The sequence below is a fragment of the Bacillus cereus group sp. Bc061 genome, assembly GCF_027715825.1.
GTDB classification, from domain to species: Bacteria; Bacillota; Bacilli; order Bacillales; family Bacillaceae_G; genus Bacillus_A; species Bacillus_A paranthracis.
The window spans coordinates 57,672-163,741 of record NZ_JAQFTZ010000009.1 but is presented as its reverse complement, the minus strand read 5'-3'; the positions used below and the strand labels follow the sequence as shown (position 1 = coordinate 163,741).

The following is a 106,070-nucleotide window of genomic DNA, read 5'->3' as shown; positions in this document are numbered from 1 at the left end:
AAGAAATCCGATGAACAAAGCAAAATTTGGTCCGATGCTTTTAGCATTGGCCCTTTTTGCTGTATTCCTACTTATTCCGACGCGCTTTCTACTCCCGCTTTTAAGTGACGAGAAAGTAGAACAAGCTGCGACTTCTTTAAAAGAAGAAAAGATTCAAAGTATGATTTTACAGCAAAAGATGTTAGCAGACCCGAAATACCTTCCGATGTACGGTTCATCGGAATTCGCACGTATGGATGCTTTCCATCCATCAAATTATTTCAAAGTAAAACCTGAAGGATTCACACCATTCCTACTTGGACGCGGCGGAACACAAGACCTTGTACATGTGTTAAACTTTGCATCTACAATGGATCAATTGAAAGATAAGAAAATGGTATTCGTTCTTTCTCCGCAATGGTTTGTACCACAAGGTATTGATGAAACGCACTTTGCACCTAACTTTTCAAAACAACAAGGTTACCACTTCATTTTTAACGATGATGTAAAACCTGAAATGAAAAAGCAAATTGCAAAACGTTTATTAAACTTTGAAATCGTTAAGAAAGAAACTTTATTAAAAATTTCGCTTGAAGGTATCGCCTACGATGATACGAAGTATAAAGTAAAAGCACTTGCTGCTAAACCTTTCGCTTATATTTATCGTAACATTTTAGATCGTAAAGATTTATTTACAGCTATGTTTAATATTAAACCGCATAAAGAAAAACTTGACCCTTCGTTAAAACAAATGAATTGGGAAGAAGCTCGTAAACATGCGGATCAAACAGGTGCAGCAGAATCAGGATCTAATGAATACGGTATAGAAGATGGTTACTTCAATAGCAAAATTAAGAAGAAATTAAAGCAACGTGAAGGTTACTTAAAAAATGATGCTTATGACCAATCACCAGAATATGAAGATTTACAAATTGTACTTGATTTATTAAAACAATCTGGTGCAAAACCACTCTTCATTTCTGTTCCTGTAAAAGGTCCTTGGTACGATTACGCTGGATTCCCGAAAGAACGACGCGAAGCGTACTATAAGAAAGTTCATGAGCAAATTGAAAAAGCTGGTTATCCAATTGCTGACTTCTCAGATCATGAGTATGATAAATACTTCTTAAAAGACCATATGCACATAGGTTGGAAAGGCTGGGTTTATATCGATGAGGCCATCCAACAATTTTATAAAGTAAAGAAATTAAAAATATTTGAAGGATAGTATCATAAAGAAGGAATATTAAATCAAATGTTATACGTCGCTTAATATGGATCGAAATATAAAGAATGGGGTAAAATTAAAAGAATGAAATCTAATTATCGTAAAAACAAGCAGCTAATATAAACTATCATGAATTATTAATATAAAAAACACCTAATTATTTGAAGGAAACAAGTATTTTACGGCAGATACTATGAAAGCTATTAATTCGTTGGGAGGATTGGCATTAAAACAACTGTATACTAATGCATATAGTAAAGATTTTAATAATGCTTCTAAAGAGTTAGCGTTAGGAATTACAGCGCTTATTCCATATGCAGGAGTAATTATTTCCCCATTACTAGGCTTGCTATGGCCAGAGAACACATCTGATAGTCAAATGAAACAGGTTGAGCAGAAGATAGAAGAGAGAATTAAAGGCTATGATTTATCTGCTATTAAAAGTGATTACAAGACACTATTGGGACTTCAACAAAAATTTGAAAAATCAATGATTGAAAAGAATATTAACAAGGATACTCGTCGAAACGATGCAATCAATGTTGATAATAAATTTGAATCGCTTATAAATGATTGCGCTAAAGAGCCTAAACTTGAAGAAGCAGAACTTCCTTTATATACAATGATTGCAGCCGCACATTTGGTATTTTTACAATCTATGCAACAGGAACAGATTAGATTAGATGCAAACATTGATGGTGGCACCTTCAACTCTCATTTTGATACATTTACAGAAAAAGCTAAGAAATACAGAGATCATATAAAGGAGACATATGATAAAAAATATAAACATGTAATAAAAGAAATAACAAATATAGGAGAAAAGCACAGAATAAAAATTGATGAGAATAATTACACGAACATTTTACAACATAAAATTAAAGATTTGCACGGCTATATCAGAACTTTAGGTGATCGTTCCGGAGCATGGACAAGGGAAGTAGATCAACTTCAAAAAGATTTAGATACCTGTAACGACTTATCAAATGACTTAAGGGATTTTTATAACAAAACATGGGGTAACAAAGCGTTTCAGCTAACCGCAAAACTTGATGTGTGGATAGAAGAGAGCGGAAGATGGTTTCGCTACGATGGGGATGGGAAAATGAAAACCGGATGGTTTAAAAGTGGCGATAATTGGTATTATCTCAGTCCTGAAAAAACTGATAAATTAGAAAAAGGACAAATGGTGACCGGTTGGTTAGAGGATGATGGGAATTGGTATTTTTTAGCAACTAATGATCAGTTTTTCGGACCAAAAGGTTATATGGTCAAAAATATGAAGATATGGGCTATATTAAAAAGGAGTGTAAGAATTAAAGTGCTATCAACTAAGGTTGGAGCAGAGCTTACAAGAATTGGTTGGTTTCAGAATAATGGAGAGTGGTATTATTTTGAAAAGAATGGTACTTTGAAACGAGGTTGGCTCCAAGATGGAGGAAAATGGTATTATTTAAGAGAATCGGACGGATCAATGTTTACAAATAATCTTTTAACCACAAATGACGGGAAAATATATTGTTTTGGTAAAGATGGTATTATGAAAATTGGGTGGACAAATTTTTATGCTCAATGGTTTTATTTTGAAAAAGATGGTTCCGCAAAATTAGGTTGGTTCCAAGATAAGGGGAAATGGTATTATTTTTGTCCAGAATTTCAGGCTGTTCCTGGTTATGGTAAAGGACAAATGCTTTTAGATACCACCCAAAAGATAAAAACCGCTAACGGCCAGTATAAAGAATTTCATTTTAATGCCAGTGGCGTTTGTACGAACCCATGATTTTAATTATTTTATAAATACATGGGGAACGTTGCTTTTATAAGTATCTATTTGTAAAATTACAAAAAACCTCATGGATAGAAATTGTTAGAGTATATTTTATTAATTTTAGAATTCATTAATAAAAATGGATTTGAAAAAGCCAAATATTTTAGATACTGTTATAAAAAAACGAAGTTTGATTGTAAACTTCGTTTTTTTATATCGAATAAATTATCCAATAAACTTCGCGCGAAATTCCGATTTAACGAACTCTTGAATAAATTATCAACATGTGATTATTATATTTCGAGTTAAATACATTGAGAAAATTAGCTACATAAATATTAATTATAAGCTTATATTTTACTTAGAAAAATTGAAACGTTTAGCTGCCAGTAATGTCTATTAATTAATATATCCGGATGGAGATCCTCATGCTTATGAAACTGTCTTTACTAGGTATATAATTATACGGAAATGCAATAGCAGGAGCTAATAGAAATATTTAAACAAGTCTTAGCAACTTTTATAGATACTTTTAGTATAATTGCAGAAACATAATTGTTATGCATAACAATAAATTACTACATAAATAATATACTTTTTGTATTTAAATAGATAATTATAATAATATATTAAAAAAGTATGTTATTATTTACTTCATAGAGGCAAAGTGATTATGTACCTATTCTAATGCAATTTACATATACTTTTTCCCTCATAAAAATTTCATTATTATTTTATGAGTCTACTTTAAAAAACTATTAATAATTAAATCGGAGGAATTTTACCAATGAAAAATTATTTATTATCATTTATTGAGCACTTCTTTGCCTATTTCGGACTTTTTATAGCTCTCTTTGCATTTTCTTACTTTATTAGCCCTAACGTTATTATGGCCCTAACTGTTGGAGGGTTATCTGTATTTCTTTACATGTGTATACAACAATTTGAATCGTTTCGATCTAAGGGAACTTTTCCTCAAGTGATTTTCCAGCTTGCAATTATTTTATTGGCAATTTGCGCTTTTTGTTATGTATTCTATAACTTTGTGTCACCGATTTTAGATAGATTAAACATTTATGACTGGATAATTGTTATTGCATTCTTAATTGCAACAGCCGGTACAATAATTCCAATTGCCAAAAGCAAAAAAAAACCTTTGAGGATCATGTATTGTCTACTATTAATTGGAATTATAATATTAACTTTTATAAAATCACCAGAAAATATTTCTTTTAATAAGAATAAGAGTTTAAATGCTGAAGATATCGTATTGCTTAATAAAGCTTTAGATAACTATAAGTCAAATAATAAAGACTCTTATGATACAATTAAAATGAAATTGAATACAATCAATACTCGTTCCGACTTAGATCAATTTATACTTTTTACTTCTTTAATATTAGCTGGTCTAACATTAGTAGACTGGACCGATGGCATTAAAATACGAAGAAAAAATCGACAGGAGAAAAAATGAGTATGGATATAACATTCACGTTCCCCCCTATTACCTAATAGTATGAGGTTAGGCCCTTATTTACTATAATTAAATTATAGTAAACTGTTCGTTAAAAGTGTATTTAACGTAAACAATAATTTTAAGAATTTAAAACTGTTATTTAATATACCCAGTTTAAACTCTAATTAAAGTAGAATTTAAACTATATATTTTTTATATAATAAATTCCGGAATTAAGTAAATTTATCGTAGATTTTAAATCTTCTCTCTTATCAAGGGAAATAATAAAAGTTCAGCAATGGAAAATTGCTGAACTTTTATTATTTATTCTTTCCTATTCTGCCTAAACTATCTTTAATAGTTGTTTCCCCAAGTTGTGTATATAGCAAAGCTGTATCTTGACTGGTATGCCCAAGTTGCTGCATCACTTGTAATGAATCTTTTTCTTCCATATATAATTTATTTGCCAATGTATGTCTTAATTTATGAGGAGACATTCTTTTTCCATAGGCCTTAGTATACTTTTCTACTATATCTTGGATAGCTCTAACTGAAAGAGGTTGTGCAGTATGTTTATATTTCGATAAAAACACATTTTTCAATTCTTTCCCTGGAGCATATTTGTTATCTCTGATTTCCATATACTTTTCAAGATCATTCAATGCAATTGGGGTAATCCATACAGAATCTTCTTTGTTTCCTTTTCGGATTACATCAATTAGTCTTTCTTTTAAGTTTATATCTTCCATACGAAGATCGGCCAATTCGCTTACTCGAATACCACTACCAAGAAAGAGGGAGAGAATAGCTACATCACGATCTTTATCTCTTAGGAAATAGAACAACTGATGTTTTGTTAAAGATTTTTCATGTTCATATTTAACGTAATTCAAAAATTCTTGATCGTCATCATTATGGAATATTTTAGATCTCATACGTTTTGCACGAGCATTTAATGTTTCTTTATCCTTATGTATTTCTATTTTAGCCATTACATTTCTATAAAAATAACATTCTCCATCTTCATTCTCTGAAAGGGAGGTAAGGTACTTAAATAAAGACTTTAAGGCCGAAATTTTTCTGTTAACAGAGGAATTCTGCATGTTTTGTTGTAATTTTAAGAATCTCATAAAGTTTTCAACATCTTTTTTCTTTAAATTCTCCAGATCAGAGAAGGATATGTCTTTAATAGGTTTTAATTCAATAATTTGTTCGGATAATAACCAATTAAAGAAGACTCTAAAGTCATATACATAATTCAGTAGGGTGGAGGGAGAGGCATCATGCAATTCTTTGTACTCCACAAATTCTTCTATGTAAAAGGGCATTTCATTTAGATTCTCGTATAATTTTTTACGATGTACGGATTTTTGACGTTGCTTGCTGTAATCCATAAAAATCACCTCATATATACTATAACAGAAAATGAATACGAACACAAGTTCGCGTAAAATTCAATTTTTATACATATTCATTTGTATAAATAAATTATGAGATACTAAAATTAAATATAGGCGCATGTAAAATAATGCGATTTTTGTATACAAATTACATCTAAAACAAAAAAATGCATTAATATCATGATAAAATATTATCTAGTTAATTTAATTAAGGTTTATCGGGAATTAAATTAACTAAATCAAGACAAGAAATACTTTTTGAAATTAAAATGTAATTTACTATAAAATCTTTAAATGCTAATTTATCATAAATCAACATACCAAGATGCATATACGTGAGCATGAAACCTCTAAATGCTGTATTAGATTTTATAAACAAACATAATTGTTCGTAAAAACGGTATTTCGTGCGAAATTATTAATCGTTTATTTTCCCTCTTCTTGCATCTGGTTTTCCTCTATTTTTACGAAGCATTCCCAAAGTATAGTCCCGAGTATCCAAAGTATTTAAGACGCAATGATGTTTCATAACAAATCACTTAATCACAATAAAGAAATGTAATTTTTGTCTATCCTGACGACAAAAATTACATTTCTTTATTGTGATTATAATTTTATCATAGAATTATTTTCGAATACTAAGGAGGTTTTTTTATGGAACATTTGGATCTTGAAAATGTAAATAAAGGTTCTTTATCCCAATCAACCATTTTACACCTTGAGGATTTAGTAAATAAGTATGTTAAGCAAACGTATGATGATTCAGTTGAATTGAAAGATTTGAAACTAGATGATCTAAACATTCTATGCTCTCTTGATATTCCCCGTACTTTAAATGGCAGTCATTCTGTATCTAATATCAAAATCGGATCGGACACCTTGGAAAATATCACTGATGAAGAAAAAGTTATAAATATTCCTGTTCGAACTTCAAGAAATAAGAAATTTACAGTCACACCTATTCAAACTTTACATTTAAAGGATGGTGAAACTGTTATAAATCAAAGTCTCACATCTATTCCAAGTATACATGCAACTTTTATGGCTTCAGCAAAACAAAATTTTCAAAACTCTCATTCCTATAGTGTAATTGATAATCAATATTATGAAAATGAAATCCCTGTATGTGTGGCTCCACATTCAAAAGCAGATATATCAACCTTTGTAAAAAGGCTACAATTTGATGCAATTATTCGTACTTCTGTTACGTTAGATGGATTAATCAGCTTTTCTTATATTATCCATAATGACGGTTATGAGGGCGAAGATATAATTTCTATACAGGAATTAATAGAAACACTTCATCCTGCTCACTTTAAAGTGATTAGTACTTCTAGTGAGCATAATAAAGTCATTTATCAAGGGCATTCTCGTTTGCAAGGGACTGTAGATTTAAATATATTTATGGAAAATAAAGGAACTGCGTTAACGAATACTGGTAATAACTATGAATTTACAAAAATTCTTACCGAGGATGTTGAGGAAAGCTTGTCTCCACTTCCTTCGGATGGAGAATATTATGTTGATTTTGACACATCTCCCAAATTAACATCTAAAGAACAGGATATCGTTGCATACACAAGAGATGTTATTTTTTTAAATAATAGAAACAGCATTAGTGTTTTTCCAAAATTTAAATATGGAGTGAAATCTACTGCAATACACTCTATTGAATCTGCTGAAAAAATAGAGAAAATCGTAGCTTCAGGGAAGAATCACTTCGAAAATTTTGGGAATACAGAGATTACTCGAAAATCAATCGCTGAAGAAGTAACTCTGACAGAGACTGTTACTTCGACTAAAACAAATGAAAACTTGGTCGAAGGAACAGTTAGTTTAGAGTTTTCAGGAAAAGCAAAAATCCCACTGATTGCAAAAGCGAGCACAAAACTCGCATTCAGTTTAAAATATAATCACAAATGGATAAATACAGATACAAACACACACACTACAACTGAAAAAGTTACAGTTCCATCTCAGGATGTTAAAATACCTCCACATACATCCTCACATCTTGAGTATGTTTTACACCAGTATAATGCACACGGTTTCTTTAGTCCTATTTGGGAAATTGAAAATAATATAAGAATATCCGTTCCTATGGTGTATTTGGGATATTATCATAAAGATTTATCTAAAGAAATAACTACGGGTTCTATTTTTATGGACGACAAACACCTTTTAGGGGTACCGTTTGAAAGAAAAGGATCTGGTCCAATTGTTTTTCCGATTTCTTATGAAATATTAGAGTCCGAAGAGATATTAAATGCAACTCCTTATCAATTTTTCAAAGAATTAGCCAAACGTATTATTCGTTATCCTTTAACTCAAAACAATCCGCTGTATAGACGTTTAGGAGTTTTTATAGGGTTAAAATCAAAGGATTTTTCCTTATTCGGTCAACCTCAATACCATACTACCCAGAATATTTTATTTGATGCAGCAGAAGTAATAAGGCTTCTAAAGTTTAAGGATGAGGAACAAAAAATATATGTTTCTGATGAAAAAATTCCTTTTTCAGCGACTGTAGGGAAAGAATTTACAGTAAGAGATACCCAAACTCCTCTATAATTGTTGCTTTACTATTTACAGTTAAGGTTAAAACCCCCGTATTCTTATAAATTAGGACACGGGGGTTTTACTAATAATAATAATTCAATCCTATATCAATTTAGAAATTAGGTGTAAAGGGCAAAAAATCATAATCAGTCATTAATAATTTTGAACCTCGGTTTATGCTACTAAATTTTTGATTAAACTCACCTTCCATGCTATTTTTAATATTTGAGAACAAGATTACAAATATACGTTTTCCTCAGCCCTCATAATAATTCTTTACGTTATACGTTCTACAGCAAGTACCAGCTGACTAAATCTAATAGTAAAAGGAAAGCGCGAGATTTCTTATTTAAAGCTATTCAAGAATATCAGTTAACTTCATAATAATCTCAATAAATATGAGGAGAATTCCTATTACCAAAAATAAAGAAATTCATATGAAGAAGTCATAATACATTAAATTGATTCCTAGTATGAGTAATAATATGCCAATATAAAAATTACAAAGTAAGTTAGCGGTCTCTTAATATAGATAGTGATAAAAACTTTAGTTCTTTTTTAGAAATAAGTATATTAAAAATAATAAGTTAGTTAGTGGCGATTTGGGAGATGTGACAAAGATTGAAGTATAGTCTTTGAATAATATTGAGAAATATAGAATTATAAAAGAAAAAGTAAATCTATCCCTTTGATGGTTATTTTATTATTCTTAATCATATGACCTGAGCTTTTATCTAAATAATACCGATGAGTTCTCTTCAATCCTACCCATTGTAACCAACCAGTCCACATTTCCCCTAGTGCAAATTTTGCACCAGCATAGTTTTGCGTATCGACACCATCTTCCCCACGACTGAAGTAATACCACCTCCCGTCAATTTCAAACCAATTTATCACCATTTCTCCTTCTGCAATTGGCATGGAACGATATCCCGTGGTTTGTTTAGGGCTAAGGTAATAGAATGCTTCCTTATCTTGGAGCCATCCGGTTATCATTTGACCTTTTTTAAATATTTCACCTTTAGAGTTTTTCATGTTTTCTGTAGTACTTAGGTAATAATATTTACTTCGCCCGCTTAAAACCCATTCAGTCATCATTTCCCCATTTTGCACCCTCTTGTTTCCATTTACCTAATGCTGCATGGAACGGTTTGTTACCAACTGTACTAGCTTCATAGCTATTCTTTTCATTTAGTAATGTCTTGTAGTTATCATATTTTTTACAGTGGCATTGTAGTCATCCTCTACTTTAGCCAAAGAACGATTGGAAGAGTCACTTTCTATTAATGCCTCGTTGTAAAAGTTTTGGTGTAAATATATATAAATTTGAAATCACAGTGTAGTTGCCTAATGGGGTTCTGTTGCAAAGTTTGAAAAAAGCATAAACAGGTTGGTAAATAAGGACCGATGTTTAGGAAGTAGCTAGTAATTGTTGAAGTTCATTGTACGTTGAAAAGGCGGAGTCTCTTTTAAGACTTCGCCTTTGTTTATATAATAGGGCATGAATGGTCCCGATACCTTTTATTATACGTGAAGCATGACGAAGATTTTGAAATCCTATGGAATTAGCAAAACGTCTCTTTATATGCCTATGATCCTGTTCAATAAGATTGTTTAAATGTTTGATTGAACAATGGATTGTAGTTTGATAAAATCCTTGTTTTCTTAATTTGTTAAATCCGCAAAGTAATGCCGGCGCTTTGTCTGTAGTGAGAACCGTTAGTTCTCCAAAATATTTTACTAATCTTTTTATGAAGGCATATGCCGCTTGATGATCCCGTTTTTTACGAAGTTGAATATCCAATGTGTGCCCATCTTTATCAATTGCACGATAGAGATAACACCATTCTCCTTTAACTTTGGTATAAGTCTCATCTAAATGCCAAGACAAGCGTGCAGATTTATTTTTCACTTTCCAAATTTGATAGATGAGATTGCCATATTCATGAACCCATCGCATGATGGTTGTTGGGTGAACTGAAATACCACGTTCTTTCAGGATTTCAGATACATTACGATAACTTAAAGAAAAACGGCAGTAGTAGCCGACAGCTACTAAAATAATATCTTTCTTGAATTGTTTTCCTTTAAAATATCTCATGTCTAATTCTCCTAGATTCTGTTTTCTAGAGTGTATCTTCATGTAGAAAACTTTGCAACAGAACCAATAATACTAACTTGTCCTTTTAAAATATATTAATGTCGTCTAAAATAAAGGTTTATATCCTTATTGTCAGGGTTTATATTAAAACAAATACCAATAGAAAAGCTAAATAAGTATCGATAAACAAATATATAGGCTAATATACTGCAATAATTATCTGGAGTTTCATAGAGAAAATGAAACTTCGGATAATTATTGCAGTATCGTTAATTTTTAAATAAGGACCATCTTTGAACACAAACAAATTCTCTTCTTTTATCTATATTCGAATGGGGGAATACTTGGTACAGACTTCTGGTTTACGATGTAAAATGGAGAGTGACCATATTTTAAACTGTGTAAAATATATTGATTTTTACACAGAAAATTTCAATTTTAAAATTCTGTAACAGAAGCTGTTTATACACCAATCGATTAGTTATTAAATTTTATTTTATAGCTTCATTACCATGTTACGAAACTTTTGATTAAATGCATCGTCCATACTATTTTTAACATTTGAGAATAAGATTACAAATACACGTTTATCCCAATTGAAATTATTAAAAGTATTCCATCCAGCCAACACACCGTGATTATGATAATAGTCTGGGTGAACATAAAAACTAAAGCCATATTTTTTGGCAGGTGAGACTGTAAACATTTCTGATAAACTCTTTTTAGAAATCAATTTTTCTTTCATAATTGCTTCATCTAATTTTTTCATGTCGTCTACAGTAGTATACATATCTCCACAACCATATAACCATTTCATTTGCAATTTCTGTGCTGGTACAAGCGAATTTTCCTCTCTTCTATACCCATCTGCTAAAAAAATATCCTCAGGGAATTTTTCACCTATTCCCGAATCTTTCATGTCAGCTGGATTAAAAATATGTTCCTTTATATACTCAGATAAAGGGTGTTTTGAAATTTTTTCAACAATATATCCTAAAACCATGTAATTGTAATCTGTATATCTCCAACCTGTTCCAGGTGGAAATTCAAGTTTTTGTGATCCAATCCAATTTATTAATTTTAGGTGTGAAGTTGCATCAACATTTCCTTGGCCTTGCTCAGGTAATCCAGATGTATGTGTTAATAAGTGTCTTAATGTAATTTGTTTCTCAGCTGGAAACGTAGAAACATATTTATTTACATTTTCGTCTATATTTAATTTTCCTTGTTCTTGTAATTGCATAATAGAAACAGCCACAACTGTTTTGGTGATGGAACCAATGCGATATTTTGTTTTTGATGTCGCTAGTACATTATCTTGTTTGTTGGCATAACCGTAAGCTTTTCTTAAAACTACATGGTCTTTAATAGTTACAAGGACAGAACCATTAAACGCGTTATCTTTTAAATATTGATCTAAACTCTGAGCTAATACTTCATATTTACTTGGTTGATTTACTTCTTTATTTATTTGAATAGTCTCTTTAAAATAACGAGATGTTTCTTTAGTGTCTAAAAATAAGTGGAATATATTTGTGAATATATACAAACTTATAAAAAGTTGAAGTAGAATAATGAATCTATGATTAAAATATGTTTTTAACATATAAATCCCCTTCTAATATGTTATTAATAAATAATTTGTTCTATATCATGTACTAAATACGTAAACTATTTTTCAAAATCATATCATTTGAGTCTATAGACACTAGCGCTAATTAACTCTTTATTTATTATTTTTTTATTCTTATTTTCCACTTCGCGATATGTGTTTACCTTTAATAAAGAATTTGTCTGTTCCATTGTTTTTGTATACACGTGTACAATATTATCAGAATTTTTTCCCAATAATTTAACAGTTAATTGATTATCTTTTATAATTGTTTTGATAAATATCGGTGTATCAGTATTGTTTTTGAACTTAAAATCAGGACCGTTATCTGCTACTGTTGCATCTAATCCGGCTGGGACATATCTTACTTGATGACTATGATTTACCCTGTATACAACATCTAAATTTGCTAATAAAACAGCGTTATATAAAGTACTTGAAACTTGGCATACTCCTCCTCCTGCAGCCTGTATTATCTTATCATGTAGAATGACTGGTGCATTTTTGTAGCCATGAGCCTGATCAGTTATTCCCACAATTGCATTAAAGCTAAATTCTTTATTTGAAGGTATTACCACACCATTTAATTTTAAAGCAGCTTTTTCGATATTTTCTCTTACATTTTTATCCCGGCCAAACAAATCTGTTTTGTATTCAGACATAGGGGTTTTCATATTTATTTTTTTTAAATCTTGCATGGAAATATCAGGGTGGATATTTATATACTTTACAGCTATAATATTTGTTTCTTTGTTCACAGCGTCTAGTATATCTTTTTTTAGCATAGTAATGTTCACTTTTTTCCCTGGCTTTTCATCAACATAAGATATTTCAGGATCAGCTCCCCTTAACTTTATAAATGCATTAGTAGGTTCTTCTTGAAACTTAGTAAATTCATTCTCGATAAAGTGTTTTAATTTATTATCATCGAATTTAGGTTCTAATCTATAATTGGTTTTTCGAAAACCTATTTCTGCTGTTAATTGTTTCAACCACCCCGTCCATGTACTTCCTCTTTGTTGGTCGAAAATTTTATCAATGACAAGAGTAGGTTCATACTTAATTCCTATTTCCTGATAAGTATAGGTTCTTTTAGTTTTTCCTAACAAAAATGTTAACTTTTTTTGCATTAAATAATTGATTTGTTCTTGGTGCATACTTTCTAATTGCTTTCTATTTAATCTACCTACATCTATTGATTCAATGTGAGTGTTTGGTAAAACAACTTCTTCTAAACGATGATTTACAGAGGAAATATAATACTTCACTTTAAATCCAATGAGCGTCACTAATATTATTGTGAAAATAAAAATTAAACATTTCGTTCTTTTTATTTTTTTCTTGATAATTAAATTGTAATTCTTTTTCGACATATAAATCACTATCCTTAAAAATGTTTCTTAAATATGAAATTTTGAAATCGATTCCTATGCAATTCTATTTAAATCAAGAGACAATGTAAAATTCAAACAAATGATGAAAACCATCATTTTTTATGATGGTTTTATGACTACAAAATTAATTCGATAAAATATTTTGATTATTACGTTACAAATAATAAAGATCCACATATTTTTTATTATTTATATACTTGAAGTTCTTTTATAAAATTTCTCATAGAAGGTCCTGGATTTATATTTTTATTCCTAATAAATATGGTCGTAATTTGACGGAATTCCTCTGGAATTTCATGACAATAAATGTTAGGAATGCTAGAAAACAAACCTACAGCTGTTACTGGCAAGAGTGTAACACCTAAGCCAAGAGATACGCTATGTAAAATCATTTCTAACATATTAAATTCCATAAATTTATTATTAATAAAACCTTCGTCTTTAAGCCATTTTTCTAACATTGTTCTATAGCCGCAACCTTGTCCAAATACTAAAAAGGTTTCATGATTCAAATCTTGTAAGTTAAATATAGGTTGATTCGTAACTAATGAAAGTGTCTTACTACTAACTTCATATTGGTCAAACGATGGCTCTTTTATAGGGCCTGTAACAAATGCTCCGTCTAATTTGTAATTAAGTACATCTAGCATTAGTTGATTACTTACATCAGTTTTTAGCGAAATATCTACATTGGGATACTTTGCATAATACCCAGCTAATATCATCGGTAATGGATGCACGGTATCTACTGTTCCGATATTTAAAAAACCAACAGAAGATTCATCTTTAAACATATTATTTAATTCCTCAAATTCTTTAAGGATTTTGTCAACTTTTTCAAGAAACTTTTGTCCATCTCCTGTTAATGAAATCCCCCTAGCATGTCTATGAAATAAAACAGTATTCAACTCTTGTTCTAATTGTTTTATATGTGCTGTTACATTGGATTGTACATAATTTAAACTTTTCGCGGCGGCGGTAATATTTTTAATTCTAGCTACTGTTTGAAAAATTTTTAAATCTCTAAATTCCAATTTTCTCTCCACCTTTTATATGTTTTTAGTTTAAGGTTCTTTATTACCTGTTCTCAGTTTCTAAATAAATTGAAAGTATACACTTAGAATATGTTTAATATAAAAATGTAAAACGCTAATAATTTTAGTCTCTAAAATTATTAGCGTTTTATTGTAGACGTTGATGATTATAATACGCCTCACCTATTGTAATGATTGAGTTGCACGCTTGTACAAGATTATTTTGTCTGAATGAAAGACATTTTTGGTACATAATTAGTGCGTAGTTATTAAATAATAATCTTATAAAACCATTTGTTTCGAGGGATAATCTTATGAAAAAGAAAAAAACCGTATTTCCAGAAAAAGGATATAGAACAAATCAGAACAATTTTATAAACGGAGAAATAACCCCTTCTTTGGATAAAAATATAAACTTTATAAAAACATTATTTGGAGATGCCCCAGATCTTGTAATAAGAAGAATTCAGAAAGAAAATAATCATACTTTGGCGTTAATGTATTTATCGGAATTAGTTGATGAAACGGATATAAATGAGAATATCCTTAAACCTTTGTTAAGTGAAAATTATAAATCTGAAATGGAACTAATCATACCAATTGGGAATATTTCTAAGCTTCAATATCTTAATGGTATTCAGGAAAGTCTATTAGAGGGAAATGCTACTCTTCTTTTAGATCACTCTACATTTGCATATAAACTTCAAATCAAAGGTGGGCTCAATAGAGAGCCTTCTGATTCTAAAAATGAAATATCTATAAAAGGCACACATCAAGGGTTTGTAGAAGCTGCTACTAAAAATATTGCTTTAATGCGAAATTATTTACCAACTACTAAGTTAAATGTGAAATTATTGGAAATTGGTGAAGAAGGAAAAACAAAAATTTTTGTACTTTTCTTAACGGAAAAGGCGGATCCTCATATAGCAGCAGAGTTACAGAACAGATTAAATAATATTAAAGTTAATTCCATAGTTAATACTGGGGAATTGATTAAGCACATTGAAGATAATCCGTACTCCCCTTTTCCACAACTTTTACTGACCGAAAGACCAGATACGGCCGTATCTCATCTTTTAGAAGGGAAATTTGTAATAGTTGTCGATCACTCTCCTAATGTATTAATTGGTCCAACAAATTTCCTTAGCTTTTTTAGAAATATAGATGACTGTAGTACAAGGTGGATGATTCATTTTATCCTTCAAATATTACGCATAGGGGCATTCTTCTTAGCACTTGTTTTACCAGCTATATACATTGCACTCATTTCATATAATTTTAGTCTGATACCAGTTCCATTATTTTTATCTGTAGCCGAATCAAGGGAAAATGTTCCTTTTTCAGCTATTGTAGAAGCTATGATTATGGAAATCACTTTAGAAATGATGCGAGAAGCAGCTTTACGCTTACCTGCTCCTATCGGACAAACTATGGGGATTGTTGGAGGTATTATTATAGGACAAGCGGCTGTACAAGCCGGAATCGTGAGTAATATTATGATAATTATCGTTTCCGTGACAGCAATCGCATCGTTTACAGTGCCTAATTATGATATGAGTTTAGCTGTTCGCTACTTACGTTTTCCTATGATGTTATTAGCGACATGGTTTGGAATTGTAGGTATTATTATAGGGCTTATGATATTACTAGCACATATGCTAAGTATTCGTTCTATAGGTATTCCATATGGAGTTTCATTTTTGCCCTTGGAAATTTATAAACTCAAACATTTTATTCTTAAATATAAAAATGGAACCAAAGGTGATATATGATATCTAAAATTGATAATGCCAATACAATTTCTTTAAGTCAATTTATATTTATTATTCATGGTGCTCAGGTTGGAACTGGAATTCTCTTTCTCCCACGTACACTAGCGGAAAAATCAGGTACTGATGGATGGTTAGTACTCCCTCTTTGTTTTTTATTTTCTACAATAGCTAGTATAGCGTGGATACAGATAGCTCGTAGATATTCAGAACATCTGTTGAATAACAAGATAAATGGAATAATAAAGAAAACTATCGTTATAATTTATATTGCCTATTTTTCTTTTTATGCGTGGGTCGTTATACTAAATGGCATGCTTTATATTAAGGGGAATTTGCTCCCAAAAACACCTGATTATTTCATAATAATTTTATTTTTAATTCCTACTTATCTTGTTGTATCCGAAAACATTTACGTCTTAGGTCGATATTCTGAAATTGTATTTTACCTTACGATTTGGATTATACTACTATTTTTAATTCCTCTAAAAGAAGGGAATATATTGAATATGCTTCCGATTCCTAAAAATGGAATCACTGGAATTTTGAACGCTTTTCCTCAAGCTATCTTTCCTTTTACAGGTTTTGAAATAGTATTTTGTATATATCCATATTTAAAAAGAAAACAGAATGCCATAAAGGGGGTTGTAATTGCTAATAGTATTACAATGATTTTTTATATTTTTATGACGATTTCTTGTTTTATTTTCTTCAGTCCAGATGAAATAACGGCTTATAACCAACCTGTACTAAGTATATTAAAAATTATTGAAGTTAGCTTTTTAGAAAGATTTGATTTAATTATTATCTCTTTATATTTATTTGTGGTTTTCACTGCATGGACTCCATATATTTATGTAAGTTTATTATGTATAAGTAATTTAACTAATCGAGAAAAGAATACAATGCATACGTTCATTTTCTTTTTATGTATTATTTTAAGTGTTTATTTAATACATCCCTCTTTAAATCAGGTACAAGGTTGGAAGAATATAATTTCGCATATAGGATTAGGAACAGCTTATATATTTCCGATATTTATGTCAGTAGTAATAAAATTAAGAGGTGAGACATAATGAAACGAAAAATATTATATCTCCTCTCGTGTATAATTATACTCACGGGTTGTTATGATCAAGTATATGTGGAAGATGTCGCAGCAACTTTAGTTGTAGGAATTGATATAGACCAACAAGACAATTTAAAGATATATGTAGTAAACCCTTTAATAAATAAAGATCGGAAACGTACTGAGGAAAAACATTATACTACAGACATTACAGTGAGAAAGGCAAGAGATAAATTTGATACAGTTGATCCAGGTATTATTTCGGGTAGTAAAATTCAAATTATTCTTTTAGGGAAAAAATTACTTCAAAAAAAGAATTGGATAAGATATTTAGAACCTTTTTATCGTGACCCGCAAAATACTATGACTGCTAAAGTTATAGCTGTCGAAGGCAAGGTTTCTGACATTATTTCCTCCCATCCTCAACAGAAAAACTTTCTTGCAGATTATTTAACCAAACTAATTAGAACAGGTAATGCAAGAAATGTTACTGTTAAAACTACATTTAAAGAATTTTATAGACAAATCAAAGATAAAGGGATAACCCCTAGTATTTCCAGTGTTAAAAAGATAGATAATCAAAAAGTGGGGATTACTGGTACAATGCTTTTGGATTTCCAAAATTTATTTCGATTAAGTTTAAGTCCTAATGAAAATAAATTACTAACCATATTACAGAATAAAGTTAAAGGAGATTATCCATTCACAATTAAAAATTCACTTAGGGAAATAAATGAACGGTGGATTAGTATTTCTGCACAGAGAATTGATGTGGATACAAAAGTAACATATACAAACCATTTTACATTTAATATACAAGTTAACCTAGGGGCAGAAATTATCGAGAAGTTCCCTAATTTTCATACACCAATTAATGGTGGAAAGTTAGAAAAAGCTATTTCACGGCAGTTAACAAAAGAAATGAATCAACTTATAAATAAAATTAAACGTGCTAAGATAGACCCTATTGGGCTAGGGCTATATGCTCGTGCTTTCGAATATAAAAATTGGATTTCACATCAACATGATTGGGGGAAAGAATTATCCAAAGCAGAAATAAATATTAAAGTAAATGTAAAAGTGCGAGATAATGGGAGTATTAAATAAAAAAGAGTCAGTTCCAAAGCTTTTATTTTTGCAGAATTTACGATATGCGAAAGTTCAAACAGAGTTTTAGGATGAAAGCATCGTTTTTGCATAGAAAAACACGAAATATTTTATTTATTGTCATGCAAGAGACGTAAATACATTTGAGAACCAATAATTACTTGGAGTATTAGGTGATATGTGGTTGTGAAGGTTTCAAAGATCAGATTTAATAGCATAACAACCGTATACAGTAAAGAAAAGAAATATTTCTGCTAATAAAATAGCGATATTTTTATTGGCAACAGCATATATTGCTTACTATTCTGCATGCGTATGAATAAATCCTGATAGGAGTATTCACTTATACAGTCTCTAAGAAGTGGCTATGTTACATAAATTTATTGTGCCTAAAAGGATAGTTACTACAAACAATAAGTAGAGAACGCTTTAGTTGTTCCTATCAATCATCTTGAGTGTCATATAAACAATTAATAACAAAAAACAAAGTCTAAGAGTCATCATACTCTCTTCGACTTTGTTTTTGTCAGGTATATATAATAAATAGATTTATTAAAAAATTTTGTTCTCCATTATATTAATTTTCAATCAGTTTGTGATTTTTCCAATCTAATACATAGTTGTGGGTTGATTTATCTATATTTACGTTTTTAATATTTCCACCTACCCACCAACCTGAACCACTACCATGAACACCATTGAAGAATGAGTTCCAGTCCATTCGATAGTCATCTGAGGTTCTAGTGTAAGTTACTTTTAAATTAGATGTTTTTTCAGATTTATCTGCAACTACTACTGCAATCATACCAGGAGAAAAACCATATGCTGCTAAAGCAGGCATTTCATCACTTGATATAAAATTATCTTTCGCCCAATATGCCGCATTGCGTGATTTCATAAAAAGTTGATTTCTATAAATAGAGTCATCTGACTCTCTAGTGTAAGGTCCATACCCCTGATTCATTGAAGAAATAAAAGGTACCTTCCATTGAACTTTGTTAGCAGTATCTGTTTCTAGAACAGTCTTATAATCAGGCTGATCATAAGAGGTACTAGTTGACCAATTCATACCTCCAGAACCTCCTCCATCCACCTTATCACTAACTTTAATTTCTCCACCAATATTATAACCTACTGAAGATGTAATGGTCTTTTTATCTACTGTATTTATTGGAGAAACTTTATAGAATTGAGAATTTGCATTTGACAACTCCATTTCAATATTATAAGAGGATGCCCACTTTAAAAGTGCCGACATATACCCAGCATCATGCCCATAATTATCTGTTAATCCCTGTACATATTTATTAGCATTGATATTACTACCATCCGTTTTTATAACTGCGATTTGTTTATTACTGTAGGGGTCATCTATTATGGATACCAATAAAGAGGTTTTCATTTTTTTTTGCTCATCGAATATAGTAGAAAAATTATTATATACTTTTGCTTTTTGTTCATTTTGTCCAATCTCTACAATATCATTTATTTTAGTATCAGCAAACGATATTGGTGAATATAAAGTGAAACAAGTACTCATTACTATAGAAGTTAAGCCAATCTTGTTAAATATTGATTTTTTATTTATCATTACATTCCCTCCCTTAAATTTTTAAATATTTGTTATAAACTGTATAGCTGATAATTAGATACTATAACTAAATACTTAGAGAAATAATAATAAAAGAGATATAGTCAAATGTATTTTTTGAAATTGAGAGTTAGTGGTATAAATGTAATGAAATAAGTATTATATAGTCATTAAAGTTTTCAACAAGTGTTTGCCTATTGGAAAAAATAGAATGGGAACGTAATAAATAATAAAATATAGGTTTTATTAAACTGAAATCCATTATATTTATGTACTCTTATTAAAACAGGATTATGGTTTTAAGATATCTGTCAAGCGTTATATAACTAAAGGTGAATCTTTTAAATTGAGTACGCCTTTGCAACATACAATGAACTTCAACGTTTAGTAGCCATTTCTAAATCGTTTATAATCTTTGATGTCCGTATTTTCTTTATATAATTTGATAATTTATGGATAGATAGTATTTTGAAACAAGATAGGATTATACCTTTTTATTTCCTAATAAACATGTTTATTAGGAAATGTAGCAATTTAAACGCTTCAGTTCCACAGGTAGTTTCTATGAGCAGAAGCTACTAAAATAATTTATGATTAATTCGATGTTTGCAGAAGTTGCTTACTCAAATAAGTCAAAATAACGTTGAGTAGAGGTCGTTTGGAATATTAGAAATACTCAATTAATTACAATGATACAATCCTAAAGAATATAAATATTCTACATATATGACGTAGAATGCAAACAGATTAATAAACTACACATGTCCGTTATAAAAAACTTTGAGCCATTGGTTTTATTTTTTATTACACTATTAAATTTATATGTATGGCAAAAAGCACAGCATCCTGAGCCCATAGGATTAAACTGTGCTTTTTGTAAAGCCTTCAATAAACATACATACATTCATAGGATAACATAAATTACTTTGGTGTTTCCGCACCTTTCAATGTACAGTCATAGTAGGTTTTTACTACCTTATTTAACTGCACACTCAAAGGAAGAGAAAAACTCATCTTTTTAATAAAAAAAATACTAAATTTTTAAAAGCAATTTCTATTATTACAGAAATATTAGCAAAAACATTTTCGGTTTTTGCGTTTGGTAAAATTAAAAAATGAATTCTTATTTTCTTTACATATGGTAAATTTATTTAGAAGGTGTTATTGTTCATAGTATGTAATATGTATTGGGTAAGATCACAAAACTCTTTATCAGTAACAAGAAAAAAGCACTCTTTTGAGTGCTTTTTTTAATGTATGTTATAAAACACCTACTCTCTATACACCAAAGTATTATGAGTTGAACTTCATTCTTTTTAGATAAAGAATAATTCCACTCGCACAAAAATCAATATCTGGTTTTATTTTTTCATAAAATGGATGTTCTAATGGTAGACCTTTCTCAGTAAGGTTATATTTGATTTTTTCAAAAATCAGTTTAGAAACTGCATTTATTGCATTATTAGCATCATTTTCTGTCTTACAAACATTTTTACCTATATCAATAAATATTTTTAACCAATAATCAAGTTGGTTATATATTTCTTCTACTTCCTTCGATACACCATAGTGTCCAAAATAAATTTTACTTGGATTTAATTTTTGTATCTTTTTTTTGGATTCAATCATTTTTTTATAGTCAAATTGAGGTGGAGAAGTTATTGGTAGATATAAGTTATAGTCAATTTCGGGGAAATTAGCTCCAAGTGTATCTCCAGCAAATATGCCGTTTGTTGCAGAATCATATATGCACATATGATGATCAGCATGCCCTGGAGTATAAAAAAATTGCAGCTCGCGATTTGTAGAAATCTTTAATTTTTCACCATCAGCTACAGAATGAATACGTGCTTCAGGAATTGGAATTATAGGATAAAAATTTTTATTAAATATATCATGCCCATATGATTTTTTTATGCTTTTTTCTAACTTAACTGGCTCACACATATGTGTTTTTCCTAAAGGATGTACAAACAGCTTAGCATTCGGACAACATTTCATTAAAAGTCCTGCAGCACCAGCATGATCAACATGTATATGTGTCACTATAATATTTTTAACGTGAGTGAGTTCGATTTTCAATTTATATAGTCCTGCTAAAATATATCGAAGAGAAGGACTAGTACATGTATCAATTAATGTGACATTATCCCCTTCAGATAGAACATATGTTCCTGTTCTTTGTGGATGTCCTAATTCATAATCATCAATAATGTATACCTTAAAACCTTCCGAACTTATTTCCTTAACATAATCAAATTCCATGCTAATCCCCACCCTAATTTTTAATTGATTAATTTTGCCTTACCCAAACTAATACAATTACTTCATTCATTGGCGTAAGATTTAGATGTCCTGCAGTTAAAGTTAATTTGTTTTGGTTAAAATTATAGAATCGTTTAAGCTTGGTGTCTTTCCATTGAGGAAAAAGACATGTTTTCACATGATGAGTAACTATTTGTTCCTCTACTTTAAATAATCCGCAATAAGAAATATGATTGATAGCTAATGCCTGTTCTTCAGCAGAGGTATTTTTTAAATCAAGCTTTACTTTACTGGGTTGATTCTCCCCTGTAATACTAACACTCATATATCCATCATTGTTGTAAATAAGTAATCCATCTAGGTTTCTTCCAAAAGGATAAGATCGTAACCCCTTTACTTTCTCCACATAAAATTCCAATAGTCTCCAGGTTCCTATGAAACTTTTTATATTATCCATTTTAACTCTTCACCTTTCGTTTAAAATTTTTAAAGAATTAAGATGAACTAATTGTTGTATGTTTGGAAAATTTCTAGGTAGATTCCCGGAATATTTTTATAATTAAATTTCATTAAGAAAAAATCTTTTAATTACTAGTTACTGATTATGTTTTAATAAAGACATTAAATAAATTATTGCAATGAGTATCTTCTGTATAAAAATTTTAAGCTCCTAATTAAATAAGCTTCATTCCTCTTAATGGGGTAGCGTCAGGAAAATGCGGATTTACAACGATAAGGAAATTCTAATATAAAAAGCCGAATTTCCCATCACCTAAATTAAGAAATTCGGCTCTTTTTTTTGTTACTCCATAAAAAGCGTTCTATTACTGAATATGTAATTTACTTCGGGATAACAGGGACCCAGAGTTCGTGTCTTGGTTTATGCTTCGGACCGTAATAACATTCTATACAAGGTAAATTTGCAAGCAGGATTCATAATATAACTATCATTAGCTTTATAGTTTTTCTTGTAAGTAATTCCCAAGGTTTCTTCCATTCCATGAAGGGCAATGTTAGCGAGAAGTGGCGAGATAATTCCTCCTTGCGGAGTACCTTCTTGCGTTTCCGCGAAAAAGCTTTGCTCCATGTATCCCATCTTGAGCCATCGCTTCAATAGTTTTCTTCCTGGGAAGTAAGAAGTTTGTTTGAGTATCCACTCATGGTTGAGATGATCAAAACAGCCCTGAAAATCTCCTTCAAATATCCATTTCTTCTTTGTGCCCCCGTTGATTCTATTGAAAATGCTTCGTATGGCATCATGGGTACTTCGCTTAGGACGAAACCCGTAAGAAATAGCTTCAAATCTGGCTTCCCACTGTGGTTCAAGGGCATTTCGCACTATATTTTGATATACCCTATCCTTTATAGTTGGGATGCCCAACGGTCGCAATTTTCCGTTTTTCTTCACAATGTATATACGTTTTGCTGGTTTTGGTCGGTGTTGTAGCGTATTTAACTTTTTGAGTTGCTCATAGAGGGGTAGCGTCAGGAAAATGCGGATTTACAACGTTAAGGAATTCAATATAAAAAAGCCTAATTTCTCGGTGTTGCAAGAGCTTAGGCCTTTTTAAAAAACTATAAATACCGTTTGAATTAATATTAGGATCCATCTTGGTACTTCAACTTTCCGGAGTTAACTAAATTAACTTTAACTTTTAAATTCTTTATACTGTGTTCATTTAAGTAAAACGAGTCTGTTTTTACTTCTTCTTTCCATTTTCTTGGATTCTGACGGTATAATGATTCACCTAATTTGTAGATATCTACATTTATTTCTATTCCTTTTTCAAAGGATTTTAGAATTTCTAATTTGATAATATCTTCAGTTTTTGTAATCAACTCTTTATCACTAATTTCCTTGATCTTCTCATTTATTCCAGCTTGAACTTCAACTCGAATATTAAAAAGTATGGGCTTACTACTCATAATAGGGGAAATTGTAATCTTAGGTTTCTCTATCACTACGGAAACAACAGCGCTATCATTCTCAATAATCCACACAGGAGATCGAACGTTTTTTTCATCCATCCATCTTAGACCGTTTAAATCAGTCTCAGAAAGCCATCCTTCTAGGCGATTATTCCTTACAAAGAACGCTCCATCATTTCTTAATAATGGTGCTTTTTTGGATTCTTCTTTCCAATTTTCTGTTGAAATTTTAAGTGATGGGATATAAGCAGTTTGCCCCATCGGATCACTATCTCTAATAAATTGATAAAATTGTTTAGGTTGTATGTAAGACCGTTGTTTATACCTTTCCTTTGGTTCATGGAGAATGGTAGACAACCCCGATAATGTAAAAAGGGCTTTTGTTTTAAGTATATCATCAATGGGTTCCTTTGTAGCGTATAAGAGAATATTATAGCGTATTTCTCGGTACCGATTAATAAAATCAATAGAGTCTTTAATATCTTGTCTGAGCAGTCTTTCGCTTAATATTATTGTAGATACATGTCCCCAAAAAAGTCTTTGTTGAGCATCCTTATATAATTGATTTAATGCTTCCGTAATGGTAAAACCTTCACCTCTTCCTATCCACACTGGTGGTTGTTTATCAGGTCTAGCCCCCTCTAACTTAGCAACGTTAGAAAAGTCAAGTAACTGAGCATAAGCTATATATTTTCCTTCTTTAAAATCTATACCAAGAGCTGCAACATAATAAATATCTTGAACTTCTTTAATATTCCAACATCCAGATAACATTGCACTAGTGATAAGCATCATAATTATTAGTTTTATTTTGTGCAGCTTCACTGTTTTCCTTCTCCTTCGTCCGTTTTAGAACTATCATTGGTTCGGAGATAATCAACTCTATGTCTATAACTTCTCCACGGTAAACGAAACAATCCCTTGAAAAAATCTGAACTAGATTTTGGGAAAACTAAAGCTAAGTAAGGGATTCCAAAGGAACGTAATCTTGAGATATAAAGAACGATTACGAATCCGGCAAGCATAAATCCATATAACCCCATCAAAATTGAACATAATAGTACAAACCCTCTGAGTATGGATACTGCTCCTGCTAATATTTGGTTTACTAAGGTATATCCCGCAATAGCAGATAAAGCAGTAATAACAATGACAGAAGGGGAGATAAAACCCGAACGGATTGCAGCATCCCCAATGATTAGTCCGCCTACCACTGAAAGGGTTTGACCAAGGGGGGAGGGTAATCTTTGACCGGCTTCACGGAACATCTCAAAAAGGAACAAAACAATTATAAGCTCAAGTGGTGCTGGAAATGGTAGACCTGATCTTGCAACAGTCACAGTCGCAAGAAGAGGGAAAGGAATTTGATCTTGGTGATAAGCAAGTAATGCCATCCAAAATCCGGGTAGGAAGACAGCTAAAAGAAATCCTATCCACCGATAAAAGCGTGCAAATGATACAGTTAGAAAATTAAAGTGGGAATCTTCTGCAGCTTTTATTAAAAAAGTTATAGTAACAGGAGCGATAATAACAATTGGGGAGCCATCAATTATAATCACTACTCTACCTTGCAATAAGCATTCCACTGCAAAATCTGGTCTAGCTGTATCACCACAAAGAGGAAAAATAGATAAAGATTGTTTCGATACCATCTCTTGAATTTGAGTTGAACTAATTACGCCATCGATATCAATTAAAGTTAGACATTCTCGAATGTTATCTAAAATCTCTAAATTAACTACATCTTTTAAATATAATATCCCTATTTGAGTTTGGGTCCGTTTACCTAACGTCAACGTTTGATAAGACAAGGTGGGATGTCTTAATCTTTTACGAATAAGTGCCACGTTTGTTGAAATATCTTCAATAAAATTGTCTCTTGGCCCACGTACGGATATTTCGTAATTAGACTGTTCAGTAGAACGGTTTGGTTTATTTGAAGCATTGACAGAAAAAAAGGTAAGCGACTTAGGAAAATACAGAACTAAATTTCCGTTAAATATTTCCAAAGAGATAGACTCTAACCCTTCTCCCACTTTTAAAGGTGTCCACTCTAGCTCTTGTTGATACTTATGGATTTCTTCCTTTAAGAAAAGATATTGATGTTTTTGAGCTATTTTTTCTAATTGAGGAATAACAATCTGATTTATTTGTTTTTTGTCCACTAAACTTTCGCAATAAATGAAAAAGGTCTCAACAGCTTTTTCTTCACTCCCAATTTTATGGAGAACAACTTTGACATCCTCACTATTTTGATATGTTGAACGTATTTTTTCCTCATTTAATATTGGATTTGGTTTATAGATAGAAAATTTTCCATTACCCTCTTTTTTTGTATTCTGATTCCATCTTCGCAAGGATTATCTCTCCTTTCCTCTTTTTAGAAAAACTAAAAGTCCTAATACTATTGAAAAGGAAAGTAAAAATAAAAAAGTTAAATGAAAATAAACATTTTGTAAAAAACGAACAAATTCGATATCACTTATAGGAAGAAGAACAGCCACAAATGTAATTAGTGAACTGATTCCTATTAATACATTCCTTTTTTTCTCGTTTTTAAATGAAAATAATTGTCCAATAATATATAAACCAAAACTAATCCTAATAAATCCACCTGATAACCATTGGTAAATTGAAAAGAAATCTACATGTTCGATATACTTTCCTATCTTCAATAATCTCCATTCTTCGTAAGCAGGATACCTCTGATTAGAAGCCTCTTCAGGTCCAAAAATAGCAATAGAACCCAATAAAGGTCCAAGCGTTAAGCCTATCAATACTAAGCCGAGCATAATAAAACTCCGTGACTTGATATTCATTTTTAATTTATGTTGAATAAAAAATATTAAAGTCACTTCTAGCAGAGAACCTAAACTATAGACGGTTCCTTTGATAACGGGTGTCAATCCATTCTCAAGGATAGGGAATAATTGAGAATAATCCTTATGAGGAAAATTAAGACTCATAACGAAAAAGCCTAATGCAACAACAAATACTAATAAAAAACCTGAGAGAATAGATAAGGTTGTAAAGGTAGAAGTTGCAGCAAAAAAGCAGATAACTAAAAATAGCATTGCTAATATAGGCGCAGGACTTTGTGGGAAATAGGATGTAACGGTCCATACAATCATATCCTTTAAGGTAACTCCAATAAATAAGAGGATAAATATATATATTAAAAAACATAATCCCCTTGCAATAATTTTGCCAAAATGGTTATTTAACCATGAATACAGATGTGTATGGTCTAATTTTTTCATAATAAATTGAATAAAAAGTAACCAACCGAGAATGAATCCTCCAGATAAGAGGACAGAAATCCACGAATCCCTCTTTGAGATCGCTAATAACATAGGAATTACCATTACGTGATTCATTAAGCCAATACTCATCATAAACAAAACAAATACTTGTGAAAAATTTGCTTTATGTGATTGCATTGTTAAACCTACTATCTGATTAGGATTTAATAATTAATGAGCAAATAAAATAAAATTTATTTCTAGGTTACTCAAAGGTATTCTTTCCATTTATTAATTAATTATCCATAAAACACCTCATATTATACTCATTAGCATCAAACCATCCCCACACGGTTTGGAATATTTTTGCGATAATCTCCTAAAGGAAGCGCTTCAGGTAAATGGTGATTACAACAATAAGGAAATTTCAATATAAAAAGCCTTATTTCTCGCCAACTTAATCGAGAAATAAGGCTTTTTTGTTCACTATAAACAGAGTTCTATTATTGAATATGTAAATTACTTAGGGATGACAGGAACCCAGAGTTCATGTCTTGGTTTATGATTCGGCCCGTAATAACATTCTATACATGGTAAATTTGCAAGTTCGTACTCAGAGGTAGGGACCCACTCGGAATATAATCGTTTCCATGCATCTACTATGTTCGGAAAAACTGCCCATGTACTTGCGGGAAGAATAAGCGTCTCCATATTTGAGGGGGGGTCACCATCGTATCTTACGCCCATGAAATAGGAAAACTTTTCATCTGTGATGGCTGCTTCTTTTCCGCAAACCCCCAGAAGGCTTTCAAGCGTGCATTTTGGGTTTTCCCATGACATATCTACTAGTTCTTGCATAAATCCATCTTTTTTCGCAGTGTTCCAAAGCGTAGGGATTGTTTTAAATGCTCTGCTTGTTTTTACTGGATTGCTTTTTCCGACAATTCTTAATTCAAAATCAAGGTTTTCAATTCTGTAGTCCATCTCGGTATCTCCTTTAATAGAAATTTGAAAGGAAATTTTGGGAAAGGCTTTTAACTGTACCCCTCTATTACGAGCATTGGAAGGGGTTACCCCATGCATTTTTTGAAAAGCACGTGAGAAAGTATCAGAAGAAATATAACCATATTTAATTGCCACATCGATGATCCGAATATCACTTTTTTGAATTTCAAATGCTGCAAGTGTTAACCGTCTTCGTCTAATATATTCTGATAGCGATACACCTGAGATTGAAGAGAACATTCTTGAAAAATGAAACTCAGAACAGTTAGCTGCTTTTGCAATCTCTTTGTAGTCTATTTCTTCATCCAGGCTATTTTCAATGTAGTTTAACGCATTGTTCATTCTTTCTAGCCAATCCATAAGTTTACTCCCTTTCAATATTTACTTTAAAACAAAATAGATAATAATTACCGACATTTCATGCCTAAAAATGTTGGTGAAAAAATACACCTTTTGATAGAATCAGGACAAACTATTTGTTTCTTTCCGATAGATTTCTATATAATGAAGCCCTAGATACATTAGTAATTTCACAAATTTGATTTACAGTCATGCCGCCTTCTTTATATAGTTTTACTGCATAATTCATCCCTGCGTGATTTTTATGATACTTCTTTAAACGCCCCTTAAACTTTCCTTCTTTCTTTGCTAACTCAATCCCTTCACGTTGACGCATACGGATAAGGTCGCGCTCTAATTGGTTCACACCAGCCATTACTGTAATTAAGAATTGGCTGTATGGATTATCCTCTGATAAATTTAGCCATGTATCCTTGAGTGATTTTAAGCTTGCCTTTTTCCTTCGTATTAAATCAATCAATTCAAATAAATCCTGCGTACTCCGAGTAATCCGAGTTAAGTCTGTAACATAAATAATGTCGCCTTCCTGTAAATCCTGCAACATTTTTTGAAGTTGCTCGCGATTCTTTGTTGCACCAGAAACTTTTTCTTCAAAAATAATATCCATCCCGATTTCGTTTAATTGCTGAAATTGCCTTGAAGGATTTTGGTTAGTCGAACTGACACGTATATAACCAATTTTCCGCAAAATATCACCTCATTTTTGAGATAAGTCTTATGAGACACTCTTAACTATGATTTTATCAGTCTACTATAATTGTATCAATAGAGTACACTCTATTGATATATAATTGAACTAATAAATTGAAAATACAGAAATGAGATGATACTGAATGAAAATGGCGAGAGGAAGAGAGTTGCTTACATCGGAACAGAGACAGGCTTTTATGCAAATCCCTGAAGATGAATGGATACTGGGGACCTACTTCACTTTTTCCAAACGGGATTTAGAAATAGTCAATAAGCGAAGGAGGGAAGAAAACCGTTTAGGATTTGCCGTTCAATTAGCTGTCCTTCGGTTTCCTGGTTGGCCATACACTCATATCAAAACCATCCCAGATTCAGTCTTACAATATATATCGAAACAGATCGGTGCCAGTCCATCCTCGCTTAGTCATTATCCTCAAAGGGAAAATACACTTTGGGATCATTTGAAAGAAATTCGAAGTGAATACGACTTTGTAACTTTTACCCTGAGAGAATATCGAATGACATTTAAGCACCTTCATCAATTAGCTTTGGAAAATGGTGATGCCATTCATCTACTGCATGAATGCATAGATTTTCTAAGGAAAAATAAAATCATACTACCTGCTATCACTACACTTGAAAGAATGGTGTGGGAGGCAAGAGCAATGGCTGAAAAGAAGCTATTTAATACGGTTAGTCAGTCTCTAACAATTGAGCAAAAAGAAAAACTTGAAGAAATCATCACTTCGCAGCATCCATCCGAATCCAATAAAACAATATTGGGTTGGTTAAAGGAACCACCGGGTCATCCTTCACCCGAAACATTTCTAAAAATAATAGAACGGCTGGAATACATACGAGAAATAGAATTGGAGACGGTAAAAATTAGTCATTTGCATCGCAATCGCCTGTTACAGCTATCTCGTTTAGGTTCAAGATATGAGCCTTATGCATTCCGTGACTTTCAGGAAAATAAACGCTATTCAATATTAACCGTCTATTTATTAAATCTAACTCAGGAGTTAACGGATAAAGCATTTGAAATTCATGACAGACAAATACTCAGTCTGTTATCAAAAGGCCGTAAAGCTCAAGAGGAAATTCAGAAACAAAATGGTAAAAAGCTGAATGAGAAAGTTATACACTTTACGAACATTGGACAAGCTTTGATCAAAGCAAAACAGGAAAAATTAGACGTTTTTAAGGTTTTAGAATCCGTCATCGAATGGAATTCATTTGTCTCTTCGGTCGAAGAAGCTCAGGAGCTTGCACGTCCTGCCGACTATGATTATTTAGACTTACTGCAAAAACGGTTTTATTCACTAAGAAAATATACGCCAACGCTATTAAGAGTATTGGAATTTCATTCCACAAAGGCAAATGAGCCACTTTTAAAGGCTGTTGAGATTATCCGAGGAATGAACGAATCCGGAAAACGAAAAGTGCCTAATGACTCACCTGTGGATTTTATTTCAAAACGATGGAAAAAGCATTTATACGAGGATGATGGTACAACAATCAATCGTCATTACTATGAAATGGCTGTTTTATCAGAACTTCGGGAGCATGTTCGGGCAGGAGATGTTTCCATTGTTGGCAGCAGACAATATAGAGATTTTGAGGAATATTTGTTTTCAGAAGATACATGGAATCAAACAAAGGAGAATACGAGATTATCAGTTAGTTTATCATTTGAAGATTATATAACGGAGAGAACCAGCAGTCTTAATGAAAGGTTAAAGTGGTTAGCTACCAATTCCAACAAGTTGGATGGAGTTTCTGTTGAAAAAGGAAAGCTGTCACTTGCACGCTTAGAAAAAGATGTTCCAGAAGAAGCAAAAAAGTTTAGTGCAAGCCTTTATCAGATGCTACCAAGAATAAAATTAACCGATTTACTGATGGATGTTGCGCATATAACAGGATTTCATGAGCAATTTACTCATGCTGCTAATAATCGAAAACCGGATAAAGAAGAAACGATTATTATTATGGCTGCCCTTTTAGGAATGGGAATGAATATTGGTTTAAGCAAGATGGCTGAAGCAACTCCCGGACTTACATATAAGCAATTGGCCAATGTTTCTCAATGGCGCATGTATGAAGATGCAATGAATAAAGCCCAAGCCGTATTAGTAAATTTTCATCATAAATTACAATTGTCCTCCTATTGGGGCGACGGTACAACATCCTCGTCAGATGGTATGAGAATGCAACTAGGTGTTTCCTCACTTCATGCAGATGCAAACCCACATTATGGGACTGGAAAAGGGGCCACCATCTACCGATTTACGAGTGACCAATTCTCTTCTTACTACACAAAGATTATTCATACAAATTCAAGGGATGCTATTCATGTTTTAGATGGATTATTGCATCATGAAACGGATCTAAATATAGAAGAGCATTATACAGATACGGCCGGTTACACAGACCAAATATTCGGACTGACCCATTTATTAGGATTTAAATTTGCTCCGAGAATAAGAGATTTATCAGCCTCAAAATTATTTACAATAGATAAAGCAAGTGAATATCCAAAATTAGAAGCCATTTTACGTGGACAAATAAATACAAAGGTCATTAAAGAAAATTATGAAGACGTTTTGCGATTAGCTCATTCTATAAAGGAAGGAACAGTTTCAGCATCTCTTATTATGGGGAAACTAGGCTCTTATTCAAGACAAAACAGCTTAGCCACAGCCTTGCGTGAGATGGGACGAATAGAAAAAACGATCTTTATTTTGAATTACATTTCTGATGAATCATTAAGAAGAAAAATACAGAGAGGATTGAACAAAGGAGAAGCCATGAATGGATTGGCAAGAGCCATTTTCTTTGGAAAACAAGGTGAGCTAAGGGAAAGAACCATACAGCATCAATTGCAAAGGGCCAGTGCTTTAAACATAATCATTAATGCCATCAGTATATGGAATACCTTACATCTAACAAAAGCAGTTGAATATCAAAAACAAGCTATTAGTTTTAATGAAGAATTATTGCACCATATGTCGCCTCTAGGTTGGGAACATATTAATTTGCTAGGAGAATATCATTTTAATTCGGAGAAAGTGATTTCATTAGATTCTTTAAGACCACTAAAACTTTCTTAACGTTGTTAAAAATGGGGGAATCGTCAGGAAACTAGGCTTAACGTTGTAAATCCGCATTTTCCTGACGGGACCCCTTATAGAGCAATTAATCAACGAAAGCTCGAAGAAACACAAAATTAATAACCCTCTACATATTAAAGAGCCGATTTACTCGTAACGAGGTAAAATACGGCTCTTATTTTATATACATTCCCTTAGCGTGGTTTTTTTCCGAAATGCTGGCGGTACCCCTTCTATTACTTTCTTCAAGTTGAATTTGCTGTTGTCTTTTTTCTTTAAATGATAGATTCTTCAATTGAAGATAACGCATATTTCTTCTTAACCATTTTCCTTGGAAGCGAGGAGTTTTATATTGATCCTCCCTCGTTAGGAAATAAAGCATTCTATTTATTTTTTTCAAAAATGGAAAAGATACTTGAAGATCAATTTCGTGTTGTTCAAGCATTTTTTCGACATTTTCTAATTGCCACTGCAAAATAAGAATCCTTAAATTTCTTTCCAGTTCCCTTAATTTCTTTGGATTACCAATTGAAAAAATACGGTCATTATACATACTAATCACTTTTTTATACTTGCCTTGTTCTCTTCAGTTTGATATTTCAGTAACTGTTCAATGACTTCGCGTAATAGATGCACTTCAATTGTATGATCAAGAGACTTTTCTTTCGATTCTTTCTTAGGTGCAAACAGTGGAAGTGTAAAGTTAGCAACTAACAACGTCACTATAATGACTCCGGCTGCAATAAAAATCAATAAATCTCTTTCTGCAAAAGTTTCGCCGTTTCCTAAGATTAAAGGGAGAGATAAACTACTCACCAAGGTTATGGTTCCCCGTACACCCGAAATTGTATAGAGCAATATGTTCTTCATATGTGACTTCCATGTTTCGTATGGCTCTAATTTAAAAGTAGGGAAGCAAAGCACCCATAAGAAACGTAAAAACAGGATTAGTGAAGTAATACTTAAAATGTATAAGAAAAGGGACCCTTTACTAATCTCTTCATTTTCCCAAATTACATGCGTGATTTCAGGTATTTGAGTTCCTAAGAGAATAAATACAAGACCATTTAAAGTGAAAGTAATCATGACCCAAGTATTCTTTGACAATAGGTTTAATTGAGCAACTTCTGGATTCAACCTTTTATAACTTATTGAATGAACAATCCCACCAGTAACCACTGCTAAAATTCCATTCACCCCAACGTGTTCAGCTATCATAAAAATTAAAAACGGAAGTAGTATCTCCATCAACATAAAAGAAGTATTATTTTCAAGACCATGTTGTCTTAACCAACGCATCAAGAAAATCTTTACTAATGTAATAACTGCCCCTAATATTATGCCGCCAATTGAAAGCATAAGAAAGCTTGTAGCGGCATTCGTAATAGAAAAAGCACCCGTCATGATAGCTAAAACAGCAAATTGGAATGAAACAAGCCCTGATGCATCGTTAATTAAGGACTCACCTTCTAAAATATGCATAATTTTATGTGGAACATTTACCTTCTCAGCTAACGCACTAACTGCTACTGCATCAGTAGGAGCTAAGGCTGCCGCTAAGGCGAAAGCTGCCGCCAATGGAATACTTGGTAGTAGCAAATGAATGAAATAACCGACAACAAACACAGTCAGGAATACCAAACCAATCGATAATGAAAAAATGGATTTCTTTTGCTCCCACAATGACTTTTTATCAGTATTCGATCCATCATTAAATAATAAAGGTGCCATAAATAATAATAAAAATAACTCAGGACTTAAAGTAATTGAATGTTCTTCAAGAAGGAGCGTCAACAAAATACCTAAGCCAACTTGAACAAGTGGAATCGCAATATTAGGCAAAAAACGACCTAGTATATTCGAAAGAAAAACCGCACTTAACATCAATAAAATAACTTCAAAAGTCTCCATTTAACTATCCTTTCTTACAAATACGTAAAATGAATTTAAATTGATTACTCATTAATAACCAAATTAATTAATGGAATTTTCAAAAAACAAATTTAAATTATTTCTTCTTTTTAACAATTACCTAACATCGTTAGTTTTAATTTTACGGTGTTAGATGTTATCGTGGATTTACTAATCTGTAAAGCGTAAATTTACAGTATTAGATGAAATGTAGTAACAACGAAAAAAAGAAGCCACTTTAGATTTCGGAGGAATTCCAGAGGTTTTTGTAATGATCTAATCTCTTAAGTGTAAATAGTATTTTGATTACGATACTATAATTCATTCGCGTGTTGGTCACACACAATTAAAGAACGAATTCCACCATCGGAAATTCGTTCTTACACTTTATACTGATTTTTATCACACAACCACTTCACAATATGCAGTTTGGCGAAAAAAGTGCGGCGAGTATATCTATACGGTCCCTAACGAGGAGTCAATTTCTCTTTTCTCTATCCCATCCAACAATAAGGCAATTCCTGACTCGAACATCTCGTCAGATCCAATTAAATTAAATAATTGGGCATCATGCATTCGTTTAATTAAACTTAATTGAGATAGATTGATTTCGGAGTTGCTTTCACCTTCAAGCATCATATTTACCATACGCTGTTCATACTCGTCTATTGCATAATGAATAACAAAATTGAACACGAGCGATACGTACGAAAACTTCTGCTCGTCTGATAGATTCGTCGTATCAATCATTTGCAGTAGACAGTCGACTAACTTCAAATAATCGGACTCTGGACGCGACTTTAAGAGAATCTGGGCTGAGCATGGAAACTTTTTCAACTTTTGGCGAATGACTTGTGTACTTAAAAATAATTGTTCCCTCCATGTGCCAGTTTTGGGGAGATCGTTAATGATCTCTCGTGCGACTTCGTTTGCCAGTGCCTGGAATAAATTTTGCTTGTTATTGAAATACCAATAAATAGTAGGCGCTTGAATATTAAGTTCTATAGCAAGCTTCCTCATCGTAAATTGCTCAATACCTTCGGAATTAAGCAATTTCCATGAAGCTTCTATAATCTTCTCTTCGGAAATATGTGGTCTGCGCTTAGACTTCATCTTGTCACCTCAAATCGTTTTTTATCTCTTATTGTAACTTAATTAACCTTGGATTTGACAAGAAAAAAACTCAACACCAATGTGGTTAAGACAAACAGAAAGGACTGAATAGGGTTATGCGTCACTTCTTATTGATTAGGTATCCTTTGTTTGGTATTTAACACGATGAAACTAGTAATCCAAACAAAGGAAGACATCTAATCATCAACCTTACGGCATTTTTGTTAAGTTCTCTCAAGTATAGCCTGATAAATATAAGCTACTCTTCAATAACCATATCTTCTTTAGGTAACGGATTTTGATTAAACATATGTTCACCAGCTTGCGCAGATAGACGAACACTCTTCATACCGCGTTGAATAGCTGGCAATTCATAATCTCGAAGAGCGTCAAACAATTGTTTATTTCCGTTTTTTACATGAACCAATTCTTTGGATAATTCATTTGCATCAAACAATGCCGAATTCGCCCCACTACCGGCAGGGGTCATTGGATGTAGAGCGTCGCCCAGCAATACGACTTGCGTAGTTTCCTTCCACGGCTTGAAAGGCAATACATTACGAAGATGATAAACAGCTGTTAATTCTGGTTCAGCCAATTCCAGCATACGTTTAACTTGCGGATGCCAATTCCGAGTTCTTTCTTGTGCGAGCTGTAACAATTCCGAACCGCTCAGTTTAAAGAGTTGTTCATCTGGAATGTCGAACCATTCTGGAGATCCTGCAAATACAGCATATAGATAGTCTTGCTGCGGAGTTATTTTTACCTGAAGCGCCAAAGATTCTGGAGCTTTCTCCAGCGGTTGTTTAAAAGCCATATCATCAAGAAGCAGAGAAGCTGGGGCTTCTCCATCTGGACTTCCTATACCTCGCATTTCTCCGCCTGTGAGTAATTTCAATTCCTCTCTTCGATGTTCGTCTAGGAATATCTTCGTATATAACACCCTACCTCCTGTATCGAAGATTTTAACATTTGGCTTATATTGTGTTCGAACTTTTGATGCACCGCCGTCAGCTCCCACGAGTACATCTGCGTCAACATGTTCCCCATTATCAAACCATGCTCTAATTTTTCCGTTGCCTAACGTCTCATAGTGGGTGAATCTGTAGCCCCAATGAACGTTTTCTTCTAGTTCTCCGAGCAGAACTTCTCTAAACGTAAAGCGGTTTACAGCTGCCTGTACCTCTTTAGATACTTCCCTCGTTCCATCGGGTCCACCGGATTCTTTATCCTGTTTTAAGGAATATGCGTCGAGAAATACAGGATGACTCGTGGTGAAAACCGAAGTCGCTAAATGCAGTTCGTACAGATGAGTAGGTAAGCAATTTCGAAGTGCCTTCGTACCGTCGGGATTTAATTTAATACGATATCCTGTTTGACGAAATGAAGAACATTGCTCTCTTTCATAGACACCAAAATCGATATTGTTTTTTTTAAGACTTTGGGCAAGTGCAAGTCCCCCAAGCCCTCCTCCTATAATAGCAACAGTAAGTTTATTCATTTTTTAACAACCTCTCTAACTTTGTTAGATTTATCTTACAGTGTTATATTAATGCGTAATTATGAAATTTGTCAACAATGATGTGTATTAAAATTAATACAGTACATGCGTGTTGATTAACCAATAAAATCCAAAAAAAGCATACAAAAAAGGGCACCTATCTTGTAGAATGTAATTTGTAGAAAACATACTCAAGAAGGTGTCCCTATGAAAAAGAATATCACATTCCCGAATTTGCTTCAAAAAATTGTTTCAGAAGAAGAACTGGCAATTATTCAAACGGCCATTGGTTATAAAGATACAGCTCGTAAACTTGATGTGCTGACCCTGATCAAATACTTAATCTGCGCATCAATGAATGAATTTAAAAGTTACCGACACTGCGCGGATGTAGGCGAGCAATATGGATTGCCGCAAGTGAACCATTCGACTCTCTCAAAAAAGGCGAGCCATCTGGACTACCATGTGATGAAAAAACTCTTTGACTTGGTCGTTTCTAAATGTAATCGGATGACTCGTCGTGCAATGAAACTCCCAAACGGACTTCTCATCGTGGACTCCACAACGATTACGGTTGGGAAAACACGCCTTCCTTGGGCTGTCTATCATGGGGAGCGTTCAGGCATCAAACTATATGTTAGTTATACTCCAAAAACGGACATGCCACTTCAAGTCGTTGAAACGATTGGTCGCTTACATGACGGTCCTGTCGGTGAACAACTTGTTGATTCTCGGTTTGTTCTGGTAGAAGACCGTGCTTATTTTAAAATCACACGAATCGACCAATTTGTTTCTGAACACCAAGAGTTTGTCATCCGAATGAAGGAGAATATTGAGATTGTTCGCCCTCATGCTTTAAAACGATTAGAACAGCTAGAATCGCCTGTGACTCGTGACATCACGTGCCAACTTGGAACATCACAATCTCGTTCTGAGAAGCGTCATCGTGTGGTGTTTTTTAAGGATGATGATGGACATGAGATGCGAGTCGTGACCAATTTAATGAATGTGGCACCCGAAGTCATTGCCGACATGTATAAAGCACGATGGAAGATTGAAACGTTCTTCCGTTGGATCAAACAGAACTTGAATGTCCCTGTCCTGTTTGGCACAACTGAAAATGCCGTATTTAATCAACTTTTCTCCGCTCTTATTACCTATGTTTTACTCAAGTGGCTTTATACTAAAACATCAGAAAGACAAGTATTTAAAACCGTATCGTTTGTCACGTTCCAACGGCAACTCGTCGGAAACAATTTACCCATTGATTGGCAATCTGAAATGAGCACTTTTTTGAAAAACTACGTCACATTCCAAGGGATAAGTCTGTCTAATTTTGGATAATCAACACTCGTGCTGATTTAACTTTAAATAAAGTTTTCATCTTATTTACTACTTCTAATTTAGGAGACACATAACCATTTTCATATTGCCAAACAGCTTGTTCTGTAATACCCAATTCTTCAGCTAACTGCGAACGGCTTAGCTCATTTAAAATTCGGATATTAGTTAAGCTTTTACCAATAAACAAATTAGTAGCTCCTTTCTTAATTCGATATTAACTTTCTCCAGTTGCTTCATCGATATCATCTTCAACAATTTCAATATCATATAAACTTGCATCAGGCATTTCAGTTGAATTTTGTAATATTGCTTTAGTTTGTTCTTCCATTTCAATTATATGAGATGTTTTAGTATTGATATGGTCAGATAAGTCTTCAACCAAATACGCTTTATTATCTAATGGATTAGGCATCCATAAATTAACAGCGTTAATTAAAAATTCGTCATCAATTTCATAAGTAACAATATAAAACCTGTCATACTGTTTAGCTATTTCTGATACTTCTTCATTCGTTAAAGAAGCGAAGGGTAGCTCGTCAAACAATACTAACTGGCCCAGTACCAGCGTTGCTGTAACCAGGGGCAAAGTAATAATTAATGATGGTAAAGTTCTGGATTCCAGAGCTTTTTTTATATGCCAAAATTCTATAAAATTTTCTTGATAAGTACCATAAGGGGAGGTTCAATAATGTGAAGCAAACTTGGGAGTTAGAGGAACTCATTGAACATTTTACAGTTATTCCAGAAGAGATGCGTTTAATTGGAAATAAATATGGAAGTACACGACTTGGATTTGCCGTTTCCCTAAAGTTTTTTCAATACCAGGGTCGTTTTCCAAAAGGAAGGCAGGAAATAAATCAAGAGATTATTGAATACGTTGCAAAGCAAGTAGGAGTATCTGCAGATTCCTTTCAAGAATATGATTGGAATGGCCGCTCTATAAAATATCACCGTGCTCAAATTCGGGAATTTATGGGGTTTCGTGAGAGTACATCTGAAGATATGGAAAAAATAAAGCTATGGCTACAAACGAACATTCTACCACAAGAAATGCAAATGGACCGGGTTCGAGAACATGTCCTTAACCACCTTAGACAACAACAGCTTATTCCTCCGACTCATGACCAATTAGAACGAAATATTAAATCAGCTATCCGTCAATATGAAGAACATATCTCACACACCATTTTCATACAGCTTTCAGAACATTCCAAATCCCAATTAGATGCCTTTATACGCACCTGGTCCCGTACAGAACTATTGGAAGAGAATGAAACCATTCTTAGTTTTCGAGAACTTGTATCTGATCCCGGAAGAATCGGATTAGATAGTTTATTACAAGAAATCACAAAGTTACGAACCGTAAGGAATATACAACTTCCTTATGATTTGTTCAATGGGATACCACCTAAAATGATCCGATCATATAGACAACGTGCCGTCTCTGAAGATATTCGAGAATTACGCAGGCATCCTGATTCTATCCGATACATGCTATTAGCAGCTTTCTTTTGGTGTAGAGGAAGAGAAATAACGGATAATTTAGTGGAACTCATTATTCAGATTGTTCATCGTATTGGAGCACGTGCTGAACGAAAAGTCGAAAAAGAGTTTTTACGCGATTTCCGTAAGGTAGGTGGCAAGACAAACCTACTATTTCGTATGGCTGAAAAGGCAGTGGAACAACCAGATGGTATTGTACGCGATGTTTTGTTTCCTGTTGTCGGGGAAGATACCTTAAAAGATATTATTAAAGAAATGAAGTATACTGGTCCAACCTATAAACAAAAGGTACATACCGTGATGAGATCATCCTATGGTACCCACTATCGAAGGATGGTCCCAGCTTTATTAGATGTCTTAGAGTTTCGCTCCAATAATGATGTACACCGTCCTGTTATAGATGCGATCGAATTACTGAAACAATATAAACTCACCAATCAATATACATACAACGAAACAGATTACATTCCAATTGAAGGGATTGTAAAGCCTGGCTGGATTGATACTGTGATTGATAAAGAAACAAATCGTGTGAACCGAGTGAATTATGAAATTTGTGTACTTCAAGCTTTACGAGATCGATTGCGTTGTAAAGAAGTATGGGTCATAGGGGCCGATCGGTATAGGAATCCGGAGGAAGATTTACCAAAGGACTTTGAACAAAATAGAGAAAAACATTACGAAGCGCTTCGGAAACCCCTTGAGGCACAAACACTTATTCAAGAACTAAAAACGAAAATGAATACGGCTTTAGAGAAGTTAGATAAAAGCGTAAAGAACGATTCTAAAGTACGAATTTTAAATAAGGGAAATGGTTGGATTTCTGTATCACCTTTACAAGCACAAGCTGAACCCGTTAACCTCAATCTTGTAAAAGCAGAGGTCATGAAGCGTTGGCCAATGACGAATCTGTTAGATATTTTAAAAGAAGCTGATTTACGTGTCCATCTGACAGATATGTTTCAAACGTTAGGGAATCGAGAAATTCTTGATAAGGAAACACTTCAACGAAGACTCATCCTCTGTCTATATGGGTTGGGAACAAATACTGGTTTAAAACGGATTGCTGCAGGCGACCATGGAGAAAGTTATAAAGATTTACTGTATGTTCGACGTAAGTTTATCCATAAAGAAAACTTACGGAATGCTATATCAAAGGTAACTGATGCTATTTTGGCTACTCGTGTAACAGAAATATGGGGAGAAGGAACAACCGCATGTGCATCTGATAGCAAAAAGTTTGGAGCTTGGGATCAGAACTTATTGACGGAGTGGCACATTCGATACAGGGGGCGTGGAGTTATGATTTATTGGCATGTAGAAAAGAACTCTACATGTATTTATTCCCAACTCAAATCTTGTTCTTCTTCAGAAGTAGCATCTATGATTGAAGGATTACTTCGTCATTGTACAAATATGGAAGTTGAAAAGAACTATGTGGATACACATGGACAGAGTGAAGTGGCTTTCGCCTTTTGCCATTTACTAGGTTTTCAACTCATGCCCCGATTTAAAGCAATTCATTCACAAAAGCTATACCGTTCAGATGTGGGAATGCAAGAATCATATCCAAATTTACAGCCTGTGTTAACCCGACCAATCAATTGGAGCTTAATTGAACAGCAATATGATCAAATGATTAAGTATGCGACTGCTTTACGGTTAGGTACGGCAGAAACGGAGGCAGTTCTCAAACGGTTTACTCGTAATAGTGGGCACCCAACATATCGAGCACTTGCTGAGCTGGGGAAAGCACTCAAAACCATTTTTCTATGTGAATATTTATCATCAGAAGAAATACGAAGAGAGATTCATGAGGGATTAAATGTAGTTGAAAACTGGAACTCTGCTAATAGCTTCATTTTTTATGGAAAAGGAGGAGAAATCCAAACGAATCGTATGGAGGACCAAGAGATTGCGGTACTAGCTCTTCACCTTCTACAAAACTGTTTGGTATTAATCAATACATTGATGATTCAAGAAGTGCTACTGGAACAAAACAAATCTTTACTACAAAAGCTAGTCCCGGAGGACTTTAGAGCCTTAACACCACTTATCTATGCACATGTGAATCCATACGGGATATTCAAGTTAAATATGCATGAGCGTTTGAAAATCCAGAGAACTTCTTAAAATCTCTAAAAATATAAACCTTCTTAGTGGTATAGGGGGTAGCCAGGATAGTGGTGGTCCACCCTTATTCTATTATAAGTAGCTCAGGAAAATCGGATTTAAAACGTTAAGGAAATTACAATATTAAAAAGTCCAATTTCTCAGTATTAAATTGAAAAATTGGACTTTTTTCGTTACTCCAGAAATGCGCCCTTTTCTGGAAGAACTTAAATATCATTTATCTAAATGAAATCCTAGGTCTTGAAATGAGAGTCCTATTTTAGTGTATTTTTAACCAATTAATACAAACTTTCTACAGGAACATGATCCGGTAGTTTAAATGGATTTTCTTTGTTCATACGATCATAAAACATAACACCGTTTAAATGATCTATTTCATGTTGGATAACTATTGAACCATATCCCTTAAATTTGTATACTACTTCTTTCCCCGTTATGTCATACGCTTTTACCTTAATTCGTTCATATCTCGGTACATATCCCTTAACTTCTCTATCCACTGAAAGGCAACCTTCACCTTCAGGTAGATAAACCATATTAACAGAATGACTAATTATTTTTGGGTTAATCAACATATATTCATGATCTTCATTCTTGTCATCCTTAAAAAGTGCAGCAAACATACATTTATCAAGGCCAATTTGATTAGCAGATAATCCTGAACCAGGACGTAATTTGTATTTCCTTGAGATAGTTGGGTTTTGGCTATTTTTTAAATATTGAAGCATACATAATAATGCTTCTTTATCTTCCTCAGATACAGGAGTATTAACTTCGAGCGTCTTTATTTGTAATACTTCAGCCCCTTCTTTTACTATATCTTTCATCGTAATCATGTAATTTGAATGATATTTACTCATAAATAAACACCTCATCTACTTTCTTATTTAAAACTTTTGCAATTTTAAAAGCTAATTCTAGAGTAGGGTCATACTTATCATTTTCAATACAATTAATCGTTTGTCTTACCACTCCACATTCCTTAGCAAGAGTTTCTTGTGTAATTCCTAATTTTTTTCGTAATACTTTAATTATATTTTTCAAATTATCACCACTTTTGTCTAAAGTATTGGACATATATATTGTATAATAATAATAATAATAATAATAATAATAATAAATGTCCAGTATATTGGACATTTTAATTAACATTCTTATTAAAATTATACAAATTTGACCCTACCCTATCTTCCGTAATATGGCCCGATTATGGAATAAAATGACTGGATTTTTTAACTTTTAATCATATAAAAGTTAAAGTCGAAAGTTTAACGGTAATTTTTATAAAGCAGACTTTTATATATAATTACCGTAACAAAAACGTTCGTTTCTGTTACGGTGGTTCACATCAATTTTCTAAGCTAGCAATCTCGCATAACTGACGTAACAAAAATATGTAACAAAATATTTTGTAACAATATTAATATTTTAGTATTTTTGATACAATTATGTAGGAAGGAGAGGTTGCATGTGAAATTTGGTTATATGCGAGTTTCAACAATTGACCAAAATTTAGATCGCCAAAAGAAACAACTTGAAGATTTCGGATGTGAACAAATCTTTTTTGAAAAACTGACTGGTACTAAACGGGATCGCCCGGAGTTAAACCGTATGTTAGAGTTTCTTCGAAAAGAAGATACGGTAGTCGTAACAGATTTAACTCGCTTATCTCGTTCCACGAAAGATTTAATTGAGATTACAGAGCTCATCTCACAAAAGGGAGCGCATTTAAAAAGTTTAAAGGAGTCCTGGCTTGATACAACAACAGCACATGGAAAAATGCTGTTTACCATTTTTGCTGGAATTGCACAGTTTGAGCGAGATCTTACCTCTGAACGAACAAAGGAAGGAATTTTAGCTGCAAGGAAGCGTGGAAAACTTCCTGGAAGACCAAAAGCTGACGAGGAAAAAATTAAGTATGCTTTATATTTAATGGAACAAGGGATGAGTCGGACTGATGCTGCAGAGAAAGCCGGTATCTCTAGAATGACTCTATATCGTAAGATACAAAACGACAAAGAGATCAACTAATAACCAATGGGGCAAGAGGTGCTTAAGCTATGTCTACTTTGCCCCTGGTTTCAGCAACGCTGGTACTGGGCCTAGTTCTTTTTTCAATCATAAAAGTATGAACATGTTCATTTTTGTATTGTTTTTAATTGAACAAACTCTAACCGTTTTCACTTAAATAAGTACATAATTTTAACGTAAGAACACCTACTATTCAATTTGAATTTCTATTTCTAGCAATTATTATTAATCTTTCTTTTACATGTATTTAAAACAATTCAATTAGAAATTCTATCAGTATTTTGGGGTATATGTACTGGAGTTAATACTAACCTTGAAATAAAAGCCTCCGTATTTTCCTCTTCAAAAGATATTCGTATGATACTTGGCGGCTTCATGCATTAATGACTTGTCAGATTCTAATATTCTTTATATATGTTTGTTCGGAATTTTTTATCATAAATCAATCTCTCATAAATTCATTTGATTATAAAAATAAATCACAAAAATTTAATTCCAATATAGTTCCTTATTTTCTCCTTAGATTTATAAAACACACTTAACTTTAATAAATTTAGGTTAACATCTATAAAAGTTATAATTTGTCCTTCTAGTAGACAAATTATAACTTTTTAATACTCGATATATTGTTATAAAGTAAATGGTAAATTACAAGACAGCCTATAAAATTCATAACATCTAAGGGGAAAAAAGTATGATTTCAATTACAATTGAACAGATTTACCAAGAAATATTAGACGGGAAAAGAAAACGATTTCCTCCTAACACGTGGAATGAAGATATAGATTTTGAACTCTCTAGACGTGTTACGAAATATTTAATTGAACACGTATTACAATGGAATCAAGATGATATTAAACAAGGTTGGAATCAAAAATTAATTAAAAAAATGAAACTTGCAACTGTTCTTTCTAAATATAATTCAAGTCCCTATGCCATGCTAAATGATGCTTTTCCGAGTTATATAAAAGAGTGGGAATTAGGAATGGCCCCCGTAAATTTTTGGACAAAATCGAAAGCTTTGGAAGCCTTACGATGGACAATTGAAGAAAAAGAGCAGCTAACAGATGAACAATTATTGAGTGTATATGGCGAAAAGTGGTTAAAAAAGCATAAATTAATTTCACCTTGTGGTATGTATTGGAACGGTAGCCCCTATGCTTATTTGAATACGTTATATCCGAATCAGTTTAAAGAGTGGCAATTATCAGTTGTTCCCAAAAATTTTTGGACAAAACAAAAAGCCCTAAAAATATTACAGTGGACAATTGAAGAAAAAGAACAGCTAACGGATGAACAGTTATTAATTATATACGACAAATCCTGGTTATTGAAACATCGTCTATCATCGCCATGCAAATTTTTTTTGGGCAAATAGCCCTTATGCTATGCTAAATGCGCTATACCCAAATCGTTTCAAAGAATGGCAATTTAAAAAAGCCCCTATGAATTTTTGGACTAGAACAAATAGTTTAGAAGCTCTTAAATGGACGATTGAAATTAAGGAAAAGTTATCTGATGTAGACATAAAAAAGTTATATAGTATAGATTGGCTAAACAAACATAATTTACGGACACCTATAATTAAATTTTGGAAAGACAGTCCGTATGCATTTCTAAATGATTTATATCCTGAAAAATTTAAAGAGTGGGAACTAATTTCCACTCCGAATCGATTTTGGACAAAGTAAAAAGCTTTAGAAGCTCTTAAATGGACAATTGAAGAAAAAGAACAACTAACACAGAAAGAATTATTAAAAAGATTTACTTGTAAGTGGTTAATTGAAAATGGTTTAAAGTCACCATTAGAAAAATTTTGGAATTCTAGCCCCTATGCTAAATAATCTGTACTCAAATCGATTTTCTAAAAAGATGTTAAAAAGATACAAGAAAAGTTTATTAGGAAACATCTTAATAAGATTAACAGACTTTAAAAATATGCATCCCTCTTTTTATTGAGTAATTTTTATATAGTAATAGATGAAAAAGAGTTAAAGATATTCACATTTAGTAATCCTACATAAAAAGAACATTAAATTTCATTATAATTCTTTTGTGATTAAAAGCTGGTTGATTGACCAAAAAATAAAAATATGATATGTTTACTTTAGATTAGTTATATATTGAATGCATATTCAGTATATATAAAGTATAGTACTTAACTGAATTGCATAAACTAAAAAAGACGAGATGCTGTCAACATCCCGTCTCATAACTGCTACTGTCAAGGTGGCTGTTATTATGCATTATCTTTTTCTTTTAGACCCACGCTTGTACTTTGGTCGGTGAAGCGCGGGTTTTTTGTTGTCTTTTTTTTCGAATTGCTTTTTCAGTGCGTATGCTGAAACCTCACGCACAACTGCTCTTGCAATTTCTTTTAAAAGTTCAAACAAAAATTCCATGTTATATCACCCCCTTTCCTTCCAAATGGAAAGAAGGGATAATAACAAGCCCACCTTCACACGATATACAGTTATACTTCTATTTTACCATACTTCAACACTCTAAAATAGAAAATCTGTCCAATTCTAGTCTGTATATAATCTTTTAGTTAAGGAGTTTTATAAGATTTTAGTTTACTATAATCTAAATATGTATACTATATTTCTTGGATTTTTCATAATTGACCTTAGTTTCATATGCTATTTTTTGAGAATATAAATTTGAAATAAAACTAATATATTTTTTAATGTATTCTGCGATGTATATCTGTCCAAATTCTCTAGTTTACTCATAGGCCTAACGAGTTCCATATGAAGTCTTTATATTTATAATCCTGGTATCATTATCTCTCATATCTTTCTTTTCACTTTTTTCATTTTAAATAAAACGCCCTTGAAATTATTCATTGCCCTTTCCTCTATTTTCTAATTTATATATTAACCCTTTTTTTATAATTACAGTGATTTTTTGGGAATGCACCCGAAAAACAACCCCTCAAAATCATCTGTAATCGTTTTTTGTTCATTAGGTAATGTAATTGCACTTGAACGTTAATAGGTCTCTTAAAAATAAAAATAGAACCCTTATAACGTTTTTTCGTTTTTTAGGGATCTATTCTCTCTGGGATTTCTATTCTTCTATGTCTTCTTTTACTTCTGCGGTTAAAATGTCTTCAGCAAACTTCTTGTAGCCATTATACCCTTTCTTTTCGGCCTTTATCTTTATTGCTTCCAATATCTTTTCATCAAGGTATAGACTTAAATGCTGCTTTTTTTCTTTCGACTCCTCTTTTAATCTATTTTCAATTCTTTCTTTGAAAATTTCCAAATCGGATTTTAAGTACAATCGTTCAGTTGATTTCCCTTTAGCGATCTCTTTATAGGGCAATATCCCATCTTTAGCCGCATTATGAACGTAAGTCTTAGACTTATTTAGAAATTCAGCTGCCTCTTTTAATGTTAAAGAGTCTTTGTATAATTCCTCTAACTTCTTTACATCTTCTTGCTCAAAACGATATCCGCCATCTGCTTTCCAGGTAGCCAGATTGATAGGTTCGATCTGTTTATACTTAATTAAATAGCCTAATTGATTTTTTGTTAAACCTACTCTATCGCATACCTCTTCTAAAGATAAATAGTCCATTTCTCACCTCATCCGAAACTTTCATTCTAGCTGTTCTTTAAATTTTCTTAGTTGATACTTAGTTAAGCCTGTTTCTTTTACTACATCTGTGATTGAGTACTCCTTATACTGCAGATACTTAAATGGATTCTCCATATAACGTTCTCGTACCTTATTAAATGTACTCTTTTTCGATAAAGAATTCAATTGCTCTCCTTTCTCACGAATGGAATCGAAAATGGGACAACCTTTACAATGTTTATAGTTTCTTTGTTTTGCCTGTTTTTGCTCATCTGTACAATTCACTGATAGGTTGTTCAGAGGGCAAATTGAACAATGGGTATCTTCTAAGTTATGGATTTCTTGTAAAATTTTCAGACGAAGACTAGTCAAAAAAAATCTCCTCCTACCGCATTTGGATTGAAATGTACAAAAAAATCAATTAAACATTTCAATTATACATCATCTAAACAGAAACGTTAAATATTAAGGTAAATATATATATTTAAACATTTCATTTTATACCACAATAAATTATGTATTTATTGTGGTATAATTAGAATCATAAAATTTTGTAAAAATATATGTGTATCTTTTCATTCTATTAAAAGGTGTGTGTAAATTTGAATATTATAAATTACGAACATAATAATCAACTTGTAAAATCTAAATCGGATTTTTTTGATAGCAGTCATTTCGAAAAAATTATGGGTTTGGGTATCCGTAATATTGACTACTCCCAATTAAGTGAAGAATCATTAGTTTATTTATTTTTACATGATGAGCCTTCTTTAACGAAAAAAAGAAGTGAGCGAACTAAACAACAGTATCTGCACGATCTTTCTCATTTTCTTCGTTACATAAAAGAAACCATTGGAACCTTCCAGGAGCTATCCCATAATGATATGGAAATCTACTTCTATGAATTAAGTAAGAAATATGCTGCCACTACATTACGTCGAAAGAAAACAGTGGTTCAGCAATTTTTAAAATATGTGTATGATAATAATGGACTCTCAGACAACTTTAGTAGTCGCCTTAAAAAAGTATCCATAAAAAAAGAAGAGCTAGTCAATCGTGACCTTTATCCAGAAGAAGTTACACAGATATTAGATGAACTAAAAAAATCCAACTTTTTTGTTTACACTATATTTTTCTTATTAACTACAACAGGACTACGAATTGAAGAAATCGCAACTGCAAAATGGGCAGATTTGGTCTTTCATTCATCTTTAAATGCCTATCTACTTCGTGTAGTTGGTAAAGGGAATAAAAGTAGGGAAGTTCGTATCTTTGAAGACACATTGGATGCTTTATGCCATGTTCGAAGTTTACGTAAACAAACAACAGAACTAGATGCATCGAACACCTCCGCTTTCCTCCCTAAAGCTGATGGATCAAATTATCGAGCGGACTATCTATCTTCTCTTGTGGCAAAAAAAATTGAAGAAACAAATTTAGCTTTTCTGCGCTATCGACAGGATAGAATTACTCCTCACACTTGTAGGCATTTCATGGCTAATTACTTAATGGAAAAGGGTATAGAACTAAAAAAAATAAGGGACTATTTAGGCCATGAGTCTATTATGACGACGGAACGTTATTTAAGAGAACGTACAAGACGTCAAAACTTGGCCACAATAGATATCGGAAATTCATTATTTTAGTAAATATATATAATAGGAAGAATCTCGATTCGATGTGTCGATTTTAGGAGTTAAAATTTCAATTTAGTTCTCGTTATTAGTTTGTGAATTCTTCACATACATTTCACGAATTTCAAAATCGATATTTAGGAAATATCCCTAAAAACAACAAATGCGATTGCCTCTACTGAGACAATCGCATTCGAATTATTTAAAGCTTAACCCATTCCACTTCCAGGGTCAGCCATTCTAGCTAATAATTGTTCTGAATCTTTTTTTACTAATTTGTTTGGTTGCTCTTTACTACCAGCAGCGGTGTAAACAATTCCTGCCGCTAAAACGATACTTGTTAATAAAAATAATATTTTCTTCATATAGCACCACCTTCGTACATTATACCATTTCCATTAAATTCTACCACTATTTTTTTAGGGAATCTACAATAGAACCTATTACCAGCACACTCTAGTAGCACAATTGACTTTTCAATTAATGAAATATCATTCTTTGCTATTCCTAAATAACAATATTGCATTGGTGTTAGCGTACCATTTTTCTTTTCTAATTCACTTAAAATATCAACTGCATTTTTGTGGTTTCCCTTAATAATCTCTAAAAAAGATTTTTCTGCAGAATGATATATATCAATATTCTCCAATTCTTGCTTATTAACTAACTTAATAAAAGCATATGTGTTAAGAATCGATTGCTTTCTTTGTTTTTCCCTTTCAAAGTTACATGGTCCTAACTGTTTTAGTGCCTTCTTCATATACCAAGATGCACTATCATAACAATCAAAGGTATATGACTCTGCTATATAAGCAAGAGCTGATGCTCTTAAAAGGCGGAAACAATCTTTAGGATCATCTATCGCTAAAATCTCCTGACACAATTTCCTAGACATTTCAAGGTTATCTTGCACTAAATAGGCATACGCTAATCCTTCTTTAATCCTACCTAAATAAGATGACTGAATAAAACTATCGGTAATTGCTTTTATATCCGGAAGTAACATCTCAGCATACTCGAACAGAGAATTGTATTTTTCTAAATCATACATAGTGTAGTAAGTTAATATACCACATAAGACCTTCATCTCAATTGTCTTAATTATCTTACTCCTCTTATGATCTTCAAGCCTAGATAACAATTCCTGCTTTTTAATCGTCCCGTTACTTCTAAGTAAAACCATTTCATATACATAAGCCCATTCTCTATTCATTGCGAGTGAGGACTTTCTCTCTCTATCTACTAATAACTTGAGAAGTGATAAGTCACCTTTTGCATTGGCATATTCCATGGCAATTCTCAAGTTTTTCTTACTCGTTGTGACAGAACAGAAAGTGTGTAACATCTTTCTTTGTTTATGAAAATCACTCGGATATAATATATTAAGTAACTTGATTATATTCCAAAATCCAAATTGGGTTTTCCCAGTTAAATTTTTAGAAAGAGTTCCAGGAGAAATACCAACTATTTTAGCAATATCTTCTTGATTTTTTCTTTGGAAATCAATTTCATCAATAATTCTACTCAAGAATTTCTTTAATGTTTGTCCCAAAGTCTTATCTTCTTTCTTAAGCATTTCGTTCATATTATTTCCCCTTCTAAATCTAAAAAAGAATACTGCAATATCTCTTATTATATTATTTCACCCTAATGTTAGCATATGGTATTTTACCATAAGCATATCAAAAAATATGTTATTTGTAGTCGTTATAATAGTATAACTGTATATGCAATTGTGCATAAGTGTATCAAACGGCAAATTAAAAGGAGTCGAAGATGTTCGACTCCTTTTTTACTTATTTTTTAATTTCAGCAAACTTATAGTTAAATTCTCCACCAAAGTCATTCGTTACAATTCCATTAATAGAAGAACGCTGTAAGTATGATCTGCCTGATTGATAAAATGGTGCGACTGCCCCATCTTCTAATAATATTTTTTCTGCTTGTTTCATTGCCTCCCAACGAGCAGTTTCATTACCAGCTAAATCTGTTTTCACTTGATGAATTAGTTCATCATATGCCTGATTTGAATACTTATCAAAGTTATAGCTACTATCTGTCGTGAATATATCTAAAAATGTGATTGGATCAGGAATATCGGGAGCCCATACATCAATACCTAAATCATAATCACTATTCAGCAACAATTGAATTTGCTGTTTACGTGGCTGCGGTTTAACATGAACCGTTAGCCCCTCTAAATTCTTTTCTAGTTCACCTTTTAAGTACTCCGCATTTTTCTTGGCTATTGCATTATCACTTGTTAGCAACTCTAGCGTTACTTGTTCTTTTCCTAGTTCTTGTTTTGCCTTCTTCCAATTTCCCTTGGCTGTCTTCACATCATCTTTGACCAATGCTCCATTCTCTTTTCGGAAGTCTTTTCCGTCCGGTCCTTTAGCAAAATCAGCTGGTATAAAACCAACCGCAGGAAGAGAACCATTGTTCAACACTGTATCTACAAAGGCTTTCTTGTTCATTGTCTGACTGATTGCCAAGCGAGCATATTTGTTTTTTAACACATCATTTTTCTGATTCATACGTAAAAACTGTACAGTAACTTCCGAACGTTCCTTGAAATCAGGATTCTTTCTATATTTATCTACAAATTCCCCTGTTAGCCCTACACGGTCAAGCTGGCCTGATTCATATAGATTTATTTCTGTTGATTTATCTTTTACAATATCAAAGTGAATCTCATCTAATTTCACTGTTTTAGCATCCCAATAATTCGAATTCTTTTTCAGTTGAAAACCTTGTTCATGCTTCCAATTATCTAACGTAAACGCTCCGTTATAGATTAATTGCTCTGCTTCTAAACCATACTGCTTCCCTTTTGAGTTGAGATATTTCTCGTTAATCGGTAAAAATGTCGCGAACGTTGTCAAGTCTATAAAATAAGGGACTGGCTGCTCTAATTGCACCTCTAATGTTTTATCATCTATTGCTTTTACCCCTAGCTGATCTATAGGTAGCTCTTTACTATTAATTTTCTTTGCATTCTTTATATCAAAGAATAGAAACGCATATTCTGCTGCTGTATCAGGATTCACAGCGCGTTTCCAAGAAAACACGAAGTCTGCAGCTGTTACAGGCGTTCCGTTTGACCATTTCGATTCTCTCAAATGAAACGTGTACGTTTTTTTATCCTCACTTACGTCATAAGTTTGTGCCACGCCAGGAATCGATTTATTATCTTCTCCTAGTGTATACAGACCTTCAAACACATTACGCATCACATTCATTGATTCACTATCAGTTGCCTTTGTTACATCCATTGTTGGGATCTCCGCTATATACGGTAAATTAACAGATTGTTTTGTTTCATTCTTGTCAGTTGCCTTTGTTGTATTTTTATTCTCTTTTTCTTCACTACTACAAGCTGTTAGTAGCAAATTAACACATAAAATAGAAGCTACAACTTTTGTAACTTTTTTAAACATCTTGTTTTCTTCCTCTCTATGTATACAGTGTATATGATTGAATTATCTATATATTTAGTTTTAAAGCATATAAGAGGAGAACTCCCTTTCTACTATAAGTATTCCAACAACTTTTCTCCTTATATATGTTTTAACTAAACAATAAACCCAAAATTATTATTTTTGCTCTCTCCACTTCTCAATACTAAAGGTTTTTAACATTGGTGGATAATTTTTAATTAATTCATCCTCTATCTTTTTATAATTTTCTACATAAATAAAGGCATATTCCATTGGACAGTCCTTTAAACACTCATAAACGTTTAAATGCAAATTACCATTTTCATGCCCTTTTACATGTGCTTGTCCCCTTCCGTTAATAACATTACTCTTTCCCCAGTATAGCAAGTAATAGTCTCCAAAAACCGCCTTGTTTTTTCTACTTCCTTCATTTAAAGTTTTCAATTTACTAGCTTCATTTATCAATTCTATCTTTTTAGCATCTTCTAATTTTACAGCAAACGCATATATAACCCCATTCTCAGCTGTCTTGCTTTTCTTTTTTAACACTGACCATTGTTCCATTGTAAATTGAAATCCATCGCACAATTCACCCTCTGTTCCTCCTATATTCTTAACTGCGTTTCTCATAAAAGATAATAAATTCATTCTTCTAGACTCCTATATTAAGTTTATTTTTCATCATATTAATACGATTCATGAATTTTAAATTTAAAAATCTTAATTAATTTCAATTTAAAGTTTAATAATAACAACGCCAGGAACTCTGAAAAATCCTCAGGGTTCCATACCTTATTAAAGCACAGTTATAATTCATGTTACAAATACATTTCTCTCTATTATAAATCAATCCAGAAGATCAAATCTTAAATTATAAATTACTTCATACAAGTTCACATTAGAAGTCTCACAATAGAATTTTATATTTTCCCAAATATTCCAACCATCCACTTCACCAAATTTACTTATCCACTCTCTATGATCTCCTACGTTTTCAGGTTCAGTGACCAATCCCTTATCAATTAATAATCCGAGATACATATCCATTTCGTCTTGGCTAAATTCAAGTGCAGTACGAACATCATTATATACAAATTCACCTTTTTCTGAACGATCCAACATTACTAAAAACACAGCTCTTGTCTCTGGAGTAATTTTCGTCAATACCCGAATTGCTGAACACATTAAATCTACAGCACTCTGTAATTCAATTTCATTATGATACCATTTTAGTATTTCATTCATTGAAGCTAGGGATTTAGGAAGTATAATCTCTTGTTTTTTAGTAATATCTGCAATCATACTTTTATTCATATCTTTAAGTAGATTTTTAAACTTAGACTCATGCTGTTTCTTCATTTTTTGCAATTTTTTCACAGGATATTCTTTCACATTATTTGTAACTCGATGGTGTTCATAGCATAATAGTAGTAAGTTAGGGAAATCAGCCCTTTCTTCATCAGTCATATTAGGGTTATATCTTTCTCCGCCTTCTTTAGCTGCTTCAATGTGGCAAATTTGAGAAACATACGTACCGTCCTCATTAACTATTTTATTATTACATTCAGGATAAGCACATTGATTACCTGAATACACAAATAATCTCCTTAAAACCCCCATTGAAATACTGAGTCTTTTCGCTTTCTTTGTCATTATTAATCGTCCCCATATCCTGTTAAATTTGATTATTCAATTTTAAAATAACGCTACATTAGTATACCCTATTTACTCTAATGTTAATCATCTTATTACTACTGCCAATATTCCCGCCAAGATACCTTTTTGGGTGCTATTTTTCTTCCTGGGCCGATATCTTTAATAATTCATCGAGGAAGCTCGCATGGTCTTTGCTATGTTTTTTCAGAATGGCAAATAGTAGATTAAGTTATATGTTACCTTTATACGTAAAATATAATAATATTTATAAAAAAGACTCCTGATGTACACAAGAGTCCTTTTAATAAATTATTCTTTTTCATTCCTTCTCACGTACTTTGATCCTTCATTGAATATGCAATTCTTATATATTAACAATTCAATGAATTATACATCTATCCCTAGCATTTTTTCAATACTTGATAGTATTTCTTTTTTATCAACTACTAAAGGCAGCGAAAGTATAGCTGTATTTTCTAAATCTTCTCTTCTGTATCGAATTAATGATTGTATTTTTATCTTCGGTATCCCTTGTTTCTTCAGGTAGCGATACACCGATACTTTATATCGAAACTTTAAATTTAGATCATCTATACCATCTAATAAGTCTTTGAGACTATATAATCCCATAGGTAATTCGCTAACCGGAAACTCTTCAACAACTTTATTCATTAAATCTGTTTTCGAATATAGAAGACTTGTCTGCTGTAACGCTATAGTTTCAAACATCTTTGTAGTAGTAGTTTTTTGTTCTTGTTTTTTAGCTAATCCCACCAATTTCTCCCTGGATGCGATGCTTAACTCGTCCAAGTAATACCGTTGCCGATCAACAAGCAAAACTGACTCTTTCAACAAGAATTGTTGAAACTCACTTCGCGAAAATAATTTACGTTTCGTGAACAGCTCCACATATTTACTATCCTCACAATGTGTAAATAAAGCCTTATTTGCTACAGAGTTAATATATACATGATAAATGCATGGCGCTATGTTCCTTTGTACATAATCATAACTACAACTAAGATAATCAGCCATTTCTTCAATTGTTATATTAAAATCATCTTCTATCAATTCTAGGTATGAAGATGCTATCTTCTCCAACGAAAGCCCCTTACCAGGTATCTTAATTAAAAACTCACTATCCACTTATCTTCCACTCCCTTTAATAGTAATACACTACTTTAGAAAGAAGTTAGCTCATAACCCTCTATTTTTTGGGCTTAGGTGGATTTTCTGAAAAAGTAATCCCATTTTTAGTAATTGTACAGTGATATATATTAGTATTAACAGATTCTTTCTGACTAGCTGCAAATTTTATCTCTGTTTCAAATACTCTTTTACACTTAGTTAAATTAGTTGAAGGGTTCAATCTCCCTTCTAATCTGCCTGCTATTTCTGTCATACATTCACCTAAAGCGAGAAAATTTGCAGCTTCTAATTCCATTGCTTTATAATTATCATCATTTCCAAATAGATAAAGAAAAGTTTCTTTTTTATTTAGATCAAATCCCCCAATTAAATATGCAGCATTCACCTGAATGTCTTCTAATGGCTTCTTTTTGAAAAAGATCCTATCAATAATAGATTTATTGTTGTGAAGTTTGTCCGCATATTCTTTTTTTCTTTCCATAAGCGCTTCACGAAAAATAGACTCCGCATCTTTAATGAGCTCTTTTACGCTTTGATTTGGATTACGTTTAAGCGCCTGCATCAATCCTTCTTTACCTTTATCAGTTGCATCAACATCACCTAATGCAGCTAAAACGATGTGATCAGAAAGCTGAATGATTTTATTAGCCCACTCCTCTATAGACTCTGAAAAATCCTCCCCATTGAATGTACTTCTCCTACGATCAGCAGAAATTTGCACATAGCTTTTTGTAATTCCTCCCATTACTACTGTCATTACTTCCAAATCCCCTTTCATTCCATTTAATTATCATATTATATGTTTTCATCATACCAAATATAGATTATATATTAAGTATATAGGTAACATATATAAATTATTTTACAAGATGGCGTTAATTCAACTTAAAGATTAATCATTTTCCCAGGATACAATTCCTCCATTGCTTCGACAGTAAATATCCATTCTCCCCTTTGCTTCCCTTCGGGTTTATAATATTTCGCTTTTCCGTCTTTAATTAATCTTTTTAACATATCGCTATTTTTCAATCTATTTAATTTCATATGTAAGCTGTCAAGTGAAACTCCTAAACGATCACATGCTTCTCTTGGTGTCATAATTTCATCTAAAGTAAATAACATTCTCCTCATCTCCTATTTTTGTTATTTATAAGTAACTCTACTTCTTATTTTATGTTATTCACAACTAACATTCCAGTTTTTTACATCGTATTTTACAAAGTTTTTACAAGGGATCTGCTATAACATGGCGAAAAGAAAAAATATAATCATATCGTTTTACTTTTATTTATAAAGGAGATGGAGAAATGTATTTTTCAAGCGAAGAACATGAACGGAATTACATTAAATTATTAGATGCCAAAAAAATTGAGCCTGGTGATGATCCTGAATACGAGGCAGCTTTCTACATAACTGCACATCCTGAAATTCACAAATGTTTTGATTGGAATTTATTTAAGACAGAATACTCGCCATTAGGTGCATTGATTTCTCCTGAAGAGGATATAAAAGGAGTAAATCCTGGCGCGCTTACTGGAACAACACTGCCACTTGTTAAAGCTGGACAATCATTATTTAATGGATATAAAGTGGATTTATCGGATTTACCTTTATATAATGAAGAACTTTTCCAAGTGTTTTTTCAGGCATGTAAAATAAGATGGCGTATAACTTTATAAAAAATTCTATTTAATAAAAACTTAGATGGAGTTTTTTTACTATTTTTGTTGCAAACGATACAATAGTTTAGTTAGAAACCTGTTGTATCCATTAATCAACCGTGCAATTTCTTATTTTGAAATAAACTTTTCTAATTTATTTCAAATCCCCTTTATAAAAGAACGTAGGTTCGTGTATAATAAAAGCGAACCTACGTTCTTATTATATTTAAGGGGGAATCAGGGTGTATGACTATTCAATCCTACCGAATAGAATCATCTTATGTGTTGATTTACGAAGTTTTTACGCTTCAGTAAGCTGCATCAAAATGGGATTAGACCCTATGCATACCAAATTGGCTGTAGTAGGTGATGTGAATAGAAATGGTTCAATCGTTCTTGCTGCAACACCCCCATTAAAAGCGTTGGGTGTAAAGAAGATGGCAAGGCTCTACGAGATTCCTCGTCGTAAAGATATTCTAGTTGTAAATCCAATTATGGGAACTTATATTAAATGCTCCAACTACATAACAAAGTTAGCTTTACAATACGTTCCTTATGAGGATTTTCACCAATATAGCATAGATGAATTTCTGATGGACGTTACTGATAGCATTCATTTATTCGCTAACGATCCCTATGAATTTGCTATGAAATTCAAACGTGAAATATATGAACATACACGCATTGAATGTACCATCGGAATTGGTCCGAACCCTTTAATGAGTAAGGTTGCTTTAGATATTGAAGCAAAGAAGAACAAAGAAGGAATCGCTCATTGGGAGTATGAAGATGTCCCAACTAAATTATGGAGTATACGACCACTTAATAAGTTTTGGGGTATTTCGTACAAAACAGAAGAAAAGCTGAATCGAAAAGGAATACATTCTATCGGAGATTTAGCGAACTATCCTCTTAAATATTTAAAACATAGTTTTGGCAAGATCGGAGAGGAATTGCATTTACATAGTAACGGCATTGACTTCAGCCGTATTTCAGAGAAATATGTCCCTGCTACAACTTCAATTGGAAAAAGCCAAATTCTAATGCGTGACTATACGATAGAAGAGTTTCCGATTGTCCTACTGGAACACATTGAAGAGGTCTGTTATCGCCTCAGAAGACAAAACAAACTTGCTCAAACCGTTCATTTTTCTGTTGGTTATAGCAAGAGTTATAACGGTGGTATTAGAAAAACACATACTTTAAGTCGTCCGACTAACTTAACAATGGATATTTATAAGATTTGTACATACTTTTTACATGAACGATATACTGGAGAACCTATCCGCAGCATAAACATATCCTTAACAAACCTAATTCAAGAAGGGGAAGAACAAATTTCTCTTTTTGATAATGTCACGAAACGAGAACAAGAAGTTAAGTTAACAAAAGTAATGGATGAAATACGAACAAAGTTTGGGAAGAACAGTATTTTACGAGGGATTTCCTACACGCATAGCGCTACAGCTAGACATAGAAACACACTAATAGGAGGACATAAATCATGAGTAACGCCAATATGCCCAAAGGAAGAGGAATGGTCTTAACAATAGTATAATATATGAGTAGAGATAACGTATACAACGATAGGTAGTTCTCTTTTTTTGTCTCTTTGTAGAAGCTATAATAATAGTATAAAAGAGATAGTATTTATAGTATAGATAGATTGAACAGTTGGAGGTGGAAAAATGTTTAAAGTACAAAGTATTATTACATCGTTTGGGGAAGAACGTTGGATGGTTTTACATAACAAGGGTGAACCAGTTATCCCAATCATGAAATTTATAAAACATAAGGATTCTTTAGGAAAAGCACCTAATACACTTAAAACATACTGTTATCATTTGAAAATATTCTGGTGTTTTCTAAACGAAAAGAATAAAGATTACAGAGAAGTGGATATAAGTTTATTAACAGAATTTATTCATTGGTTAAGAAAATCAACAGATGATATAAATACTATCTATTTAAATGACACAAAGAAGTTAGTGTACGCTAAAAGAACTGAATCTTCCGTTAACTTAATCACTAATTGTGTTATCGAATTTTTGGACTACCAATGGCGTAGTGGTCAAATCTTATTTAATGTAAAATCCAAAGTTACAAAAGAAGTCCATAATACAAGGCGGAAGTATCGTAAATTTTTAGATCATATAACACATACCCCAACAACCAAAATTAATATTTTAAAACTTAAGGAACCTAAAAGAAAAATAAAAACCATTACTACTAAGCAGGCGGAATTGATTCATATAGCATGTAATAACATAAGAGATGAGTTAATAATTCGTATTTTATATGAAGGAGGATTAAGAGCTTCTGAGTTATTAAGTTTATGGATAGAGGACTTCAATATCAATGATGGTAGTATCACTGTTAGAGAATCTAAAACACAAGCTGGAGAAAAAAGAAAAGTATATGTATCAAATGAAACAATGAATTTATTCCAAGATTATATTATCGATTACCATACTAATGATGTAGATTCTAACCATGTGTTTATTAATTTAAAAGGGAAAAATAAAGGGCAGCCAATGCAATATTGGGCTTTGCAAGCTGTTATACGTATATTGTCTAAAAAAACGAAAATAAACTTTACCGCTCATACACTTAGACATACATGTGCAACACAACTTTATGATCTAGGCATGGACGCTGGTATCATTCAAAAATTATTAGGACATGCCCAGGTACAAACTACTTTAAATATGTATATTCATCCTTCAGAAGAAACTATAAGAAAGCACTGGGATGAAGCCCAGCAGCATAGGAGAATGAGAAAATGAATATCGTAGCTATTAATTCTAATAAAATACAACGTAAAGTTATGAACGACCTTAAAGGGTATTGGGCTTTAGATGAATGGAAAATCGAAGAGTTTCCCCTGCCAGATAGAAGAGGAAAAATTAAAGAAACAAAAAAAATTGTTGATTTCAATAAAATTAGTAATGAATATATTAAACTGGAGATAAAGTACTATTCTTTTTATTCTTTAACCAATGAAATTTGGCTTTTATCCAGCTTTATGGAGAAGCATTTTTATAAAATGTACTTTCTTTCAAAATTTTTAGCCGAGAAATTCCCTCAAGTCACATCAATAATTGATATTCCTTACACTACATTATTAGATGAATACAAATTATATCTAACTGAAAATAATAAGCCGTTAAAATACCCCCATCATCGTGGAGGAGAATTTATTTCACCTTATCTTGGAGTATGTAAAAGTTTATATGATTTTTTCTCTAATTATTATGACGAACGACCTGAACATCAAAAAGATAAATGGAATATAAAAAGACTAGGGATTCCATATAATATGTCTCGAAGAGACAGATTTCTTAATTTCACCAGTATAAAATTTCCCTTTCGGGAATTAGTTAAAAAATATGTAAATCAAACATTACTTATACACCAACAAATTACCTTTGCGACCGCCCAAAATATTTTAAAGAAAATGTATTTGTTTTTTGATTTCATTGTAGAAACGTATCCAAAGTGGATAGATTTACAGAATCTACAAAGACAGGACATTGAAGATTTTTTATTTTATGTTAGAAATCGTGAAATGGGAGGAAAGAGTTATACGAAAAATCGTGTTCCTAGTAATCGTCATGTAATAGAGTGCCTTTCAAATGTCAGAAGAATAATTGAATATATGCAAGGTTTTGAATGGAAAGAAGCACCTAAAACCCCTGTTAACAGATTAATATTTCCCGAAGACTTTCCTCGAAGAGAAAAGAAAAACTATCACGAACATGTTAAACATGTGCCAGATTTTATATGGGAGCAAGTGTTGGAAAATCTACATAATTTAGATTCGGAAATTGCACGATTAATAGTCATTATGGAAGCAACAGGATTTAGAGTCTCAGATGTATGTCAGTTACAATTAAATTGTCTAGCATATAAGCAAGATGGTTGGTGGTTGGTAGGAGATCAACGAAAAGTAAATGTAAAAGAACATATTGTTCCTATTTCAGAAGAAATTGTGAAAATCGTTAAAATACAACAAGAATATATTAACAATCATGAAAAGAAGCATAACAACTTAAATCAATTTTTGTTCCCTGTTCTTACTGGAAAAAATAGAGGGATGGCCTTTTCACAAAAATCGGTTACCTATGCATTAAATCAACTAGCCGAAAAATATAAAATCCTTGATAAAAATGGAGAAATATTTCTATTTAAGAACCATGCTTTTCGACATAGATATGGGGTCAATCTAATTAATAATGGTATGAATATTCTTCATGTATAAAAGTTAATGGCACATACTAGTCCTGAAATGACATTAACTTATGCAAAAATTTCAGATAACACTCTTCGTAGGGAATGGGAAAAAGTTCAAAACTCAGTGCGTATTGACACAACTGGAGAATTAATACAAGCCAGTCTCCCTGAGCAGGCAGAAGAAAACGGTTTGGAACTAGAATGGATTCGCCATAACATGGACTCTATTCGTTTGGATCATGGATTATGCATAAAGAGTCCTAAGGTTAGCTGTGAATTCTTAGATTATTCGTTAGAAACCCCTTGTATTAAAAATAATTGTAGGAGTTTTCATGTAGATACAACATTTTTAGATTACTATAATGCGCAGATATTAAAGATGGAAGAAGATATTATAAAGTATCAAACTAGCGGTCGTATTCGTTCTATTGAATTGATTCAACCAAAACTTAATAAGTATAAGGAAATTAGGGATTCATTGAAAAATGAAATTGGAATTTTCGGTATGCCGAAACATAAACGAGAATATATAGGAGAGGAAAGAAAAATTGATGGTTAACAAACATCCGAATACAACGGGGTTATTGAATCATGCCTCTAAAAAAAAGAGGGAAACACAATATAGAGTGAATGAAGTAATACAGTTAATGGTTAAAGAAGGACAAAAAATTAATTTTAATTCAGTTTCAGAAAAAGCACAGGTTTCAAAAGCATATTTATATAGAGAACCCTTAATCAGAAAAACGATTGAAGACTTACGTCAACAGCAAGAAGGCATACATGATTTTAAGAATATAAAAAGAAGGACATCGGATGCCTCCAAGGATGTAATCATAGAAACTTTAAAGAATAAGCTCAATCTTTTAAAATATAAGAACAAGCTATTAGAAAGTGAAAATGAGCACTTAAAAACACAACTGAAAAAAGATTTAGGAAAGGTTTATGAAAATTTATAAATATGTGATATCGTCCTATCAGTTGTAAAATAACACCCTTAATAAAGCAGGATTTGAACATTTTTATTTTAAGAAATAGAATTTAAATCATAATGATACATATTAAAATCTTTTGCAAATACCTCTTGAACCAACTGAATTGTTTCTGCGTCATAAAAACTATCATAAGTAGGTAATCGTGGAAAAACAGGGGTTGTAATATCAGCGTCTGCATAAACTCCTTTGTAAATCATCTTACTCCCTTGATAATGCCAAGATTTTGATAATAGATCTAATGGTGATTTTTTTAATTTATATACCTCTTCTAGCTTCGAAATACCTGTGTTAAAATTTTCTAGATGGATATAGTTTGTAACAAATTCTTCTTCTCCTTGTATATATTGTTGTGTAAAGTGAGGATCTACTTGATCTAATTTTGTCATGTGTGCTTTTAAGTAATACAAAAATAGTTTAAAGGAAATGGGTTTATTGCAAGTTTCATCACCATACAGAAATTGCCGAATGGGTTTCCATACGGGATTTTCAATATTTGGTGGTGGAACCAGAGCAACAAAAGAACTTACTGCCCTTCTATAAGGATTTCTTACTAGTTTGTACGTCTTCTTCTCTTTAGTTTGTAATCCATTAGCTAATTGTGCTAAATAATGTGTAGAGTTCTTATATACTTCATACTCATAGTTGTGAATGAACGGATTGTACTTTATCGCTTCTTTAAATAAATTAATTTGATAAAAAAACCAGTGGGCTAGCGAAGTACATCCGCTTTTTTGGCTCCAAAACAAGATGAGGGGAAAATCTTTATGAAAATGAGGGACACGCCCTTGCTTGTATATAAAATTATATAGTTCTATATGATCCATTTTGAACCTCCATTCTTATATAGCAAAACATGAAATATTTTTAATAAGCGATAACTAACTTTAGTCCACTAACACCAATAATGATAGCTAAAAATATTTGAAGAGGTTTAACGGGAATCTTAGTGGAGAATTTACTACCAAGTATGACACCTGGGATAGAACCAATGAGTAAGTGAATTAATAAAAGATAATCTACGTTTCCTAAATTCATATTTAGTATGCTTGCAACCGTCACTAATAAAAACGCATGTGTAATATCTGTGCCTACTAATTCGGATGGTTTCAGTCGATATAAATATATCATTGCAATAGCAAATAAAGAGCCTGATCCAACGGAAGTAAGTCCCACGATAAAACCGAGTATTGCACCGATAAGAATTGTTAGGTTCTTTTTTTGGACCATAGTCTGTTTTTGAAAAAAACTTTGTGTAGATTCATTATAGAAAAATGTTTTTATAAAAATAGAAATTGCCGCAAGGATTAAAACATATCCTAATATATATTTTATAATTCCCTCTCGATTATCATGAAAAATTGGCAAGAAATGAATTATTATTACTGCGATAATTGCACTAGGTAAACTCCCAATAGCTAGATATTTTACTAGTTTAAAATTGATGGTTTTCTGTTTCCAGTGTTGGGATATTCCAAACATTTTAGTGATAGAATTATATACTAGATCCGTTCCAACAGCTACAGAAGGACTTATGCCTAATGTTAGAAGAAATGGAGTCAGTAATGCGGCCCCGCCTATCCCTGTTACTCCAACCAATCCCCCTATGATGAAACCCATCATTATAATAGAAATGCTCATTATAATTCCCCTTCCATACCGCTGGCTTTTCATAGTGGTTATAGTTTTTAAAGAGACTCTATACATAGTCGGGTGATAGGTATATTAGTTAAAAATTAATTTCATTCTTCTTATATCCATATGCTTCAAAATCGTCAGTAAATATTTCTGAAACAAGGTTTAGAGCTTCTTCATCATAAAAACTTCGATAGGTTGGTAATGAAGGGAAGTGTGGATTTGTAATATCATCATCTGCATAATTTCCTTTATGAATCATTTGATGTGCCCTATGGTGATTGGAGTTTGTAAGGAGTGATATATCAGAAGAAAGTAATCCATATTCTTTCTCCAGCTGCGGAATTATTGTATTAAAATTCTCTAGTTTTATATTTTGTTTGATGACCTTTTCTTCTCCCTCAATATATTGTTGTGAAAAATGTTGATCTAACAGAATGGATTTAGCCCCTATTTCTTTTACATAATATAAAAATTGTTTAAATGAAATTCCTTTCGATTCATTTTTATCATTATAAAAATACTCTCTAATCTGTTCCCATTGTTTCGAGGCGTAAGGGTTGTCATAAAGTATTAAAAATGAGCTTACAGCTCTTTTATAAGGGTTGCGCACAAGTTTTATGGTATCCTTACTTAGTTCCAAGAGTTGCATTTCTAAATTTGTGTAGTAATCAACTTTATTTTTGTATATTTCAGATTCATAGTAATGAATGAACGGTGCATATTTCATTGCTTCCTCATATAACCCAATTTGGAAGAAAAACCAATTCGCCAGAGAAGTACAACCACTTCTGTGACTCCAAAATAAAATTATGGGGAAATCTTTATGAAAATGTGGAATACGTTCGCCATATTCAATTAATCCTTTAATATTGTTCTTCATCAGCCAAACCCCTTCGTTATTCTGATATTTATTGAACACTTAAATACAATGGTAACTACTCATACCATTGTATTTAAACACCACTGTAAAGGTACTTAAGTTGGCATATAAAATCCCAGTGTATTAAAAACAGCTTACATAGGTGTCTTAATTTTCCAGGTTTATCAAAATGTAATAATTGCTTAACAAACTTTAAAATATAGAAATCTATTATAAAGAGAATTATGTATGAAGATATGTATACAACGATAGAGGCATTAATATCGCTACAATAATCGAAAAAAAGTCTTGATAAAATGGCAAAATGGACTCCGTTTGCCGCATTAACATCTCAATTTGATGGGATACGTGAAATGATTAAGGAAAAAAACAAAGTAACTCGTCCGATTTTAACACCTGAAGAAAAAGAACGAATTGAAAATATGCTCTTATGTTCATTAGTATCAGAAGAGGAAATAATGATTACATATTATGAGGACGGTTATTTGCTCTCTACTTATATGACCGTTGTTGATATTGACCCGTCAAATAGCGCTGTTGTATGTACAGATGCTTTTTATAACAAGATGAAATTGCAATTCGCTAATATAATAGATGTAAAATAGAATAAAATGCTATACTCACGTTTGGATCATTATTATGAAAATACGTTCGTTTTTCAGAGTGAATTGTAGTTTTTTATCATTATATTTAAATTCGTATATAACAAAATAAGAATTAATGTGATAAACTGAAAAGGATATGAAAGATTGCTGATATATGTATTTATTGTAAAAGTAGTGTTAGTAAAGTATTGGTGGTTCAAGTCAAAGAAAAAGACATCACACGGATGTCTTTTTCTATATATATATATGTATAGATATCATTAGGTTAAATAAAATCTTTAATGTAATTAGCTATGTCACTAGAAAACAGTGCCATAATTGTAACGACTATATACATAGCAAATAACGATTTAGCTTTTTTTCTCTCATCTGCTTGTTCTTTTTGTAGAGTGATATAGTAAAGAGATGTTAATAGAGTTCCAATAAAGACAAATATCAGGATTATTCTTTGGAGTATGACAGCTTGTTCTTCAGCTATTTGCATAAGAGTTTCAACGTCAGCTTTTAATAATATGTTCAGTCCAACCATTAAATATAGAACTAGTAAGGCTAATTTAAGAAAAGTTAATTTTTTCATTTCCATAGTGTTCCTCTCTCTTAAATTGTATCGTGAAATATTTTTAATATGGTTTATTACTGTATAGAATAATCTTACTTTACTAAGTGTTGCTGAATTTCTTTAATTAAAAGTTCTGCCCCTTCAGGACTAAGAACAATTTGTCCATTAGCTAATGACATATTTTTTTCTGAAATATCACCAGTTATTGTACAGGCATCATATGACTTGTATTTTTGTAGTATTATCTTTTCACCTTCTACAAATATTTCTATAGGATCTCTTTCTGCGATTCCTAATGTTCTTCTTAACTCTTTTGGTAAAACAATACGTCCTAATTCATCTATTTTACGTGTAACACCTGTTGATTTCATGCTATACCACCCTTTTATTTGTTTTTTAAATCGTTCAATTCCTTTAATAAATCTTCATGTTTCTCACATAATCTATATACATCTAATAATAATTGTCTACCATCTATTGCTCCCCATTGATTAGATATGTTAACACCATGCAAATATTTGATTAAATCTGGATTCAATACGGCATTTTTTATTTCATCTATACTCATCTTCATTTCTTCTTTAGGCATTTGCTCTCTCCCCTCCGATCTATCAATCACATATGGACAGACGGACTAAATGATGTGTTTTTTGTATCATTTGCATTTAATACTACAATTTTATCGATAAGATTAATTGCTTTATCTAATGAAATATTTTTTTCATGACATTTATAGCCTAGTTCTAATGTTAAAAGTGTAGCTTCACTTAATAGAGATTGTTTTTTAATCTCCTCAAATTCTTTTCCTGTTTTACGAAGGTTAATATACTGTTCTATCGACATAATTTTATGCTCCTCTCGCTACAATTACATATCTAAATTACTATTATCATCTTTTATTTCGTTTTCTCTCTCTTTAGCTTCTAACATAAAGTTAGCATAAATCATTATCTTTTCTAATTCATCTTTCGTCGCGTTATAATCTGTGATATAACGTTCTTTTCTACCTGGACTCATATATTTGTTTTTTTTCATTTCGTTTATTGTTTCTATATTTAAGATTTTCCCCTTTCCTTTTAACTCATGCACGAGTTTTAAATTAATAGCTAGACCTATACTCCAAAAAATCAAGCCGATAACGAAAGAGAGTAATAGATGTACTGAAAGAGAATTATCAATGATCATGAAATAGAGAAAATAGATAATTGATATTGTCCACAAAAATGGATTGTAGTACTTTTGTATTTTTTTATATTTTTTTATATTTATTTCGTGTTGCTTTTTTCTCATTTCAAGAGTCTCTAACATGTAAAAGCTCCTTTTAATTAGTTAACTAAGCTTTTTTCAAGCGTTGAGTATAAACATTACATTTTCACTCTGTATCCATAATATTAATTGTGATTAGCCTGATCAGAATTACTTTCTTAGTTTATTGTAGATGTGATTTGCTTAAATTCCTTAAAACCTATAACCCTATCATTTGAATCATATGCGTAAGCTAATTTGTAAATCCCTGTATTCGTTGTTATCTTGTAATATTCCGTTTTTGACACTGGTTCTATCAAAATATCTTCAATGGGTAATTTTAATTTCTCTATTAGCAGTTCCTCTTGTTTCTTTTCGTTGTAGGCTATCCTTTCATTTTTTTGTTTAACTGCTTGATTTTGTTCATTTATTTTGAAATACCCGCCTACCACTACTCCTATAAAACTTACTACCATTACAAATACTATGATTTTTTTCGCAACGTTTGAAAGACCAGGAGAAGTACCAGAAGCAGCGCTGAGTATTAAAAACGAAAATATTAATAGAATAATTGATATAAACAGTACGTGTGGTAAAGCCGTCAATTTATCTCAAACCCTTTCCAAAACAGTTTTTTTGCATAACTCTTATCTAAAATTAAATCTTTATAGATGCCACCTTTTATACTGTTAGTTTTGATTAGAAATTGTTGCATATTTAGCGAAAAAGCTATTCGCAAATTCATGAAAAAAGTAAATTACGCCATAAGCCAATAATAGAACACCTACTAAAAAACAAATAAATACAATTTTTCCTTTCCAATTGTATTCGCCTGAATGTCTAAATTTAAAAGATACGGCTAGTAAAAGAGGGCTTATAAAAAGTAATGGTACAGTGAATTTGTTTAAGGGCATACTGCCTCCAATAACGCTCCCTAAAATTAATCCACAAAATAAAATTGCTAATATCATTGGTTGTTTTATGCTCATTGCAATCTGTCCTTTCATCTGAATATATTTAATAAATTGATTGTTTTCAAAGTAAATAACAGGAGGACTCTCCTATATTAATTAGTTAGAATTGGGGTAATCTTTTTGATGATCATATTATCATCCATATCACGTGTAAAGATAACTCTAAATACCCCTTTTTCACTGGTTACCTTCGTATAATCCTCATAATCTTCGACTAATAATTTATCGCTAGCCGTTCCCAGCTCTGTTTCTAATAGTTTGTTTTTATCATTTATTTGTTTTTGCTCAAGGTCCCTTAAATTTAAGGCAACTTGTGCAAGATTCTGATCTGCTTCTTTACCAGAGTAATATAACGATCTGGAAAGAATAGCTACCGTCACTATTATAAATACTGTAGGTAAAGGATTTTCGCGAATAGAACTCAAATCGTTATTTATACCGAATAGTAACATTACGCCAGCAATTATAACGATTGAAATTGCTAGTGTTTGCATAATACGTTACCCTCCCATAATTATTTTATTCGCTCAAAACAACGACATAATTTGATTCAACATCTGGAAAACTGTAAGTAGAAAAAACAAGAATTTTAAATAGAATTAATTTCTTTAATCTTTTCCATTATCATTATTGCTTGTAATAGATGAAAACAAAGCAACATCTATCGCTTTCTTATTATTACTAGAATACCCTCTATATGTTGGTTTTCCAGAAATCATTCGTTTCATTAATATCAAAGTAATTAGTAATGTAGATACACAACCCACTATCCATAAACAAGACCAAAATAAATCAATCAAATCATTAAAGTTATTCATTTAACCACTCCTAAATTAGTTATTTTATGTTTATAGTCTAATTGCATTATAAATAGCTATCAGCAAGGAAAAGCCTAATAAGCATAAAATTATTATATTCAATGAGGCTCCTGTGTACTGTCCAATTGTTGCAGTCAAGTTATTATAAGCAGGTTCAAATTTATCTTTAAACATAAGCAAAATCCCCAAACTAATTAAACATATAATTGCTCCAGTTAATCTGATTATGTCTGGAGCATAAAGCTGCTTAGTTTTGAACCAAAGAACAATATTCATTACTAGGGTAACTATAGAAAAGATAAAGATTGATATGATAAGAGTTAAAAGTCCCATCGTGTTAACACCCTTTTCGTTTAATTATAGTTCATAATAAATAAAACTTTATATATTGATTATATAATTAATATGTAGATTAAACAACAATAAACTTCATGAAGTTTATTGTTGTTTAATTAAATTGATAGAAATTCAATAATAATGCTATTATATAACTATGAAAAAGTTAAAGGGTGTTCAATATGACTAAAAAGAAACATTATAAAGTAGTGAATAGAAAACAATTATCTACGACATTAGCCAATGATTTGAATGAAAGGTTAGAAAAACTTAAAGAGGATACAAATATACCTAAAACAAGACTATTAGACCAGGCAGTTTCACTGTTACTACTCTTTCAGTCTAATTCTACTAATGCTTTCATTAGTGAAATGAACGAATTAAAAGAGCAAAAAGGGCTTAATAGTAGTGAACTGACAGACTATATTTTAAATAGTCTTAAGAAGGAATAGGAGTTAAATAATTTTATAGAAGATTTTATATATGTAAATTTGTATGTATAAATACCTATTTTAATGTTATACTAGAATTAACCAAGAAGCATCCAACAAATTATGATTAATCACTACATTTTCTTTCATAGTATGTCAACGTAAAAAAGACACTTTCTTTAGTGTCTTTTTTACGTTTAAAGATGAATATATTGACTACAACTTATATTGGAATAACGCCAACAAAACGCGAATTTTGTAAGCAAAACAAAAAAACAATAAGCTGTCCACATGAACAACTTATTTACATAATTCCCGTTAGCTAAAGTCATTTTAAAATTCTATATGTCGATTTTTTCTTTGCCCTTGCGTATAAACCACCATATCAAAGCCGCAAGTAGTATGAGGATCGGTATTCCCTGAATAAAGAGAAACCCTCCCCAAAAATCAAGTTCAGTACTATATGGAGAGTCTGTTGCCATCACACCTATAAATAAAGCCACTGGAATTGTGCATAAATTTAACCCTAAACTGACCATTATGAATGTTAGATTTTTATTCTTAGTTTTTGGTGAATCAGAATTGAAGAATGAGAATACTGCAATGCCGATTATAAAATACAGTATTACATAAAGTTGATTAAGATACCCCATAATATTCCTCCGTTATCCTAATTGTACCATCAGCAAAGACAACTTAGTACAAATTCGCATAAATAGAGTATTCATTTGAGGTTAACAAAACGTCTCATTATCGGTAGCAATGAAAAGGACTTTAAATTTAATTCGCAGGATCTCTTTCTTTTACAAGATCTTCGATGTTATTTGCTTCTTTGATTTCTTTTGACGATAACCAATTTTCATTTATTGTTCCTGTCTTATTGGTTAAATAGATGTTAAAGTTTTTATTATATAGTTCTTCTTTAAGGATTGTGGTTACTTTGATTAAATCCTCTATTAAAAGGGGATTGTTTTCAAATATATTATTGGTGGTATTAATAACTAAAGTCACTAAATATTTTCGACTATCCTCTTCATCTGAACTTGAATAAGTAATACTTTTAATTGCAAATCGCTCGTTTTGCATTTCATGTAATCTTTCTTCCACTTTGGTGTGTGTTCTAATCCAGTTTTCCCAATATTTATTTATGGCATCTGACATCGTAGATTTCATCTTTTGTAACAGTTCTTCTTTTGTTATCCTTTCTTGCACATTTTTAAAAGGTTCACCTAAAGATTGGCCAGTATGATCCTTAATTTCAAGTTCTGTTATCTTTTTATTATTCTTCTGAATGATTTGAAATAGAGCATATAAACGATCTAATTCTACTGAATTCAATTGGCTAAAGTCAATCTCATTACTCATTTGCAAAGTTAATAATAATTCATTAGTTGGTTTTCCTTCATCTGGATCTTTATTATCTAATATATATTGAAGCGGATTTTCCGTTTCAGATTCCACGTAGCCTAATTTTTTTATTTCTTCTAGACCTGGTTTGAACTTCTTATATTCCTCAAATGTTTTTTTTCCGTATTGGTATTCATCACCTACTGGATTTGAATAGAGGAGACCTTGTACTTTTACTCGGAATTTTAGATATTTGTTATTTTTTTCTTGCACAGTATGGTAGGTATTACCACCATTATTTTCATTTATCGGGCTCCAATCTGTTACAACTATATCAATACCGTGTTTTTCTTTTATATATTCTTGTACCTCAGCTCCATTTTCTTGATTACAACCACTTAGACATAAGAAACATAATACTAGCAATATTACATGCTTCAAACTTTTCATATAAGCACTCCCTACGTAAGAATCAATTCTTGAATGTGTAGCACACTGCAAATCCCTTTTTTCCTTAGTTGTGTAATCTAAAATGATTATTAGTTTTATTATATCATTTAGGTTTTTGAGACGTAGATCGTTGGATAGTTTTATGTTTTACGAAGAGGTACATTATATCTAATAGTTGTAGACAACTCAAAGAATCCCCTTATTGTAAGTAAGGTTGTTTTAATATATCATTCGGTACGTGAAATTATAAAAAGCTAAGATATATCCTTGTTTTCCTTTTTAAAATTCTTATAGCATTCTATACAAATGTTATGTTATTATATAAATAGAAAATTTGTTTCCATTGTTTATACTCTATTGTACGTAGCGTGAAGGACAAACCTTACGCCCAGTTAACTCGGGCGAGGTTTGTCCTTTTTTTTTATTTTAAGGAGGAATTTACTATGAAAAAAATCTACAAAATCGGAGCAATTGTTACTACATTATGTGTTGCTTGTATCGCTATCTTTACTTTAACTAAAAATGAATCTGTTAACCCAGAGACTGTAACACCAAACAAAACAATTGTATCAGCTGCAGAAACAAAAGGATCCCCCGAAAATATTAAAGATATTTCAAAAGAAGAATTAAAGCAAAAAATACAATCCCATGAAGAGTTTATTGCGTATTACTATCAACCAACTTGTCATTATTGTAAAAAGGCAGCACCAGATATCAATAGTATGTCAAAAAAGCATGATAGAACCATCTATCGTATTGATATCTCTACGCCAGAAAATCAAAGTGCCTTTCAAGAGTTCGACATTCCTGGTACTCCAGTTGTTGTAGCTTATAACAGAGGCGAAGAAATTGAACGCCTAGAAGGGGCAGTATCAGCTGCTACATATGACGGATTCTTTGCGAGACGTAATTCGAGCGCTAGTTAATATAGTGCTCGTTTTTCTTTGTAAGAAAGGGGAATTTACATGCAACAAAACGCCCGTATTTATTCTTTAGACATACTAAGGGGGATTGCCATACTATGTATCCTATTTGCTAATCTACCTACTATGACGGGACTAGATCCCTTTAATCAAGCGGGTTACTCCGGTACAGATAAAGTGATTCGTTTTTTAATAGATTTGTTTATACAGGCAAAATTCTATACTATTTTTGCGTTCTTATTTGGAGTAGGGTTTTATATCTTTATAAAAAATGCTGAAGCAAAAGGTTATTCTATGTATAAGCTGTTTAATCGTAGATTGTGTATCTTACTACTCTTTGGTTTACTCCACTTTATCTTTCTATGGTATGGAGATATTCTACACGCATATGCCTTAGCTGGTTTTATCCTATTGTTCTTTTATAAGCGATCTACAAAGCTTATCTTTATAGTTGGCTGCATCTCTCTATTTGTTAGCTATACACTACATGCTATTTTATTTACACAAGCAAGTTCTTCTATTTCTATCGTACCTAGTTACTATCAATATATGTTTACAGGCAACACTATTAATCACACTGTAAATCTATTTACACATTATTTACAACAAGTAAAAGCTCGTCTGTTCTTTTTAATGATTGAGGAATTTCAACAATTACTAATAGGAATTCCGGAATATATAGGCTTGTTCTTAATTGGTTTATGGGCTGGTAAGAAAGATATTTTTAAAAGGGTACCGGAATTAATAAAGGAAATTAGATTTATCCAGTGGAGTTCGTTATGCATTTCATGTCTTCTCTCTTGTCCTATTATCTACTATTTTATAAAAACGGATGTCTATTACTCTCAGGATATTAAACTATGGATTCTATTTGGAGGGAAAACACTAGCTATATTCTATGTTTGTACTTTACTTAGGGTTTGTGAGAATAAAAAATATATAGAGCGGCTGCAACCCTTTATGAACGTAGGCAAGTATGCTTTAACGAATTACATTAGCCAAAGTATACTAACTCTTGTCATTCTTTCGATGTACTTTAAAGATGTCTCACAGGTATATTACTGGCAACTATGCATCTTCGGGATTTTAATTATCTTTGTACAAATTATATTCAGCAAAATTTGGAGTAAATATTTCCGCTATGGTCCTATTGAATGGGTATGGAGAAAAGGAATTTACAAAAAATAACCTATCTTTCACCAGTTTTATGCAATTAACTGAAAAAAAATGATAAAATATCATATGAAAGAGTAAAGATATATTTGTGATTGTAAAATGATGTTATTAAAATTAAAGTGGTTCAAGTCAGAGGAAGGCACCTTAGGTGTCTTTTCTTTATTAAAATATGTATTTTAATAAACCTTTAATACTTATGTATTAGATAATAATATTATTTAGTAAAAGGCATTTTTGATGTAGGTTTGCAATAAAGTTTAACCGTTTTGAAAAAAGATTAACTGCTTATAAAAAAGTCGTACCGTTTTCAATCCTTTTTATTTCCAAGTTGATGTGATATATTTATAACAATTAGTGCGAAATACATCACAAAGGAGAATTCACATGAAAAACAAACTGGCTTACTTGGGGTTTATTGGATTTCTAGGATTTCTAGGACTTTTAGGTCCTCATTCATTTTTAGGTGAAACATCATTTACATATTACTTTTTCGCTTTCTTCCCCTTCTTTTTATATGCAAAAGTTATACCAGATGAACTTTTTATCCTACATGTTCGCATTGCTGCCACAAAGTCATTTTTCGTGGCATTAGTAATGGGTGTTTTACTAATCTTAAGTATCGTTATTTTTGCAAATGTACATGTAATCAGATTATGCGTTGTACTTGCAATTGTAATACCATTAGGAACTTTTGTAATTAATTTAGAAATATTTGAACGTAGAGAAAAGAAAGGGATGCAAGATGCCACTTAAAACTCGAATGAAAGAATATAGGGTAAAGCTAAGTATGTCTCAAGAAGATCTAGCCAATGAGGTTGGTGTCCGAAGGGAAACAATTGGCAATCTCGAAAATGGAAAATATAATCCTTCATTCAAACTCACTTATGATATTGCGAAGGTTTTGAAAGCACCTATTGAAGTTCTGTTTTGGTTTGAAGAATAGGTTAGGTATAAGTAAATTGTTGTAATAGATATGTCTATGAGTTTTGATTAATCTTTTTTATAAAAACTAGATTCGGATTTCTAACAAAAGACTCCATTTTGATTAATCTTTTTTCAAAATGGAGTCTTCTTATTTACCATATAATATGGGTTTGTGGAGTTTTTTTGATTAAACTTTATTTCAAACCAACATTTGAAGATAATAGCCAATAAAAAAAGCCCTAACAGGGCTAAATAATTTTCTTCATACCACATTGACGACATTCTCTTAGGAAGATGAAATCTTTCACGGAACTCTTAAACGCGGTATTGTCACAGTTATCACAACGACCGCTAATTTTATTATCAATACCTAAAACGCAAGAAGTCATAAAAAATAAAGGGTGATACATATTAGTCATGTGTAATATGTATCACCCTTGTAATTCTTGTTCAACAATCGCGCCCTTTAATGGAATAACTAGAATATGGACTCAGACCTAAATGTTAATAAACCCTCCTAATCGCCATTGGTTCCACTGATTATTTTTTTCTGCTCTACCTGGTACAACGCAATAATCCGATATTTCTGTATTCATGCCTTCAAAAAGTATAGGTAATTGTTTATGTTGAGTATGTACATAATTAGCAACCCAGCTTCTAGCCTCCTGTATCCCCTTTAAGTTGCTATGTAGGATTTCTTTCTTTCCGTTCATCATGATTTCAACCGTATAAACTTTCAATTTTTTACTACCGGTTATGATGAAATGGCATTCGTCTTCTTTATTGATATTACTTATAATCTGACTAGGCATACCCGATGACCGTCGTTTCGATTTAAAGTTATCTGTAACGTAGAGAAATTCATTTAGTAAGTAGTAGCTTATAGAGTCTTTGGGTGTGTGAATTTTTTTTAGTGCAGATATAACATCAGTCCATGTTAATCTAATTATTTTGACATTCTCTCCTAATAGTTTTTGGTGCGCTGCTATTTGGGCTTCATCAAGTACACCTCTAATCTTAAATTCAAATAAGAGATTAAAATTATTACCACATATCCATGCATCTGGGATAGAACCTGAGTTATCTTCATATTTATTTCGGTTATCGATAGCTTTTTTGTACGGAGCAATACCTATGATATACTCGTATTCTTTTTCCTCTTGAGGACAGTATTTCACACGAGTATTTATCTTTAATTGTTTAAAGGTAAATTTTTGTGCAGGTTCTGGTATAAGACTTTTTAAGAAATCATCGACTAAACTACAATCATTCCTTGCTAAAATATTCATTAAGATATTTGTATAATGATCCTCTTCTTGTCCTTGATATTGAAAAATCCTCATCACTCATCTCCTTAATCGTCAACACAATAAATAAAGACATCATTAAAATATCATACATATAAATCCCCCGATACGAACACATCATAACATAAATACTCATTTTTTTATTGCGGAAAATGGCCCGTTTGCTGAACAATTAGGACTCTTCGACTATGCTTCGATATACAAGAAAGAGGATAGCATGCTCTTATATTGAACATACTATCCTCTTATTAGTTTAGTCTATTTAAATCTTATCTGGGAGCTCTGTGTATGTGTATATTTTACCTAGATCGTAGTGTTGTTCAGGTTGTTTATTTTCCATTTGTTTCACCCACATAGCAATTTGAATTAGTATAGCTTAACCATAATAACACGAAGTGTCCGCATAGTGGATGCTTTTTATTTTTTAAAGGATGTTTGTCCCAGCAGAACCCCTAATAGAAAAAGCTCCCACAATAAAAATGAGAGCTAACTTCATGCAAAAAAATGTTTAAAAATAATATAGTACTTTACGAACTATGAAATAAAGCTTTCCTTAATCCTTGCTTTAGAACCATATAATTTTTTTGCTCTCAATAAATCTAACGTTAAATTTTCCATGAAAACAAATTCTCCATTGATTAGTAATTCTGCGGATTCTATTGGATACTCATCTGAACCCTCATCTAAAACCAACTCTTTATTTCCCGAAAGAAATATATAACCATAAATATATCCTTCTCTTTTTCCTATTGAAATTCACTCATTGAAAAATACCTCCTTATGCCTATTTTTATAACTAAAATTCTTATTTTAATGCTGTACTTTATTTTTTGGCCAGTAGAATTAAATATCTTTATTGTTACTAATCACCACTTGTTAAAACTTTATCTTCATAAAAAATATTAAAAAATGTTTCCAAGCGCTACATTAAGCAAAGAAGGAAATTTTAAATTTGCTTTTGTTTCCTCCAAAGAATCAGCAATTCGAATTGTTCTTGTTCCAGCCTTCTTCCCTGCACATATATCGGTTTCTTGGTCACCAATCATATAGCTGCTTGCTAAATCAATATCGTACTTTTGAGCTAACTGCAGCAGCATACCAGCCTCTGGTTTTCTACAAGAACACCCATCTTTTGGCCGATGGATACAGGCAGCAAATTCTTGTATATGAGCACCGGCGTTTTCATTAATTAATTTTTCTTGCATATGTTTATGTATTTCTAAGAGCTCTTCTTGAGTCATATAACCCAATCCGACACCTCCTTGATTCGACGTAACTAGGACCATATAACCCTGTCTATTAAATATAGCAATTGCGTCAGCTGCACCAGGTAGCAGGTAAATATCTTCTGGTTTATTTACAAATCTAACACGATCTGTAAGTACTTGATTAATGACCCCATCACGGTCTAAAAATATTGCCTTTTTTTTAGCCAAGTTACTCTCTCCTTACCTACAAATTTTCTATTGAAAAATCTGAAGTATAACAATTATTAAGTTCATAGTAGCATGAACGACAAATGATACTAGTAACCTATTAGTACGTACATATATTGCCGCAAGTACAAGTCCAATTAGAAAATATCCAAATACAAAAGGAAAATCAAAATGCATGATAGAGAAAAACAATGCACTAACTAATATACACATAATTTTATTAAATTTACGGCTTAATATATTTATGGCCGCGTAACGAAATACAAGCTCCTCAACTAGCGGAGCAAGAATTACAATTGATAAAAGAGCAAGAGGAGAAATTGCTACAGATTCAATATTACTTGATGTATTTACTGATTGTGTAGTTAAGTGAAATATACTCTTATCCAAAATACTACCAATTGTCTGTGCAAAGAATACTGCAACTATTCCCATTAAAATCCAACCGAATGATACTCTTGATAATTTAATCGATAACTTCGAATCATTCATCGCTTCTTTCTTATATATAAGATAAATGAATATTAATATGAGTGAAAACCCTATTAGTTCCCAATGAACAAGTAGTTGCTGAATTGCTTTCTGTTGATTTCCCTTAATATCATACCAACCTGTCTTAGCTAGCAATTGTACTCCTATAATCCCAACAAGTTGAGTCATTACAAAGTAGATGAGTATAACATAACCTGATTTATGTAAATTACTATGATTCATTTTACTATATTCACCTTTCATTTACCTCCAAATTTTATATTATTCGAATTTTAAATCGAAATAGTATTATCTACTCTTCTTTAAGAATTTTATTTATACCTGTAGGTTTATACATAACAAAATCCCCTTCACTATTGCTGACTCTTTTTGTTTCAAAGTAGATTCGATATTCTTCCCCATCTTTTTTTATTTCTGATACTAACTCTTTAGTTATCCAGTAATTTCGATTCAGCAGATCTCCTGGTACAGCAGTCATTCGAAAATTTTTATTATCTGTATTTAATTCTTTCGCGACCATATCCTTTGCAACTTTCACGTTACTCCTAGTTAGTTCCATCCTTATCTCATGATTCTTTTCTTGTTCCGCACTAAATTCCTGAGCAAATCTAGCACCGATACAGAGTAATAAAATTATGCCCATAAATATAAAGAATGCTTTTGCATTGAACTTTTCCATTTCCATAACATCAAATCCTTTCACTTCTTAATAATGCGAAACTATTTTATTATTGTTTACGGTGAGATAACCGAGAGAAACAATATATAACTACTGCTATATATAGAAAAGTCGTAAAATTATCAATAGCTATTAACGTTTCTTCTGATACGGAATCAATCATAATCACCCTCCCATTACCAATATTTTTGCCACTATAATATCCATAACTTTAAGCTTAATCTCCAGCTTTATTTAGTTTTTTTATAAATTCACACGTTGCAAATATTCAACTAAGAAGTATCCACTAAATTCTTCTAAAAACACCACTTGCGAGCCACTACTCGCTTTGAATTGATCCGTCCGGCATGTCCAAACTTTACCGTCATAGTGTTCCGCTTCTCCACATGTATGCATTACTACCTTGTCACCTTCTTTTAATTCATCTATTACACCGAATATCGTTCGATAGCCTTCTTTATATTTCCGCTTTATAAAATCAACTTGTTTCCCAGTTCTAACGTTTCCAAACCGACCTTTCATGTAATCCAAGCAAACATGATCTATATCTTCCGGCGGACCAGGGAAGTAAGTGGAAGATCTCTTCCCTCCACTCGTTGTATAAATCATTGCTACTCCGCCATTTTCATCCTTTATCATTTCAAATGAAGGTTTCATTTTTGTTCCCCTTTTCTTTTAAAATATCGCTCTAAAAGGATTTTAAATATCCAATCTCCCTTGCGTACTCACGCATGTTTTTCATCGCTTCTTCTGTCCATCCCCAATGCGTACAGTACAATCCTCCATAACCGTTTAATCCGTTCGAATTGTCATTTCCATAAATGAAGTGTGTAAAATCTTTTACTAATGCCCACATTGTGCCACCGCTTGAAAAGTACTTTTTTTGTATTTTCGTTTTATAATCAACTCTTGTCATATTCATAGAAACATTTGTATAGTGATCAACAAACCGTAACGATTTACCATTGAGTACAAAATGGGCTGTTCTATCTTTATAGTGAAGTAACCCTTTACCATTGAATGTATTTTTATCATTATTTGCAATGTATTTAATTAGTTCATTCACAATTTCAATCCGTTTTTTCTTGTCCATCTTCAATCCCCTTTTTGTTCAAAATTCAAATCCAACTATTTTTTCACTCTTTTATCGAAATCTTTTGAAACGAATTCCAAAACTACCAATAACAATACAGAAACTGGAATAGCCACAATAGCAAAGAGTCCCCAAAATTTGATTATATCCATCAGAATCGACCACCTTTATATACTCATATACAAAATTAAAAATCTAGTACAATAACTATTTTGTTGCGTTTTCTTTTTTCTCAATATAACGATAAAAATCTTTTTCTTTTGCATGTTCATCACAAGCAACTACAGGAATAAAACCATCTTTAATCTCAGTTTTTGAATGCCCGTAAATGTGCCCTTCTGTCGTTGCATTCTTCCAGCATCCTCTGAAATTACAAAATCCTAATTCCACATCCAGCACCTCTTTTCACATCCATTGCGATAGGTAAGACTTTGAGGTTGTCTCCATCTTTTCCCCCGCTTAGCAATGTACGTGCGACTTTCATTGCATACAGCGCCCCATCTTATTCTTTCTAAAATACTTCTATAAATTTATTACTCTAACTTACCTTTATTCAATGGTAATCCCAATAAACATTGATAAATTTCCTGTTATCTTCTCACCCACTCTTAAAAATAAACCTGCAGGTTCTCCACCAATTAAATGTGAACCTATTAATAATTTACCTGTATAATCTCCATCCCAGGTATCTATAGTACAGTCTGGCATTTCTATATACTTTTGATAGATTTTATGTTGTTGCTCATAATAAGGCGTTTTATCTGCGGCTACTTCTTCCCCCTCATTAATGATGGAAACACCACCGCCTTCCCGTCCAAATGTGGCCTTTTTCACATAATCTATATCATTTTCTTCAAATTTGTCCTTTGAGAAATAAGTTGGTAAGAAGTACTTTTCAATAATTTTATGTTCTTGTTCTGTAAACCATTTATTTTGCTCGTGAAGTTGCCAAATAAGAGCTAGTACACCTTTATTTTGAATTAAGAATGCTGAAGGGGGATTAATAATTTTCACTCTCCCCTGTGCAATATGGTCTAAAAACATAAGGCCAATTGATTTTCCGCTATAGTCCTTATCTTCTAATAAGTACTCTAATGGATATAATCGATACAAATATTCTATTTTAACGCCATCTGGTGTATATAACCCATCGTCTGTAACGATAATACTTTGTATCCCCACATAATCACTTGGCTGCGGACAATATTGTTGAATAAATTTTACCGTTTGATAATCTTCTTCATGCCAATCATAACTAGTGAAATGTATAACATCATGAGGATTCAATTCATAATCAGAAATGATTTTATGCCACGTTGTTTCTAGCTTCTCTTCTATGCAGTTTGGATTTATAACTTGATGATGATCACATAAAACTTGATTAGCTACAGATGGCTCCAAATAGCCGGTGGGTGTATCTGCATTAATTTCAATTAGTTTGATTTCATTGTTTGCAACAATGAAATCAAACCTAGTGAAATATGAAAATAAAACATCATAATTTGTTCTAGTCACTTCCCATAATTCGGTAGGTAATTTTAATTGTAAAAAACCCTCGTGACTTTCTAGTAAATATTTATAAACCTTTTGAAAAATGGTTTTTACTAATTCAGTTGCTTCTATAATATTAGTATATTCCTCTTTTTTGATTCTTTTGATACCAGTAGACATATACTGACACCATTCATCATTCTCTAATAAGCTTGGCCAAGTAAAACCACGTGTACAAGCTTGCTCAGATAAAGCAAACCATTTTTTCATATAATCTTGTTGCTGTTGATTGTCTAACATTTTTTCTCCTCCTATAAATTAAGATCCAGCTGGAGCTTTTGCATTTCCGATACCATTAGAACCACTAGTAACCTTGCTTGTTGAAGATGGTTTTGATGGTTGAGTTGGATTAGTTGTTTTCGGTGTAGATGCGTTACTTTTATTCGTGTCACTTTTATTTAAATTAACTTTATCTTTTGATTCACTTTTATTTGTAGAAGCAGAATTATTTGCACCTCCACTACTTGTAGCAGCACTTGTATTTGTACTTGTCCCTCTCCCTTTTTCCTTCTCTTTTTCTTTTGGAACTTCTGGTAAAGGTCTTTGTGTCATTGGTGGTCTATATGTATGGTTGGTATTATTATTAATTTGTCCTGGATTTTTCTTATTTAATGAATTAATCAACATCATACCAGCTGCCCCTGCAGCAAACGGAACTAAAGCGGAACTCCAACCATTATCATGCTCTACACTCGGATTATTCTGTTTGTCTTCGTGCTTAACAGGTCCTGTAGTTGGCATCTCTTCAAAACACTCATTATCATTTATTTGATTAGAAGTACATTGTTTTTGCGTTTCCTCTTTATCAGTTGTGTCTTGGTCAATTGCTAGTGAATTATCTTCTTCGAGATCTCCTACACATCCCGTTAATAAAACTGTTGAAATTCCAAGGTTTGCAGCGATTTTCATAAATTTTTTATTACTCATTTTCATAACTAAAGAGCCTCCAATATTAACTTTATAATTTTTATATAAGGATTATATGATTATATAATCAAAATAAATTCCCTACTACCTAATTTATGCTGCTTGCAAATGCTTTAACCCAATCTCTAACGCACCTGTTCCTCCAAAACCCTGATTAAATAAAAGTGGGACATCATACTTCTTTGCGTATTCTTTTGCTACATCAATAGACACATGGCCACATGCACCTTTCTGCACTACAATAACATCACATTTTTTTATAACACTACGAAACGTTTTCTTTACACCACCATGATTTTTCCCATCATGAAAAATTACCTGACAATCTCTTTTTTTCGCCAATTTCTCTAATGTTCTACCATTTGAACCACCTAAAACTAGAATTGTACTCATTTCCATTCACTCTCCACATCTTTAGTTTTTTTATATGTACTTGGTGATACTAATAATACAATTGTGCAGATGACAATATTCAGCAATACCACACCCACTATTAATATAATTGCGAAGATTGGTAACAATAGCATGAAAATAAAACCACTTACAAGCAAGCAGATGAATATAAATCCATTGCTCATGTCTTCATAACCATCTAATCCTGTTACAATATCTAAACTGTGCATCCAAACTGTGATACTATCCCAATTTGCGATCAACAGGTATCCACTACCTACTAATAAAGCCCATCCAAATAATGTCCCTAAAAGTCCCGAACCTCTTCCAGAAGAATATCCTGCAAAATAGTTTGCTGCTGTTCCCAATAGTAATCGCATTCTTTTTACCTCCGTATCTATTTCATTTCACTAATATATACAAATTTTATTTAACCATAACTTTATTATATCAGAAAATTATGAATATTCAATAAATATTTTTAGGTACTCTTTATATTTTTTAATAAGGGTTGTGATTTTTATTCACAACCCTTATCTTTCAGTTAATCCACAGGTACTTCTTCTTGTCCTTGTGGAATTTGTTCAATTGGTGTTACAATTTGCGCATACTGATTTACCTGAATTTTAAATTGTCGTGTTTCCAAGAAGTTTACCTGTTGTATTAAAACCTCTATATGAAATGTATCTACTTTTTTCCCACGGTCAATTTTGGTAATACGCGCATTGTAAAACTTATCCCCATTTAGGAAATATCTTTGCACAGCTTCTGCGGCAAGCATACGTTCATTACTTGTCATTTTCATTGGCTCAATACCAAATCCAGCCTTTGTAAATAAATACGGTACATCATAACTACCATTAGAAATTTTTCTTAGTAAATCCTCAACTGTTTTTGTTTTCGCAATATATTCTTCTTCTTTTGTATCAAATCCCTTTGGTTTATCTCCTAATATCTCGATTTCATCTTGATTTACTTGTTCTTCCTCTTGCGATTGTGATTTCAACATATAATCATGAATGGTATTATAGGTGGCAACACCTGCCACTAGTACGATAATCCCTAATATGACCAAGTACTTACGAGGCATATTGGATAAAATGTTGATTATTCTCTTCATCTACTCTCATTCCTTATCAGTCTATTACATTACGGATTTGCGACATATGTTGTCCTCTTGCCGTATAGTTTAGACCTGTAATTTGTACACCCTTATTATCACCAATATGAATCATTTTCTGATTCCCTAAATAAATAGATACATGGTTAGGATTTTCATAGAAAATTAAATCTCCTGGTTGTGCACGACCGATATCTGGCACCTGTTTTCCTTGTCCAATTTGAGCACCTGTCCAATCTCCTAGCTGGACACCTATACTAGTTTTAAACACATATTGTGTGAATCCAGAACAATCTGCAGTACCTGCAGCTGGATTTCTAGCACCGGATACATAGCTCACTTTCCCTTGTCCAACCCATTTTTTTGCTTCTTCCAATACCTTTTGTCGTTTAGCATTTGTCATTGTAGGAGCACCACCAGATGATAGACCTGGATCATCATTTTTCTTAAAGAATTTCATTGGATCCGTTGGTTGGTCGTTAATACGAATTTGGAAATCTAAATGGACAGCATATCCATTCATATTAAGTAAACCAGTTTTTTTACTATAATTAGAACCGCCCATCTCCCCGATTATTTGTCCTTTTGTTACCATGGTTCCTGGTGCAACTAATATTTTATTTAAGTGTAAGTAACGAGATACAATACCATTTCCATGGTCTACATAAACACCTAGACCACCACCATTTACATTTCCTGTTTGGGCTGTTACAATACCTACTTCCATCGACCATACTGGGTCTCCAGCTTTTCCAGTGGTCGTGGCCCCAATATCTACAGCATTATGTTGTATTCCCTTACGAACTGCATCAAATGTATCTGTAATACGACCTGATTTCGTTGGCCATTTCCAACCTTTATCAGAAATCCATTCGCCTGATGCGTCTGCCACACACCCTAAATCTTTGTAATACTTCAAAACTTTAGAAACGTACGTGTAATCCCCGTAGCACGCATTAACCTTTGTCCTGAAGTTATTTGGATCGGAGCAACCAGCTGGGTTTAAATGATTCTTACTTCTTGAGAACTCAATGGCTGTTTCTTCTGAATAACCACCCTTCGCTAATGCATAGCTTATGAATCCTGACCCGAAATTATACGATTGTAAGGCTAGGGCTATATCTCCATTCGCCTTTGCTAACACATCTTTAAATTCTTGTACGCCTGCTTCAATAGAAATGTTGGGATCTTTAATACATCCTACACGTGCATTCCCCTTTACACCTATACAAGATGGACTCATGTCTCCATAATGCCCCTCTGAAGCCTGCATCGGGTCATTTCCTGCTCCACCTGATTCCTGCATCATTTGGGCAGCCAAAATACCAACATATTGAGCAACACCATGTTTTTCTGCCATTTCTTTAATTTTAGGAAGGTATCCTGTAACTTTTGCATTAAGGTTAACAGGCTCTCCACCAGGACTCACATTACCTACACACATACCACCAATAAATCCACCAGTAGTAGGAGCAAGATGTCCATATAGCCCTTCTAACATCCCTGCGGCTAATATCTCACGAGCACGGTCTTTTTGACTCTCACTAAATTTTGCAAGTTCCATCGCTTTATCTAAACCGTGAGAAGATACTGTTACCTTTTTACTTCCGCTTGCATTAATTTCATCTATTTTTTTCTTAAAATCTGTATCTCCCAATATCTTTTTTACATCTGGTCCGGAATAACTTTCAGATTTGGTTTTTTGCATCTCCTTTTTCTTTTTTTCACAAGGACCATTCGGTCCTGCCTCACATACCTCTTTTTCCGTATATTCTTCATATTGGATATCCAAGAAATATGATATAGCATCATGCGGATCTTTACCAGTCAAATCGTTATCATACCGCGCCATGTCAAAAGCGACAACCTCTTTCCAATCCACGTTTAGAGCCATTGCAATTTCTATATACTTTTTCACTTGTTCCTCTGTTTTACTTTCATCATCGGTAAATGGTACAAAAGATGCTAGAATCACACATACAGTAATAATAAGAGCCATAATGAGAGCAACAGGCAATCCTACTGCTCCCACGATAGCTCCTACAATTTTCACTATACCAGCTCTTAGCAGTTTGGCAGCAGCTTTCGCTGCCGCTCTTCCTGCTTTCCCTGCCATTTTTGCCATTTTCCCGCTTGCCTGCATCCCCTTTTTCTTAATAAAGTGAGATGTTGCATCTTTTAAAGGGTTACTTTTCTTCTGATTATTTGGATCGTTAGGATTTTGACTCATAGACTTGTCACTCCATACTTTCCATTTTCATTATTTCTGCTTCTTCGCTGTGCTAGGCGAGGGTTTGGCGCAAATGGAATCAGGTTTTGTGGATCATGTTCTGATAAATTCAAATGTGTCTCTGTGCGTACAACTTCTTCCTGTGTATGAGTTACTAGGATTTCTTCTCTAGGTTTAATACTGCTATCTTGCACTTCACAAACCCTTTCAATCCTTTGATTTGCTTGTAATCGCGTATCTCCTTTTCCGAACGGAGAAATACGTGACACTGTACCATCTGTTGTGGTAGCGACCATATAACTACGATCTCTTTCTACCACCATTTGCACATTCTGGTATCCCCCTTGGTCTAAATCAGACATATAGAAGTGACCATTGTCTACCTTATGACTTACTGTAAGTGGCGGTTCAGTAAATACTGGTTTCTGTTGTAAAGGTCTTTGATTTTGATTTCCTACTAATTGATTTGGATTAATATTGATAGAACGATTGATACTAATTTTCCCGCCACTAGAATCTTGAATATACGCTGGCATAGCTTTCATACCATTACGATGCTGTGTTAATTGACCGTCTGAAATATTTAAATCTTGATATACCACTTGTCCCGAACGAATACTACTATCTCCACTACCATAACGAGATACAACTTGTGTCATTCCACTGGAATCTTTCGCTTCAATCCATGATTTATTATTTGTCGTAACAAGACGTACTGCACCTTGAGCAACTGATTGTCTTCCAGTAGCATCCGTTGTTGTTGGTACCATTTTCAGAATCTCTTGAATTTCTGTTGCCTCTGCTTGGACAGCTTTGTTATAAGGATTATGTTTGCTTACCGTACGTGCAGTTGCTTGATAAGCACCTACACCACCAATTACACCTGCTGCATAGCTTAATCCTTTTGTCACATTGTAATGGCGTTCTGCTGCGTTACCTCCTAACGAAGTATGAACGGCAGCTGCAGTTCCACTCATCACTCTTTGTACTGCATTTCCACCAGCCTGCTGAACAGCACTAGACGCATTAAAGTATGCTTGTGATACATTTTCCATACCTTTTGTATGCACGAGATGTTTGGCACCTTCCATCATACTTACACCAACCATCTTACTTTGCTGTGTCATACGTCCCACAGCTGAAGTTGGAATCGTCATTTTCCCAGCACTTTGCGAAATATTTGCTACACTAGCTGATGCATCTGCATACGAGCGCTCAATTTCAGAAACAGACAGATTTCCCGCACGCGCCATACTTGCTTGCGTTTGCGTAGCTGCAAACACAGCTTTATTGATTGCACCACCTGTCGCAACACCGTGTGAACGAACACCTTGAATCGCACTAGTAATTCCAGAACCAACTTGTTGACTCACAGTTCCAAGACTAGCATGACTTTGTAAACCTTTCGTCAATTGTGAAGCAAAAGCACCTTTATTAATATACGATTGATTATGTAGACTCTTACCACTCGTATCTTTTGCCTGTATTGGCATCGCACCCGCTTGTACCGCCGCTTGCTGAGCGACTGCTTTAAATTCATTACCTTTATCATTTAAATGAGATTGCCAAGCTTCTACTTTTTGCGTTTGAGACATAGTTGGAGACAAGTTTTTCATAAAGTTTGCTTTGTTCTCTGCTGCATATCCTTGTTTAAATGAATCTGTAGATGCTTGTACTAAATTCCCGACATTACTTACACCTTTTTGTTTCTGATTTCCATATCCATTTGCTAAACTATGTGTTTTTACACCATTTACCGCTTTTTGAATGCCAGATACACTAGATACACCCATTGCATTTATATTTGGATTGTTTTGCAATTGTTGCGATAGCTGAGAAGCAAAAGCTTCCTTATTGGCATAGCTAGTCCCATCTTTTTGTTGCACAATCCCTGCTTGTTCGGCAGCTTTCTGCGCATGATTTTTAAATCCTTGCACTTTTTGACTCAAGTGTTTGTTCCATGCAGCCTCTTTTTCTTGTTGTGGTACATCTGCAGGGAATTGCTTCATGAATCCTGCCTTATGATCTGCTGTATATGCCTTTTTAAATGCAGCAGTGGACGCACCCACAAGTGAGTCTACTTGTCCCATATTTTGATGGCCACTCTCTAGTGTTTCTCCTTTTACTCCTTCAACTGCTTTCCCAACTTTTCCAAGTGCAAGTTGAGAAGCAAAGGCATCTTTATTTACATAGGACTTATCAAACAGGTTGTTGCCTTGCTTATCTTTCGCATCAACTGGCATTGCTCCAGCCTTTGTTGCCGCTTGTTCTGCATGATTTCTAAATCCTTGAACTTTTGAGTTTAAATGGTCATTCCATTTTTTCTCTTTCTCTTCCGCTGACATGTTTTCTGGTAATTGACTCATAAACGCATCTTTATGGTCTGCCTCATATCCTTTTTGGAATGCGTTAGTTGCAGCGTTAACTAAATCTCTAGCGTTTCCATATGGTGTAGCATTTTTCTTCATGTTTTGTAAATCTTGTTTTCGCTGATTTTTGAAATGAGACATTTGATCACTATTTGTTTTTGCTACTTTTTTTGCAATCTCTGCATCGGATGCACCAGGGAATGCTTGTTTTAAACGACTCGCAACTGCAGAATCAGGATTATCCGCTTTCCAATTTTCAAAATCTTTCGTAGCTAAGTCTTGTGCAATATCTTCATCTGTTAACTCTGGATATTGTTCTCCATTTAACCCTTTATACGTATCTAGACCTTTCTTCACACTGGAACCAATATGCTTCCCAGCACTAGTAACTCCTTCAACTCCAGCTGCCAATGTTCTTCCAGATACTGCACCAGGAACACCACCTGCTTTACTTCCAGCAAATGTTCCTACTGCCATTCCTTCTGGTCCAAGTCCTGCGCCCATTGCTAATCCTGCGAGTCCACCCGTTGCTTTTCCAACCATGCTTCCAATTTGACCTGCTTTTAACATACGAGCTGCACGAGATGTTGTACCTATATCTGTTCCTAAATTGGCTCCTAACGCATTTTTAGGATTATCAGCATCTTCTTTTTTATCTTCCTCGCCTTCTTTTCTAGCTTTTGTCTTCTCTTTATTACTACGATGGTCATCACGTATTCCTTTAATGATGCCCGCCATACTTGCTAAGGCACCCATTCCAAGCATTGTACCTGCTCTATTTACTGCTCCCACCGTATTTGTACTTAAACCAATGAATCCTTTTACAATTTCACCTATAGGAATAAACATAGCAAATAAGATTAATTTAATAATGGTATTATCTGATTTGCCTACTAGTACAAAAATCAACCATATAGTAATCGCATGGATACCTTGTATGAGTACTGTACCAACAAATTCACGCATCCAATATAGAGTTTGTTGTTTCTTTTGCGGAAATAGCCACATACCAACCATAACCGGTCCCATTAACATCAAAATATAAAGAGATACCGCTCGCATTAAATAGAAGAAGTTGGCCCAAAGTGATAATCCTACTTCAATCAACATCGCAAAAATTTGAAATAAATAATCATCCTTATTTTTATCCATAGACAATTCGGTAATTGTCTGACCTGGTTTAAAAACATCTAGCGATTGTTCTCCTATTGCTCTTTTAAACTCCGATGCTACCCAAGTATTCATATCAAATATAATGTTATAGAAGAAATCTAAATGCCATATACAAATAGAAACGATCATTAAATCCTTCGCATATTCAATGATATATGTTCGATTTGTTGGATTAATGGCAGCAGCTGAATACTTTGCACCAGCAATTACAGCACTGACTAAGACTAAAAATGCTGCAAATTTAAACATGACTGGTAATCCCGTATTTAATACACTCCCAGCTGTGTCGTCTTTAAATAAAAAATTTAATTTTGCACTATCACCACCAAAAATTAAATCGGGGATAGAATCAATTAATTTATAGATTGGAGAAAGAAAGGTCTTGACCATAGAAACAATTAAGCCGCCAACCCATCCTATTATCTTATCAAGCATAATTTCACCTTCCTTTTCAAAGGCACGCTATTATCCTGCGTACCCTTGTACTTTCTTCATGTTATTTAAAAGCTCTTGTAGTACCGCTTCATTCGATTCAATGAACATCATTTCTTTATCCGATGGATCTGTTTGAATCCAAACTGAACTATCTCCTATGCGGAAAATCCCTTCACCTTTCCCTGGATTGTTGAGAATAATGTCAAGCTCCCCAGCAGTTAAGTTAAAGTTCTCTTGGATTTTTTTCTTATCAATCTTATTTTGCTCTAAGAAGAAATAAGAGAAAGTAGACTGCAAGATACCACGTGCTTTCACATTTTCTAAAATACGAACAAAGTCCTGACTTGCCCAACACATACCGGCATTTCTTTTACGTGAACGACGTGCTACTTTTTCTAAGAAGTTAACCGTTTGTTCATAGTCGATAAACTGCCACATCTCATCCACATATAACACTTTTCGTTTGATAGCGTGTTCTGGACTCTTAATCCAATGCTCCCAAATATAGTTCAGGATAACGTGGAAGGCGATTGGCTTTAAGAAGCCCTCTTCTAAATGACTAATATTAAAGTTAACAACACGTGATTCATTTAACTGTGTTTCTACACCGCGTCCAAAATTACTTTGTCCATCAAATAATGGTTTTGAACCATCACGTAAGAACGGACGAATCGCAGCAATTAACTCTTCTGCTTTCACATCGTCTCCATGGTTTTCCACTATCACATCATAAATTTCTTTTAACTCTGGCTCTGGCTTTCTCACTTGAGACTGAATTAATTGTCCGTCTACCTTCTTCACTTCATCCGTATATAAAGATGAAGGGTGAGAAGTAATACCATGTTTACTGAATACTTCACGAATCGCATCTTCTAACATTGTGCGCTGGAATACATTTAATCCTGGTTGATCAAAATCTTGTCCACGAATAATAATGTCAAAGAATCCTAGTATTTCATTGATTTTCTCTAAAATAGGTACAAATCTTACATACTTCACGCCATCACGCTCTACGAGTTCTTTCTTGTCATATTGTTCAAGCGCTTCTAACTCTTCATCTTTATCCGTAATCTGAAGTTCTGTTACTGCAATTGCACAAGGGTTAATAATGATATTACTTTCAGGTGAAATATTTAAGTTAATACCACCTAAGCGTTTGGTGATTTTTACGAATTCTCCCTCTGGATCTATGATCATCGCATGTGTATCTGCAAGTGATGTTTCACGAGCTAGCTTCATTTTTAAGAGTAAACTTTTACCGGAACCTGAAATCCCTGTCACACCAATGTTATAGTTTGGTGGACGATAATCTGCGTTACCAAATGAATTTAAAAATTCTACTTGGCCAGTAATTTTGTTCTTTCCTATTGGTATACCACCGTTAAATCTTCCGGATCCTGATACAAAGGGAGCAAATGTACATAGAGCACGTCTATCGATATTTCGATATGTATCTTGCAGAGTATTTGGTGCACCTAGTGGCATAACCGCTTTCAAGCCACTCTTCACACGATTCCAAGTACTCGCTATTTTAAAGTGAGATGCTTGCATTTCATCTTCGATATACTCACATAAGACATCTAATTCTTTCTTTGAGTCAGCATACGCAACCGCCATGGTACTTACCATATAGGAGTCATTCTCATTAAATTGAATTTCATCCATTAGATTGTTTGTATCCTGAATTTTTGCATCTAAGTCTTTTTCTTGGTCAATATTTCCGCGTGTACGTTGGAAAGAAAGGTTCGAACGTAACATCGTCAGCTGCATATCTAACGATCGCATCGCTTTTGCTTTTGGCTCTTTATGAATATCAATCATGACATCAACCTCTCCAGCTGAAGTTAACATGTTCAGCCAATTGGTCTGCATCATACGAGGGTATCCATCACGTGGAATATAAAATGGACGGAAGAAAGTATTACTTCCTAATGACTGCTTAATTACCCCATAGTCTTCTGCATCAATTTTCATTCCTTCTGGGGCAATGACATCAAATACAGTTGTTTGATTTTCTAATTGAGGCGGAACTTCTTCTTGTTCGTACTCTTCCTCATCTAGTTCCAATTCATCATTCTTTTCAGCTTCTAATTTCTTTTTTTCTTTTTTCTTTTTTCCAAACAATTTCATACTTATGCCACCCCATTATTTGATTTTTCAGCTTTTTCTTCCGATAGAACTTTCTTCATTAACTCTAGTTTTCTCTCATTTGTTTCACCTGTTGAATATAGAGAGAAGTTCTCATTTTCAATTAAATCTTGGAAACGTGCTTTCACCGCTTTACGACGGTTAAACGCTACGTATAAGAGTTCTATTAATTTATCTTTCGTTAACATTTCTACACTAATTTTTGCTTTCGATAGTAGATTTCGGGAAGCGTTATAGCGACGATATAATTCATTAAACGCTTTATCTACAATCTTTTCTTCCAATTCTTCCTCTGTATCAGCTGTAATCGTGCTAATATCCACTTTGTATGGATAAATTAAATATCGCTTTTGTTCATATCGAGGCTGCGAACGTTGCCAGTACTCTAAGTTGTCGATAACTTCTTGCCCATAAAGTACTGTCTCTGGTGTAAGGTCCTTCGCACCTTTCATTGTTTCTGTCATTTTTCGTACAGGATCTGTTAAATCTACAAACTTACTTTGGATATATACCTTCGTATTAAACTCTAATGTGGTTAACCAGGATTCAATTTTGATATCAATCGCTTCTTGTTCCGCATTAGAAAGCAGGTAATAGTTTACTGGGTGTGCCTCAGCGATTAGGACAAACGTATCATCATGATAACGAATCATATGATTTTCAACTTCCTTAATGTCTTCTACAAAAGCACTAAAGAAATCCACATTATCCTCATCAATTTCCTCTGTAGCAGGCGTATTCTTTTTATTTTTCTTTCCATTTTTTTCAGCAGTACGTTTCTCTACCCCGTTCTGACTTTTGCCCTTTTTCTTAAAACTAAATAGCGGTTTTCCATTCATTTTCCGATAAAAGAAAAACCCTACAATGGCTACCAGTGCAAAATATATCATTTCTAACATCTATAAATTCTCCTTTACCCATGTAATTGGCTCATACCCTTTTCTCCACTTGCCTTTTTCAGAACGGCTACGCATTTTGATAAGTAAAAATTTGTCTAAATACATGTGTTGTTTTTCTTTATAAATAAAAGCAAACGTTATTACAACTACTACTGTTGGTATTGCTAAAATTAAGCAAATAAAAAATGCTACTGCCGCATTAAAAGGTGCAAATAGCCGCCATAAGAATGGTACATATAAATAAAGGGATGCTCCTCCACCTAAAAGATAAATCAATTGGCGTTTGCTCAGCACACCTAACAGCGTTTTTTGTTCCGAAGTCATATCAACAGGAACGGTAACCTTTCTCATTTTGTTTCCTCCCTTATATAAGAGAAGCTCTCCCCAAATAGAGGAGAGCTTTTATAAACTCTTATGTTAAATTTTTGTAACCCAAGCAGCGATGTCGTATGCTTTGATCATGACAAAGCCTCCAATTGCCGCACAAGCCAAACCAATCATGGCTTGTGTACGGTTTTCAGGGTTTTTCCCTTGTGCACCAGATAGTTTAATAGCTGCAAATACAACGCAAGCCGCTACCCAAATCCCCCCAAAACCAATTAATGTTGTTACAAGGGTATTCATGCTTTTTTGTACAGTGGTAGCATCTGTACCACTGGTGTGCCCAGTAAGACCTTTCTCAAAACTAGTTTTTGCCAGCAGAAAATCTCCTACCGGTGTTGTCATAAGTTTTGCAGACAACCAATTCAACATAATTCCTGCACCTCCGGGTGTTTTTTGCTCGCAAAACGCAAAAAGACCCCAATACACGCACACGTCCCCTAAGGACATGGCGCATATTGAGGTCTTCTCTTATATGCGAACTGATTAATTTTTTATTTTATTGTTAAATCTTATTACATTTATATTATAGCAATACGATTTTAAAAAAACAAGCCTTATTTACACCTAAAAAATAAAATTGGACTTTTCGTGTTCCGTTTTACTTCATTTCTTTTTATCCTCTTTTTTTGGATCGTACCATACCATTTGAATTTGAAAAATATCGCTGTCCTTAAGACCCAAAACATTCATTTCTTCTTTCAATGAGCGCCATGGTTCTATTTTTATCGATTTTGTGCTTTTGTCTCTAAGCGTATACACATGTACATAATATGCTTCATTTTTCTTTTTCATAATACAAATAACTTCCCCTTATATTCTTTATATTTTTTTAATAACAGAATAATTGAGTATGTAAAAATTACACACTTCAAATAGCATTTCCTCTTGTTACTTTCATAGCTATTCCCCCTTCCTTCACATCTATTCACTTACTTTCATTAAATCAAAAAAACAGGTAATCGTGTGTACTCACAATTACCTGTTTTTTATCATTTATATCTACTTTTTATTTCTTAAAATTTCATTAACCTCTTCAACACTTAATTCTGCAACTTTTGCAATTTGTTCTATAGGTAATCCTATTTTAAACATACTTTCAATCATCTCTATCTTAGTTGCAATTTTAGTTTCTTCTGTAGCTATTTCTGCAGCTTTTTTCGCAGCTCTTTCTTCTGCTGTCTCTATTTCTGATATTCTATCTTTTATTGCTTTTTCTCTAGCCTCATATAACCGTAAAAAATCCTTATCGCTACTTAAACGCTCCCAATCCTCTATTGCTTTTTTCAAAACTGGATCTTTTTCCATTGCTATCGCCTCCAGGATTGTTGTTAATCTCTCATCCTCATGCGCAGGAAATAATAGTAACCAACGCGCTAAAGAATCTTCCCACGGATCCATTCGTTTTCCTTGCCATTCTTGAATTACTTTTGGAATTTCAAGAAAATGCAACTGCATATTTTCGGTAATGATACGTTTAGATTTTTTGTTCATCACTGTATTAATATTATGAAACTCCTGCTCTTCTGGAAATAGAATGAAATCCACTATATTAATACAAATGGTTGGTCTTAATTCTGTATATTTCATCCCTTGAGTCATTTGAGAATAATACATACCTGACCAATAGAACAAAGAACGTTCTATCATATCTTTTTTGTCTCGAACTTGAATCTCTATATTAATTTTTATACCACTATTTAGCGTAGCTCGCAAATCTAAAATAGACAATTTATCATCCTTCTGCTCTCTTGGAAGATGCGGATCATCTAAGTGCAAAGATGTAATTTCTTCATCAATAGATGATTGTAGTACCGCGTTAAGAAACCCAATTAATATATCTTCATTTCCCTCTACTCCAAACAAACGCTTAAAAGCATAATCAACTCGTAAATTTACTAGATTCTTTTTTACATATACACTCATGTTCTCCCTCTACCTTTCTTGTTTTAAGATTGTATTTAAGAGCATAAAAAAAGATAGAATTACAATTCTATCTTTTTCTCCTCTATTTTCCTACCAAATATGGCTACTAGTTACTTAATATATAAGAAATATCCTCTTCACACATATTTGTCGCATTTGCAATTGTCGTGATAGAAACTCCCTCATTATAAAATCGTTGAATGAGTTCCATTCTTTCTTGTTCCCTCGCTTTTTTATCTACGTCCATTAATTGTTGCATAATATCCATATACTTAATACACACCTTTCTTTTATATAAAGTCCCCTAGTTAAACTGTTACGTGTATTGTTAAAAGAAAGTTTTACACTAATACTGCTACTTTGTTGTAAAATGTACAACTTTCTTTTAACGTGTACAACTTTCTTTTAAGTTCACAACGATTTTTTATATTGTGCGAAAAACTGGCTTGAAAGAAGCTTGCATCGCATCATCTAAACCTTTCCCTTGTGCTGGGTTCCATGCTGCAATAATTACGTTATAGCCCTCTTTCTTTAACTCTGTCGCAAAAGCAATTAAGGCGGCTCTTACTTTTTCATTCTCTACTAAGTCAGCATCGAATGCTAAGTATACATTTTCTACGCCCATATCTTTTAATACTGGCATAACGATTCTCCATGCATTTACACCCGGAATCGCAAGAACTGTTGTCCCTACTTTAGCTATTTCTTCTTTATTTAGTCTTTGAGGAAGTAAATCGGCAATCAAATCCGCCTTCATCGGCCCTTCTGTAATCATTACTGATTTTGTTTTGTGCAGCGTACCAGACTTCCAATGTTTCAAATGTGAGCTTGGTACTGCTACATGTACAGGAAGTGGATTTTCACTACCTCCCGCACCGGTTCCTTCATTTTTATTTGCTGAAGAGATCCATAAGTATTTTTGACCTTTATGTATCTTTACAACAACTTTTTCCCCGCCGATTAATAATTCTTTATTTTTCCCTATTTCTAGTTTTCCTTCATAGATACAATCACCGTTTTTCGTTATTTTCACAATATTAGGCTGTTGTAGTAGTTCGGCTTGTATACCTGTAGGTCCAGATTTCACATGAACAGAGTTCTTTACTTCATCTACACGTACTTGCCAACCAACAATTTGATTATATTGGTTTCGGAATGGAATCATAATTCCTGGAAAACCTGCCATTAAACGAAGAGAAAGTTGTCCTTTCTTCATTTCATAAAAGCCAGGTATTCCCTTCCAACAATCTTTTTTGCCAATTTGTTTAAATAACTTTTCCCAAATAGTTGTGTACGTATTATCATCTTCCAACACAATTTGTTGCTTTAAAAAAGAACGATATTGACGTATCTGTACTTCTTCTTCAGTCATTTTTCTATCTTGTAGTAAATGTATATGGTGCTTCTCCTCTAACGGCAAAAATCCGATTAAATTACGATTAAATGCATCTAATTCTTCGTTACTACGCTTACTATGCCCCTTTACCACATCTACATCTGGTAATTGGTATTGCTTCTTACCATTTAGATAATGAATATAACTTGGATTACTTGAATTTTTACCGTATACCCACTTACTTTCCACACGGGTACATGCTACTTTCTCCTGTGAAACATGCAGCATACAGTTTCCAATACCATTACAGATTGGGCATGGAACACGATAAAATTCCCACCAACTTCCTCTTGGATGTGCAGTTGTTAAACGAAATTGTCCTTTTTGTATGTTATAATTCATCATTTCCCACTCCTTGTATACTATTTATTATATATGGAACAGCTACTTCCATTAAACTCTTTATACTTCTATTTAGATGTTCTCTTTGTTCTCCTAACGGATATACAAAAGAATATGTATCACAAACTAAATAATCGTTTCTATGTTCTTGATCTAGCAAAGCTGATTCTACATATGCTTCAAATGCTCTAGCAAACATCTCATGATTTGTAGACCAATACTTTTTAGTCCTCTTCTTATCTAACTTAATGGCTGTATCAAAATATATAGACCCTTTCACTAGATAGGGTATTTCACTAAGTTTTTCGCCTGTTTTTTTATAATGATATGCAGCTAACATTTGTGCGGTTTTCTCAAATTCTTTTTCAATTTTACGCTCCATACGTGTCTTTGTTGCTCCTGATAAAGTATCAAGCTTCCTACACAAACTAGCATGATGTGATTCTAAAATATTTGAAATATTTCCTTTAAACACATCATAACTATCGATAACACCACTATAGAAATACCACTTTCTACTGTAGGCATTTTCCACGTTGATTACTCTGGCCACTTTTCCTTGTTTACAAGCATCTAACACAGCTTGCATCTTTTCCTTGATAATAGCAGGCAAGATATTCCCAATACTCTTCCCACTTGATAAGAAAGCAAGACTACCATTTTGAAAATCATGACTACAATCATATAAAAAATGATCCAATGCATGTCCCCATTCATGACACAATGCCCCGACTCCATTATCACGAGTTAAATTAATAACTTTGGTAGAAGGTTCATAATGTGCTAATGCATTGCCGCTTCCTCTCGCTCCAATCGCAAGTCCTAAGCGTCCTCCTAACCCTATATACTCAGGTGGAATTCCCAATATACGAGCTAAATCATGCAATGCTTCAGATACATGCCCAATATGCTCTTTTGCATATTGTTCGGTGCAATAATGACCAAATTGCATTCCCTTCAACCCAAACATAGCAACTACGTCTTCAGGTTTGGTAGCAATTTCTACTCCTGGCCCTTTTCTTTGCAGGGTATCTGGCAGTTTCCTACTCCAAGCAGCTGCGGATTTCTTACGAGTCGTAACCTTTTTCGTAAGTAAATCATTCCATGTTAGTTCATGTGATACACGAAGGTACGTAGAATTAATACTTTTTGAATTTGTGCAAAGTGATATGAATTTCTTACCTAATATTAATAACTCCATACCATCTGCATCAATAAACTCATCAAAATATTCCTCTACCATTCTTTTAAATGTGAATGTTACATCCTTATTTTTTCTAAATGCAGACCAACCATTGTTCATTTCCATACCATAAGAGACCACAAGATCTACCCATTGTTCTGAGGTATGTACCGACTGTATATCATGCCATATTCTTCTACATGCTTGAACATATAGTTTCCTTGCAGTCGGTGTATCTACAATTGGCTTCTTATTAATTCTGCCCACTAGCAACTGTTTTAACTTTGCAACACGTGGCGGGATATCATTTTCTTTTTCATGTTCAAAAGAGAATGGAATTAATGTGTTTCGATCCAATGCATTTAGCGCCTCTACTGGAGATTCTTTTTCAATTTCAGCTAAAATTTCTAAAGAAAATGATACCAAAAATGATTCTTTTAAAGCACGTATCTCTTTCTTTGCTCCCACTAATTTCTCACCTACATCATAACTGTATCGATTGCGAACTTGTTTATCTGTTCTCACATCTTGTACCATTATGTCTTCTCCTACTTCTAAACCAAAAAGTTCAAATAAATTCATACTAAAATCCTCCCGAATAAAATAAAAGACAGAAATTCATAGTCATTTTGCACTACGGATTTCTGTCATTCCCTCTGTCTGTACACTTCCATATAGTTATGTAAATTACTCATTACGACACACTCACACCTGTTAAAGAGAATAGATCCTCTTTTGTCGGATTTAGTGCTTGTAACCAGCTATCTACCTCTAAGAAGTTTACTTTTTTTAATTGTTCGCCTTTTTCCGCACGCTTAACCACCTCTAAACCTCCATGTTGATGCACAATCATTACAAGATCATCTTTCTTGAAAATACAATCTACATCTGCAGAGTTTATGTGGTGATTACGTAGAATTGGTTTCCATTTCTTAAGCGAAAAACCTTCTACACCTAAAAAACCACGGATAGCAGTGAAGCGAAAACTCGTTCCTCTAAAACATCTTTCCAATAAAAAAAGGAAATCCCGTACACATCCATTAAAATGAACATGATACAAATAGATTTCCCCTGCTTGTTTTGCTGCTCGCTGTGACAAGTTTGATGGTTTAATGGAAAACTGATAGCAATCTCGTTCCCAAAATGCTCCTTCTTTTGTAACTCTCATTCGTAATGCACGTAAACTTGGAATAAGTTCATCTGGATGCGCAGAACAAAATAAAGATACTTCATAACTGATATTCATAAATAAATCCCCCTAAATAATAATTTTTGCCCAGTGTAATAATGGGTTCTAACAATCAAACAGACTTGAAAACAACACAAAAAGGGCTTCTTCAAGTCGATTAATAATGTGCATAGCAAAATAAGCTATATATACACTAATCGGCTCAAAGAAGCCCTTTCATAAATGAAACAAGACGCAACTTGCTTCTACAACTCAACCACAACACAATAAGGTGTGGGAATAAACGGAATCAATTAAACAATAAATATAGTTATATATTAATAAATTTATTAAGTATTATCAAGTGTCGTTATATATTTATATTATTTAGCGGTATAATACCAATATATAAAGGAGGTAGAATATTTTGCCAATAGAGTATGATTCAAATAATCCTAGATTAATTCCTTCAGTTGTATCTTTTATCGATGTATTAGGATTTTCTCAACTGGGTATGAGAGCGATTAACAATGGTGAAGGGGATTTATTTTTAAATCAGATACATACATCATTAAACAAAGCTCGGCATGCTATTACCAATCAAATGTCGTTAGCAAAAGTTAAAGTTTTTACTGACAACGTAGTAATTGGATGGCCTATTTATGGAGACGGAGAGGGAGAATTAGGAACCACTTTCCTTTACCTAGCAGAATATCAATTCTTGTTAACACTTGATGGCTTCTTTATTCGAGGTGGAGTAAGTGTTGGTGACCATTTTATGGATGAAGAAACCGTATTCGGCCCTGAATTGATTACGGCATATGATCTAGAATCTCAAGTAGCTGTTTATCCTAGAATTATTCTAAGTGAAAAATGTAAACAAAAAGTGCATGAATATATACCTTATGACCCTCGACCTGATAATCCCTTTAATTCTGTATTACTTGAGGATATGGATGGAGAATGGTTTTTAAATTACTTATATATCTTATTAGAATGGCACAGTGATGATGTCACACTTCATTTAGAGACGCATCGCGATAATATTGCAAGTGCATTAGATACCTATGCAAATAATCATAAATTACTTAAAAAATATTCATGGATAGCAAACTATCATAATTATTTTTGTGATGAATTTGTACCTAATGCACCTAATGACCTTAAAATCAATTCACCAATCAAAATGTCACCACCAAGAAGAATAATTACATAAATCATAAAAGCATTCTTACTAAGCATAAGTAAGAATGCTTTTATATATTCAATCCACCATACCACTTTTCAACAATTTAGCATTTCAAATATTTTATAGTATCATTGAGCTTATTATTTTTCATTTTCTTGAAATTATGTATAATTAAAGTATCCTACACGAGATATTGAGTCATATCTCATCGTCATTTTAAAAAGATCTCCATTTTACATGGAGGTCTTTTTTTTAGAAAATAATAAAAGACAGAAGTTTTACGTTCTGTCTTCTTTATTTACCTTAAAGTAATCCATTCATAGCTTGCCCACTCTTTTGGTTTCTTATCGTACTTAATACGACCAGTCGTACAGAATGAAGCGACCATCCATTGAATGAGGTTCATCTTAGCATACGGATCAACACAATCCTCTATTTTTTTTAATTGATAGCCTGTACTATTTTTCTGCCAAATTGTATATAAACGAAAATGGGTTGTCGTAACAAGTCTAGCTTTTGTTGTAACTTGCCATTTTGCAATTTTCGTTAAATCTTCTTTTACTTTTCTTTCATAATCTTGTTTTACTACCTTATAACTCTTCTCTTTATTAATTAGTCCATTCGAGAATGTAAAAGGCATTTGATGCACCTCATAGACAGTTCCTTCTTCATCGCCTAAAATATTTGATTCTACTAGGAATATATTTTTTAGTTTTAACTGTTCCGTTAATTCTTTTCCGCTCCGATAGAACGGTTTTTTTATCTTTTGAAGCAGAATAACCTGTACAATTAACCCGATAAGTAGCGGATACGCTAGTATAAACACCATATTTATAAACATATTTGTAATAAGTACCCCTACTAGTGCGAATATCGTGAAATAAATATACGTTTCTCTTTGATGAATGATTCTACTGTTCAAACCAACATACCTCCGTTTTGATACATAGTGAAAGCAATATACACAATTGCCCCTAATAAAATTGAACAAGCCCCCGGAAAGCTCTGTATCAGCTGTATTTCTTTCTTTGGTAGTTTTGCCCCAAATATAGAAGCAGCATGCTCAAATTGGTCCTTAATCGCTCCTACAAACCCTAAAATTTTAATTAATCGATACACACTAGCAATCCAAAAGAATAGTAAATGGAAAGCTGTTAATGTAATAGCGGTAAGGATAGCTGATTCTTCTACTAAATTACTAACATATATAGCTACCACCACAAGCATTTTTGTATCACCAGGTGAAGAAAATTTAAATGTCTCTAACAACAAACCACACGCTAAGGCCATGGCTAGTACAATTAAAATCTCTTTCCCTGTTCTTATTCCAGCAAAATACGTGATTCCTATACCTACAATTAAGAATAGCAAATGCCATATATTTTTCGTTTTTCTATATTTCAAATCAGTGAATACATTTAGGATCATATATCCTATTAGGATTCCTATTACATACATACTCATAATTATTTCTCCTTATTTTTCCCTATTTTGATGGATTATTACGGTCCACTCACTAAAGACCAAGTGACTGTAGAAGTATAAGTGGCTTGCCTATTCTTCCCTACATAAGTTGTCCCTGGATCTAATTGCAGCTGCAATCCATTTGGTCCAAAATCGACTTGATATTCTCCAATTGCTACATCTTTCGAAGCCCGGATAATAGTGTGTGCTGCCCCATTATCAATAGGCGTATTTGGAATCTGTACGATAGGTTTCCCTGTCTCTGGACCTTTTACTTTTGTTACATTTACCTGATTTTTTAAGGATAGTGAACCCTTTGGCAATTGTCTTGCTATGTTCGACTCTGTAAATGGAGAAATAGTCATATTCAATCTCCATCCATCCGCTTGATTTCGACTATCATGTATCATGAGTTTCCCTAATGTACCAAATGAATTTTGCTTTTCTCCATTTAGTTGAATAGGCGTAAACTCTACACTTTTAGGCGCAGTGAGCATGTCTACCTGCCCTTTTTGTGTGGTAGAAATATGCTTTGTCGCACTTTTATTCCCAGCTTTATCTACCGTTCGGATATGTACATATTGTGCTTTCGCATAATCAGTTGGAAAATGAATGCTAGTCTGATTTGTAAACTGAACACCACTTACTTTATCAAGTGATGTATCGGATTTATCATTTACTACATATTCATATCCCTTTACGCCACTTGTTACAGTTGCAGGAACTTCCTTAGAAAAGTCTGAAACGCCATTCCTACCAACTCCACGAATTTTATAATGATAGGTACTCCCATCATCTTTCGCAGGGGCAAACGTTACTTTAGTTTCTTTGAGTTCTCTATTTTCAATTTGGAAGCTTTCTGGTGTTGTTGGCACTACCTGATCCTTTGCTTCTTTATCTACATAGTCAGAGAGTCTTCCTTTATATATTTGCTGATTCCCCCTGTATACTTCTGCTTCCGATGCATACCCCACTTTTAACTCATCTACATAGGTAATCCCTTCTGAATACGCAAGCATATAAAAAGTTACACCTCGTTGATCGGTAATATAAAACGGATTATTTGCAACTTGAGTATTCATACTAAACGTAGACCATCCATTTATATCTTTATTGGTATCATTCTTCGTAATGGTTCGATTATTTGGCAATTGGATAGGTGCTGCCCATCTTCTTGCTTTTAGGCGCTCCCCTTGTTTAATTGAATTAACAACTGGACTATTCAAAATTAATTTCCCTTTTCCTGAACCATCTTGATATGGAATTACTTTATCCACCATAGGGGAATCTTGATACACATCTTTGTTTATATCTGAAGTTATATGTTTTCTGTCCCTTGGAATGTTCGTACCTGCTTCTCTTTCTGGAAATAGAGATATATTATTAATCTCTATTTCTTTAGAACCGCTAGGCACATCTTTTAAAACGTTAGCTTCATAATAATCAAATTCTCTTCCTGTTTCCCAGCTTCCATCACCATAAAAACTAATTCTTCCCAATCCTTGTGACTTTGCCTTAAAGGTTGCCGAAATATAAGCATTATTGGGCACGTTTAATCTCTTAAAAACAGCTATAGAGTTTGACCTTACAGTGTAAGGATATAAAACTCGATTCCCCCCTAGCTTTGTATCAAACACTTTATATCCACTGGTATCTGTACCATTTGGATAAAAGACTTCAGACTGTAAACTTTGATTTCCGTTTCCGTAAAATTCTCCCCAACCACTCATCAAATTAACGTCTTTTGGGTTATTAAAATCAATTTTCCATAATACGTCCTGCTCTAAGATATCAATCGCCCACTCTAGCTTTACTTCATTTTCTTTTCCGTTTGCAGTGAGTGTTGGAATACCATTTTGCTGTTTTACTATTTGATCAGCTAATATAGAATTATCTTTTGAATCAATAAATAAGCACGATACACTTAAAAGTATGATTGAAGTAAGAACCTTCCCCCATTTCACTGTTTCTTCCCCCATTCTCTTTTTATGCTATCTAAGATGCCTTATTTTCCTCCTTCCGATTTGCATGTTTCTTTCTCCACCATACAAATACAAACATTGAAACGATTAACATAAAAACACCAGCCGCTATTATATATATTTGATTAGAATACCCGGGCAACACTTTTACTGCACCTGTTTGTTCCGCATACTCTGTCACATTAGAAGCAGTTATGCGTATCTGTTCTGTATATGTTTTTGGTATACCATTCTCTTTTATCGTAACTTTTAGTGTATACTTTCCATCCTTGTATTCTTTCGCTTTCCACGGGATTGCTAAACCTACCTTGGATTTTGGCGCTACGTTGAATGCTGGAATATTACCATGAAATAAAACGTTATCCTTGGATAAAACTTCATAGTAAACTGATACATCCCTTACAATATTTGCATTTGTATTTTGAATAAGTGCATGGACTTGCGGTTGTGTTGGATACGATTCAACAGTTGTTCCATTTAATTTAAGAGGTAATTTATTAACTGAATTTTCAGTCTCTTCACTATTCAATTGTATCGCTACCGCATATTCAATACGATTATGTACAGAGAAGTTCAATCCGTCCTTTTCAAGATTCTGTGCTTTTGTATCGTTTGCTAACTCAAATAATAATCCGCCCAAAAATACTCCATCTTTATTTGGTGTCGTTAAATGTACCTCTATAGTTTTCGTTTGATTCCCTTCTAAGGTAACAGCGTCAGGAGTTTGTACATACTGATCCATATAGAAATCTGTATCTGTTAATATACTTTGTGATACTTCACGATTTGGCACATACATAATACCTCCGTTTGCAGAGGTTAGAGCATTGGCAACTTTTACATTGACTTTGATTGGAGTATTGTTTTTATTATGTACATCCATTTTTACTGTTTGATTCTGTTTCTTTTTCACCTGTAAATTAAAATAGTTTTTTATATCACCTAGTTGATTATCCGGGACATGAATGCTTACATCAAACGGTAAACTATCTTGTTTTTCTTCTGCATAAACAACTTTAAAAGGTTTTAAGCTTATACTTAAAATGAATATAATCACAACCAAAGTACTAATTAAAATTTTATATACATAGCTTTTCATTCTGCCCCTTCTTTCTATGTACAGAAGAGAATCATACATACGTGATTCCCTTCTATATAATAAGTTTCTTTTAAGGACCTGTTACAATAGAATATGTCAGTTTTGACTCATATGAGGTAGCACCAGCCTTATTCTCAACATACGTACTATGTGGATTTAACGTTAAAGCTAGAGACTTATCATTGAAACTAACATTATATTTACCCATACCCTCATCTTTTTTCGCATTTAAAATCGTAACTTGATTATCTGTATCTATAATAAAATTAGTCGTTTTAAACGCCGGATTTGGTGAACTTGTCCCTCCTACTTTCGTTATAGCAGCACCACCACTATTCAAAACTAAGGAACCCTTTGGAAGTGTCCGATTCGACTTTGAATCTCCACTTACTTTAAATTGATCTGCTTTTACATTGATTCTCCAGCCATCCCCTGAACCAGTTGCATCTGTCACTGTTAGGACACCAGGATTTGCATTTGTCACTTGCGTTTCTCCACTTAGTGTTACCGCGTTAAAGTTACTAACCGGTGTAACGGCAATATTATGTTCGCCACCTGTTATACTTTGATTTAGTTTTGTCTCAGCTGTTGTTGCTGCACTTGCAGGTGTACCCATTAGTGACATGCCAAGGGCTAATGTTGCTAATGGGGGAATCATTACTCTACTGAATCTCATCATAGTACCTCCTTATGTTTTAAAAGGAGGGAGCTATATGAAACAAGCCCCCTCTTATTTTCAATTCAAAACTTATTTTTTGTTCCAAGAATCTACATCGGCATTGCTTGATGCTTTTGTGAATCGAGCTAGAATTGTATCATACCCACCTTGGA

96 protein-coding genes and 8 pseudogenes (1 of these 104 only partly in view) are annotated in these 106,070 nt (G+C 32.9%); 25 read left to right on the top strand and 79 right to left on the bottom strand.

Annotated features, from left to right (window positions below; all coding sequences use genetic code 11):
* Window positions 1-10 precede the first annotated feature (10 nt).
* The 3 genes from dltD to PDQ40_RS22860 all read left to right on the top strand — a co-directional run bounded on the left by dltD (window position 11) and on the right by PDQ40_RS22860 (window position 4,449).
* Window positions 11-1,207: a D-alanyl-lipoteichoic acid biosynthesis protein DltD gene (gene dltD / locus PDQ40_RS22870; protein ID WP_242228039.1), complete on the top strand. Its 1,197-nt coding sequence runs from the start codon at window positions 11-13 to the stop codon at window positions 1,205-1,207.
* A 193-nt stretch (window positions 1,208-1,400) separates the two neighbouring features.
* Window positions 1,401-2,987: an insecticidal delta-endotoxin Cry8Ea1 family protein gene (locus PDQ40_RS22865; protein WP_270691641.1), complete on the top strand. Its 1,587-nt coding sequence runs from the start codon at window positions 1,401-1,403 to the stop codon at window positions 2,985-2,987.
* A 775-nt stretch (window positions 2,988-3,762) separates the two neighbouring features.
* On the top strand, window positions 3,763-4,449 hold the full coding sequence (locus tag PDQ40_RS22860; protein WP_071741202.1) for a hypothetical protein: 687 nt from the start codon (window positions 3,763-3,765) through the stop codon (window positions 4,447-4,449).
* A gap of 302 nt (window positions 4,450-4,751) precedes the next feature.
* Here the strand turns inward: PDQ40_RS22860 and xerS are convergent, their stop codons facing one another.
* The gene (xerS, locus tag PDQ40_RS22855) at window positions 4,752-5,825 is read right to left on the bottom strand and encodes a tyrosine recombinase XerS (RefSeq protein WP_061401921.1); all 1,074 of its coding nucleotides are present in this window, start codon (window positions 5,823-5,825) and stop codon (window positions 4,752-4,754) included.
* 660 nt (window positions 5,826-6,485) lie between these two features.
* On the opposite strand from xerS, the gene PDQ40_RS22850 reads away from it, so the two are divergent.
* Entirely contained in the window at window positions 6,486-8,402 is a 1,917-nt protein-coding gene (locus tag PDQ40_RS22850; RefSeq protein ID WP_270691640.1) for an ETX/MTX2 family pore-forming toxin, read from the top strand.
* A 648-nt stretch (window positions 8,403-9,050) separates the two neighbouring features.
* On the opposite strand, the gene PDQ40_RS22845 is transcribed toward PDQ40_RS22850, so the two are convergent.
* The 5 genes from PDQ40_RS22845 to PDQ40_RS22825 form a co-directional block, all read right to left on the bottom strand.
* On the bottom strand, window positions 9,051-9,488 hold the full coding sequence (locus tag PDQ40_RS22845) for a hypothetical protein (RefSeq protein ID WP_242228009.1): 438 nt from the start codon (window positions 9,486-9,488) through the stop codon (window positions 9,051-9,053).
* A 313-nt stretch (window positions 9,489-9,801) separates the two neighbouring features.
* Window positions 9,802-10,491, bottom strand: a complete 690-nt coding sequence (locus tag PDQ40_RS22840; protein ID WP_242228010.1) for an IS6 family transposase — start codon at window positions 10,489-10,491, stop codon at window positions 9,802-9,804.
* Window positions 10,492-10,987: 496 nt separating this feature from the next.
* Window positions 10,988-12,097, bottom strand: a complete 1,110-nt coding sequence (locus PDQ40_RS22835; protein ID WP_242228011.1) for a serine hydrolase domain-containing protein — start codon at window positions 12,095-12,097, stop codon at window positions 10,988-10,990.
* Window positions 12,098-12,180: 83 nt separating this feature from the next.
* Window positions 12,181-13,476, bottom strand: a complete 1,296-nt coding sequence (locus tag PDQ40_RS22830) for a VanW family protein (RefSeq protein ID WP_242228012.1) — start codon at window positions 13,474-13,476, stop codon at window positions 12,181-12,183.
* A 206-nt stretch (window positions 13,477-13,682) separates the two neighbouring features.
* Window positions 13,683-14,531, bottom strand: coding sequence for a LysR family transcriptional regulator (locus tag PDQ40_RS22825; RefSeq protein WP_242228013.1), 849 nt, complete (start codon window positions 14,529-14,531; stop codon window positions 13,683-13,685).
* Window positions 14,532-14,845: 314 nt separating this feature from the next.
* Between PDQ40_RS22825 and PDQ40_RS22820 the strand changes: the two genes are divergently transcribed.
* Genes PDQ40_RS22820 through PDQ40_RS22810 form a run of 3 tightly spaced genes read left to right on the top strand, consistent with a single transcriptional unit; the run spans window position 14,846 to window position 18,476 of the window.
* Window positions 14,846-16,303, top strand: a complete 1,458-nt coding sequence (locus PDQ40_RS22820; protein ID WP_242228014.1) for a spore germination protein — start codon at window positions 14,846-14,848, stop codon at window positions 16,301-16,303.
* Window positions 16,300-17,376, top strand: coding sequence for a GerAB/ArcD/ProY family transporter (locus tag PDQ40_RS22815; RefSeq protein ID WP_242228015.1), 1,077 nt, complete (start codon window positions 16,300-16,302; stop codon window positions 17,374-17,376). Before PDQ40_RS22820 ends, PDQ40_RS22815 begins: the two co-directional genes overlap by 4 nt.
* Window positions 17,376-18,476: a Ger(x)C family spore germination protein gene (locus tag PDQ40_RS22810; RefSeq protein WP_242228016.1), complete on the top strand. Its 1,101-nt coding sequence runs from the start codon at window positions 17,376-17,378 to the stop codon at window positions 18,474-18,476. Before PDQ40_RS22815 ends, PDQ40_RS22810 begins: the two co-directional genes overlap by 1 nt.
* A 577-nt stretch (window positions 18,477-19,053) precedes the next feature.
* Here the strand turns inward: PDQ40_RS22810 and PDQ40_RS22805 are convergent.
* The 9 genes and pseudogenes from PDQ40_RS22805 to PDQ40_RS22765 form a co-directional block, all read right to left on the bottom strand.
* A complete protein-coding gene (locus PDQ40_RS22805) occupies window positions 19,054-20,067 on the bottom strand; it encodes a beta-channel forming cytolysin (RefSeq protein ID WP_242228017.1) in 1,014 nt (337 codons plus the stop codon).
* Window positions 20,068-21,360: 1,293 nt separating this feature from the next.
* Complete coding sequence (locus PDQ40_RS22800; RefSeq protein ID WP_242228018.1) at window positions 21,361-22,332, bottom strand: MBL fold metallo-hydrolase; 972 nt, start codon at window positions 22,330-22,332, stop codon at window positions 21,361-21,363.
* Window positions 22,333-22,360: 28 nt separating this feature from the next.
* A complete protein-coding gene (locus PDQ40_RS22795) occupies window positions 22,361-22,789 on the bottom strand; it encodes a lipocalin-like domain-containing protein (protein ID WP_242228019.1) in 429 nt (142 codons plus the stop codon).
* Window positions 22,790-23,236: 447 nt separating this feature from the next.
* Window positions 23,237-23,809, bottom strand: a pseudogene (locus tag PDQ40_RS22790) (reverse transcriptase domain-containing protein); the annotation flags it as partial.
* Window positions 23,810-23,931: 122 nt separating this feature from the next.
* Window positions 23,932-25,086, bottom strand: a complete 1,155-nt coding sequence (locus PDQ40_RS22785; RefSeq protein WP_242228020.1) for a Ger(x)C family spore germination protein — start codon at window positions 25,084-25,086, stop codon at window positions 23,932-23,934.
* Window positions 25,083-26,618, bottom strand: coding sequence for a spore germination protein (locus PDQ40_RS22780; protein WP_001255449.1), 1,536 nt, complete (start codon window positions 26,616-26,618; stop codon window positions 25,083-25,085). The genes PDQ40_RS22785 and PDQ40_RS22780 overlap by 4 nt, the downstream gene beginning before the upstream one ends.
* Window positions 26,619-26,621: 3 nt before the next feature.
* Window positions 26,622-27,701 (bottom strand): GerAB/ArcD/ProY family transporter, encoded by a 1,080-nt coding sequence (locus PDQ40_RS22775; protein WP_001190587.1) that lies wholly within the window; start codon window positions 27,699-27,701, stop codon window positions 26,622-26,624.
* A 321-nt stretch (window positions 27,702-28,022) separates the two neighbouring features.
* Complete coding sequence (locus PDQ40_RS22770) at window positions 28,023-28,868, bottom strand: AraC family transcriptional regulator (RefSeq protein ID WP_242228021.1); 846 nt, start codon at window positions 28,866-28,868, stop codon at window positions 28,023-28,025.
* A 112-nt stretch (window positions 28,869-28,980) separates the two neighbouring features.
* Window positions 28,981-29,556: a recombinase family protein gene (locus PDQ40_RS22765; RefSeq protein ID WP_001226074.1), complete on the bottom strand. Its 576-nt coding sequence runs from the start codon at window positions 29,554-29,556 to the stop codon at window positions 28,981-28,983.
* Between the two features lie 145 nt (window positions 29,557-29,701).
* Here PDQ40_RS22765 and PDQ40_RS22760 point away from each other — a divergent pair, with 145 nt between their 5' ends.
* Window positions 29,702-32,668: a Tn3 family transposase gene (locus PDQ40_RS22760; RefSeq protein WP_061185104.1), complete on the top strand. Its 2,967-nt coding sequence runs from the start codon at window positions 29,702-29,704 to the stop codon at window positions 32,666-32,668.
* Window positions 32,669-32,903: 235 nt separating this feature from the next.
* On the opposite strand, the pseudogene PDQ40_RS22755 reads toward PDQ40_RS22760, so the two are convergent.
* The 3 genes and pseudogenes from PDQ40_RS22755 to PDQ40_RS22745 form a co-directional block, all read right to left on the bottom strand.
* A pseudogene (locus PDQ40_RS22755) lies at window positions 32,904-34,579 on the bottom strand (Na+/H+ antiporter); the annotation flags it as partial.
* A gap of 456 nt (window positions 34,580-35,035) precedes the next feature.
* Entirely contained in the window at window positions 35,036-35,692 is a 657-nt protein-coding gene (locus PDQ40_RS22750; protein ID WP_242228022.1) for a TetR/AcrR family transcriptional regulator C-terminal domain-containing protein, read from the bottom strand.
* A gap of 259 nt (window positions 35,693-35,951) precedes the next feature.
* On the bottom strand, window positions 35,952-37,193 hold the full coding sequence (locus PDQ40_RS22745) for an FAD-dependent oxidoreductase (protein ID WP_242228023.1): 1,242 nt from the start codon (window positions 37,191-37,193) through the stop codon (window positions 35,952-35,954).
* Window positions 37,194-37,400: 207 nt separating this feature from the next.
* Here PDQ40_RS22745 and PDQ40_RS22740 point away from each other — a divergent pair, with 207 nt between their 5' ends.
* Window positions 37,401-38,537, top strand: coding sequence for an IS4 family transposase (locus tag PDQ40_RS22740; protein ID WP_242228024.1), 1,137 nt, complete (start codon window positions 37,401-37,403; stop codon window positions 38,535-38,537).
* A 13-nt stretch (window positions 38,538-38,550) separates the two neighbouring features.
* Here PDQ40_RS22740 and PDQ40_RS22735 read toward each other — a convergent pair.
* Both PDQ40_RS22735 and PDQ40_RS22730 read right to left on the bottom strand, forming a co-directional pair.
* A pseudogene (locus PDQ40_RS22735) lies at window positions 38,551-38,724 on the bottom strand (helix-turn-helix domain-containing protein); the annotation flags it as partial.
* A gap of 27 nt (window positions 38,725-38,751) precedes the next feature.
* Window positions 38,752-39,123, bottom strand: a complete 372-nt coding sequence (locus PDQ40_RS22730) for a hypothetical protein (RefSeq protein WP_270691639.1) — start codon at window positions 39,121-39,123, stop codon at window positions 38,752-38,754.
* Between the two features lie 83 nt (window positions 39,124-39,206).
* Here PDQ40_RS22730 and PDQ40_RS22725 point away from each other — a divergent pair.
* Window positions 39,207-42,173, top strand: a pseudogene (locus PDQ40_RS22725) (Tn3 family transposase); the annotation flags it as partial.
* 278 nt (window positions 42,174-42,451) lie between these two features.
* On the opposite strand, the gene def reads toward PDQ40_RS22725, so the two are convergent.
* Both def and PDQ40_RS22715 read right to left on the bottom strand, forming a co-directional pair.
* Window positions 42,452-43,033 carry a peptide deformylase gene (gene def / locus PDQ40_RS22720; protein WP_061184386.1) on the bottom strand — a complete coding sequence of 194 codons (582 nt, stop codon included), beginning with the start codon at window positions 43,031-43,033 and terminating at the stop codon, window positions 42,452-42,454.
* The gene (locus PDQ40_RS22715) at window positions 43,026-43,217 is read right to left on the bottom strand and encodes a helix-turn-helix transcriptional regulator (protein WP_061184385.1); all 192 of its coding nucleotides are present in this window, start codon (window positions 43,215-43,217) and stop codon (window positions 43,026-43,028) included. Before PDQ40_RS22715 ends, def begins: the two co-directional genes overlap by 8 nt.
* Before the next feature lie 426 nt (window positions 43,218-43,643).
* Between PDQ40_RS22715 and PDQ40_RS22710 the strand changes: the two genes are divergently transcribed.
* Both PDQ40_RS22710 and PDQ40_RS22705 read left to right on the top strand, forming a co-directional pair.
* The gene (locus PDQ40_RS22710) at window positions 43,644-44,204 is read left to right on the top strand and encodes a recombinase family protein (protein WP_061184384.1); all 561 of its coding nucleotides are present in this window, start codon (window positions 43,644-43,646) and stop codon (window positions 44,202-44,204) included.
* 694 nt (window positions 44,205-44,898) lie between these two features.
* A pseudogene (locus PDQ40_RS22705) lies at window positions 44,899-45,895 on the top strand (DUF4046 domain-containing protein).
* A 555-nt stretch (window positions 45,896-46,450) separates the two neighbouring features.
* Here PDQ40_RS22705 and PDQ40_RS22695 read toward each other — a convergent pair.
* The 3 genes from PDQ40_RS22695 to PDQ40_RS22685 form a co-directional block, all read right to left on the bottom strand.
* Window positions 46,451-46,606, bottom strand: coding sequence for a hypothetical protein (locus PDQ40_RS22695; protein ID WP_000394773.1), 156 nt, complete (start codon window positions 46,604-46,606; stop codon window positions 46,451-46,453).
* Between the two features lie 670 nt (window positions 46,607-47,276).
* On the bottom strand, window positions 47,277-47,789 hold the full coding sequence (locus tag PDQ40_RS22690) for a helix-turn-helix domain-containing protein (protein ID WP_229136135.1): 513 nt from the start codon (window positions 47,787-47,789) through the stop codon (window positions 47,277-47,279).
* Between the two features lie 21 nt (window positions 47,790-47,810).
* Window positions 47,811-48,161 carry a zinc-finger domain-containing protein gene (locus PDQ40_RS22685; protein ID WP_229136136.1) on the bottom strand — a complete coding sequence of 117 codons (351 nt, stop codon included), beginning with the start codon at window positions 48,159-48,161 and terminating at the stop codon, window positions 47,811-47,813.
* Window positions 48,162-48,391: 230 nt separating this feature from the next.
* Between PDQ40_RS22685 and PDQ40_RS22680 the strand changes: the two genes are divergently transcribed.
* Window positions 48,392-49,435: a tyrosine-type recombinase/integrase gene (locus PDQ40_RS22680; protein ID WP_242228026.1), complete on the top strand. Its 1,044-nt coding sequence runs from the start codon at window positions 48,392-48,394 to the stop codon at window positions 49,433-49,435.
* A 197-nt stretch (window positions 49,436-49,632) separates the two neighbouring features.
* On the opposite strand, the gene PDQ40_RS22675 is transcribed toward PDQ40_RS22680, so the two are convergent.
* From PDQ40_RS22675 to PDQ40_RS22640, 8 genes are all read right to left on the bottom strand, one after another.
* Complete coding sequence (locus PDQ40_RS22675; protein ID WP_000721811.1) at window positions 49,633-49,788, bottom strand: hypothetical protein; 156 nt, start codon at window positions 49,786-49,788, stop codon at window positions 49,633-49,635.
* Entirely contained in the window at window positions 49,785-51,008 is a 1,224-nt protein-coding gene (locus tag PDQ40_RS22670; protein ID WP_242228027.1) for an AimR family lysis-lysogeny pheromone receptor, read from the bottom strand. The genes PDQ40_RS22675 and PDQ40_RS22670 overlap by 4 nt, the downstream gene beginning before the upstream one ends.
* Window positions 51,009-51,219: 211 nt before the next feature.
* Complete coding sequence (locus PDQ40_RS22665) at window positions 51,220-52,863, bottom strand: peptide ABC transporter substrate-binding protein (RefSeq protein ID WP_242228028.1); 1,644 nt, start codon at window positions 52,861-52,863, stop codon at window positions 51,220-51,222.
* 156 nt (window positions 52,864-53,019) lie between these two features.
* Window positions 53,020-53,511: a hypothetical protein gene (locus PDQ40_RS22660; protein ID WP_242228029.1), complete on the bottom strand. Its 492-nt coding sequence runs from the start codon at window positions 53,509-53,511 to the stop codon at window positions 53,020-53,022.
* Window positions 53,512-53,709: 198 nt separating this feature from the next.
* Complete coding sequence (locus PDQ40_RS22655) at window positions 53,710-54,516, bottom strand: hypothetical protein (RefSeq protein ID WP_242228030.1); 807 nt, start codon at window positions 54,514-54,516, stop codon at window positions 53,710-53,712.
* 390 nt (window positions 54,517-54,906) lie between these two features.
* Window positions 54,907-55,665 (bottom strand): helix-turn-helix domain-containing protein, encoded by a 759-nt coding sequence (locus PDQ40_RS22650; RefSeq protein WP_242228031.1) that lies wholly within the window; start codon window positions 55,663-55,665, stop codon window positions 54,907-54,909.
* Between the two features lie 61 nt (window positions 55,666-55,726).
* Window positions 55,727-56,425, bottom strand: coding sequence for a Fur family transcriptional regulator (locus tag PDQ40_RS22645; RefSeq protein WP_242228032.1), 699 nt, complete (start codon window positions 56,423-56,425; stop codon window positions 55,727-55,729).
* 128 nt (window positions 56,426-56,553) lie between these two features.
* Window positions 56,554-56,790, bottom strand: a complete 237-nt coding sequence (locus tag PDQ40_RS22640; protein ID WP_242228033.1) for a hypothetical protein — start codon at window positions 56,788-56,790, stop codon at window positions 56,554-56,556.
* Window positions 56,791-56,975: 185 nt separating this feature from the next.
* Here PDQ40_RS22640 and PDQ40_RS22635 point away from each other — a divergent pair, with 185 nt between their 5' ends.
* From PDQ40_RS22635 to PDQ40_RS22610, 5 genes and pseudogenes are all read left to right on the top strand, one after another.
* A complete protein-coding gene (locus PDQ40_RS22635; protein ID WP_242228034.1) occupies window positions 56,976-57,347 on the top strand; it encodes a hypothetical protein in 372 nt (123 codons plus the stop codon).
* 224 nt (window positions 57,348-57,571) lie between these two features.
* Entirely contained in the window at window positions 57,572-58,837 is a 1,266-nt protein-coding gene (locus PDQ40_RS22630) for a Y-family DNA polymerase (protein ID WP_242228035.1), read from the top strand.
* Window positions 58,838-59,017: 180 nt separating this feature from the next.
* Window positions 59,018-60,115, top strand: a complete 1,098-nt coding sequence (locus PDQ40_RS22625; protein WP_000477499.1) for a tyrosine-type recombinase/integrase — start codon at window positions 59,018-59,020, stop codon at window positions 60,113-60,115.
* Window positions 60,112-62,121, top strand: a pseudogene (locus PDQ40_RS22620) (tyrosine-type recombinase/integrase). Before PDQ40_RS22625 ends, PDQ40_RS22620 begins: the two are co-directional and overlap by 4 nt.
* Window positions 62,114-62,518 (top strand): DUF6262 family protein, encoded by a 405-nt coding sequence (locus PDQ40_RS22610; protein ID WP_000247457.1) that lies wholly within the window; start codon window positions 62,114-62,116, stop codon window positions 62,516-62,518. The pseudogene PDQ40_RS22620 and the gene PDQ40_RS22610 overlap by 8 nt, the downstream one beginning before the upstream one ends.
* A 68-nt stretch (window positions 62,519-62,586) precedes the next feature.
* Here PDQ40_RS22610 and PDQ40_RS22605 read toward each other — a convergent pair whose 3' ends face one another.
* The 3 genes from PDQ40_RS22605 to PDQ40_RS22595 all read right to left on the bottom strand — a co-directional run bounded on the left by PDQ40_RS22605 (window position 62,587) and on the right by PDQ40_RS22595 (window position 65,069).
* Window positions 62,587-63,378, bottom strand: coding sequence for a sulfotransferase family 2 domain-containing protein (locus PDQ40_RS22605; protein ID WP_043937166.1), 792 nt, complete (start codon window positions 63,376-63,378; stop codon window positions 62,587-62,589).
* Between the two features lie 40 nt (window positions 63,379-63,418).
* Window positions 63,419-64,192, bottom strand: a complete 774-nt coding sequence (locus tag PDQ40_RS22600) for a sulfite exporter TauE/SafE family protein (protein ID WP_000027993.1) — start codon at window positions 64,190-64,192, stop codon at window positions 63,419-63,421.
* An 88-nt stretch (window positions 64,193-64,280) separates the two neighbouring features.
* The gene (locus PDQ40_RS22595) at window positions 64,281-65,069 is read right to left on the bottom strand and encodes a sulfotransferase family 2 domain-containing protein (protein WP_000794364.1); all 789 of its coding nucleotides are present in this window, start codon (window positions 65,067-65,069) and stop codon (window positions 64,281-64,283) included.
* Window positions 65,070-65,365: 296 nt separating this feature from the next.
* Here PDQ40_RS22595 and PDQ40_RS22590 point away from each other — a divergent pair, with 296 nt between their 5' ends.
* A complete protein-coding gene (locus PDQ40_RS22590; protein ID WP_270691638.1) occupies window positions 65,366-65,674 on the top strand; it encodes a YolD-like family protein in 309 nt (102 codons plus the stop codon).
* A 265-nt stretch (window positions 65,675-65,939) separates the two neighbouring features.
* Here PDQ40_RS22590 and PDQ40_RS22585 read toward each other — a convergent pair whose 3' ends face one another.
* From PDQ40_RS22585 to PDQ40_RS22545, 9 genes are all read right to left on the bottom strand, one after another.
* The gene (locus tag PDQ40_RS22585; protein ID WP_313949393.1) at window positions 65,940-66,251 is read right to left on the bottom strand and encodes a hypothetical protein; all 312 of its coding nucleotides are present in this window, start codon (window positions 66,249-66,251) and stop codon (window positions 65,940-65,942) included.
* A gap of 74 nt (window positions 66,252-66,325) precedes the next feature.
* Entirely contained in the window at window positions 66,326-66,604 is a 279-nt protein-coding gene (locus tag PDQ40_RS22580; protein ID WP_242227906.1) for an AbrB/MazE/SpoVT family DNA-binding domain-containing protein, read from the bottom strand.
* A gap of 14 nt (window positions 66,605-66,618) precedes the next feature.
* Window positions 66,619-66,822: a hypothetical protein gene (locus tag PDQ40_RS22575; RefSeq protein ID WP_242227907.1), complete on the bottom strand. Its 204-nt coding sequence runs from the start codon at window positions 66,820-66,822 to the stop codon at window positions 66,619-66,621.
* 26 nt (window positions 66,823-66,848) lie between these two features.
* Complete coding sequence (locus PDQ40_RS22570; RefSeq protein WP_242227908.1) at window positions 66,849-67,076, bottom strand: hypothetical protein; 228 nt, start codon at window positions 67,074-67,076, stop codon at window positions 66,849-66,851.
* Window positions 67,077-67,100: 24 nt separating this feature from the next.
* Window positions 67,101-67,541 carry a hypothetical protein gene (locus PDQ40_RS22565; protein ID WP_242227909.1) on the bottom strand — a complete coding sequence of 147 codons (441 nt, stop codon included), beginning with the start codon at window positions 67,539-67,541 and terminating at the stop codon, window positions 67,101-67,103.
* Window positions 67,542-67,657: 116 nt separating this feature from the next.
* Window positions 67,658-68,083, bottom strand: coding sequence for a hypothetical protein (locus PDQ40_RS22560; RefSeq protein WP_242227910.1), 426 nt, complete (start codon window positions 68,081-68,083; stop codon window positions 67,658-67,660).
* 84 nt (window positions 68,084-68,167) lie between these two features.
* Window positions 68,168-68,467, bottom strand: a complete 300-nt coding sequence (locus tag PDQ40_RS22555; RefSeq protein WP_242227911.1) for a hypothetical protein — start codon at window positions 68,465-68,467, stop codon at window positions 68,168-68,170.
* 77 nt (window positions 68,468-68,544) lie between these two features.
* Entirely contained in the window at window positions 68,545-68,946 is a 402-nt protein-coding gene (locus PDQ40_RS22550) for a hypothetical protein (RefSeq protein WP_242227912.1), read from the bottom strand.
* Window positions 68,947-69,300: 354 nt separating this feature from the next.
* Complete coding sequence (locus PDQ40_RS22545) at window positions 69,301-69,603, bottom strand: hypothetical protein (RefSeq protein WP_242227914.1); 303 nt, start codon at window positions 69,601-69,603, stop codon at window positions 69,301-69,303.
* A gap of 185 nt (window positions 69,604-69,788) precedes the next feature.
* Between PDQ40_RS22545 and PDQ40_RS22540 the strand changes: the two genes are divergently transcribed.
* Window positions 69,789-70,058: a ribbon-helix-helix domain-containing protein gene (locus PDQ40_RS22540; protein WP_000162599.1), complete on the top strand. Its 270-nt coding sequence runs from the start codon at window positions 69,789-69,791 to the stop codon at window positions 70,056-70,058.
* Between the two features lie 320 nt (window positions 70,059-70,378).
* Here the strand turns inward: PDQ40_RS22540 and PDQ40_RS22535 are convergent, their stop codons facing one another.
* A complete protein-coding gene (locus tag PDQ40_RS22535; protein ID WP_098236873.1) occupies window positions 70,379-70,690 on the bottom strand; it encodes a hypothetical protein in 312 nt (103 codons plus the stop codon).
* A 127-nt stretch (window positions 70,691-70,817) separates the two neighbouring features.
* Entirely contained in the window at window positions 70,818-71,834 is a 1,017-nt protein-coding gene (locus tag PDQ40_RS22530) for a hypothetical protein (RefSeq protein ID WP_242227915.1), read from the bottom strand.
* Between the two features lie 443 nt (window positions 71,835-72,277).
* On the opposite strand from PDQ40_RS22530, the gene PDQ40_RS22525 reads away from it, so the two are divergent.
* From PDQ40_RS22525 to PDQ40_RS22510, 4 genes are all read left to right on the top strand, one after another.
* Window positions 72,278-72,760, top strand: a complete 483-nt coding sequence (locus tag PDQ40_RS22525; protein ID WP_098985285.1) for a thioredoxin family protein — start codon at window positions 72,278-72,280, stop codon at window positions 72,758-72,760.
* A 39-nt stretch (window positions 72,761-72,799) separates the two neighbouring features.
* On the top strand, window positions 72,800-73,945 hold the full coding sequence (locus PDQ40_RS22520) for a DUF418 domain-containing protein (RefSeq protein ID WP_242227916.1): 1,146 nt from the start codon (window positions 72,800-72,802) through the stop codon (window positions 73,943-73,945).
* 372 nt (window positions 73,946-74,317) lie between these two features.
* Window positions 74,318-74,686 (top strand): DUF3796 domain-containing protein, encoded by a 369-nt coding sequence (locus PDQ40_RS22515; RefSeq protein ID WP_242227917.1) that lies wholly within the window; start codon window positions 74,318-74,320, stop codon window positions 74,684-74,686.
* Window positions 74,676-74,876, top strand: coding sequence for a helix-turn-helix transcriptional regulator (locus tag PDQ40_RS22510; RefSeq protein ID WP_001128818.1), 201 nt, complete (start codon window positions 74,676-74,678; stop codon window positions 74,874-74,876). The genes PDQ40_RS22515 and PDQ40_RS22510 overlap by 11 nt, the downstream gene beginning before the upstream one ends.
* Before the next feature lie 229 nt (window positions 74,877-75,105).
* Here PDQ40_RS22510 and PDQ40_RS22505 read toward each other — a convergent pair.
* The 26 genes and pseudogenes from PDQ40_RS22505 to PDQ40_RS22380 form a co-directional block, all read right to left on the bottom strand.
* Window positions 75,106-75,207, bottom strand: a pseudogene (locus PDQ40_RS22505) (hypothetical protein); the annotation flags it as partial.
* A 147-nt stretch (window positions 75,208-75,354) separates the two neighbouring features.
* Window positions 75,355-76,200: a hypothetical protein gene (locus tag PDQ40_RS22500; protein WP_242227918.1), complete on the bottom strand. Its 846-nt coding sequence runs from the start codon at window positions 76,198-76,200 to the stop codon at window positions 75,355-75,357.
* Window positions 76,201-76,698: 498 nt separating this feature from the next.
* Window positions 76,699-76,928, bottom strand: a pseudogene (locus tag PDQ40_RS22495) (hypothetical protein).
* A 138-nt stretch (window positions 76,929-77,066) separates the two neighbouring features.
* Entirely contained in the window at window positions 77,067-77,600 is a 534-nt protein-coding gene (locus tag PDQ40_RS22490; RefSeq protein ID WP_242227919.1) for a D-glycero-alpha-D-manno-heptose-1,7-bisphosphate 7-phosphatase, read from the bottom strand.
* Between the two features lie 27 nt (window positions 77,601-77,627).
* A complete protein-coding gene (locus PDQ40_RS22485; protein ID WP_242227920.1) occupies window positions 77,628-78,335 on the bottom strand; it encodes a CPBP family intramembrane glutamic endopeptidase in 708 nt (235 codons plus the stop codon).
* 49 nt (window positions 78,336-78,384) lie between these two features.
* Window positions 78,385-78,777, bottom strand: a complete 393-nt coding sequence (locus tag PDQ40_RS22480; protein WP_242227921.1) for a hypothetical protein — start codon at window positions 78,775-78,777, stop codon at window positions 78,385-78,387.
* A gap of 237 nt (window positions 78,778-79,014) precedes the next feature.
* Entirely contained in the window at window positions 79,015-79,428 is a 414-nt protein-coding gene (locus tag PDQ40_RS22475; RefSeq protein ID WP_000804598.1) for a hypothetical protein, read from the bottom strand.
* 31 nt (window positions 79,429-79,459) lie between these two features.
* Entirely contained in the window at window positions 79,460-79,864 is a 405-nt protein-coding gene (locus tag PDQ40_RS22470; protein ID WP_000358491.1) for a hypothetical protein, read from the bottom strand.
* A 207-nt stretch (window positions 79,865-80,071) separates the two neighbouring features.
* Entirely contained in the window at window positions 80,072-80,254 is a 183-nt protein-coding gene (locus PDQ40_RS22465) for a hypothetical protein (RefSeq protein ID WP_000418777.1), read from the bottom strand.
* Between the two features lie 159 nt (window positions 80,255-80,413).
* Window positions 80,414-81,655 (bottom strand): glutathionylspermidine synthase family protein, encoded by a 1,242-nt coding sequence (locus PDQ40_RS22460; protein ID WP_242227922.1) that lies wholly within the window; start codon window positions 81,653-81,655, stop codon window positions 80,414-80,416.
* Window positions 81,656-81,673: 18 nt separating this feature from the next.
* The gene (locus tag PDQ40_RS22455; RefSeq protein ID WP_149885404.1) at window positions 81,674-82,348 is read right to left on the bottom strand and encodes a hypothetical protein; all 675 of its coding nucleotides are present in this window, start codon (window positions 82,346-82,348) and stop codon (window positions 81,674-81,676) included.
* A gap of 87 nt (window positions 82,349-82,435) precedes the next feature.
* Window positions 82,436-82,741, bottom strand: coding sequence for a DUF2325 domain-containing protein (locus tag PDQ40_RS22450; protein WP_000426064.1), 306 nt, complete (start codon window positions 82,739-82,741; stop codon window positions 82,436-82,438).
* A complete protein-coding gene (locus PDQ40_RS22445) occupies window positions 82,732-83,115 on the bottom strand; it encodes a hypothetical protein (RefSeq protein WP_242227923.1) in 384 nt (127 codons plus the stop codon). Before PDQ40_RS22445 ends, PDQ40_RS22450 begins: the two co-directional genes overlap by 10 nt.
* Window positions 83,116-83,279: 164 nt before the next feature.
* On the bottom strand, window positions 83,280-83,855 hold the full coding sequence (locus PDQ40_RS22440) for a hypothetical protein (protein WP_242227924.1): 576 nt from the start codon (window positions 83,853-83,855) through the stop codon (window positions 83,280-83,282).
* A gap of 16 nt (window positions 83,856-83,871) precedes the next feature.
* The gene (locus tag PDQ40_RS22435; RefSeq protein WP_242227925.1) at window positions 83,872-86,085 is read right to left on the bottom strand and encodes a lysozyme family protein; all 2,214 of its coding nucleotides are present in this window, start codon (window positions 86,083-86,085) and stop codon (window positions 83,872-83,874) included.
* The gene (locus tag PDQ40_RS22430; RefSeq protein WP_242227926.1) at window positions 86,082-90,062 is read right to left on the bottom strand and encodes a type IV secretion system protein; all 3,981 of its coding nucleotides are present in this window, start codon (window positions 90,060-90,062) and stop codon (window positions 86,082-86,084) included. Before PDQ40_RS22430 ends, PDQ40_RS22435 begins: the two co-directional genes overlap by 4 nt.
* Window positions 90,063-90,092: 30 nt before the next feature.
* Window positions 90,093-92,192 carry a VirB4 family type IV secretion system protein gene (locus tag PDQ40_RS22425; protein WP_242227927.1) on the bottom strand — a complete coding sequence of 700 codons (2,100 nt, stop codon included), beginning with the start codon at window positions 92,190-92,192 and terminating at the stop codon, window positions 90,093-90,095.
* A 2-nt stretch (window positions 92,193-92,194) separates the two neighbouring features.
* A complete protein-coding gene (locus tag PDQ40_RS22420; protein WP_242227928.1) occupies window positions 92,195-93,109 on the bottom strand; it encodes a hypothetical protein in 915 nt (304 codons plus the stop codon).
* Window positions 93,110-93,460: a PrgI family protein gene (locus PDQ40_RS22415; RefSeq protein WP_046199528.1), complete on the bottom strand. Its 351-nt coding sequence runs from the start codon at window positions 93,458-93,460 to the stop codon at window positions 93,110-93,112. It abuts the gene before it with no gap.
* A 66-nt stretch (window positions 93,461-93,526) separates the two neighbouring features.
* Window positions 93,527-93,862 carry a hypothetical protein gene (locus tag PDQ40_RS22410; RefSeq protein ID WP_071722025.1) on the bottom strand — a complete coding sequence of 112 codons (336 nt, stop codon included), beginning with the start codon at window positions 93,860-93,862 and terminating at the stop codon, window positions 93,527-93,529.
* Window positions 93,863-94,096: 234 nt separating this feature from the next.
* Window positions 94,097-94,285 carry a hypothetical protein gene (locus tag PDQ40_RS22405; protein WP_242227929.1) on the bottom strand — a complete coding sequence of 63 codons (189 nt, stop codon included), beginning with the start codon at window positions 94,283-94,285 and terminating at the stop codon, window positions 94,097-94,099.
* A gap of 207 nt (window positions 94,286-94,492) precedes the next feature.
* The gene (locus tag PDQ40_RS22400) at window positions 94,493-95,416 is read right to left on the bottom strand and encodes an Rpn family recombination-promoting nuclease/putative transposase (RefSeq protein ID WP_242227930.1); all 924 of its coding nucleotides are present in this window, start codon (window positions 95,414-95,416) and stop codon (window positions 94,493-94,495) included.
* 106 nt (window positions 95,417-95,522) lie between these two features.
* Complete coding sequence (locus PDQ40_RS22395; RefSeq protein WP_210626859.1) at window positions 95,523-95,684, bottom strand: hypothetical protein; 162 nt, start codon at window positions 95,682-95,684, stop codon at window positions 95,523-95,525.
* A 156-nt stretch (window positions 95,685-95,840) separates the two neighbouring features.
* Window positions 95,841-97,154 carry a DUF3854 domain-containing protein gene (locus PDQ40_RS22390; RefSeq protein WP_001108763.1) on the bottom strand — a complete coding sequence of 438 codons (1,314 nt, stop codon included), beginning with the start codon at window positions 97,152-97,154 and terminating at the stop codon, window positions 95,841-95,843.
* Window positions 97,144-98,919, bottom strand: a complete 1,776-nt coding sequence (locus PDQ40_RS22385; RefSeq protein WP_242227931.1) for an LPD1 domain-containing protein — start codon at window positions 98,917-98,919, stop codon at window positions 97,144-97,146. Before PDQ40_RS22385 ends, PDQ40_RS22390 begins: the two co-directional genes overlap by 11 nt.
* Window positions 98,920-99,031: 112 nt before the next feature.
* On the bottom strand, window positions 99,032-99,583 hold the full coding sequence (locus PDQ40_RS22380; RefSeq protein WP_242227932.1) for a hypothetical protein: 552 nt from the start codon (window positions 99,581-99,583) through the stop codon (window positions 99,032-99,034).
* A 349-nt stretch (window positions 99,584-99,932) separates the two neighbouring features.
* Here PDQ40_RS22380 and PDQ40_RS22375 point away from each other — a divergent pair, with 349 nt between their 5' ends.
* Window positions 99,933-100,721 carry a hypothetical protein gene (locus tag PDQ40_RS22375; protein WP_242227933.1) on the top strand — a complete coding sequence of 263 codons (789 nt, stop codon included), beginning with the start codon at window positions 99,933-99,935 and terminating at the stop codon, window positions 100,719-100,721.
* Between the two features lie 271 nt (window positions 100,722-100,992).
* On the opposite strand, the gene PDQ40_RS22370 is transcribed toward PDQ40_RS22375, so the two are convergent.
* The 6 genes from PDQ40_RS22370 to PDQ40_RS22345 form a co-directional block, all read right to left on the bottom strand.
* Window positions 100,993-101,616: a hypothetical protein gene (locus tag PDQ40_RS22370; RefSeq protein WP_242227934.1), complete on the bottom strand. Its 624-nt coding sequence runs from the start codon at window positions 101,614-101,616 to the stop codon at window positions 100,993-100,995.
* Window positions 101,613-102,158, bottom strand: a complete 546-nt coding sequence (locus tag PDQ40_RS22365; protein WP_046199588.1) for a hypothetical protein — start codon at window positions 102,156-102,158, stop codon at window positions 101,613-101,615. Before PDQ40_RS22365 ends, PDQ40_RS22370 begins: the two co-directional genes overlap by 4 nt.
* A 38-nt stretch (window positions 102,159-102,196) precedes the next feature.
* On the bottom strand, window positions 102,197-104,122 hold the full coding sequence (locus PDQ40_RS22360; RefSeq protein ID WP_242227935.1) for a WxL domain-containing protein: 1,926 nt from the start codon (window positions 104,120-104,122) through the stop codon (window positions 102,197-102,199).
* A gap of 31 nt (window positions 104,123-104,153) precedes the next feature.
* A complete protein-coding gene (locus PDQ40_RS22355) occupies window positions 104,154-105,239 on the bottom strand; it encodes a DUF916 domain-containing protein (RefSeq protein ID WP_242227936.1) in 1,086 nt (361 codons plus the stop codon).
* Window positions 105,240-105,309: 70 nt separating this feature from the next.
* Window positions 105,310-105,915 (bottom strand): WxL domain-containing protein, encoded by a 606-nt coding sequence (locus PDQ40_RS22350; protein ID WP_046199591.1) that lies wholly within the window; start codon window positions 105,913-105,915, stop codon window positions 105,310-105,312.
* Between the two features lie 72 nt (window positions 105,916-105,987).
* Window positions 105,988-106,070 carry the 3' portion of a hypothetical protein gene (locus tag PDQ40_RS22345; RefSeq protein ID WP_002069495.1) on the bottom strand. Its footprint extends 124 nt past the window's final position, so only the last 83 of its 207 coding nucleotides appear in the window; its start codon lies off the right edge, out of view; the stop codon is at window positions 105,988-105,990.

Excerpts from the sequence above, each read along its gene's own strand:
- dltD (WP_242228039.1), top strand. The coding sequence starts at position 11 with ATGAACAAAGCAAAATTTGGTCCGATGCTTTTAGCATTGGCCCTTTTT.
- PDQ40_RS22865 (WP_270691641.1), top strand. The coding sequence starts at position 1,401 with ATGAAAGCTATTAATTCGTTGGGAGGATTGGCATTAAAACAACTGTAT.
- PDQ40_RS22860 (WP_071741202.1), top strand. The coding sequence starts at position 3,763 with ATGAAAAATTATTTATTATCATTTATTGAGCACTTCTTTGCCTATTTC.
- xerS (WP_061401921.1), bottom strand. The coding sequence starts at position 5,825 with ATGGATTACAGCAAGCAACGTCAAAAATCCGTACATCGTAAAAAATTA.
- PDQ40_RS22850 (WP_270691640.1), top strand. The coding sequence starts at position 6,486 with ATGGAACATTTGGATCTTGAAAATGTAAATAAAGGTTCTTTATCCCAA.
- PDQ40_RS22845 (WP_242228009.1), bottom strand. The coding sequence starts at position 9,488 with ATGATGACTGAATGGGTTTTAAGCGGGCGAAGTAAATATTATTACCTA.
- PDQ40_RS22840 (WP_242228010.1), bottom strand. The coding sequence starts at position 10,491 with ATGAGATATTTTAAAGGAAAACAATTCAAGAAAGATATTATTTTAGTA.
- PDQ40_RS22835 (WP_242228011.1), bottom strand. The coding sequence starts at position 12,097 with ATGTTAAAAACATATTTTAATCATAGATTCATTATTCTACTTCAACTT.
- PDQ40_RS22830 (WP_242228012.1), bottom strand. The coding sequence starts at position 13,476 with ATGTCGAAAAAGAATTACAATTTAATTATCAAGAAAAAAATAAAAAGA.
- PDQ40_RS22820 (WP_242228014.1), top strand. The coding sequence starts at position 14,846 with ATGAAAAAGAAAAAAACCGTATTTCCAGAAAAAGGATATAGAACAAAT.
- PDQ40_RS22815 (WP_242228015.1), top strand. The coding sequence starts at position 16,300 with ATGATATCTAAAATTGATAATGCCAATACAATTTCTTTAAGTCAATTT.
- PDQ40_RS22810 (WP_242228016.1), top strand. The coding sequence starts at position 17,376 with ATGAAACGAAAAATATTATATCTCCTCTCGTGTATAATTATACTCACG.
- PDQ40_RS22805 (WP_242228017.1), bottom strand. The coding sequence starts at position 20,067 with ATGATAAATAAAAAATCAATATTTAACAAGATTGGCTTAACTTCTATA.
- PDQ40_RS22800 (WP_242228018.1), bottom strand. The coding sequence starts at position 22,332 with ATGGAATTTGATTATGTTAAGGAAATAAGTTCGGAAGGTTTTAAGGTA.
- PDQ40_RS22795 (WP_242228019.1), bottom strand. The coding sequence starts at position 22,789 with ATGGATAATATAAAAAGTTTCATAGGAACCTGGAGACTATTGGAATTT.
- PDQ40_RS22775 (WP_001190587.1), bottom strand. The coding sequence starts at position 27,701 with ATGCAATCACATAAAGCAAATTTTTCACAAGTATTTGTTTTGTTTATG.
- PDQ40_RS22770 (WP_242228021.1), bottom strand. The coding sequence starts at position 28,868 with ATGGATTGGCTAGAAAGAATGAACAATGCGTTAAACTACATTGAAAAT.
- PDQ40_RS22760 (WP_061185104.1), top strand. The coding sequence starts at position 29,702 with ATGAAAATGGCGAGAGGAAGAGAGTTGCTTACATCGGAACAGAGACAG.
- PDQ40_RS22750 (WP_242228022.1), bottom strand. The coding sequence starts at position 35,692 with ATGAAGTCTAAGCGCAGACCACATATTTCCGAAGAGAAGATTATAGAA.
- PDQ40_RS22745 (WP_242228023.1), bottom strand. The coding sequence starts at position 37,193 with ATGAATAAACTTACTGTTGCTATTATAGGAGGAGGGCTTGGGGGACTT.
- PDQ40_RS22740 (WP_242228024.1), top strand. The coding sequence starts at position 37,401 with ATGAAAAAGAATATCACATTCCCGAATTTGCTTCAAAAAATTGTTTCA.
- def (WP_061184386.1), bottom strand. The coding sequence starts at position 43,033 with ATGAGTAAATATCATTCAAATTACATGATTACGATGAAAGATATAGTA.
- PDQ40_RS22695 (WP_000394773.1), bottom strand. The coding sequence starts at position 46,606 with ATGGAATTTTTGTTTGAACTTTTAAAAGAAATTGCAAGAGCAGTTGTG.
- PDQ40_RS22690 (WP_229136135.1), bottom strand. The coding sequence starts at position 47,789 with ATGGACTATTTATCTTTAGAAGAGGTATGCGATAGAGTAGGTTTAACA.
- PDQ40_RS22675 (WP_000721811.1), bottom strand. The coding sequence starts at position 49,788 with ATGAAGAAAATATTATTTTTATTAACAAGTATCGTTTTAGCGGCAGGA.
- PDQ40_RS22670 (WP_242228027.1), bottom strand. The coding sequence starts at position 51,008 with ATGAACGAAATGCTTAAGAAAGAAGATAAGACTTTGGGACAAACATTA.
- PDQ40_RS22665 (WP_242228028.1), bottom strand. The coding sequence starts at position 52,863 with ATGTTTAAAAAAGTTACAAAAGTTGTAGCTTCTATTTTATGTGTTAAT.
- PDQ40_RS22660 (WP_242228029.1), bottom strand. The coding sequence starts at position 53,511 with ATGAATTTATTATCTTTTATGAGAAACGCAGTTAAGAATATAGGAGGA.
- PDQ40_RS22655 (WP_242228030.1), bottom strand. The coding sequence starts at position 54,516 with ATGACAAAGAAAGCGAAAAGACTCAGTATTTCAATGGGGGTTTTAAGG.
- PDQ40_RS22645 (WP_242228032.1), bottom strand. The coding sequence starts at position 56,425 with ATGACAGTAGTAATGGGAGGAATTACAAAAAGCTATGTGCAAATTTCT.
- PDQ40_RS22640 (WP_242228033.1), bottom strand. The coding sequence starts at position 56,790 with ATGTTATTTACTTTAGATGAAATTATGACACCAAGAGAAGCATGTGAT.
- PDQ40_RS22635 (WP_242228034.1), top strand. The coding sequence starts at position 56,976 with ATGTATTTTTCAAGCGAAGAACATGAACGGAATTACATTAAATTATTA.
- PDQ40_RS22625 (WP_000477499.1), top strand. The coding sequence starts at position 59,018 with ATGTTTAAAGTACAAAGTATTATTACATCGTTTGGGGAAGAACGTTGG.
- PDQ40_RS22610 (WP_000247457.1), top strand. The coding sequence starts at position 62,114 with ATGGTTAACAAACATCCGAATACAACGGGGTTATTGAATCATGCCTCT.
- PDQ40_RS22605 (WP_043937166.1), bottom strand. The coding sequence starts at position 63,378 with ATGGATCATATAGAACTATATAATTTTATATACAAGCAAGGGCGTGTC.
- PDQ40_RS22600 (WP_000027993.1), bottom strand. The coding sequence starts at position 64,192 with ATGAGCATTTCTATTATAATGATGGGTTTCATCATAGGGGGATTGGTT.
- PDQ40_RS22595 (WP_000794364.1), bottom strand. The coding sequence starts at position 65,069 with ATGAAGAACAATATTAAAGGATTAATTGAATATGGCGAACGTATTCCA.
- PDQ40_RS22590 (WP_270691638.1), top strand. The coding sequence starts at position 65,366 with ATGGCAAAATGGACTCCGTTTGCCGCATTAACATCTCAATTTGATGGG.
- PDQ40_RS22585 (WP_313949393.1), bottom strand. The coding sequence starts at position 66,251 with ATGAAAAAATTAACTTTTCTTAAATTAGCCTTACTAGTTCTATATTTA.
- PDQ40_RS22580 (WP_242227906.1), bottom strand. The coding sequence starts at position 66,604 with ATGAAATCAACAGGTGTTACACGTAAAATAGATGAATTAGGACGTATT.
- PDQ40_RS22575 (WP_242227907.1), bottom strand. The coding sequence starts at position 66,822 with ATGCCTAAAGAAGAAATGAAGATGAGTATAGATGAAATAAAAAATGCC.
- PDQ40_RS22570 (WP_242227908.1), bottom strand. The coding sequence starts at position 67,076 with ATGTCGATAGAACAGTATATTAACCTTCGTAAAACAGGAAAAGAATTT.
- PDQ40_RS22565 (WP_242227909.1), bottom strand. The coding sequence starts at position 67,541 with ATGTTAGAGACTCTTGAAATGAGAAAAAAGCAACACGAAATAAATATA.
- PDQ40_RS22555 (WP_242227911.1), bottom strand. The coding sequence starts at position 68,467 with ATGAGCATAAAACAACCAATGATATTAGCAATTTTATTTTGTGGATTA.
- PDQ40_RS22550 (WP_242227912.1), bottom strand. The coding sequence starts at position 68,946 with ATGCAAACACTAGCAATTTCAATCGTTATAATTGCTGGCGTAATGTTA.
- PDQ40_RS22545 (WP_242227914.1), bottom strand. The coding sequence starts at position 69,603 with ATGGGACTTTTAACTCTTATCATATCAATCTTTATCTTTTCTATAGTT.
- PDQ40_RS22540 (WP_000162599.1), top strand. The coding sequence starts at position 69,789 with ATGACTAAAAAGAAACATTATAAAGTAGTGAATAGAAAACAATTATCT.
- PDQ40_RS22535 (WP_098236873.1), bottom strand. The coding sequence starts at position 70,690 with ATGGGGTATCTTAATCAACTTTATGTAATACTGTATTTTATAATCGGC.
- PDQ40_RS22530 (WP_242227915.1), bottom strand. The coding sequence starts at position 71,834 with ATGAAAAGTTTGAAGCATGTAATATTGCTAGTATTATGTTTCTTATGT.
- PDQ40_RS22525 (WP_098985285.1), top strand. The coding sequence starts at position 72,278 with ATGAAAAAAATCTACAAAATCGGAGCAATTGTTACTACATTATGTGTT.
- PDQ40_RS22520 (WP_242227916.1), top strand. The coding sequence starts at position 72,800 with ATGCAACAAAACGCCCGTATTTATTCTTTAGACATACTAAGGGGGATT.
- PDQ40_RS22515 (WP_242227917.1), top strand. The coding sequence starts at position 74,318 with ATGAAAAACAAACTGGCTTACTTGGGGTTTATTGGATTTCTAGGATTT.
- PDQ40_RS22510 (WP_001128818.1), top strand. The coding sequence starts at position 74,676 with ATGCCACTTAAAACTCGAATGAAAGAATATAGGGTAAAGCTAAGTATG.
- PDQ40_RS22500 (WP_242227918.1), bottom strand. The coding sequence starts at position 76,200 with ATGAGGATTTTTCAATATCAAGGACAAGAAGAGGATCATTATACAAAT.
- PDQ40_RS22485 (WP_242227920.1), bottom strand. The coding sequence starts at position 78,335 with ATGAAAGGTGAATATAGTAAAATGAATCATAGTAATTTACATAAATCA.
- PDQ40_RS22480 (WP_242227921.1), bottom strand. The coding sequence starts at position 78,777 with ATGGAAATGGAAAAGTTCAATGCAAAAGCATTCTTTATATTTATGGGC.
- PDQ40_RS22475 (WP_000804598.1), bottom strand. The coding sequence starts at position 79,428 with ATGAAACCTTCATTTGAAATGATAAAGGATGAAAATGGCGGAGTAGCA.
- PDQ40_RS22470 (WP_000358491.1), bottom strand. The coding sequence starts at position 79,864 with ATGGACAAGAAAAAACGGATTGAAATTGTGAATGAACTAATTAAATAC.
- PDQ40_RS22460 (WP_242227922.1), bottom strand. The coding sequence starts at position 81,655 with ATGTTAGACAATCAACAGCAACAAGATTATATGAAAAAATGGTTTGCT.
- PDQ40_RS22455 (WP_149885404.1), bottom strand. The coding sequence starts at position 82,348 with ATGAAAATGAGTAATAAAAAATTTATGAAAATCGCTGCAAACCTTGGA.
- PDQ40_RS22450 (WP_000426064.1), bottom strand. The coding sequence starts at position 82,741 with ATGGAAATGAGTACAATTCTAGTTTTAGGTGGTTCAAATGGTAGAACA.
- PDQ40_RS22445 (WP_242227923.1), bottom strand. The coding sequence starts at position 83,115 with ATGCGATTACTATTGGGAACAGCAGCAAACTATTTTGCAGGATATTCT.
- PDQ40_RS22440 (WP_242227924.1), bottom strand. The coding sequence starts at position 83,855 with ATGAAGAGAATAATCAACATTTTATCCAATATGCCTCGTAAGTACTTG.
- PDQ40_RS22435 (WP_242227925.1), bottom strand. The coding sequence starts at position 86,085 with ATGAGTCAAAATCCTAACGATCCAAATAATCAGAAGAAAAGTAACCCT.
- PDQ40_RS22430 (WP_242227926.1), bottom strand. The coding sequence starts at position 90,062 with ATGCTTGATAAGATAATAGGATGGGTTGGCGGCTTAATTGTTTCTATG.
- PDQ40_RS22425 (WP_242227927.1), bottom strand. The coding sequence starts at position 92,192 with ATGAAATTGTTTGGAAAAAAGAAAAAAGAAAAAAAGAAATTAGAAGCT.
- PDQ40_RS22420 (WP_242227928.1), bottom strand. The coding sequence starts at position 93,109 with ATGTTAGAAATGATATATTTTGCACTGGTAGCCATTGTAGGGTTTTTC.
- PDQ40_RS22415 (WP_046199528.1), bottom strand. The coding sequence starts at position 93,460 with ATGAGAAAGGTTACCGTTCCTGTTGATATGACTTCGGAACAAAAAACG.
- PDQ40_RS22410 (WP_071722025.1), bottom strand. The coding sequence starts at position 93,862 with ATGTTGAATTGGTTGTCTGCAAAACTTATGACAACACCGGTAGGAGAT.
- PDQ40_RS22405 (WP_242227929.1), bottom strand. The coding sequence starts at position 94,285 with ATGAAAAAGAAAAATGAAGCATATTATGTACATGTGTATACGCTTAGA.
- PDQ40_RS22400 (WP_242227930.1), bottom strand. The coding sequence starts at position 95,416 with ATGAGTGTATATGTAAAAAAGAATCTAGTAAATTTACGAGTTGATTAT.
- PDQ40_RS22395 (WP_210626859.1), bottom strand. The coding sequence starts at position 95,684 with ATGGATATTATGCAACAATTAATGGACGTAGATAAAAAAGCGAGGGAA.
- PDQ40_RS22390 (WP_001108763.1), bottom strand. The coding sequence starts at position 97,154 with ATGAATTATAACATACAAAAAGGACAATTTCGTTTAACAACTGCACAT.
- PDQ40_RS22385 (WP_242227931.1), bottom strand. The coding sequence starts at position 98,919 with ATGAATTTATTTGAACTTTTTGGTTTAGAAGTAGGAGAAGACATAATG.
- PDQ40_RS22380 (WP_242227932.1), bottom strand. The coding sequence starts at position 99,583 with ATGAATATCAGTTATGAAGTATCTTTATTTTGTTCTGCGCATCCAGAT.
- PDQ40_RS22365 (WP_046199588.1), bottom strand. The coding sequence starts at position 102,158 with ATGAGTATGTATGTAATAGGAATCCTAATAGGATATATGATCCTAAAT.
- PDQ40_RS22355 (WP_242227936.1), bottom strand. The coding sequence starts at position 105,239 with ATGAAAAGCTATGTATATAAAATTTTAATTAGTACTTTGGTTGTGATT.
- PDQ40_RS22350 (WP_046199591.1), bottom strand. The coding sequence starts at position 105,915 with ATGAGATTCAGTAGAGTAATGATTCCCCCATTAGCAACATTAGCCCTT.